General features: G+C 55.9%; 120 protein-coding genes, 2 tRNA genes and 1 other RNA gene (1 of these 123 cut by a window edge). 60 read left to right on the top strand and 63 right to left on the bottom strand.

Features of this window, described 5'->3' with window-relative positions:
* Nucleotides 1-320 precede the first annotated feature (320 nt).
* The 3 genes from AC2FFA_RS02865 to AC2FFA_RS02855 are packed head-to-tail and all read right to left on the bottom strand — an operon-like array spanning nucleotide 321 to nucleotide 2,379.
* A complete protein-coding gene (locus tag AC2FFA_RS02865; protein WP_496849810.1) occupies nucleotides 321-1,484 on the bottom strand; it encodes an HD domain-containing protein in 1,164 nt (387 codons plus the stop codon).
* Nucleotides 1,481-1,726 carry a hypothetical protein gene (locus AC2FFA_RS02860; RefSeq protein WP_117868922.1) on the bottom strand — a complete coding sequence of 82 codons (246 nt, stop codon included), beginning with the start codon at nucleotides 1,724-1,726 and terminating at the stop codon, nucleotides 1,481-1,483. The genes AC2FFA_RS02865 and AC2FFA_RS02860 overlap by 4 nt, the downstream gene beginning before the upstream one ends.
* Entirely contained in the window at nucleotides 1,726-2,379 is a 654-nt protein-coding gene (locus tag AC2FFA_RS02855) for an alpha/beta hydrolase (RefSeq protein ID WP_496849808.1), read from the bottom strand. The genes AC2FFA_RS02860 and AC2FFA_RS02855 overlap by 1 nt, the downstream gene beginning before the upstream one ends.
* Nucleotides 2,380-2,561: 182 nt before the next feature.
* Between AC2FFA_RS02855 and iscR the strand changes: the two genes are divergently transcribed.
* From iscR to AC2FFA_RS02805, 10 genes are all read left to right on the top strand, one after another.
* Nucleotides 2,562-3,020: a Fe-S cluster assembly transcriptional regulator IscR gene (gene iscR, locus AC2FFA_RS02850; RefSeq protein WP_117868923.1), complete on the top strand. Its 459-nt coding sequence runs from the start codon at nucleotides 2,562-2,564 to the stop codon at nucleotides 3,018-3,020.
* A gap of 50 nt (nucleotides 3,021-3,070) precedes the next feature.
* The gene (locus AC2FFA_RS02845; protein WP_496849806.1) at nucleotides 3,071-4,114 is read left to right on the top strand and encodes a cysteine desulfurase family protein; all 1,044 of its coding nucleotides are present in this window, start codon (nucleotides 3,071-3,073) and stop codon (nucleotides 4,112-4,114) included.
* An 18-nt stretch (nucleotides 4,115-4,132) separates the two neighbouring features.
* Nucleotides 4,133-5,653: a Fe-S cluster assembly protein SufB gene (sufB, locus tag AC2FFA_RS02840; RefSeq protein WP_117868925.1), complete on the top strand. Its 1,521-nt coding sequence runs from the start codon at nucleotides 4,133-4,135 to the stop codon at nucleotides 5,651-5,653.
* A complete protein-coding gene (locus AC2FFA_RS02835) occupies nucleotides 5,653-5,856 on the top strand; it encodes a hypothetical protein (RefSeq protein WP_117868926.1) in 204 nt (67 codons plus the stop codon). The genes sufB and AC2FFA_RS02835 overlap by 1 nt, the downstream gene beginning before the upstream one ends.
* Nucleotides 5,857-5,905: 49 nt before the next feature.
* On the top strand, nucleotides 5,906-6,661 hold the full coding sequence (sufC, locus tag AC2FFA_RS02830; RefSeq protein WP_496849803.1) for a Fe-S cluster assembly ATPase SufC: 756 nt from the start codon (nucleotides 5,906-5,908) through the stop codon (nucleotides 6,659-6,661).
* On the top strand, nucleotides 6,661-7,941 hold the full coding sequence (locus AC2FFA_RS02825; protein WP_496849801.1) for a SufB/SufD family protein: 1,281 nt from the start codon (nucleotides 6,661-6,663) through the stop codon (nucleotides 7,939-7,941). Before sufC ends, AC2FFA_RS02825 begins: the two co-directional genes overlap by 1 nt.
* A complete protein-coding gene (locus tag AC2FFA_RS02820; RefSeq protein ID WP_117868929.1) occupies nucleotides 7,941-8,426 on the top strand; it encodes a YIP1 family protein in 486 nt (161 codons plus the stop codon). The genes AC2FFA_RS02825 and AC2FFA_RS02820 overlap by 1 nt, the downstream gene beginning before the upstream one ends.
* Nucleotides 8,423-8,980, top strand: a complete 558-nt coding sequence (locus AC2FFA_RS02815) for a YIP1 family protein (RefSeq protein ID WP_496849798.1) — start codon at nucleotides 8,423-8,425, stop codon at nucleotides 8,978-8,980. Before AC2FFA_RS02820 ends, AC2FFA_RS02815 begins: the two co-directional genes overlap by 4 nt.
* 13 nt (nucleotides 8,981-8,993) lie before the next feature.
* The gene (locus AC2FFA_RS02810) at nucleotides 8,994-10,214 is read left to right on the top strand and encodes a cysteine desulfurase (protein ID WP_496849796.1); all 1,221 of its coding nucleotides are present in this window, start codon (nucleotides 8,994-8,996) and stop codon (nucleotides 10,212-10,214) included.
* Between the two features lie 77 nt (nucleotides 10,215-10,291).
* Nucleotides 10,292-10,368: transfer RNA gene (locus tag AC2FFA_RS02805), tRNA-Arg, on the top strand.
* A 326-nt stretch (nucleotides 10,369-10,694) separates the two neighbouring features.
* On the opposite strand, the gene AC2FFA_RS02800 is transcribed toward AC2FFA_RS02805, so the two are convergent.
* Nucleotides 10,695-11,594 carry a LysR family transcriptional regulator gene (locus AC2FFA_RS02800; RefSeq protein ID WP_496849795.1) on the bottom strand — a complete coding sequence of 300 codons (900 nt, stop codon included), beginning with the start codon at nucleotides 11,592-11,594 and terminating at the stop codon, nucleotides 10,695-10,697.
* A gap of 102 nt (nucleotides 11,595-11,696) precedes the next feature.
* Here AC2FFA_RS02800 and AC2FFA_RS02795 point away from each other — a divergent pair, with 102 nt between their 5' ends.
* Nucleotides 11,697-12,893: an NADH:flavin oxidoreductase/NADH oxidase family protein gene (locus AC2FFA_RS02795; protein ID WP_496849793.1), complete on the top strand. Its 1,197-nt coding sequence runs from the start codon at nucleotides 11,697-11,699 to the stop codon at nucleotides 12,891-12,893.
* Between the two features lie 106 nt (nucleotides 12,894-12,999).
* On the opposite strand, the gene AC2FFA_RS02790 is transcribed toward AC2FFA_RS02795, so the two are convergent.
* Nucleotides 13,000-13,233, bottom strand: coding sequence for a hypothetical protein (locus AC2FFA_RS02790; RefSeq protein ID WP_496673332.1), 234 nt, complete (start codon nucleotides 13,231-13,233; stop codon nucleotides 13,000-13,002).
* Nucleotides 13,234-13,332: 99 nt separating this feature from the next.
* On the opposite strand from AC2FFA_RS02790, the gene AC2FFA_RS02785 reads away from it, so the two are divergent.
* Nucleotides 13,333-13,662, top strand: coding sequence for a hypothetical protein (locus AC2FFA_RS02785; protein WP_496849790.1), 330 nt, complete (start codon nucleotides 13,333-13,335; stop codon nucleotides 13,660-13,662).
* Nucleotides 13,663-13,725: 63 nt separating this feature from the next.
* Here AC2FFA_RS02785 and mepK read toward each other — a convergent pair whose 3' ends face one another.
* A complete protein-coding gene (gene mepK / locus AC2FFA_RS02780) occupies nucleotides 13,726-14,295 on the bottom strand; it encodes a peptidoglycan L,D-endopeptidase MepK (protein ID WP_117868936.1) in 570 nt (189 codons plus the stop codon).
* A gap of 351 nt (nucleotides 14,296-14,646) precedes the next feature.
* On the opposite strand from mepK, the gene AC2FFA_RS02775 reads away from it, so the two are divergent.
* The 4 genes from AC2FFA_RS02775 to AC2FFA_RS02760 are packed head-to-tail and all read left to right on the top strand — an operon-like array spanning nucleotide 14,647 to nucleotide 18,888.
* Nucleotides 14,647-16,254: a L,D-transpeptidase family protein gene (locus tag AC2FFA_RS02775; protein ID WP_496849788.1), complete on the top strand. Its 1,608-nt coding sequence runs from the start codon at nucleotides 14,647-14,649 to the stop codon at nucleotides 16,252-16,254.
* Nucleotides 16,255-16,288: 34 nt separating this feature from the next.
* Nucleotides 16,289-17,380, top strand: coding sequence for a UDP-3-O-(3-hydroxymyristoyl)glucosamine N-acyltransferase (lpxD, locus tag AC2FFA_RS02770; RefSeq protein ID WP_496849786.1), 1,092 nt, complete (start codon nucleotides 16,289-16,291; stop codon nucleotides 17,378-17,380).
* Nucleotides 17,381-17,412: 32 nt separating this feature from the next.
* Nucleotides 17,413-17,670 (top strand): acyl carrier protein, encoded by a 258-nt coding sequence (locus tag AC2FFA_RS02765; RefSeq protein WP_152458003.1) that lies wholly within the window; start codon nucleotides 17,413-17,415, stop codon nucleotides 17,668-17,670.
* 9 nt (nucleotides 17,671-17,679) lie between these two features.
* Nucleotides 17,680-18,888 (top strand): beta-ketoacyl-[acyl-carrier-protein] synthase family protein, encoded by a 1,209-nt coding sequence (locus tag AC2FFA_RS02760; RefSeq protein WP_117868940.1) that lies wholly within the window; start codon nucleotides 17,680-17,682, stop codon nucleotides 18,886-18,888.
* A 50-nt stretch (nucleotides 18,889-18,938) separates the two neighbouring features.
* On the opposite strand, the gene AC2FFA_RS02755 is transcribed toward AC2FFA_RS02760, so the two are convergent.
* Nucleotides 18,939-19,517, bottom strand: coding sequence for an invasion associated locus B family protein (locus AC2FFA_RS02755; RefSeq protein WP_496849784.1), 579 nt, complete (start codon nucleotides 19,515-19,517; stop codon nucleotides 18,939-18,941).
* A 449-nt stretch (nucleotides 19,518-19,966) separates the two neighbouring features.
* Between AC2FFA_RS02755 and AC2FFA_RS02750 the strand changes: the two genes are divergently transcribed.
* Complete coding sequence (locus tag AC2FFA_RS02750) at nucleotides 19,967-21,514, top strand: helicase HerA-like domain-containing protein (protein ID WP_496849782.1); 1,548 nt, start codon at nucleotides 19,967-19,969, stop codon at nucleotides 21,512-21,514.
* A gap of 32 nt (nucleotides 21,515-21,546) precedes the next feature.
* Here the strand turns inward: AC2FFA_RS02750 and AC2FFA_RS02745 are convergent, their stop codons facing one another.
* The 8 genes from AC2FFA_RS02745 to AC2FFA_RS02710 all read right to left on the bottom strand — a co-directional run bounded on the left by AC2FFA_RS02745 (nucleotide 21,547) and on the right by AC2FFA_RS02710 (nucleotide 28,579).
* Nucleotides 21,547-21,801 carry a hypothetical protein gene (locus tag AC2FFA_RS02745; RefSeq protein ID WP_117868943.1) on the bottom strand — a complete coding sequence of 85 codons (255 nt, stop codon included), beginning with the start codon at nucleotides 21,799-21,801 and terminating at the stop codon, nucleotides 21,547-21,549.
* Between the two features lie 182 nt (nucleotides 21,802-21,983).
* The gene (locus AC2FFA_RS02740; RefSeq protein WP_299897160.1) at nucleotides 21,984-23,297 is read right to left on the bottom strand and encodes a branched-chain amino acid ABC transporter permease; all 1,314 of its coding nucleotides are present in this window, start codon (nucleotides 23,295-23,297) and stop codon (nucleotides 21,984-21,986) included.
* On the bottom strand, nucleotides 23,294-24,304 hold the full coding sequence (locus AC2FFA_RS02735; RefSeq protein ID WP_117868945.1) for a branched-chain amino acid ABC transporter permease: 1,011 nt from the start codon (nucleotides 24,302-24,304) through the stop codon (nucleotides 23,294-23,296). Before AC2FFA_RS02735 ends, AC2FFA_RS02740 begins: the two co-directional genes overlap by 4 nt.
* A 208-nt stretch (nucleotides 24,305-24,512) precedes the next feature.
* On the bottom strand, nucleotides 24,513-24,842 hold the full coding sequence (locus tag AC2FFA_RS02730; RefSeq protein ID WP_496849780.1) for a hypothetical protein: 330 nt from the start codon (nucleotides 24,840-24,842) through the stop codon (nucleotides 24,513-24,515).
* A gap of 260 nt (nucleotides 24,843-25,102) precedes the next feature.
* The gene (locus tag AC2FFA_RS02725; protein WP_496717561.1) at nucleotides 25,103-25,654 is read right to left on the bottom strand and encodes a hypothetical protein; all 552 of its coding nucleotides are present in this window, start codon (nucleotides 25,652-25,654) and stop codon (nucleotides 25,103-25,105) included.
* A gap of 2 nt (nucleotides 25,655-25,656) precedes the next feature.
* Nucleotides 25,657-26,487, bottom strand: coding sequence for an ABC transporter ATP-binding protein (locus tag AC2FFA_RS02720; protein WP_496849779.1), 831 nt, complete (start codon nucleotides 26,485-26,487; stop codon nucleotides 25,657-25,659).
* Nucleotides 26,484-27,272, bottom strand: coding sequence for an ABC transporter ATP-binding protein (locus AC2FFA_RS02715; protein ID WP_496849777.1), 789 nt, complete (start codon nucleotides 27,270-27,272; stop codon nucleotides 26,484-26,486). Before AC2FFA_RS02715 ends, AC2FFA_RS02720 begins: the two co-directional genes overlap by 4 nt.
* A gap of 125 nt (nucleotides 27,273-27,397) precedes the next feature.
* A complete protein-coding gene (locus tag AC2FFA_RS02710) occupies nucleotides 27,398-28,579 on the bottom strand; it encodes an ABC transporter substrate-binding protein (protein ID WP_117868949.1) in 1,182 nt (393 codons plus the stop codon).
* A gap of 153 nt (nucleotides 28,580-28,732) precedes the next feature.
* On the opposite strand from AC2FFA_RS02710, the gene AC2FFA_RS02705 reads away from it, so the two are divergent.
* Nucleotides 28,733-29,830 carry a PQQ-dependent sugar dehydrogenase gene (locus tag AC2FFA_RS02705; RefSeq protein WP_299897145.1) on the top strand — a complete coding sequence of 366 codons (1,098 nt, stop codon included), beginning with the start codon at nucleotides 28,733-28,735 and terminating at the stop codon, nucleotides 29,828-29,830.
* 96 nt (nucleotides 29,831-29,926) lie between these two features.
* Nucleotides 29,927-30,454, top strand: coding sequence for a GNAT family N-acetyltransferase (locus AC2FFA_RS02700; RefSeq protein ID WP_496849774.1), 528 nt, complete (start codon nucleotides 29,927-29,929; stop codon nucleotides 30,452-30,454).
* A 9-nt stretch (nucleotides 30,455-30,463) separates the two neighbouring features.
* Here the strand turns inward: AC2FFA_RS02700 and AC2FFA_RS02695 are convergent, their stop codons facing one another.
* Nucleotides 30,464-31,468: a GlxA family transcriptional regulator gene (locus AC2FFA_RS02695; protein ID WP_117868952.1), complete on the bottom strand. Its 1,005-nt coding sequence runs from the start codon at nucleotides 31,466-31,468 to the stop codon at nucleotides 30,464-30,466.
* Nucleotides 31,469-31,637: 169 nt separating this feature from the next.
* Between AC2FFA_RS02695 and AC2FFA_RS02690 the strand changes: the two genes are divergently transcribed.
* A complete protein-coding gene (locus AC2FFA_RS02690; RefSeq protein ID WP_299897138.1) occupies nucleotides 31,638-33,008 on the top strand; it encodes a class II 3-deoxy-7-phosphoheptulonate synthase in 1,371 nt (456 codons plus the stop codon).
* A gap of 71 nt (nucleotides 33,009-33,079) precedes the next feature.
* On the opposite strand, the gene AC2FFA_RS02685 is transcribed toward AC2FFA_RS02690, so the two are convergent.
* Nucleotides 33,080-33,754, bottom strand: coding sequence for a PAS domain-containing protein (locus AC2FFA_RS02685; protein ID WP_496849771.1), 675 nt, complete (start codon nucleotides 33,752-33,754; stop codon nucleotides 33,080-33,082).
* Nucleotides 33,755-33,999: 245 nt separating this feature from the next.
* Between AC2FFA_RS02685 and AC2FFA_RS02680 the strand changes: the two genes are divergently transcribed.
* From AC2FFA_RS02680 to AC2FFA_RS02630, 11 genes are all read left to right on the top strand, one after another.
* The gene (locus AC2FFA_RS02680; RefSeq protein ID WP_496849770.1) at nucleotides 34,000-34,890 is read left to right on the top strand and encodes a YicC/YloC family endoribonuclease; all 891 of its coding nucleotides are present in this window, start codon (nucleotides 34,000-34,002) and stop codon (nucleotides 34,888-34,890) included.
* A gap of 17 nt (nucleotides 34,891-34,907) precedes the next feature.
* Entirely contained in the window at nucleotides 34,908-35,549 is a 642-nt protein-coding gene (gmk, locus tag AC2FFA_RS02675) for a guanylate kinase (protein ID WP_117872756.1), read from the top strand.
* A complete protein-coding gene (locus tag AC2FFA_RS02670; protein WP_496849767.1) occupies nucleotides 35,546-36,070 on the top strand; it encodes a gamma carbonic anhydrase family protein in 525 nt (174 codons plus the stop codon). Before gmk ends, AC2FFA_RS02670 begins: the two co-directional genes overlap by 4 nt.
* A 28-nt stretch (nucleotides 36,071-36,098) precedes the next feature.
* A complete protein-coding gene (locus AC2FFA_RS02665; RefSeq protein WP_496849765.1) occupies nucleotides 36,099-37,145 on the top strand; it encodes a PAS domain-containing sensor histidine kinase in 1,047 nt (348 codons plus the stop codon).
* Nucleotides 37,146-37,328: 183 nt separating this feature from the next.
* Nucleotides 37,329-38,369 (top strand): substrate-binding domain-containing protein, encoded by a 1,041-nt coding sequence (locus tag AC2FFA_RS02660; RefSeq protein WP_496849763.1) that lies wholly within the window; start codon nucleotides 37,329-37,331, stop codon nucleotides 38,367-38,369.
* A 91-nt stretch (nucleotides 38,370-38,460) separates the two neighbouring features.
* Nucleotides 38,461-39,933 carry a phosphate ABC transporter permease subunit PstC gene (pstC, locus tag AC2FFA_RS02655; protein ID WP_496849762.1) on the top strand — a complete coding sequence of 491 codons (1,473 nt, stop codon included), beginning with the start codon at nucleotides 38,461-38,463 and terminating at the stop codon, nucleotides 39,931-39,933.
* Nucleotides 39,930-41,261, top strand: a complete 1,332-nt coding sequence (gene pstA / locus AC2FFA_RS02650; protein WP_496849760.1) for a phosphate ABC transporter permease PstA — start codon at nucleotides 39,930-39,932, stop codon at nucleotides 41,259-41,261. Before pstC ends, pstA begins: the two co-directional genes overlap by 4 nt.
* Before the next feature lie 11 nt (nucleotides 41,262-41,272).
* Nucleotides 41,273-42,070, top strand: coding sequence for a phosphate ABC transporter ATP-binding protein PstB (gene pstB / locus AC2FFA_RS02645; RefSeq protein ID WP_117868959.1), 798 nt, complete (start codon nucleotides 41,273-41,275; stop codon nucleotides 42,068-42,070).
* Nucleotides 42,071-42,086: 16 nt separating this feature from the next.
* Entirely contained in the window at nucleotides 42,087-42,788 is a 702-nt protein-coding gene (gene phoU, locus AC2FFA_RS02640; protein ID WP_117868960.1) for a phosphate signaling complex protein PhoU, read from the top strand.
* A gap of 12 nt (nucleotides 42,789-42,800) precedes the next feature.
* A complete protein-coding gene (gene phoB / locus AC2FFA_RS02635; RefSeq protein WP_117868961.1) occupies nucleotides 42,801-43,490 on the top strand; it encodes a phosphate regulon transcriptional regulator PhoB in 690 nt (229 codons plus the stop codon).
* 190 nt (nucleotides 43,491-43,680) lie between these two features.
* Nucleotides 43,681-44,448 (top strand): SDR family oxidoreductase, encoded by a 768-nt coding sequence (locus tag AC2FFA_RS02630; protein ID WP_496849757.1) that lies wholly within the window; start codon nucleotides 43,681-43,683, stop codon nucleotides 44,446-44,448.
* Here the strand turns inward: AC2FFA_RS02630 and AC2FFA_RS02625 are convergent.
* Together AC2FFA_RS02625 and AC2FFA_RS02620 are read right to left on the bottom strand one after the other, a co-directional pair.
* Entirely contained in the window at nucleotides 44,445-45,314 is an 870-nt protein-coding gene (locus AC2FFA_RS02625) for an acyl-CoA thioesterase (RefSeq protein ID WP_496849755.1), read from the bottom strand. The two genes, AC2FFA_RS02630 and AC2FFA_RS02625, sit on opposite strands and share 4 nt — an antisense overlap.
* A gap of 51 nt (nucleotides 45,315-45,365) precedes the next feature.
* The gene (locus AC2FFA_RS02620; protein WP_496849753.1) at nucleotides 45,366-46,580 is read right to left on the bottom strand and encodes a serine hydrolase domain-containing protein; all 1,215 of its coding nucleotides are present in this window, start codon (nucleotides 46,578-46,580) and stop codon (nucleotides 45,366-45,368) included.
* A 217-nt stretch (nucleotides 46,581-46,797) separates the two neighbouring features.
* Between AC2FFA_RS02620 and AC2FFA_RS02615 the strand changes: the two genes are divergently transcribed.
* Nucleotides 46,798-47,427, top strand: coding sequence for a 2-hydroxychromene-2-carboxylate isomerase (locus AC2FFA_RS02615; RefSeq protein WP_496849751.1), 630 nt, complete (start codon nucleotides 46,798-46,800; stop codon nucleotides 47,425-47,427).
* Between the two features lie 28 nt (nucleotides 47,428-47,455).
* Here the strand turns inward: AC2FFA_RS02615 and AC2FFA_RS02610 are convergent, their stop codons facing one another.
* Nucleotides 47,456-48,274, bottom strand: coding sequence for an SDR family oxidoreductase (locus AC2FFA_RS02610; protein WP_496849750.1), 819 nt, complete (start codon nucleotides 48,272-48,274; stop codon nucleotides 47,456-47,458).
* Between the two features lie 459 nt (nucleotides 48,275-48,733).
* On the opposite strand from AC2FFA_RS02610, the gene aroQ reads away from it, so the two are divergent.
* A complete protein-coding gene (aroQ, locus tag AC2FFA_RS02605) occupies nucleotides 48,734-49,183 on the top strand; it encodes a type II 3-dehydroquinate dehydratase (protein ID WP_496849748.1) in 450 nt (149 codons plus the stop codon).
* On the top strand, nucleotides 49,180-49,935 hold the full coding sequence (locus tag AC2FFA_RS02600; RefSeq protein ID WP_117868967.1) for an autoinducer binding domain-containing protein: 756 nt from the start codon (nucleotides 49,180-49,182) through the stop codon (nucleotides 49,933-49,935). The genes aroQ and AC2FFA_RS02600 overlap by 4 nt, the downstream gene beginning before the upstream one ends.
* A gap of 368 nt (nucleotides 49,936-50,303) precedes the next feature.
* Here AC2FFA_RS02600 and tsf read toward each other — a convergent pair whose 3' ends face one another.
* From tsf to AC2FFA_RS02575, 5 genes are all read right to left on the bottom strand, one after another.
* Complete coding sequence (tsf, locus tag AC2FFA_RS02595; protein WP_496849746.1) at nucleotides 50,304-51,179, bottom strand: translation elongation factor Ts; 876 nt, start codon at nucleotides 51,177-51,179, stop codon at nucleotides 50,304-50,306.
* A 76-nt stretch (nucleotides 51,180-51,255) separates the two neighbouring features.
* Nucleotides 51,256-52,056 carry a 30S ribosomal protein S2 gene (gene rpsB / locus AC2FFA_RS02590; protein ID WP_117868969.1) on the bottom strand — a complete coding sequence of 267 codons (801 nt, stop codon included), beginning with the start codon at nucleotides 52,054-52,056 and terminating at the stop codon, nucleotides 51,256-51,258.
* A 165-nt stretch (nucleotides 52,057-52,221) separates the two neighbouring features.
* Complete coding sequence (gene olsA / locus AC2FFA_RS02585; protein ID WP_496849743.1) at nucleotides 52,222-53,076, bottom strand: lyso-ornithine lipid O-acyltransferase; 855 nt, start codon at nucleotides 53,074-53,076, stop codon at nucleotides 52,222-52,224.
* Nucleotides 53,063-53,818 carry an L-ornithine N(alpha)-acyltransferase gene (gene olsB, locus AC2FFA_RS02580; protein ID WP_496849741.1) on the bottom strand — a complete coding sequence of 252 codons (756 nt, stop codon included), beginning with the start codon at nucleotides 53,816-53,818 and terminating at the stop codon, nucleotides 53,063-53,065. Before olsB ends, olsA begins: the two co-directional genes overlap by 14 nt.
* Nucleotides 53,819-53,926: 108 nt before the next feature.
* The gene (locus AC2FFA_RS02575; RefSeq protein ID WP_117868972.1) at nucleotides 53,927-54,109 is read right to left on the bottom strand and encodes a DUF3553 domain-containing protein; all 183 of its coding nucleotides are present in this window, start codon (nucleotides 54,107-54,109) and stop codon (nucleotides 53,927-53,929) included.
* A gap of 43 nt (nucleotides 54,110-54,152) precedes the next feature.
* Between AC2FFA_RS02575 and AC2FFA_RS02570 the strand changes: the two genes are divergently transcribed.
* Complete coding sequence (locus AC2FFA_RS02570) at nucleotides 54,153-54,749, top strand: histidine phosphotransferase family protein (RefSeq protein WP_496849739.1); 597 nt, start codon at nucleotides 54,153-54,155, stop codon at nucleotides 54,747-54,749.
* On the opposite strand, the gene AC2FFA_RS02565 is transcribed toward AC2FFA_RS02570, so the two are convergent.
* The 9 genes from AC2FFA_RS02565 to AC2FFA_RS02525 form a co-directional block, all read right to left on the bottom strand.
* A complete protein-coding gene (locus AC2FFA_RS02565; RefSeq protein ID WP_496673261.1) occupies nucleotides 54,746-56,008 on the bottom strand; it encodes a glutamate-5-semialdehyde dehydrogenase in 1,263 nt (420 codons plus the stop codon). The two genes, AC2FFA_RS02570 and AC2FFA_RS02565, sit on opposite strands and share 4 nt — an antisense overlap.
* A gap of 33 nt (nucleotides 56,009-56,041) precedes the next feature.
* Nucleotides 56,042-57,148, bottom strand: coding sequence for a glutamate 5-kinase (gene proB, locus AC2FFA_RS02560; protein ID WP_117868975.1), 1,107 nt, complete (start codon nucleotides 57,146-57,148; stop codon nucleotides 56,042-56,044).
* Nucleotides 57,136-58,170 (bottom strand): GTPase ObgE, encoded by a 1,035-nt coding sequence (gene obgE, locus AC2FFA_RS02555; protein WP_496849737.1) that lies wholly within the window; start codon nucleotides 58,168-58,170, stop codon nucleotides 57,136-57,138. The genes proB and obgE overlap by 13 nt, the downstream gene beginning before the upstream one ends.
* A 37-nt stretch (nucleotides 58,171-58,207) precedes the next feature.
* On the bottom strand, nucleotides 58,208-58,744 hold the full coding sequence (locus AC2FFA_RS02550; protein ID WP_496849735.1) for a GNAT family N-acetyltransferase: 537 nt from the start codon (nucleotides 58,742-58,744) through the stop codon (nucleotides 58,208-58,210).
* Nucleotides 58,741-59,349, bottom strand: a complete 609-nt coding sequence (locus AC2FFA_RS02545) for a LysE family translocator (RefSeq protein WP_496673254.1) — start codon at nucleotides 59,347-59,349, stop codon at nucleotides 58,741-58,743. Before AC2FFA_RS02545 ends, AC2FFA_RS02550 begins: the two co-directional genes overlap by 4 nt.
* Before the next feature lie 95 nt (nucleotides 59,350-59,444).
* Nucleotides 59,445-59,714 carry a 50S ribosomal protein L27 gene (gene rpmA, locus AC2FFA_RS02540; protein ID WP_039535512.1) on the bottom strand — a complete coding sequence of 90 codons (270 nt, stop codon included), beginning with the start codon at nucleotides 59,712-59,714 and terminating at the stop codon, nucleotides 59,445-59,447.
* A gap of 11 nt (nucleotides 59,715-59,725) precedes the next feature.
* The gene (locus AC2FFA_RS02535; RefSeq protein ID WP_496849733.1) at nucleotides 59,726-60,334 is read right to left on the bottom strand and encodes a 50S ribosomal protein L21; all 609 of its coding nucleotides are present in this window, start codon (nucleotides 60,332-60,334) and stop codon (nucleotides 59,726-59,728) included.
* Between the two features lie 211 nt (nucleotides 60,335-60,545).
* Complete coding sequence (locus AC2FFA_RS02530) at nucleotides 60,546-61,346, bottom strand: DUF2059 domain-containing protein (RefSeq protein ID WP_496849731.1); 801 nt, start codon at nucleotides 61,344-61,346, stop codon at nucleotides 60,546-60,548.
* The gene (locus tag AC2FFA_RS02525) at nucleotides 61,346-62,188 is read right to left on the bottom strand and encodes a DUF2059 domain-containing protein (protein ID WP_496849730.1); all 843 of its coding nucleotides are present in this window, start codon (nucleotides 62,186-62,188) and stop codon (nucleotides 61,346-61,348) included. Before AC2FFA_RS02525 ends, AC2FFA_RS02530 begins: the two co-directional genes overlap by 1 nt.
* Nucleotides 62,189-62,311: 123 nt before the next feature.
* Between AC2FFA_RS02525 and AC2FFA_RS02520 the strand changes: the two genes are divergently transcribed.
* The 9 genes from AC2FFA_RS02520 (at nucleotide 62,312) to AC2FFA_RS02480 (ending at nucleotide 71,097) form a co-directional block, all read left to right on the top strand.
* Nucleotides 62,312-62,401, top strand: a tRNA-Ser gene (locus AC2FFA_RS02520).
* 250 nt (nucleotides 62,402-62,651) lie between these two features.
* Nucleotides 62,652-63,209, top strand: a complete 558-nt coding sequence (locus AC2FFA_RS02515) for a hypothetical protein (protein ID WP_117868982.1) — start codon at nucleotides 62,652-62,654, stop codon at nucleotides 63,207-63,209.
* A gap of 198 nt (nucleotides 63,210-63,407) precedes the next feature.
* On the top strand, nucleotides 63,408-64,436 hold the full coding sequence (locus AC2FFA_RS02510; protein ID WP_117868983.1) for an alcohol dehydrogenase catalytic domain-containing protein: 1,029 nt from the start codon (nucleotides 63,408-63,410) through the stop codon (nucleotides 64,434-64,436).
* A 75-nt stretch (nucleotides 64,437-64,511) separates the two neighbouring features.
* Nucleotides 64,512-65,387, top strand: coding sequence for a branched-chain amino acid ABC transporter permease (locus AC2FFA_RS02505; protein ID WP_299897000.1), 876 nt, complete (start codon nucleotides 64,512-64,514; stop codon nucleotides 65,385-65,387).
* 3 nt (nucleotides 65,388-65,390) lie between these two features.
* Nucleotides 65,391-66,488 (top strand): branched-chain amino acid ABC transporter permease, encoded by a 1,098-nt coding sequence (locus AC2FFA_RS02500; protein WP_496673152.1) that lies wholly within the window; start codon nucleotides 65,391-65,393, stop codon nucleotides 66,486-66,488.
* Nucleotides 66,485-67,249: an ABC transporter ATP-binding protein gene (locus AC2FFA_RS02495; RefSeq protein ID WP_496849727.1), complete on the top strand. Its 765-nt coding sequence runs from the start codon at nucleotides 66,485-66,487 to the stop codon at nucleotides 67,247-67,249. The genes AC2FFA_RS02500 and AC2FFA_RS02495 overlap by 4 nt, the downstream gene beginning before the upstream one ends.
* Nucleotides 67,246-68,019, top strand: coding sequence for an ABC transporter ATP-binding protein (locus AC2FFA_RS02490; protein ID WP_496849726.1), 774 nt, complete (start codon nucleotides 67,246-67,248; stop codon nucleotides 68,017-68,019). The genes AC2FFA_RS02495 and AC2FFA_RS02490 overlap by 4 nt, the downstream gene beginning before the upstream one ends.
* A 5-nt stretch (nucleotides 68,020-68,024) precedes the next feature.
* Nucleotides 68,025-69,911, top strand: coding sequence for an AMP-dependent synthetase/ligase (locus AC2FFA_RS02485; protein ID WP_496849724.1), 1,887 nt, complete (start codon nucleotides 68,025-68,027; stop codon nucleotides 69,909-69,911).
* Between the two features lie 25 nt (nucleotides 69,912-69,936).
* Complete coding sequence (locus AC2FFA_RS02480) at nucleotides 69,937-71,097, top strand: ABC transporter substrate-binding protein (RefSeq protein ID WP_496849723.1); 1,161 nt, start codon at nucleotides 69,937-69,939, stop codon at nucleotides 71,095-71,097.
* A gap of 71 nt (nucleotides 71,098-71,168) precedes the next feature.
* Here the strand turns inward: AC2FFA_RS02480 and rpsI are convergent, their stop codons facing one another.
* Both rpsI and rplM read right to left on the bottom strand, forming a co-directional pair.
* A complete protein-coding gene (gene rpsI, locus AC2FFA_RS02475) occupies nucleotides 71,169-71,654 on the bottom strand; it encodes a 30S ribosomal protein S9 (RefSeq protein ID WP_117872759.1) in 486 nt (161 codons plus the stop codon).
* A gap of 5 nt (nucleotides 71,655-71,659) precedes the next feature.
* On the bottom strand, nucleotides 71,660-72,118 hold the full coding sequence (gene rplM, locus AC2FFA_RS02470) for a 50S ribosomal protein L13 (protein ID WP_117868990.1): 459 nt from the start codon (nucleotides 72,116-72,118) through the stop codon (nucleotides 71,660-71,662).
* A gap of 241 nt (nucleotides 72,119-72,359) precedes the next feature.
* On the opposite strand from rplM, the gene AC2FFA_RS02465 reads away from it, so the two are divergent.
* A complete protein-coding gene (locus AC2FFA_RS02465) occupies nucleotides 72,360-72,725 on the top strand; it encodes a nuclear transport factor 2 family protein (protein WP_496849720.1) in 366 nt (121 codons plus the stop codon).
* A 3-nt stretch (nucleotides 72,726-72,728) separates the two neighbouring features.
* Here AC2FFA_RS02465 and AC2FFA_RS02460 read toward each other — a convergent pair whose 3' ends face one another.
* Nucleotides 72,729-74,132 (bottom strand): aminotransferase-like domain-containing protein, encoded by a 1,404-nt coding sequence (locus tag AC2FFA_RS02460; protein WP_299896979.1) that lies wholly within the window; start codon nucleotides 74,130-74,132, stop codon nucleotides 72,729-72,731.
* 99 nt (nucleotides 74,133-74,231) lie between these two features.
* On the opposite strand from AC2FFA_RS02460, the gene AC2FFA_RS02455 reads away from it, so the two are divergent.
* Entirely contained in the window at nucleotides 74,232-74,459 is a 228-nt protein-coding gene (locus AC2FFA_RS02455) for a DUF1127 domain-containing protein (protein WP_117868993.1), read from the top strand.
* 61 nt (nucleotides 74,460-74,520) lie between these two features.
* On the opposite strand, the gene AC2FFA_RS02450 is transcribed toward AC2FFA_RS02455, so the two are convergent.
* Nucleotides 74,521-74,964 (bottom strand): PaaI family thioesterase, encoded by a 444-nt coding sequence (locus AC2FFA_RS02450; protein WP_117868994.1) that lies wholly within the window; start codon nucleotides 74,962-74,964, stop codon nucleotides 74,521-74,523.
* 58 nt (nucleotides 74,965-75,022) lie between these two features.
* Between AC2FFA_RS02450 and AC2FFA_RS02445 the strand changes: the two genes are divergently transcribed.
* From AC2FFA_RS02445 to gluQRS, 4 genes are all read left to right on the top strand, one after another.
* Nucleotides 75,023-75,808 carry an enoyl-CoA hydratase gene (locus AC2FFA_RS02445; protein ID WP_117868995.1) on the top strand — a complete coding sequence of 262 codons (786 nt, stop codon included), beginning with the start codon at nucleotides 75,023-75,025 and terminating at the stop codon, nucleotides 75,806-75,808.
* A gap of 253 nt (nucleotides 75,809-76,061) precedes the next feature.
* Complete coding sequence (gene trmFO, locus AC2FFA_RS02440) at nucleotides 76,062-77,402, top strand: methylenetetrahydrofolate--tRNA-(uracil(54)-C(5))-methyltransferase (FADH(2)-oxidizing) TrmFO (RefSeq protein ID WP_496849717.1); 1,341 nt, start codon at nucleotides 76,062-76,064, stop codon at nucleotides 77,400-77,402.
* A gap of 37 nt (nucleotides 77,403-77,439) precedes the next feature.
* Nucleotides 77,440-78,054, top strand: a complete 615-nt coding sequence (locus AC2FFA_RS02435) for a class I SAM-dependent DNA methyltransferase (RefSeq protein ID WP_496849715.1) — start codon at nucleotides 77,440-77,442, stop codon at nucleotides 78,052-78,054.
* Entirely contained in the window at nucleotides 78,051-78,932 is an 882-nt protein-coding gene (gene gluQRS / locus AC2FFA_RS02430; RefSeq protein WP_496849713.1) for a tRNA glutamyl-Q(34) synthetase GluQRS, read from the top strand. The genes AC2FFA_RS02435 and gluQRS overlap by 4 nt, the downstream gene beginning before the upstream one ends.
* 10 nt (nucleotides 78,933-78,942) lie before the next feature.
* On the opposite strand, the gene hisI is transcribed toward gluQRS, so the two are convergent.
* Nucleotides 78,943-79,332, bottom strand: a complete 390-nt coding sequence (gene hisI, locus AC2FFA_RS02425; RefSeq protein WP_299896963.1) for a phosphoribosyl-AMP cyclohydrolase — start codon at nucleotides 79,330-79,332, stop codon at nucleotides 78,943-78,945.
* 48 nt (nucleotides 79,333-79,380) lie between these two features.
* Here hisI and AC2FFA_RS02420 point away from each other — a divergent pair, with 48 nt between their 5' ends.
* Nucleotides 79,381-79,833 carry an iron-sulfur cluster assembly scaffold protein gene (locus AC2FFA_RS02420; protein WP_117868999.1) on the top strand — a complete coding sequence of 151 codons (453 nt, stop codon included), beginning with the start codon at nucleotides 79,381-79,383 and terminating at the stop codon, nucleotides 79,831-79,833.
* Between the two features lie 59 nt (nucleotides 79,834-79,892).
* A complete protein-coding gene (locus tag AC2FFA_RS02415) occupies nucleotides 79,893-80,531 on the top strand; it encodes a MarC family protein (RefSeq protein ID WP_496849710.1) in 639 nt (212 codons plus the stop codon).
* A 183-nt stretch (nucleotides 80,532-80,714) separates the two neighbouring features.
* Here AC2FFA_RS02415 and AC2FFA_RS02410 read toward each other — a convergent pair whose 3' ends face one another.
* The 5 genes from AC2FFA_RS02410 to sciP all read right to left on the bottom strand — a co-directional run bounded on the left by AC2FFA_RS02410 (nucleotide 80,715) and on the right by sciP (nucleotide 86,509).
* Complete coding sequence (locus AC2FFA_RS02410; protein WP_256367496.1) at nucleotides 80,715-80,837, bottom strand: hypothetical protein; 123 nt, start codon at nucleotides 80,835-80,837, stop codon at nucleotides 80,715-80,717.
* A gap of 112 nt (nucleotides 80,838-80,949) precedes the next feature.
* Nucleotides 80,950-83,040 (bottom strand): ATP-dependent DNA helicase RecG, encoded by a 2,091-nt coding sequence (gene recG, locus AC2FFA_RS02405; protein ID WP_496849707.1) that lies wholly within the window; start codon nucleotides 83,038-83,040, stop codon nucleotides 80,950-80,952.
* Entirely contained in the window at nucleotides 83,037-85,289 is a 2,253-nt protein-coding gene (gene ligA / locus AC2FFA_RS02400; RefSeq protein WP_496849705.1) for an NAD-dependent DNA ligase LigA, read from the bottom strand. The genes recG and ligA overlap by 4 nt, the downstream gene beginning before the upstream one ends.
* 123 nt (nucleotides 85,290-85,412) lie before the next feature.
* Complete coding sequence (ctrA, locus tag AC2FFA_RS02395; protein ID WP_496849704.1) at nucleotides 85,413-86,129, bottom strand: response regulator transcription factor CtrA; 717 nt, start codon at nucleotides 86,127-86,129, stop codon at nucleotides 85,413-85,415.
* Between the two features lie 86 nt (nucleotides 86,130-86,215).
* Nucleotides 86,216-86,509, bottom strand: coding sequence for a CtrA inhibitor SciP (gene sciP / locus AC2FFA_RS02390; RefSeq protein WP_299896950.1), 294 nt, complete (start codon nucleotides 86,507-86,509; stop codon nucleotides 86,216-86,218).
* A 128-nt stretch (nucleotides 86,510-86,637) separates the two neighbouring features.
* Between sciP and mnmA the strand changes: the two genes are divergently transcribed.
* Entirely contained in the window at nucleotides 86,638-87,783 is a 1,146-nt protein-coding gene (gene mnmA, locus AC2FFA_RS02385) for a tRNA 2-thiouridine(34) synthase MnmA (RefSeq protein ID WP_496849702.1), read from the top strand.
* Here mnmA and AC2FFA_RS02380 read toward each other — a convergent pair.
* From AC2FFA_RS02380 to AC2FFA_RS02290, 19 genes are all read right to left on the bottom strand, one after another.
* On the bottom strand, nucleotides 87,780-88,325 hold the full coding sequence (locus tag AC2FFA_RS02380; RefSeq protein WP_299896947.1) for a carboxymuconolactone decarboxylase family protein: 546 nt from the start codon (nucleotides 88,323-88,325) through the stop codon (nucleotides 87,780-87,782). The genes mnmA and AC2FFA_RS02380 overlap by 4 nt on opposite strands.
* Before the next feature lie 100 nt (nucleotides 88,326-88,425).
* The gene (locus AC2FFA_RS02375; RefSeq protein ID WP_496849701.1) at nucleotides 88,426-89,001 is read right to left on the bottom strand and encodes a hypothetical protein; all 576 of its coding nucleotides are present in this window, start codon (nucleotides 88,999-89,001) and stop codon (nucleotides 88,426-88,428) included.
* On the bottom strand, nucleotides 88,994-90,160 hold the full coding sequence (lpxB, locus tag AC2FFA_RS02370; RefSeq protein WP_496849699.1) for a lipid-A-disaccharide synthase: 1,167 nt from the start codon (nucleotides 90,158-90,160) through the stop codon (nucleotides 88,994-88,996). Before lpxB ends, AC2FFA_RS02375 begins: the two co-directional genes overlap by 8 nt.
* Nucleotides 90,160-90,954, bottom strand: a complete 795-nt coding sequence (locus tag AC2FFA_RS02365; RefSeq protein ID WP_496849697.1) for an LpxI family protein — start codon at nucleotides 90,952-90,954, stop codon at nucleotides 90,160-90,162. The genes lpxB and AC2FFA_RS02365 overlap by 1 nt, the downstream gene beginning before the upstream one ends.
* Nucleotides 90,955-90,958: 4 nt before the next feature.
* Nucleotides 90,959-91,744, bottom strand: coding sequence for an acyl-ACP--UDP-N-acetylglucosamine O-acyltransferase (lpxA, locus tag AC2FFA_RS02360; RefSeq protein WP_496673091.1), 786 nt, complete (start codon nucleotides 91,742-91,744; stop codon nucleotides 90,959-90,961).
* Nucleotides 91,741-92,214, bottom strand: a complete 474-nt coding sequence (fabZ, locus tag AC2FFA_RS02355) for a 3-hydroxyacyl-ACP dehydratase FabZ (RefSeq protein ID WP_117869011.1) — start codon at nucleotides 92,212-92,214, stop codon at nucleotides 91,741-91,743. Before fabZ ends, lpxA begins: the two co-directional genes overlap by 4 nt.
* A gap of 72 nt (nucleotides 92,215-92,286) precedes the next feature.
* On the bottom strand, nucleotides 92,287-92,808 hold the full coding sequence (locus AC2FFA_RS02350) for an OmpH/Skp family outer membrane protein (protein WP_496849694.1): 522 nt from the start codon (nucleotides 92,806-92,808) through the stop codon (nucleotides 92,287-92,289).
* A gap of 63 nt (nucleotides 92,809-92,871) precedes the next feature.
* Nucleotides 92,872-95,124: an outer membrane protein assembly factor BamA gene (bamA, locus tag AC2FFA_RS02345; RefSeq protein WP_496849692.1), complete on the bottom strand. Its 2,253-nt coding sequence runs from the start codon at nucleotides 95,122-95,124 to the stop codon at nucleotides 92,872-92,874.
* Nucleotides 95,125-95,359: 235 nt separating this feature from the next.
* Entirely contained in the window at nucleotides 95,360-95,488 is a 129-nt protein-coding gene (locus AC2FFA_RS02340) for a hypothetical protein (RefSeq protein WP_256369664.1), read from the bottom strand.
* Between the two features lie 78 nt (nucleotides 95,489-95,566).
* Nucleotides 95,567-96,919 (bottom strand): RIP metalloprotease RseP, encoded by a 1,353-nt coding sequence (gene rseP, locus AC2FFA_RS02335; RefSeq protein ID WP_496849690.1) that lies wholly within the window; start codon nucleotides 96,917-96,919, stop codon nucleotides 95,567-95,569.
* Between the two features lie 4 nt (nucleotides 96,920-96,923).
* On the bottom strand, nucleotides 96,924-98,096 hold the full coding sequence (dxr, locus tag AC2FFA_RS02330) for a 1-deoxy-D-xylulose-5-phosphate reductoisomerase (RefSeq protein ID WP_496849688.1): 1,173 nt from the start codon (nucleotides 98,094-98,096) through the stop codon (nucleotides 96,924-96,926).
* The gene (locus tag AC2FFA_RS02325) at nucleotides 98,096-98,878 is read right to left on the bottom strand and encodes a phosphatidate cytidylyltransferase (RefSeq protein WP_496849686.1); all 783 of its coding nucleotides are present in this window, start codon (nucleotides 98,876-98,878) and stop codon (nucleotides 98,096-98,098) included. Before AC2FFA_RS02325 ends, dxr begins: the two co-directional genes overlap by 1 nt.
* Nucleotides 98,875-99,606: an undecaprenyl pyrophosphate synthase gene (gene uppS, locus AC2FFA_RS02320; protein WP_117869016.1), complete on the bottom strand. Its 732-nt coding sequence runs from the start codon at nucleotides 99,604-99,606 to the stop codon at nucleotides 98,875-98,877. Before uppS ends, AC2FFA_RS02325 begins: the two co-directional genes overlap by 4 nt.
* Before the next feature lie 9 nt (nucleotides 99,607-99,615).
* Nucleotides 99,616-100,179: a ribosome recycling factor gene (gene frr / locus AC2FFA_RS02315; RefSeq protein WP_117869017.1), complete on the bottom strand. Its 564-nt coding sequence runs from the start codon at nucleotides 100,177-100,179 to the stop codon at nucleotides 99,616-99,618.
* A gap of 182 nt (nucleotides 100,180-100,361) precedes the next feature.
* Nucleotides 100,362-101,357 (bottom strand): acryloyl-CoA reductase, encoded by a 996-nt coding sequence (gene acuI / locus AC2FFA_RS02310; RefSeq protein ID WP_496849684.1) that lies wholly within the window; start codon nucleotides 101,355-101,357, stop codon nucleotides 100,362-100,364.
* A 90-nt stretch (nucleotides 101,358-101,447) separates the two neighbouring features.
* Nucleotides 101,448-102,551 carry a dimethylsulfoniopropionate demethylase gene (locus tag AC2FFA_RS02305; RefSeq protein WP_117869019.1) on the bottom strand — a complete coding sequence of 368 codons (1,104 nt, stop codon included), beginning with the start codon at nucleotides 102,549-102,551 and terminating at the stop codon, nucleotides 101,448-101,450.
* The gene (locus AC2FFA_RS02300; protein WP_496849681.1) at nucleotides 102,552-103,082 is read right to left on the bottom strand and encodes a DinB family protein; all 531 of its coding nucleotides are present in this window, start codon (nucleotides 103,080-103,082) and stop codon (nucleotides 102,552-102,554) included.
* On the bottom strand, nucleotides 103,079-103,783 hold the full coding sequence (locus AC2FFA_RS02295) for a DUF1326 domain-containing protein (protein WP_117869020.1): 705 nt from the start codon (nucleotides 103,781-103,783) through the stop codon (nucleotides 103,079-103,081). Before AC2FFA_RS02295 ends, AC2FFA_RS02300 begins: the two co-directional genes overlap by 4 nt.
* A 4-nt stretch (nucleotides 103,784-103,787) precedes the next feature.
* Nucleotides 103,788-104,552, bottom strand: a complete 765-nt coding sequence (locus AC2FFA_RS02290; protein WP_496849830.1) for a DUF2182 domain-containing protein — start codon at nucleotides 104,550-104,552, stop codon at nucleotides 103,788-103,790.
* Between the two features lie 115 nt (nucleotides 104,553-104,667).
* Here AC2FFA_RS02290 and AC2FFA_RS02285 point away from each other — a divergent pair, with 115 nt between their 5' ends.
* From AC2FFA_RS02285 to AC2FFA_RS02255, 7 genes are all read left to right on the top strand, one after another.
* Nucleotides 104,668-105,399 (top strand): FadR/GntR family transcriptional regulator, encoded by a 732-nt coding sequence (locus tag AC2FFA_RS02285; RefSeq protein WP_496849679.1) that lies wholly within the window; start codon nucleotides 104,668-104,670, stop codon nucleotides 105,397-105,399.
* 117 nt (nucleotides 105,400-105,516) lie between these two features.
* Nucleotides 105,517-106,917: a selenium-binding protein SBP56-related protein gene (locus AC2FFA_RS02280; protein ID WP_117869023.1), complete on the top strand. Its 1,401-nt coding sequence runs from the start codon at nucleotides 105,517-105,519 to the stop codon at nucleotides 106,915-106,917.
* Between the two features lie 13 nt (nucleotides 106,918-106,930).
* Nucleotides 106,931-107,584 carry a hypothetical protein gene (locus tag AC2FFA_RS02275; protein WP_299896897.1) on the top strand — a complete coding sequence of 218 codons (654 nt, stop codon included), beginning with the start codon at nucleotides 106,931-106,933 and terminating at the stop codon, nucleotides 107,582-107,584.
* A gap of 59 nt (nucleotides 107,585-107,643) precedes the next feature.
* Complete coding sequence (locus tag AC2FFA_RS02270; RefSeq protein WP_117869025.1) at nucleotides 107,644-108,294, top strand: TenA family protein; 651 nt, start codon at nucleotides 107,644-107,646, stop codon at nucleotides 108,292-108,294.
* 15 nt (nucleotides 108,295-108,309) lie between these two features.
* Entirely contained in the window at nucleotides 108,310-108,672 is a 363-nt protein-coding gene (locus AC2FFA_RS02265) for a DUF4345 family protein (RefSeq protein WP_117869026.1), read from the top strand.
* Between the two features lie 36 nt (nucleotides 108,673-108,708).
* Nucleotides 108,709-109,081, top strand: a transfer-messenger RNA (tmRNA) gene (gene ssrA, locus AC2FFA_RS02260).
* Between the two features lie 100 nt (nucleotides 109,082-109,181).
* On the top strand, nucleotides 109,182-109,282 hold the 5' portion of the coding sequence (locus AC2FFA_RS02255) for an ester cyclase (RefSeq protein ID WP_299636209.1). Its footprint extends 331 nt past the window's final position; only the first 101 of its 432 coding nucleotides appear in the window; its start codon is at nucleotides 109,182-109,184; its stop codon lies off the right edge, out of view.

The following is a 109,282-nucleotide window of genomic DNA, read 5'->3' as shown; positions in this document are numbered from 1 at the left end:
GCAAGGTAAATTTCCATCTCAACTAGGTAGAACGCCAGCCGAGGTCAGGTATACCTTACTGTTCTGAAAATCGAATTAGTGTAATGTTCTCAACATATTTTATCTTTTGTTATTGAGTATTGAGTGATGACGACATTTTCGAAATCCGTCATATTTGCTTCGGGTCTGATTGTGGTGATTGGGTGGCTTGCTGACGGGGGGTCCGTCGAAGTTGAAGCAGCCAACATGGTTCAACAGTTTGATGGTAGTAGTGTTTTTTAGCGCCGCGCAGAACTAAGCAGGGAAAAAGGAGCCTTTCGGCTCCTTTTTTCCTTTGTTGTCTAGTGGTGAAGAGCCTCGCCGCTTTGGAAATACGCAGCCAGTTGCGGTTGCAGCCAATCCCAAAGCCGAGGAGACCCCGCTGCAATTGCAGGCTGAACTCGCGCCTCAAGCTGAGCATATGTTACCTTGTAATCGACCCATGACCCGCCACCGGTTTCCAGATTGGCGATAGGTGTCTGAAAACGGTCGACGGCTTTGGCGAACTTGGCGTCTGGGCTGTCTGCAGCTTCAAACTCTTGCCACAGCGTGGTGAAGCCCTTGCATTGAGTGTCAGGCAACAGGCCAAACAACCGCTTGGCCGCCGCTTGTTCCTTGGCAGCTTGCGCCGCGTGATCGACCTGCCCGTGGATCGGATTATCGCCGGCGTCGATTTCGACGATATCGTGCAGCAACAGCATCTGAATCACCCGATCAACACTGATCTTCTGAGGCGCGCTTTCAGACAGGACCCAGGCGTAGAGCATGATGTGCCACGAGTGTTCCGCCGAGTTTTCAAAACGATCACCCGCCATCAGCCGCGAGGCGCGGAGAACGGATTTTAGCTGATCGGCTTCAGTCAGAAACGGCAACCGGGTCGTAAACGCATTGGCGCGCGTATCTGTACCGGCCAGCAGGGTTATGGCATGCTCGTAGGCCAACGGAAAAGCCTGTGCCAGATAGGCTGCACGGCCGCCTTCGAGATTTGAACGCGCTATGTCCACGTGGTCCGGATTGGGGTTAGGGGCACACAGAACCTGAAACAGTGGCTGACACCGGTCCAGTATCTTGGCAAACCGGGCGTCGGGGGACTGATCCTCGTCAAATTCACGCCAGAAAGCGTGGAGCGCATCAGCCTGATCCTTTGGCAAAAGCCCAAACAGCTCCAAAGCTGCGGCTTGCTCAGCCTTGGCAACCGAAGCCCAATCGGTTTCAAGATGAATTGGGTGGTCGCCAACAACGATCTCAACCAGATCATGTAGCAAAAGCATACGGATGACCCGATCAATCGAGACATCTGACCCTGCCAACGGGGCCATGACCAGGGCCCACAAGGCCAGATGCCAGCTGTGCTCCGCAGAATTCTCGGGTCTCGACTGGTCAAGCAGGACATTTGCCCGCTCGACCATTTTCAGTTCGTCAGCCCGTTTCAGAAATGCGATTTGCGCCGCCAAACGGTCGGTCATTGTTTTTCGATGGCCTTCAGTTTGGCGCGATGCGCGGACAGGCGTTTGATCACAAACTGCCTGGCCTTCCGTTCAGCCAAACGAACACGAATTTCCGTCAGAAACGCTTCTTCCAGAGACTGAGATGCTGCCCCGAGCACTTCACCAACTTCGACAAAAAATCTGTCTTCGCCTGTCTCATCCATAACCTTCATCGTATCTTCGGCCAGTTTGGCCGCAAGAGATGTGATGGTGTCGGACATTAGCGGGTGTTCTCGGTCAGGCGCCGTTTCACATAGTCACTGACCTCGGTGATCATCGCGTCCATGTGTCGATCCTGAAAAAAGTGATCGGCCCCTTCCACCTCGGTGTGGGTGATGGTGATTCCCTTTTGCTCGTGCAGCTTGTTCACCAGCGAGGTTGTGTCAGCCGGAGGCGCCACCCTGTCAGCCGTACCGTTGATGATCAGGCCGGAAGACGGGCAGGGGGCAAGGAACGAAAAGTCGTACATGTTTGCAGGGGGCGATACACTGATGAATCCCGTGATTTCAGGGCGGCGCATTAGCAGTTGCATACCGATCCAGGCACCGAACGAGAAACCTGCAACCCAGCAGTGCTTCGAATTGTTGTTCATCGATTGCAGGTAATCCAGCGCCGAGGCTGCATCGCTCAGCTCACCCACGCCCTGATCATATTCGCCCTGACTGCGACCGACACCGCGGAAGTTAAAGCGCAACACGGTGAAGCCCATGTTGTAGAAGGCGTAGTGCAGATTATAGACCACCTTGTTGTTCATGGTCCCGCCGAATTGAGGATGCGGGTGAAGCACGATGGCGATCGGTGCGTCTTTTTCCTTTTGCGGGTGGTAGCGGCCTTCCAGGCGGCCTTCGGGTCCGGGAAAAATCACCTCGGGCATGTGTGCTTTGGTCCTGTCTTTTTCGTACAGATGCTCGGATATACTTGACGATAATCGTCGGGCACCTTAGAACGGTTCTAATTACATTGCATGGCGTTTTTTTTGCGCTGCCAATCGGAGATACGCACTGGCAGCGTCGGCGTCAATGATTTCGCGCAAATCCTGCTGAGAGGAGACATGGAATGAAGCTGTCGACCAAGGGGCGTTACGCAATGGTCGCTCTGGCGGATATTGCGCTTCATCCGACAGAAAGCTTGGTGACGCTTGGGGAAATCTCCGAGAGGCAGGATATCTCGTTACCGTATCTCGAGCAGCTCTTTGTCAAACTGCGTCGGGCGGACTTGGTGTCTTCCGTTCGCGGGCCCGGTGGCGGGTACAGACTGGCTCGCCCTGCGTCTGAAATTCGCGTTGTCGAGATTCTGGCGGCCGTAGACGAAACCGTTGATGCCCTACAAAAAGGGGCAGGAGCGTCCGGAGCTTCATCCGGCAGTCGCGCGCAATCGTTGACCAATCGGCTTTGGGAAAGTCTCAGCGCACATGTCTATGTGTTCCTGCATCAAACCCGCTTGTCGGATGTGATCAAGAACGACCTCGCCCCGTGCCCGGCCGTGCCGAGCCTGTTTTCTGTTGTAGATGAATGATCTGAACAGGCGAGGTAAGAAATGAAGTCTGTCGGCAAAAAGATGTATCTATGAAACGTGTTTATCTGGATCACAACGCAACAACGCCGCTGCGTCCAGAAGCGAGGGACGCGATGATTGCGGCCATGGATGTCTGTGGCAACCCCTCGTCGGTTCATGCGGAAGGTCGTGCCGCCAAAGCTCTGATCGAACGTGCTCGGGCTCAGGTTGCATCGGCCTTTGGGGCGGATGGAGCGGATATTGTTTTTACATCTGGTTCAACCGAAGGTGCGGCGCTGACATTGTCGAGGCGCCAATTGCACGGCGCAGGGATTGAGCATGACGCGGTAAGAGCTTGGATCAAAGAGGATCTTTCGGTTTCTGAGTTCGGAGACGTGCAGGTGGCCGCACCTGAAATATCGACATTGCAACTGGCAAACTCAGAGACAGGGATTGTTCAAACACTGCCGTCCGGTCTGGCCGTGACAGACGCCACACAGGCTTTTGGCAAGCTGCCCCTCGCATTCAACTGGATGAGTGCGCAGATGGCCTTGGTTTCCGCCCATAAGCTGGGCGGCCCAAAGGGTGTCGGTGCCGTTGTGATGAAGCGAGGAACAGATCTGGCGGCGCAGATCAAGGGGGGCGGCCAGGAAATGGGCCGCAGGTCTGGGACCGAAAATGTTATTGGTATCGTGGGGTTCGGCGCGGCAGCTGAAGCTGCTGCACGGGATCTGGCCAATGGCGTTTGGGAGCAGGTCGAAGAATTTAGAAATATTCTAGAAAACGCTCTTGAGGCCGCTGTAAAATCACCTATTTTTGTCGGGAAAGGGCGGCGACGCCTGCCGAACACCCTGTGTTTTGCTGCGCCCGGTTGGAAGGGTGAAACCCAGGTCATGCAGATGGACCTGTCGGGTTTTGCCGTCAGTGCGGGCTCTGCCTGTTCCAGTGGCAAGGTTCGTGCCAGCGCGGCGCTTACCGCAATGGGTTTTGACGAGGAGACAGCCAGCAGCGCAATCCGCGTGTCGTTGGGACCTCGGACAACGGAAGAAGATGTGCTGCGTTTCGCCGAGACGTGGCTTGAGAAAGAGAAAAAGCATCGCGCGCGAGCTGCGTGATCTGACGGAGGGTAAGTCATGGCCGCTTTGGACCAGACCCAGGTTAAAGAAGGTGTCGATCAGGAAACCGTTGATGCGGTGCGCGAGGCCGGAACCTACAAATACGGCTGGGACACTGACATTGAGATGGAGTACGCCCCGAAAGGTGTGAACCCGGACATCGTCCGTCTGATCTCGGAAAAGAATGAAGAACCGGAATGGATGACCGAATGGCGTCTGGCCGCGTTTGAACGCTGGACCAAGATGGAAGAACCAAACTGGGCCATGGTCACCTATCCCAAAATCGATTTTCAGAACCAGTATTACTATGCCCGTCCGAAATCGATGGAAGAGAAGCCAAAATCCTTGGATGAGGTCGACCCCAAGCTGTTGGCCACATACGAAAAGCTGGGTATCCCGCTGAAAGAACAGATGATTTTGGCCGGCGTCGAAGGTGCTGAAGATGCCCCGGCTGAGGGCCGCAAGGTTGCTGTCGACGCGGTGTTTGATTCCGTTTCGGTTGGCACGACCTTTCAGGCCGAACTGAAAAAGGCCGGCGTGATCTTCTGTTCAATTTCAGAAGCGATCAAGGAACATCCTGAACTGGTCAAGAAGTATCTGGGCACTGTTGTTCCGGTGTCGGACAATTTTTATGCGACACTGAACTCGGCCGTGTTTTCGGATGGGTCATTCGTATACATCCCGCCAGGTGTTCGTTGTCCGATGGAGCTGAGCACATATTTCCGTATCAACGCGGAAAACACAGGCCAGTTCGAACGCACGCTGATCATCGCTGACAAAGGCTCTTACGTCTCCTATCTGGAAGGCTGTACCGCACCTCAGCGCGACACCGCTCAGTTGCATGCAGCCGTGGTTGAAATCATTCTGGAAGAAGACGCCGAGGTAAAATACTCGACCGTTCAGAACTGGTTCCCCGGGGATGAGAACGGCAAGGGCGGCATCTACAACTTCGTGACCAAACGTGCCGACTGCCGTGGCGATCGATCCAAGGTGATGTGGACGCAGGTCGAAACGGGTTCGGCCGTGACATGGAAATACCCGTCGTGCATTCTGCGGGGCGAAGAAAGCCAAGGAGAGTTTTACTCGATCGCAATTGCCAACAATTACCAGCAGGCAGATACCGGCACCAAGATGGTTCATCTGGGCAAGAACACCAAGTCGCGCATCGTGTCCAAGGGCATCAGCGCGGGCAAGGCACAGAACACGTATCGCGGTCTGGTTTCGATGCATCCGAAAGCCAAGGACAGCCGGAACTATACCCAATGCGACAGCTTGCTTATTGGCGACAAATGCGGGGCACATACGGTTCCGTATATCGAGGTCAAGAATAACTCATCGCGGGTTGAGCATGAGGCGACGACATCCAAGGTGGATGACGATCAGCTGTTCTACTGTCGTCAGCGCGGCATGGACGAAGAAGAGGCCGTGGCCTTGGTGGTCAACGGGTTCTGCAAAGACGTTCTGCAGGCACTGCCGATGGAGTTCGCCATGGAAGCGCAGCAACTTGTGGCAATCTCGCTGGAAGGGTCGGTCGGCTGATGACGCGGGCGTCACGAAACGGCATCCGGAAAGAAGACGTGCTGACCTGGCTGGGGTACGCATTGCCGGTTCTTGGCGGTCTGCTTGGCATGGCTTACGTCAACATCAACCACATGGAATTCATCAACCCGGTTTGGGCGGTTGGCGGAGGGGCGATCCTGGGCTGGATCGCCGCGAGGTTGATCCGCAAGTTTCTGGGATAAGAAGGTTTCGGGGCTAGAGTGCCCCTTGCGATACGCAAAAGGATAAAAAATGCTGGAAATCAAGAATCTGCACGTAAAGCTTCAAGAAGAAGACAAGCAGATCTTAAAGGGTGTGGATCTGACGGTTGAGGCCGGCAAGGTACACGCAATCATGGGGCCGAACGGGTCAGGCAAGTCAACACTCAGCTACGTGCTGTCGGGTCGCGACGGGTACGAAGTGACCGAGGGTTCTGCCACGCTGGACGGTAATGACCTACTGGAGATGGAACCGGAAGAACGTGCTGCGGCCGGCGTTTTCCTTGCGTTCCAGTACCCAGTCGAAATTCCGGGCGTGGGAAACATGACGTTCCTGCGCACCGCTGTGAATGCGCAACGCAAGGCGCGCGGTGAGGACGAACTGTCCGCTGCGGATTTCCTCAAGGAAGTGCGTGCCAAAGCCAAGACGCTGAAGATCGACGCGGATATGCTCAAGCGTCCGGTCAATGTTGGTTTCTCGGGTGGTGAGAAAAAGCGCAATGAAATCCTGCAGATGGCAATGCTGGAACCCAAGATGTGCATCATGGACGAAACCGACTCGGGTCTGGATGTGGACGCGATGAAACTCGTCGCTGAAGGCGTGAATGCGTTGCGCGATGAAAGTCGTGGGTTCCTGGTCATTACGCATTATCAGCGCCTGCTGGATCACATCAAACCTGACGTTGTTCACATCATGGCCGATGGCCGCATTGTCAAAACCGGTGGCCCCGATCTGGCGCTTGAGGTTGAAAACAACGGTTATGCCGACATTCTTGCCGAGGTGAACTGATGGCCTTGCCCGAAGTCAAACAATCCGCAACCGAGGCACGGTTGTCTGCTCTGACCATGCCTGACGCGGGATGTACCCGCGCCGCGCGCGAAGACGCGCTGGCCCGTGTTCTGGAAACCGGTCTGCCTGGGCGGCGTGACGAATACTGGAAGTACACTCAACCGGATACGCTGGTCTCACCAGACGCAACCCCGGCTGCGGTGTTTGCTGATGACGAGCCGTTGATGTTCAGCGAACTCGACCGGCTGAACATCGTCTTTGTGGACGGTGAATTCAGCGCCGAAGAGTCGGACGACCTATCGCTGGAAGGCGTGACCATTGATCGACTTGAGGACATCTGCTGCAAGGACATTCATTGGGCGAAAGACCTGTATGGCGTACTTGAAACGCGTGGTCAGTCCCCGGTCCAGCGCCCCTTGGCGGCACTGAATACGGCCTTTGCATCAGATGGCGTGGCGATTCACGTTACTGGCAAACCGTCCAAACCGATCAACCTGATCTATCGTCATGCGTCGCCGACCTCTGATGCGATCCTGCACCATATCGTTCGCGTGGAAAGCGACGCCGAGGCGACCATTCTGGAAACCGGCCCGGCGGCGTCACGCTTTAACAAATGCATGGAGATCGACATTGCTGACAAGGGCACGCTGCACCATGTGCGCGCGCAGGGCAGGGATCATGAGCGTCGCGCTGCGACCCATTTATTTACCCGACTGGGCACGGAGTCGGTCTACAAGTCCTTCACACTGACTGTGAATGGCGTGCTGACCCGCAATGAGCAGGTTGTCGAGCTGACCGGCGATGATGCCATTGCACATGTCGCAGGGGCATGCGTTGGTGATGGCGACTTCCACCATGATGACACGGTTTTCATCACCCATGACGCGGTGAATTGCGAAAGCCGCCAGGTTTTCAAGAAAGTGCTGCGCAACGGGGCGACCGGTGTGTTTCAGGGCAAGATCCTTGTGAAGGAAGGTGCCCAGAAGACTGACGGTTATCAGATCAGCCAATCGCTGCTTCTGGACGGTGACAGCCAGTTCCTCGCCAAGCCTGAACTTGAGATCTACGCCGATGATGTGGCGTGTTCGCACGGTTCGACCTCGGGTGCGATCGACGAAACCGCGCTGTTCTATCTGCGGTCCCGTGGTGTTCCGACCAAAGACGCGACCAACATGCTGACATTGGCTTTCCTGGCCGAAGCGGTGGATGAGATCGAAGACAGCGCTCTGGCGGAAGAGATCGTAAGCCGTCTGGAAGGGTGGCTGGCGCGTCGTAGTTGATGGCCGTTTCGTCAGACATACTGGCCACATACCGGGGGCCGGGGCGCGTGGTGCGTCGGCTTCTTGAAATGGGTCAGCGGGAAGACAGGGCGCTGGTGTTTGTCATGGCCTTTTGCGTGGTGGCCTTTGTCGCGCAATTGCCCAGCCTTGCCCGAAAAGCGCACTTGGAAGGGCTTGAGCTAAATATGCTGTTGGGCGGGGCCTTGCTGGGCACTGTCATCATCCTGCCGCTGTTCTTCTACGCGCTGGCTTTTGCATCTTTTGGAGCCGCCCGTTTGGTCGGAGGGCGCGGAACAGCTTACGGAGCCCGTCTTGCGTTGTTCTGGGCACTGCTGTCATCAACCCCTCTGGTTCTGTTGAATGGTCTGGTCGCCGGGTTCATCGGACCGGGGCCGGCATTGACTCTGGTCGGTTTGATCTGGCTCGGGGTGTTTTTCTGGTTCTGGCTGGCCGGTCTCAGACAAGCGCAAAGGCAAGCAGAATGAACGTTGTTAACCTTGCCGTTCAAACTGTGATCAATCCGGCCGTGGTCGCCCGGCAGTTGTTGGATTTCCGCCTCGGGCGCGAGGTTCTTTGGTTGGCGTTTTTCCTGGCGGTTGTTCTGAGTTGCCTGGTGCAGGTTGGGAGGCTTCAGTTTCTGCCGCTCCAGGAGGGGGAACTGGCGCCAGTATCAGAGTCAGTCGGTCTTTACCTGATACGTTCGGCTGCCTTGTTGCTTGTCAGCATTCTGGCGTTTTTGTTTGCAGGGCGCTTACTTGGCGGCGTCGCGACGTTTAATGGCATCATGACGTTGATTGTCTGGCTGCAATACCTTCAGATCGTTGCGATGCTCATCACTCTTGTTTTGGCGATGGTCCTTCCGTTCTTGATGCTGATGTTTTCTCTCGCAACGTTTGTTCTGAGCCTTTACGTCACGCTCCATTTCCTGAATGAAGCCCATAAATTCGGATCGCTCTGGAAAGCATTTGGGGTCATTTTGTTGGCCGGCGTGGTTGCCGTGCCCTTTGTACTCGCATTGATGCCCAACGCCCCGGTATAGGGAAAAGAAAACCATGTATGACGTAGAAAAAATCCGTGCAGACTTTCCAATCCTGGCGCGTGAAGTGAACGGCAAGCCGCTGACCTATCTGGACAATGGAGCCTCGGCGCAAAAGCCTCAAATTGTCATCGATGCGGTGACACGGGCCTATGCCGAGGAATACTCGAACGTTCACCGCGGACTGCATTTCCTGTCGAATCTTGCAACCGAGAAGTACGAAGCCGTCCGCGGCATCATCGCCCGGTTCCTTGGGGCATCGAACGAGGATGAGATCGTTCTGAATTCAGGAACGACCGAAGGGATCAATCTTGTTGCATATGGCTGGGCCATGCCGCGCCTGGAAGCCGGGGATGAGATCGTTCTGAGCGTCATGGAGCATCACGCCAACATCGTGCCCTGGCATTTTCTGCGCGAGCGGCATGGCGTCGTTCTGAAGTGGGTGGATGTCGACGCTGACGGAGGACTGGATCCCCAGGCGGTGATCGATGCAATCGGCCCGAAAACCAAACTTGTGGCCGTGACGCAATGTTCCAATGTGCTGGGAACTGTCGTGGATGTCAAAGCCATCACCGAAGGTGCGCATGCCAAGGGCGTTCCGGTTCTGGTTGATGGCAGTCAGGGCGCGGTGCATATGCCGGTGAACGTTCAGGACATCGGTTGCGACTTTTACGCCATCACCGGCCACAAGCTGTATGGCCCGTCGGGGTCGGGTGCGATCTACATCAAGTCCGAACGCATGGCCGAGATGCGCCCCTTTGTCGGTGGCGGTGACATGATCAAAGAGGTCAGCAAGGATCAGGTGATCTACAACGATCCGCCTATGAAGTTCGAGGCCGGAACACCCGGCATTGTCCAAACTATCGGCCTGGGTGTTGCACTGGAGTACATGATGGATTTGGGAATGGACAACATTGCCGCCCATGAATCCGGCCTGCGGGACTATGCCATGCAGCGCCTGAACGGTCTTAACTGGCTTCAGGTTCAGGGCACGCGGCCAGACAAGGCAGCCATCTTCAGCTTTACGCTGGATGGGGCCGGCCATGCGCATGATGTATCCACCATTCTGGACAAAAAAGGTGTTGCCGTCCGCGCCGGTCATCACTGCGCAGGCCCGCTTATGGATCATCTGGGCGTCACGGCGACCTGTCGTGCCAGCTTCGGTCTGTATAACACGACGGATGAGGTCGATACGCTGATCGAAGCGCTTGAATTGGCGCATGATCTCTTCGCCTGATTTTGGTTTCAAAGAGGGTGCAACAATCACGATTTTCAGTTGCACCCGGATTGGAACAAGGTTAGCTAACGGCCAAGGCACCTGTAGCTCAGCTGGATAGAGCGCTGCCCTCCGAAGGCAGAGGCCAGAGGTTCGAATCCTCTCAGGTGCGCCAAAAATCAATCACATTTTTAAATGATCTCAGCAGAATAGCTGTGAGGGCGAGAAACTCATTTCAGCTCAGATTCCTTTGACTTCATTTTGGTTCCGTTCAACTTCGGTACCATCAGTTCGCCCGCAACTACTTGAGTTCGGACGGTTTTCAGGAACAAACGGGTGTGATTTCGGGGCCTTGTGGAGTTCCACGGCGTTTCTCCTCCTTTGAGTTGCTGTCAAAAGGGAGGTTTCAACGTCGACGAACCTTTAGGTTTCAGTGTTGTGCCTTCTTCCCATGTTTGAGAATGGTCGTGCACCCAACTCAGTGCACAAGTCTTTCCCTGTTCAATCGCGTCTCATTTCGTTGAACCAGTCTGCAAAGAAGTCAATCAAGGTGCGAATGCGTTGCGGTAGAAATGTCGTTTCAGGGCGCAGAATGAACACACCACCACCAGCATCCGGACATGCGTATTCCTTCAGCAATGGAAGAAGGCGTCCCTTGTTGATATCGCTCAAGGTGAGGAACTCAGGCAGCCATGCAATGCCGCGCCCCGATATACACGCCGCATGGAGCGCTTCCAGGTTGTTGCATGAAAAGCCCGATCCAAGCCGCGCGTTTCCGCCCTGTGGCTGAGCAAATCCCCAATCTGAAAGCTGCCTTTCCTGCCCCAGACGCAGACATCTGTGGATCGTTAGATCCTCGGGCTTTCCGGGACTGCCGTGTTGTTCAATATAGGAAGGCGCCGCACACAGAATGCGTGGGTTGCTCATAAGTTTTCGTGAGACGAGCGACGAGTCCGGCAATATCCCTGTTCGGATTGAGAGATCAAAGCCTTCGCCGATCAGGTCGATAATCTTGTCCGTCAACAGCAGCTCAACCTCGACCTCCGGGTGGTGTTCCATGAATTCGATCACAAGGGGCACTACAAACCGTCGCCCAAGCGCGGCTGAACTTGTCAGGCGTACCGTACCGCGCAACGTGGAAGCATCATCTGAGATATCCTCTTCCAGTGCTGTCAGGCGGGCAATCAGGTCACGTGCTTCCTCTGCATATCTCCGACCTGCTTCAGTCAGAGTCATCCGTCGGGTCGAGCGGACCAGAAGCGGCACATTCAACCGCTGCTCCAGTTGGTGGACCCTCTTGCCAACGGCAGAAGGGGTGTATCCCAACGCTCTGGCTGCGGCAGAAAAGCTGCCATGATCAACAACAGCCAACAGGATTTCCAGCTCGGTCTTCTGTGACATCTATTCCAAAAACGATCAAGATTTGATCCAGATTACCCGATTATCAATATAAGTCATCCAAACTATCTCAGATAAGGACAGAAAAGCCTGAGGAGACCTGCCTTGCACGCCACTTCGCCCCCAACTCTCTTCACACCGTTGGCCCTGCCGAACGGCCAAGTGCTGAAGAACCGGATCATCAAATCTGCGATGTCGGATTCGCTGGGGGATGGCCAGGGCAACCCGACGCCCACGCAAATTCGACTTTATGAACGTTGGGCAGAAGGCGGACTGGCAGCGTCGATTGTCGGAGAGGTCCAGGGTGATCCGCGATACCCAGAAAAGCCCGGAAATCTGGTTCTGGATGACAACGCCAATATGGCGGCATTTCGTGAGCTAGCCCGACGAGGATCGGCAAACAACGCGCAGCTTTGGTTACAGCTTGGGCATGCCGGGGCACTGGCCCATCTGCCAATCAGTACCCCCAAGGGGCCAAGTGCGATGGAATTCCCTGACTTTCGCAGTGAAGCCATGTCACGTGCCGAAATCGCGACCGTTCCCGCGTGTTTTGCCAATACGGCGCGCCGTGCAGCGGATTTAGGATTTGGCGGTGTGCAAATTCATGCCGCACACGGGTTTCTTCTGAGCCAGTTCCTGTCCCCGCTCTTCAATCGACGAACAGATGCCTATGGTGGTTCGCTACATGCACGGATGAGATTGCTCATCGAAACGGTCGAGGCTGTTCGTGCGGCGGTCCCGCCTGATTTTGTGGTTGCGGTAAAGCTGAACGCGACGGATCAGCTTGCCGGTGGTCTGACAGAACAAGAGGCGCTCGTAGTCGTGGCCGCTCTTGAAGGGAAGGGGGCTGACCTTTTGGATATCAGCGGAGGCACCTATTTCCCCGGTGCTCCGCCGAGTTCGGAGCGCATGAGTCAGGGTCCTTACTTTGTCGAATTTACCCGCGCCGCACGTCAACTGACATCGGTCCCGCTTATGGCTACGGGAGGGTTCAAGCGCCGTGAAGAAGCTGAATCCGCGGTCCTTTCCGAGGACGTGGATGCAGTGGGTTTGGCCAGGGGTTTTGTCATTGATCCGTCCCTGCCAACCACGTGGCGGGCGGGAAAGAACGCTCCCGCCTTTCCTCGCTTTGCCACCTTGCCGCCAGGTGGGATGACCGCGTGGTTCACTATGCGCATGACGGACCTTGGGTCAGAGCAAGAGAAAATGACGGATAGGGATATTGCCCAGGCCATTGCTGAGTATGAAGAACGTGATGAACGGCGCGTTGCGCTCTGGAAGCAAAGAACACTGGGTCATTAGGTATTTCCTTTTGGTCTCGGGCTGCGCCATTAAAGCCGTATGTCTGTGAGTGGAGGATAGTGCTCTGGGGATTTCGGGGGCAAGGTCACAATCCCTTTCGCACCTGTCAGCAAAGCTCAAGGTGTTTGAGCGACTTAAGTTGTTGATATTGTTGTTCGGACACTTCGTCGAGGCACCTTCCACCAACAAGGTCATGTGGCGCGGGATTGCGATCCCAGTCCGCAAGCGTCACGATCAGGGCGATCGTTCTCTCTCCGCTCAGGTGCGCGATCTCCTTGGTCGCTTGAGCAACTCCAATTATCTTGCATGTCCTGTCTTGCACCATGCGCGGAACAATCATTGACGCTTATTCCTCGGCATAGACCTCTCTACCCGTGGTTTTTGATGTACACTTTCAGGACGAGGCTGGATCGCGTCCGCTTTGAATGGAGGAAAGAACGTGCAAGTGATCTTTTCAAATAAGACGTTCATAATCAAAGTGCTGGTTCTAGCGATTTTGGGCTGTTACTTTATTTCGGGTTTTTCAATCCTAAGCGTCATAAGTTGGCTTGTACTTGGAGTAATAATTGCACTGATGCTCGGCAGACTTACTGACGAGGATTGGGATAGTGATGATGACTCAGAAGGCGAAAAAATATCAGACTCCAATGCCAACTCTCATGTCGATGACGAGAAGACGCACGAGAGCAGCAGTTCGACTGCGGAAACAGCATCCAGCAGCGGATCCGGAGGCGGCGACGTTGGCGGAGGAGGCGACGCAGGTATGTAACTGGTATGACGGTCAACCAGTTACATATGTTGTCGGGTGCATTGAATCCATAAGGCTTGCGTCTTAACCACGCCAGGTGCGCACGACACCGCAGTCCATATGCACGAAATTGGATCCGTAGTATTGACCAACTCCGCCAGCCCTGCATGACATAGCGGCCTTTGCCATCTGCGAAACAGAACGGGACGCCAAGCGCAAGTCTGCTGCTTGTCCCTGCATATGAAGCGATTTCCGGGCAACACCGCGAGATCTGGAGCGGAGCATGGCGTTGGTCTGTGGAGAACGATAGCCCGACAGCAACATGTAAGGTTCACTGACATCCAGCAGGTTGTGTGATGCCGCCATGATATCAATCGCGCGTAAATCGATGGATTTTACCTGATCTGTACGCCAATCACGCATGAAGTGATGCACTTCTTTGACAGCGTCCTTGATATACTTACCATCGACCCAATAAATCATGTCCAACCGTTCGCCCGTGCGACCGGAATACATACGTATGCGACGAATATCGCCGCCACCGCGCAAAAAGCCTGCTGCATTGGAGTATGTGGGTGCTGCTGCAACTGCGGTTGCTGCAAACGCACCCAATAGGGCACGTCGGGTCAAGCCCGAGGAACTGCTCTTGGTCATTTTGGTCGTCCCGTACTGTTCCTGCCTGCACACGATGTTACGTGCACTGTCTTAATTTTTTCCCATCCCAGATGCAGAATTTATGACACAATCGGATTCGGCGGCCAAGAAGTGTTTCACAGTTACCTTTTCAAGGGGGAATTTTCGGCAGCTTTTTGCGCAAATGTCACAGCTAGGCACAGAAATTTTGCAGCTGTGGACCCCGTGCCACCGGGCCGATGCAAACGCGCATCAGGAGAAAGCAGAAGCGATTTGGTAAGGAATTTGTGAATAGACAAGCCTTCGCAGTAAAATCCATAGTTGCTCGACGCACGTATCACCTACCCAAGCCATTGATTCCAAGGCCATCCAATGTTTTCTGTTTTCCGAACCAGTACCAGTATCCTGCTTGCCGCTTGTTTTGCGGCCACAGCCAGTGTGGCAAACACCACTTCTGAACCCGCGCCAAGCATGGCGTTTCAAATGGCGATAGCAGAACACACACCGCAGGCATCACAGATCGCTGAGTTCTATCGGACAAACGGGTTTTCGCCAATATGGGTGGGGGAAACCAATGAGCATATGCAACGCCGGGCTGCATTGATCCAGGCACTGTCAAATGCTCACCTGCACGGTCTGCCGCAGGCCGACGCAACAGTATCATCCTTGCTGCAGAAAATGGAAGGTGCACGCTCGACGCGCGACCTTGGGGAAGTTGAAGCGGAACTGAGTCGGGTTTTCGTGGAATTCGCCGACGCATTGTACTCAGGTGCTGTTCGGCCCGGCAGTGTCGACGACGGGCTTGTTCGGTCGGTGGATCGACTCAGCGCAGCCGAACATCTGAACGGACTAAACACACATGGCACCGCGTATATTGCGCAGCTGGCACCTCAGACGCGTCAATACCGGGCCCTTATGAAGCAAAAGCTCACGCTGCAAACCTTGATAGATCAGGGAGGTTGGGGGGCGACTGTACCCGTAAGCAAGTTGGAATACGGCGACACAGGACCCAATGTCGTGAAGCTTCGCAATCGGTTGGTGTCAATGGGCTATATGAAGCCCTCGGCCAGCCCGTCTTTCGACGCGGTGCTTCTGGAAGGCGTTAGAGCTTTTCAAACCGCGCATGGGTTGGAACCCGATGGCGTTGCAGGCAAAGGTACGATTGCCGAGGTGAACCGACCAGCTTCGGATCGGCTCAAGGCTGTATATGTTGCTCTGGAGCGGGAACGCTGGTTGCCTCGGGATCGCGGCGCACGTCATATTCTTGTCAACCAGACCGATTTTTCGGCAAAGATCGTAGACGACGGGCAAGTCACCTTTGAAACCCGTGCGGTGATCGGCAAGAACACACATGATCGCCGCAGCCCGGAGTTCTCGGATGTGATGGAGCATATGGTGATAAACCCGAGCTGGTATGTTCCACGCTCGATCATCACCAAGGAATATTTGCCCAAGCTGAAAGCGAATCCCAATGCGGTCGGTCATATTCAGATTACTGACAGCAGGGGGCGGCAGGTCAATCGCGGGGCTGTTGATTTCAATCAGTTCACTGCTCGGAGCTTTCCTTTTGCGATGCGTCAGCCACCCAGCAAAAGCAATGCTTTGGGGCTGGTCAAGTTCATGTTCCCCAATAAGCACAACATTTATCTGCATGATACGCCTCAGAAAAGTCTGTTTTCGCGTGAGGTGCGTGCGTTCTCGCACGGCTGCATCCGGCTGGCTCAGCCCTTCGAATTTGCCTATGCATTGCTGGCCAAACAGGAAGAGGATCCCAAGGCCTTCTTCCATCGCGTTCTGAACACTGGGAAGGAAACCAAGGTCGATTTGGAACAAAAAGTTCCGGTGCACTTGATTTATCGAACAGCCTATGTCGGACCAAAAGGCGACGTGCAGTATCGCCGTGATGTCTATGGCAGGGACAGCAAGACTTGGGAGGCCCTGCAAAAGGCAGGGGTGGCCCTGCCGGACATTCAGGGTTAAGCACAGGGCAAATCCTGCCAAAAGGAAGCCCGTGATGCAGTTTACCATTCAGCAAATCGCCGACGCTTTGGGTGCCGAGTGCCAAGGTGATGGTGGCCTGACGATCGTGCGGGCGGCCGAACCGGGCGATGCCGGACCAACCGATCTGGCGATGGCCATGTCCCCGAAATATGCCGAGGCGCTTTCGAACGGGGAAGCGCGCGCCGCCGTTCTCTGGGAAGGTGCGGACTGGCGGGCCATGGGTTTGCGAGCGGCCGTTTTCGTGAAACGTCCGCGCATGGCAATGGCCGGGATCACCGCGAAGCTGGATCGCGGGCAAGGGGTTGAACCGGGCATTCACCCTTCCGCAGTGATCGATCCAACGGCTGAAATTGGATCAGATGTGGCGATTGGACCGCTGACTGTTGTTGGCGCGCGGGCTCGAATTGGTTCGGGCTCGATAATCGGGGCGCACTGTGTGGTGGGTATCGACGCCGTTCTGGGCGAACGGGCCTTTTTGCGCGAAATGGTCAGCATTGGCGCGCGCGCTCAAATCGGGGATCGGTTTATTGCGCAACCTGGAGCAAGGATTGGCGGTGACGGATTCAGTTTTGTGACACCCGAGGTCTCCGGCGCTGAGAACGCCCGCAAAACGTTGGGCGATCAGGGTGATGCAAAGGCACAAAACTGGCTTCGCATCCACTCTTTGGGCGCGGTCGAGATCGGGGACGATGTGGAAGTTGGCTCCAATTGCACCGTCGACAATGGAACCATCCGCAACACGCGTATCGGCAACGGCTCCAAGCTGGATAATCTGGTCCATGTCGGGCACAACACCCGCATCGGGCAGGATTGTCTGTTGTGCGGTCAGACAGGCGTGTCCGGCTCGGTTGAGATCGGCAACAACGTCGTTCTGGGCGGGCAGACCGGAGTGGTCGACAATATTTTCATTGGGGATGGCGTCATCTCAGGTGGGGGCACAAAGATTCTGTCAAATGTTCCGGCCGGTCGCGTAATCATAGGGTATCCAGGCATCAAAATGGAGACTCATACAGATATCTACAAGGCGCAGCGACGACTGCCCCGCATGGCACGCGACGTTGAGGCATTGAAAAAGGCTGTTTTCAAACAGACCCCAAGCGATTAAATCATCGTCAAACTGAAAATCAGGGGATCGACATGAGCATCAGCGACCGCGTCATCGCAATCATTGCAGAGCAGGCCGTGCTGGAGCCATCGGACGTGACGCCCGAAAGCACGCTGGAGGATCTGGGTATCGACAGCCTTGGTCTGGTCGAAAGCATCTTCGCGATCGAGGAAGAGTTCGACATCTCTATTCCTTTCAATGCCAACGAACCCGAAGCCAACGATTTTGATATCTCGAATGTTGCTGCGATCATTGCCGGGATCGAAAAGCTCGTGTCGGAAAAGGTCTGACAAACGCTCATGAAACGTGTTGTCATTACCGGCGCAGGTACGATCAATTCACTGGGCCATTCGGTTCCTGACACGCTGGAAGCCATGCGGGAAGGTCGCTGTGGGATCTCGGAACTGGAATTCCGGGACGTTGATCGGTTGGCCATCAAGATCGGCGGGCAGGTTCGTGACTTTGAGGCCGAAGGGCGGTTCAACCGTCAACAGATGTCGCTGTATGACCGGTTCACTCAGTTCACACTGACCGCTGCCAAAGAGGCTATAGATCAGTCGGGCATCGAGTTTCACGGAGAGCTTGCTGCAAAGTCAGGTGTTGTCCTGGGGACTGCCGGTGGTGGTGTGTCGACCTGGGACGACAATTACCGATCGGTCTATGAGGATGGCAAGAATAGGGTACACCCTTTTGTTGTTCCCAAACTCATGAACAACGCGGCGGCCAGCCATGTTTCCATGGAACACAACCTCAAGGGTCCCAGCTTCACCGTGTCGACCGCCTGTGCATCTTCGAACCATGCCATGGCTCAGGCCTTTCAGATGGTCCGCAGCGGTATTGCACCGGTCATGGTCACAGGCGGGTCCGAATCCATGTTGTGTTTCGGTGGCGTCAAAGCCTGGGAAGGGCTGCGCGTGATGTCGAAGGATGCGTGCCGACCGTTCAGTGCCAACCGCAACGGGATGGTACAAGGGGAAGGGGCCGGTATCTTTGTTTTCGAGGAATACGAACACGCCCGTGCCCGGGGCGCCGAGATAATGTGCGAAGTCGTCGGTTTCGCTATGTCGTCAGACGCGGCCGATATCGTGATGCCCAGCAAACAAGGGGCTTCGCGGGCCATGTCAGGTGCCTTGGCCGATGCCAGCTTGAATGCCTGCGATGTCTGCTACATCAACGCGCATGGCACCGGAACGGCAGCGAATGACAAAACAGAGTGTGCCGCAGTGGCAGATGTATTTGGACCCCATGCCGACGATCTGATGATATCGTCGACCAAATCCATGCATGGCCATCTGATCGGAGGAACCGGTGCGGTGGAGCTGTTGGCCTGTATCATGGCGCTACGGGATGGTGTGATTGCACCCACCATCGGATACGAGGAACCCGATCCGGAATGCGCGCTTGATGTTGTGCCGAACGAAGCTCGGGAAGCCAAAGTTGACGTCGCACTCAGCAATGCGTTTGCCTTTGGCGGACTGAATGCGGTTTTAGCGCTGAAGCGGATTTAGTCCGCGCAGCGCCGCCGCATAGGATGCGGCGGCATATTCGAAACGCGCTCTTAGTTCCCGTTGACAGTCAGGGAATCAAAGCCGGACGTAAAGCCGGACAACGACATTTCCATTTCCAGAACCTGGTCCGGGAATCGGGCCGGTACCAACGAGAAGACTGCCTTGGTGCCAGATTTCATTGCTTCGATGTCGCCCTGGCTCAGGCCCAGTTGCGCGACGCAGCCAACAGGCAAGCAATGGTGATAGTTATACAGCTTGCGGGGCGCACCATCGATGGACAGGGCGAGCTGTGCTTGCAGCAGTGTTTCCAAAGGAACAATCACGTTGGCCCATGCAACTGCCGCGCCGCCTTCGGGCAGTTTCCCGATCGACACTTCTGCAATCGGATCACCTTGATTGCCCTTCAGTATCTGAACGATGGCGCACGGGTCTTCACCTTCCTGCGCCTTGATGCAGGACACGTCCCAATCTCCGAACTCATCCTTGACGAACTGTTCTCCGGGGCGCGGTCCTTCCTGACCCAGATCGAGCCCGGCATCCGGTTCAGAAGTCGTTGTGTCCTGCGCATATACCGCACCACATAGCAGAACTGCCGCTACTGTACTAAGCGAGAGGATTTTCTTAGTCATGAATGCCTCGATTTGATGATTGAGCTTTTTGCCTCGTTTAACACTCTTCTGAACTGGTGTCAGGCACTAACAGAAAAGCTTGTCCGAACGTGAACGGATTGTTGCCAGATCATCGAAACCGAACTGTCCTGAAGCAGAAAAAGAGAGCTGTATTTGCCAGCTCTCTTTCCCAAAAGGTTCTCCCCGTCGGACTGGCCGACTTATTTATGCGCAAATCCTACGAAAGGGGCGCTGACGGGTCAACAGCTATCCTCAAATTTTAATCTGTCCGTCAGAACTTTAAAACCTTTCCTGGACTGACAAAAAAAGCCGTGCCCGAAGGCACGGCCAGTCGACAGGGAGGAAATCTGCCCCACGTGAAGGAAACAAACGCAGGGCAAATTGACTATCGCAGTCAAAGGTTAACTTTGTATGCTGGTGACGGATCGGTGAAATATAAGGCAGTGTTAATGGGCAATAATATTTTTTTGGGCGGCGGTGGCGAAGGCTATGGCCTGCCGCAGGAACTGGCGCTGAAATATGCGAACCGCCACGGGCTGATTGCCGGTGCGACCGGGACCGGTAAGACTGTAACGTTGCAAATCCTGGCGGAAGGGTTTTCCCAAGCCGGGGTTCCGGTGTTTTTGTCCGATGTCAAAGGTGATTTGTCGGGTCTGGCTTTGCCCGGAAGCGATACGCAGAAATTGCATCAGGCGTTTATGGACCGTGCCGGCCGCATTGGATTTGACGATTTTTCCTATTCTGCCTGCCCGGTTACGTTCTGGGATCTCTTTGGTGAACAGGGCCATCCGGTGCGGACGACGGTTACCGAAATGGGGCCCTTGCTGCTGTCCCGTTTGATGGAATTGAGCGAAGCACAGGAAGGCATTTTGAATATCGCGTTCCGGGTGGCTGATGAAGAGGGAATGCCGCTTCTGGATCTCAAGGATCTTCAGGCATTGTTGGTCTGGATCGGAGAGAACAGGACCCAGCTTTCATTACGATACGGCAATGTTTCGACATCTTCGATCGGTGCCATCCAGCGGCGTTTGCTAGTATTGGAAAATCAGGGCGGAACAAAGCTGTTTGGCGAACCCGCGCTTGATCTGTCCGATTTGATGCGCACCGATGAAAGCGGGCAAGGGATGGTGAACATCCTTGCTTCGGACAAGCTGATGGCCTCGCCAAGGTTGTATGCGACGTTCCTGCTGTGGCTGCTGAGTGAATTGTTTGAGGAACTACCCGAAGTCGGTGATCCTGAAAAACCCAAGCTGGTGTTCTTTTTTGATGAGGCACATCTGCTGTTTGATGGCGCTCCGAAAGTGTTGGTGGACAAGGTCGAGCAGGTTGCCCGGCTGATCCGTTCCAAAGGGGTGGGGGTTTATTTCATAACTCAGAACCCCGCCGATATACCCGAGGATATTCTGGGGCAGTTGGGCAATCGCGTTCAGCACGCTTTGCGAGCGTTCACGGCGCGTGACCGAAAGAACCTGCGCCTGGCGGCCGAAACATATCGTGAGAATCCGGCCTTCGACACCGAAGTCGCAATCCGGGAGGTAGGCGTCGGTGAGGCGGTAACGTCGATGCTTCAGAAAAAAGGGGTTCCCGGAATCGTCGAACGCACACTGATTCGCCCACCGGGGTCTCAGTTGGGGCCGATCTCTGATGCCGAGCGTCGGACCATTCTCGGTACCTCCCCGATGGCGGCAAAATATGACAAGGGAATAGACCGAAAGTCGGCTTTTGAAATCCTGAAAGCCCGGGCAGAGGCAGCCGCCAGGGCCGCTGAACAGGCAGAGGCCGAAGAGGTTCTGGAAACGCAGTCACCGATGGAGCGGGAGTATGCTTCGGCACGCAGATACTCGGGAAGCCGGGTTGGCAGGTCCTCTTCCCGGGTGCAACGCCGCAAAGATACCTTTGCATCGGCGATGACCGACGCGGTGATCAAGGAACTGAAGGGAACGACCGGACGTCGGATCGTGCGCGGTATTCTTGGCGGTTTGTTCCGAAATAAATGACGGAACGGCGCCCATCGCGGGCGCCGCAATGTTTATTTCAAGCGGCGCTGACCTTCCTGACGGCAATAGGCATCCGCTTCGGGAACAGACATTTTTGTGGCCGGGTAATCAATTGCACGATCCCAGGTCACCCGATCTTGGCGGTACAACTGACAGGTTACGACACCTTTGGGTGTCTGGACCTTGACTGGTGTCGTCTCCAGTTCTTCTGGAGTGGGAATACAGGCGGCTGTTGCAACGGCAATAACCGGAAACAGAACAAGTGTCTTGAGGCGTGGTGCTTTCATTTCTAACTCTTTTCAACAAGTGTGAATGATCGTTACAGATCGGCGTAGACGGGTGTGAGCGCCGGCAACATACCGCAAAAAAGAAAACACTGCGGTGGGTCCGTTTATTCAGAAAATTGTTAAGAATCAAGAAACCGTGCCGGATGAAAGGCACGGTTTCGCCTATTGAAGGTGGAAGTGGCCTATTTCTCGGGGATCAGCCCTCTTGGACTGAATCTGAGAACAATCAACAGGATCAGGCCCATCGTAAACAGACGCATATGTGCGGCGCTGTCCAACAGGTGGGTTTTCAATGCGCTTCCATCCGGCATGCCTGCGGTAATGACATTCATCAGCCACAACCCGATCGGTTCCACCTGAACCCACAGGAACCAGATCAGGAATGCGCCTAGAACAGCCCCGAAATTGTTGCCGGATCCACCAACGATCACCATCACCCAGACCAGAAAGGTAAAGCGCAGTGGTTGGTAAGCGCTTGGCGTCAACTGGCCGTCCAGCGTGGTCATCATTGCACCCGCAATACCGCAAACCGCTGACCCCAGCACGAAGATTTGCAGATGACGACGGGTAACATCCTTGCCCATGGCCTCGGCCGCCACTTCATTGTCACGGATTGCGCGCATCATGCGGCCCCACGGGCTTTTCAGCGCCATCTGAGCCATCCAGAGCAGCACCAGAAGTACAATCATGAACAGCAGAGAATAACCGAGTTTAACCGTTAGCGTTGACGCAGTAACGGGATCCAACCCGAACCATTCGGCCCGGGCAAGAAAGGCCGGGTCACTCTGCAAGTCCACTTCGTAGCCCACTACCGGGGACGGGCGTGGGATGCCATAGACATTCTTGACGCCCCGGGCCAGCCAGTCTTCGTTTTTCATGACTGCAATGATGATTTCCGCGATACCCAATGTGGCAATCGCCAGATAATCCGAACGAAGGCCCAGCGCTGTTTTACCGATCAGCCACGCAGCGCCCGCCGCCAGCAAACCGCCCGCGGGCCAGGCCAGCAGAACAGGTAGGTTAAGACCGCCGATATTGCCGGAAATCGCCGGGTCGATTGCCTCGACCGCTGAAATGCTGGGGTCGAAAACCGCGCGATAGACGAAAAAGCCGACGACCAAAACTGCGATGATGGTGAGGGTTTGCACTCGACCTTTCGGTATTCTCGTTGCCACCAGAACAGCCGCCACCACTGTTGCGGCACCCAGCAGCAAAGCCAGAACGATTCCATAGCCGCCCGCAGCCCACGCACCGGGGGTGGGTGGTGTCGAGACCAGAACAACGGCCAGTCCGCCCAGCGCGACAAAGCCCATGACGCCCACGTTGAAAAGACCAGCAAAACCCCATTGCAGGTTTACACCGATCGCCATGATTGCGGAAATCAGCCCCATATTCAGGATCAGGATCGCGGTGTTCCAGCTTTGCGTAAAGCCGGTCAACAGGATCAAGCCGCCGACAATTGCGAAGAGCAGCGTATTTTTGACAGCGTCAGTCATACTGCTTTCCCCTTGAAAAGGCCCGTGGGCTTGAACAGAAGCACTATCAGCAGGATGACAAAGCTGACGGCGAATTTGTAATCGGTCGAGAGAAGTTGCACCAAACCTGACGGTTCAAGGTTTTCAGGCGCAAGATAGGTCAGGACTTTCTTCCAGGCGTACGTGATTGTCACTTCTGAAAACGCGATGATAAACCCGCCTGCAATGGCGCCCAGTGGGTTCCCCAAACCACCCACGATGGCCGAGGCAAAAATCGGAAGCAGAAGTTGGAAATACACGAAGGGTTTGAAGCTCTTGTCCAGCCCATAGAGAACACCAGCAGTCGTCGCCAGCGCGGCCACGATAATCCATGTGATCATCACCACACGTTCCGGGTTGATGCCTGACAGCAGCGCCAGATCCTCGTTGTCCGAGTAGGCCCGCATTGACTTGCCAGTGCGCGTTTTGTTGAGAAACCAGAACAGCAGCGCCACGGCAACAACGGCCACGATCACCGTGATACCTTGCGACGTCTTGATGGCCAGCCCCTCGCGCAGACCGGTCATCGCCTTGAAATCGCGCGCCGACACAATGAACCGAGCACCGTCCGAAAACCTTTGGTCGTCTGGCCCGATGATAAACCGGACAAGGCCGTTCATGATGAACATCACACCCATTGAAACGATCACCAGAATAACGGGCTTCGCCTTCTGTTCACGGTAGAATTTGTAGACCAGCCTGTCGGTGATCAGCACCAGCACGATACAGCCCAGGATGGCAAAGGGCAGGGCGAGCAGGGCGGTCGGCAACGGTCCAAAGCTGATCCCGGCGGCCTGCAACGCCCATGTGACAAGCACGGCGATCATCGCGCCAAAGGCCATGGTGTCGCCATGGGCAAAGTTCGAAAACCGCAGGATGCCGTAGATCAGGGTCACGCCAAGCGCGCCCAACGCCAGTTGGCTGCCATAAGCGACCGCAGGCACCAACACAAAATTCGCAAGCGCAACAAGCGCGTTGAGTAGATCCATTATTTCTTCTCACTGTCCGGGTGCGGTCTTATGGCATGACGGTCCGCGCAGGCACAATGTTTCCCGCGCGGTTTTGCGTCATATTTTTCTGCTGGTTGCGAAAAATATCCACGGGAAACACGGAAGCAGGCCAGACTTTTCAATTGTAGTCTGGCTCAGTCACGCACCGGCCAATTCCGGTGCGTGGTCGAGATGGTCCGAAGGGGGTTCAGGCGTCCGTCTCGGTGCAGGTGCCGTGATCGGTTCCCGCGTGGGGACCCTTGACCGAGAGGTCAAAGGACATGTCGTCATAATGCACGACAAAGGTCATGACATCTTCGCCTTCAATATGGACAAACGTCATGTTGCCAACGCCTTTGAACACCATGGCATCGCCGGAAATGTTCGCAGTTTCGATGTTGCCTTTGTCTCCTTCCGGTGCCCTGTTGAGGCGCACTTCGCTGCCGTCGCGGTCTGAGACGCAGACAAAGTGGCGCTCTTCCGCCTTTGCGGCGGTCGCGCACAAGGTGGCAATGGCCACACACATCCATTTTTTCATTTTTGGGTCCTGAACAGAGTTTTTATTCAGAAGGTTCGCTTGATTCCACGGAACTTGATTTGTTTGACCGGGAAACCGTTTCCTTCACAGCGCCCGGCGTTAAACGCACAATGTGACCGGATTGCAGCCGACGCGTGGAAATCTTGGGATGGTAGGGAAATTTCGGGTAACTTCGGATAAAGTATTTAATCGACTTCAGAAAACTCCGGGAACAAGGAAGATGTTGGAAAGCGCCACAATGGCGTTGAGGAAGTCCATATCTAATACCAACCGGAGTCACAGTTTAGGTTTTGGATGGCGTATTTTCCGTTAAGTTTCCTGTAGACGGAAACTTCAAACGGCAGATCATCCCTCCTGTCTGAGTTGGCTCTGCTATTACCAACCTCGTACAAGTCGCTTGTAACAACAAAGGCAAACCAACTTATGCCGTATGGGGAGGACTGCGCTCCAGCCAACCAATCTTGCAAACGAAAGGTAACTTCGGGCGCGTACTCCAAATCTGCGGCGTACCAAACGGGGAGAGGAAGTTTGCCCGCTTTCGGATTAATGAAGTCCACCCAAACCGTTTCTTCTTGCCAATCAAGAAAAGATAGCGCCTGTCTATCGATTGGGTCGATGTCTTCTAAATCATAAACCAGAAAAGTGTAGGTTATACTGGTTGATTCATTGGTCTTTTTGCACAGAAATTGGTGGTCGCATTTTTCAAAGATCGTGCATTCCAACTCCAAGTAGAGACTTTGCGGTCCCGAATATGCCAGAGCGGTGGTTGATGCGATTGCGAGAAAAATTGAAGCTGCGGCGAGTTTAACCATCCTCACCCCCCCAAGAAACTCTTCCGAACCTCCGGATCGGCCAGCAGTTCCTTGCCCGTTCCAGAATAGGCATTGCGCCCCTGAACCAGAACGTATCCCTTGTCGGCAATCTCCAAAGCCTGGCGGGCGTTCTGTTCGACCATCAGGATCGGCAGGCCGGTGCGGGACACCTCGATGATCCGGTCGAACAGTTCATCCATCACGATCGGCGAAACGCCCGCAGTCGGCTCGTCCAGCATCAGCACCTTGGGCTGGGTCATCAGCGCGCGGCCCACTGCGACCTGTTGGCGTTGTCCGCCTGACAGTTCTCCGGCGGCCTGATTGCGCTTGTCGCGGAGGATCGGGAAGAGGTCATAGACCTGCTCCATCGTCTGGCTGATGTCGTCGCGGCGGATGAAGGCACCCATTTCAAGGTTCTCTTCCACCGTCATCGAAGTGAAGATGTTCTGTGTTTGCGGCACAAATCCCATGCCACGGATTACACGGTCCTGCGGGGAGAGGTTGGTGATGTCCTCTCCGTCCAGACGCACAGACCCTGAACGGACATCCAGCATCCCGAACACAGCTTTCATCGCCGTCGACTTGCCGGCACCGTTGGGGCCGACGATGACTGCAATTTCACCCTTGTCCACGGCGATAGTGCAATCATGCAGGATGTCCGGCCCTTTGCCGTAGCCACCCGTCATGGTGTCGCCGATCAGAAAAGGGCCGCCCTCGACCTTATGCGTCGCACCACTTTTGCGATGGGCCGGGGTCATGGTGCCGACACCGTGCGGATTGGTAATCGAGGCGTCCTTGTTGCCCTTGTCATCCTGATAGGGGTTATCGCTCATGCCCCGGCCTCCAGCTTGTCTTTGTTCTTCAGGCCGGTGCCCAGATAGGCCTCGATCACGTGCTCATTGGCCTTGATCTCATCCAAAGTACCTTCGGCCAGAACCTTGCCTTCGGCCATACAGATGACCGGATCGCAGATCTTGCCGATGAAATCCATGTCGTGCTCGATGACGACGAAGGTATAGCCCCGCTCTTTGTTCAAGCGCAGAATGGTATCGGCAATGGTCATCAACAGGGTGCGGTTCACACCCGCGCCGACCTCGTCCAAAAACACGATCTTGGCGTCCAACATCATGGTGCGGCCCAGTTCAAGCAGTTTCTTCTGACCGCCGGAAACCTGACCCGCCTTGTGATCGGCCAGATGTTCGATCGTCAGAAACTCCAGCACCTCATCGGCCTTGGCCTTCAGCGCGCGTTCTTCGTCAGCGATGCGTTTGCGGCCGAACCACGTGTTCCAGAGCGACTCGCCTGATTGCGCGCCAGGCACCATCATCAGGTTTTCACGGCAGGACATCGACGGGAATTCATGTGCAATCTGAAACGTGCGCAACAGACCCTTATGGAACAGTTCATGAGGGGGCAGGCCAGTGATATCCTCGCCGTCCATCACCACCTTGCCGCTGGTCGGCGGCAGAACACCTGCGATCACATTGAACAGAGTGGTTTTTCCTGCCCCGTTGGGCCCGATCAGGCCGGTGATCGACCCTTTCTGGATTTCCAGCGATGCCCCGTCCACCGCATGAAATCCGCCGAAATGCTTGTGCACGTCCTCGACGACGATCATCTTTTCCCCTTGCCGCCTGTCCGGCGCTGTTGTTTCGACCCCGTTTATCGGGTGCGGTCTTTTTTCATTGAAACAGCCCGGACACAAGGCCCGGGCTGCTTTCATTCATAGCCTTTGACGATCAATCAACGGAAGTTGACGGTCTTGTTTTCACCGTCGGTCACTTCGATCTCACGATAGGAACCAGCGCTTTCGCCGGGGCCGATCAGTTCAACACCGGACGCACCGACATAGTCGATGTCCTGACCGTTTGCCAGCAATTCCAGACCCTTGGCCAGTTCGCCGGGATAGATCTTTTCGCCCGGGGCGTTGGCGACGTCCATGATTTTGCCACCATAGTCGGCCGGATTGGTCGATCCAGCAGCCTGCATGGCCAGCATGAACAGAGCCGCAGCGTCATAGGACTCGGGTGAATAGGGCGACGAACCGTCAAACCCTGCCGCTTCGGCCATGGCGAAATACTTCTCGGCGCCTTCACCGCCTGAACCGGCGATCTGGCCGAACGAACCATTCAGGTCGGGGCCGACATTGGTCGGCAGCGAGTCGCCGATCATGCCGCCGGGCAGACCGAAGGTGTCAAATGCACCGCTGTCCAGCGCCGACTGGATGATGCCCAGGCCGCCCTGATCCAGATAGCCCGCAACAACCAGAATGTCGCCACCGGCCGAGGCCAGAGCACCGACTTCGGCCGAGTAGTCGGCTTTGCCGTCCTCGTGCGCTGCAACGATGGTCACTTCACCGCCCGCCGCCTCGTAAGAGGACTGGATAGCGTCCGCCAGACCCTTGCCGTAGTCGTTGTTCGTGTAGGTCAGAGCGATCGAGTTGATGCCGCGATCTTTCAGGATATCCGCCATCACCTGGCCTTCGCGCGCATCTGACGGCGCGGTGCGGAAGAACAGGCCGTTGTCTTCCATGGTCGACAGGCCCGGCGAGGTCGCCGAGGGCGAGATCATGACCATGCCATTCGGAATCGCGACATTCTGAAGGATCGCACCGGTCACGCCCGAGCAATCGCCGCCGATGATGCCGGCAACACCGTCCGCAATCATGCGTTCGCCGTTCGAAGTGGCCAGACCGTTATCAATGCAGCCGGTGTCAGCGCGTGATGCGGACACTTTGGATCCATCCAGCAGTTTTCCGGATTCGGTGACTTCCGAAATTGCCAACTCGGCGCCAGAACCCATTGCAGGTGCCAGCGATTCAATTGGGCCGGTGAACCCGAACAAAACGCCCAGCGTGATGTCTTCGGCCAGCGCAGGTCCGGCCAGCAAGGCGGATGCTGCAGTTGCTGTAAGCAGCTTTTTCATATGGTTACTCCCTATTGTGAACGTGTTCGTTCTGGCCACGAACCTAGGCAAGCTACCCGGAAAAGAAAAGTCCTAACGCAATCGTGTTTTTATCGATTGGAAATCTATCTGTTTTGTTAGGGTTTGCCTTAGATTGTCCGGGGAAGGTTCAACATGCTCAGAGCCGCTGCGATTCTGTTCGTCACATTTTGCACCGAAAGTGCCTTGGCACAGGCATTGTCGACCTCGGTCGGGAATCTTGAACTCACCGAAATGGCAGGCGGGCTGGATACACCCTGGGCCGTCGGTATCCTGCCTGACGGCAGTTTTCTTGTCACCGAACGGGACGGAAACCTGTTTTTTGTTCAGGACGGAGAGGCGAACGCCGTATCCGGCGCTCCCAAGGTCGCAGCTTCGGGGCAGGGCGGATTGCTGGACGTCACGTTCCCGCGCGATTTCAATCAAAGCCGCGAGATTTTTCTGACCTTTTCAAAACCGCAAAATGGTGGCGCGGGCACAGCTGTCGCCGTCGCGCGCCTGTCCGAGAACGGCACGCGCCTGACAAATCTACGTGTCATTTTCGAAGCTTCACCCGGCGGATCAGGCGGGCGGCATTTCGGCTCACGCGTAGTAGAAGCGAAGGACGGCACGCTTTTTGTAACCATTGGAGATCGAGGGGATGGGCCGCAGGCGCAGGATCGTTCGAACCCCATCGGGTCCGTGATCCGTATCAACCGTGACGGCTCGGTACCATCAGACAATCCTTTCGTCGGACAGGCAGATATCCGACCTGAAATCTGGACCTATGGGCATCGCAACCCACAGGGGGCCGATCTGGACGCGCGCGGTAGGTTGTGGGTGTCGGAACACGGTGCGCGCGGCGGCGACGAGGTGAACCTTGTCAAACCCGGCGCCAATTACGGCTGGCCGGTCATCTCGTACGGCACACATTATTCCGGAAAAAAGATCGGCGAGGGCACCAGCAAGCCCGGCATGGAACAGCCGCGCCTGTACTGGGACCCGTCGATCGCGCCGTCGGGCTTGATGGTCTATTCGGGCGAAATGTTTCCTGAATGGCGGGGCGACATTTTCGTGGGTTCGCTGAAATTCGACTATATCGCTCGGCTGTCCGGAGACCCGCTGCGCGAGGTCGAGCAGATCAAGGGCCCCGAGACCGAACGGGTCCGCGACATCGTGCAGGCCCCGGATGGGGCGATCTGGTTCATCTCAGTCGGGCAGGGCGCGGTTTACAGGATGTCTGTCAAACAGTGACACACGAAGCATGCCAGCAGACTTTACAATTCCGTTTGCGCGTTTCCATCGTCGCAGTCAGTCTGTCCAACAGGTTACACGGTTAAGAGGATATCAATGAGTGATTTCGACATTGAATTGTGCACATGTATCCCGCCAAGAACCGAGCTGAATATGATTTTGGAGCAATATTATGCTCTTATTGCTCAAAGAATGCAGGGTATGGGGTTCGAATTGGATCCCTCCGCACCGCAAAGCGCACTTGAGGAATTCTGGGCGAACATGGATGACTATATGCCTCCGAACGGATGCCTGATCGTCGCAAGAAACCGCGGTGGCAAAATAGTCGGGTGTGGAATGATGAAACGGTTTGATCAGTATACCGGCGAGTTGAAACGTGTATTTGTAACTGAAGATGCTCGGGGCACTGGAGTGGGGCGCGCATTGATTCAAGCACGAGAACAAGCCGCCAGAGCTATGGGGCTGAAGCGGTTAATCGCAGATACACTCACCCCAAATGTGGAAATGCGGTCTTTGTATCCCAAACTCGGGTTTGTTGAACTGGACTCTCCGATCAAGACAACAACCTACAAAGATCAGCCCATGCTCCGACCGTACTTGCACTATTTCGTCAAAGAGCTTTGACGCTGAACCTTAGACTGACAATCTTCCACTTTGCGCACCACGCTCGCGATAGGGCGTGGTGTTGTAATGCGCCCGGTAGCATTTCGAAAAATGGCTAGGTGAGGCGAACCCACAGGCCAGCGCCACGTTGATGACACTCATGTCGGTCTGCATCAGCAGGTTTCGCGCCTTGTGCAGCCGCAATTCCATGTAATAGCGCTTGGGGGAACGGCTGAGATACCGGCGGAACAGACGCTCCAGCTGGCGGGTCGACATACCTACGTCCTTGGCCAAAATCGAGGGCGAGATCGGTTCTTCGATGTTCTTTTCCATCATCAGGATAACCTGGCTCAACTTCGGATGCCGGACACCGATTCGGGTCGGAGTTGACAGGCGCTGCGTGTCCTGATCGGTTCGGATCGAGGAATAGATCATCTGATCCGCCACCGCGTTGGCCAGATCCTCGCCATAGTCATCCGCAATCAGCTTGAGCATAAGGTCAATCGAAGAGGTGCCGCCCGCAGTCGTCATACGATTGCCATCGATCTGAAAGACGGCTTTGGTCAGTTCTACTTCATCAAATTCCTCTATGAAACTGTCAGAATTCTCCCAATGGATCGTCGCCTTCTTGCTATCCAGCAGCCCGGCCTTTGCCAGAGTATAGGCCGCAGTGCAGAGGCCACCGATCCGCAAGCCCCTTCGGGCTTCGCGCCGCAGCCAGTTCAGCACGCGTCTGCTGGTGGCCGCCTGAACGTCTACGCCACCGCAGATCAGAACAACGTCGTCGCGCTGCAGCTCTACCAGATCACTGTCCAGACTGAACTCGGTCCCGGCCGAGCAGGTTACCGTTTCACCGCCTTCTCCCAGCAACCTCCAGGTATATAGCTGCCTGTTCGCCATGCGGTTGGCGATGCGCAGACTGTCAAGCGCCGAAGCAAAGGACAGAAGAGAGAATTTGTCCAAGAGGACAAAAACGAAATTCCGAGGTGGAGCCGCAGTGTCTTCCACCGTGACAACTTGGCGTTGCTCTTGCATGGCGAGATGTCCTTACTTCGCGGCCGGACGGACGATCATCCAGCTGCTGATTTGACAGCCACCATGATCAAAGCTTGTTTACGTCGTCAAGAGGCGCAAATGGGATATGGTCACTCTTCCTTGCATTTTGTATAGAGACCACCTGAAAACTTCAGCGGAGATCAAAGCTATGACCGAATGGCAAAAATCGAACTGGCGCAGCAAGCCCCGGGTTCAGATGCCAGAGTATACCGACGCGGCCGCGCTGGCCAAGGTCGAGGCTCAGCTTTCACAGTATCCCCCGCTGGTCTTTGCCGGTGAGGCGCGGCGTCTCAAGCAACATCTGGGTGCCGCCGGACGCGGCGAAGCCTTCCTTTTGCAAGGCGGGGATTGCGCTGAAAGCTTTGAACAATTCAGCGCAGATGCAATTCGCGATACCTTCAAGGTGATGCTGCAGATGGCAATGGTTCTGACCTATGGTGCCAAGGTGCCAGTGGTCAAAGTTGGTCGTATGGCCGGACAATTTGCCAAGCCGCGCAGCGCCCCGACCGAGGTTGTGGATGGCGTTGAACTGCCCAGCTACCGCGGGGACATCATCAACGAATTGGCCTTCACGCCGGAAGCCAGGATTCCGAATCCCAACAGGATGTTGCAGGCCTACACGCAAGCGGCGGCGACGCTGAACTTGCTGCGCGCTTTCTCAACCGGTGGATTCGCGGATATGAGCCGCGTGCACGCCTGGACGCTGGGTTTTGCGGATGAACAGGACGTTCAGAAGTATTCCGAGGTGGCGGACCGTATTCAAGACACCATCGACTTCATGGAAGCGGCTGGTATTACTGCGGAAACAACGCATGAATTCTCGACTGTTGAATTCTACACCAGCCACGAAGGTCTGTTGCTGGAGTATGAAGAGGCACTGACGCGCCTGGATTCGACCTCGGGCAACTGGTTGGCGGGTTCAGGTCACATGATCTGGATCGGCGACCGTACGCGCCAGCCTGATGGCGCGCATGTCGAATTCTGCCGCGGAGTTCTGAACCCGATCGGTCTGAAATGCGGCCCGACCACCACGGCCGAGGACCTCAAGGTTCTGATGTCCAAGCTGAACCCCGACAACGAAGAGGGGCGTCTGACCCTGATTGCTCGGTTCGGAGCGGGCAAAGCTGGTGAGCATCTGCCACGTCTGGTCAAGGCCGTAAAGGAAGAAGGGGCAAAGGTCACCTGGGTCTGCGATCCGATGCACGGCAACACGATCAAATCGGCCACGGGTTACAAAACCCGCCCGTTTGATTCAGTTCTGCGCGAGGTGCGTGACTTCTTTGGTGTGCATCAGGCCGAGGGCACCATCCCCGGCGGTGTGCATTTCGAGATGACCGGTCTTGATGTGACCGAATGCACCGGTGGTGTACGCGCTGTGACCGAAGAAGACCTGTCTGATCGCTACCACACCGCCTGCGATCCGCGTTTGAACGCATCGCAGTCGCTGGAACTTGCATTCCTGGTAGCGGAAGAACTGACCAACCTGCGCCGCAACGGCTCCAAACGCGCGGTAAGCTAAGCACAACTGTAACACTGACAACAGCGGGCCATCGGTCCGCTGTTTTTTTCTTCACCGCAATCTTACGGGTTTCAATCGTCTCGTGATACCACCAGGTGAAGGTGGCCGGCAGAGCGTTTGAAATCGCGTTGTTCCTCTGCAAAACCTTCAACAGGACGGCGCGGAGTGGGCGCGGGTACCTGAATTTCAGAAACCGGTTTGATCCGTGTATCAGATAGTAAAAACCGGCGCGGTGTCTTGCCGATTGCGCCATCCGCGATCATGACCCCCAAAACACGACTGACATCCCCCAGGTCACTTTTCAGCGGCAGAAGGATCATCCGGGCCTGCATCCTCGTACGCCCCAACACGCCACCCGAGATCAGACCCAGTTCGGCAACAGCTGGGGACGCAAAAACCTGTTCCAGAATATCCTTGGTTTGCGCTCGGGCATCGGGTTGAAAGAATGCGGTCAAAGGCATCCCCCGGACTTCCATACCCGCAAGTGTATTCAGATGGCTGCCTGCCAGACGAAATCGGGCCAGCCCGGGCGCTATACGTTCAAGGATAAAAGTATACTCAAGAACATTCTCTAGCCCGCGCGGGTCGATTTGAGACCGCATCGGTACGCTGTCGCCGCTCAACAATGCGGTCCAATACGCCTCGGCCTGGCGGATCGGCGATAGGCTGCGCCCACTGTCAAAGCGATCCATTGCGACGATCTTTCCAAATTCTGACCCGGAACCTGTCCCGAAAAAGGTTTTCATTTTCATTACCCTAACGTCAATTGGCCGCTAATTTCATAAAATGCAACACAATGGAAGCACCTGCGGCCCGTAAGCCATTGCTAGGGGCAGTTTGACTCGGGTTAATTCAATTTTGGAGTAATTCTTTAACGAATGGTTAACTTGCGCCAAACAAATGCATCTTCAGCAAGCTCTTGCTCTGCACCAGTCAATAGCATTAGGTGCGGCACGTGCTCGAAACAACAGGGGAACAGGAAAGGGCCATCATGATCAGATCCATGACCGGGTTTGCCTCGGGGAAGGGAACTTACGGCCCGCACAGCTGGTCGTGGGAGCTTCGCAGCGTAAACGGTAAGGGACTGGACATGCGTCTGCGCGTGCCCGACTGGTTGACCGGCCTCGAAGTTTCATTGCGGGCGACCCTGTCCAAATCTCTGAGCCGTGGAAACGTGACCCTGTCTATGCGCGTGAACCGAGAGGATTCCGCACTGGAGCTGGCCTTGAACGAAGCCGCGATGGTTGCGGCCCTGACCGCTCTTGAGCAAACAGAGGCGCTGGCAGCTGCGCGCGGCATCACGCTCGCGCCGGCACGTGCGTCAGATCTCCTCGCACTCAAGGGGATGATGGATGCAGAAACCGAGGCCGACGATCCGACTCCGCTTGTTGCGTATCTGACGTCCGAATTCAAAGATCTTCTGGCCGCGTTCATAGACATGCGCAAGACCGAAGGGGAAGCTTTGGCGGCGGTCTTGAACACGCAACTGGATCAGGTCGCGGAACTGACGGCGCAAGCAGCGACGATTGCAGAGCAACGCAAGGGCAAAATGGCCGAGGCGCTGCGTGAAAACCTCGCGCGGGTGCTGGAGAATACGCAAGGCGCAGATCCTGATCGTGTCGCGCAAGAGCTGGCGATGATCGCGGTCAAGGCCGACATCACCGAGGAAATCGACCGCCTGATCGCGCATGTAGGTGCCGCACGTGAGTTGTTGGCGCAGGACGGGGCCGTGGGCCGCAAGCTGGACTTCCTGATGCAGGAGTTCAACCGCGAGGCCAACACGCTGTGTTCCAAGGCGCAAAGCTCGGATCTGACGTCCGTCGGGCTGGAATTGAAAGCGTTGATCGATCAGATGCGAGAGCAAGTGCAGAACGTAGAATAAGAATGGGAACAACTGACATGGCGGACCGCCGAGGCCTATTAATCATCCTGTCTTCTCCTTCCGGCGCGGGCAAATCGACCCTGGCCAAACGGCTGATGGCCTGGGATACGGATCTGGAATTCTCGATCTCGGCGACAACTCGTGCTCCGCGTCCCGGGGAAGAGCATGGGCGCGAGTATTTCTTCTTGTCCGAGGACGAATTCAAACAGCAGGTCGCTGATGGGCAGATGCTGGAACATGCCCATGTATTTGGTAATTTCTATGGCTCTCCTGCTGAGCCGGTCCGAAACTCGATCAATGCTGGCAGGGACGTATTGTTCGACGTCGACTGGCAGGGTGAAGTGCAGATCAGAAATTCGGATCTGGGCAAGCACGCCCTGTCGATCTTCATTCTACCGCCGTCTATCTCCGAGCTGCGTCGCCGTCTGGAAGCCCGTGGGCAGGACAGTGATGACGTTATCGGCCGACGGATGCTCAAAAGTTGGGACGAGATCAGTCACTGGGGCTATTACGACTATGTCCTGATCAACGACGATCTCGAGGCAACCGAGGACAAGCTGAAGACTATCGTAAGCGCTGAACGGATGCGCCGCATTCAGCAACCCACGTTGCAACAACACGTACGCAAGTTGCAGAATGAGTTCGAGGGTTTGTCATGACCATTTACGCCTTGGGCGAGATCGCCCCGCAAATTCATGAGGACACATGGGTCGCGCCTGATGCCAATCTTATTGGAAAGGTTGTACTGGAGCAGGGGGCCTCGGTCTGGTTCGGCTGTACGATTCGCGCGGATCACGAAGAAATCCGGATCGGTGAGGGCAGCAACGTTCAGGAAAACTGCGTGATGCACATAGATGCCGGGTTTCCTTTGTCGATTGGTCGGAACTGCACCATCGGGCACAAGGTGATGCTGCATGGCTGCACCATAGGTGAAAACACGTTGGTTGGAATGGGCGCGATCGTTCTGAACGGGGTAAAGATCGGTAGGAACTGCCTGATCGGAGCAGGAGCCCTGATCACCGAGGGCAAGGAAATCCCCGACAATTCGCTTGTCATGGGATCGCCGGGCAAGGTTGTGCGCCAGCTGGACGAGGCTGCGGCACAAAGGATCACGTTCAGTGCGCTGCACTACCAGGAAAATATGCGCAAGTTTCGTGAAACCTTAAAACCTGCGCAGTAAGGCGATTGGGTTGATTGGGTTTTGAAGCATGACCGAAGACGTTCTTCAGGAAATTGTCCTTGCGATCCCGTTGCCGGCGCTGGTGATCGATCAGACCGAACGGATCATTGCGGCGAACACGGATGCAACGTCTCTTCTGGGACAGAAAATTGTCGGGCGCCATTTCGCGACCATTTTGAGACAGCCGCAGGTTCTGGATGCCATCGAGCAAGCCCTGACAAGCAAAAGCGCAAAAAAAACTCGTCATCTGTCCAATGATGGCGCGCAGGACACAGCGTACGAAGTTGAATGCAGATATTTGAACGGGGTAGGTGCCGCGTCCGAAGGGGCCGTCATGGTGACGTTTCAGGATACCACTCATCTGGAACATGCCAGCCAGATGCGACGGGATTTCGTAGCCAATGTCAGCCATGAGTTGCGCACCCCGCTGACCGCTTTGATGGGTTTTATTGAAACCTTGCGTGGTCCGGCACGTGAAGACCCTGCGGCACGGGATCGGTTTCTCAAGATCATGGCCGATGAAGCCAACCGGATGAACCGTCTGGTCGGAGATCTTTTGTCGTTGAACCGGGTCGAAAGCGAAGAACGTGTTCGACCCAAGCAACAGCTGGAGCTTACCGGCCTTCTGCAATCCACGATAAATTCGCTGCGGCCCCTTGCGGAAGACGCTGGCGTGGTACTGTCGCTGGACGTGACAAACGGTCCGCTTTCAATCACTGGCGACGGCGACCAATTACGGCAGGTTTTCACCAATCTCATCGAGAACGGGATCAAGTATGGCGCCAGTGGCGGCAGCGTCACCGTAAGTGTCTTGCCCGCGGACAGGGATCCGGCGATGCGCGGCCCGGCTGTCAGAATTCAGGTCATAGACAAAGGGCCCGGCATAGATGCCGTTCACTTGCCGCGCCTGACAGAGCGATTCTATCGCGCGGACAGTCACAGGTCGCGCCAACTGGGCGGAACGGGACTGGGCCTTGCGATCGTGAAGCACATCGTAAATCGTCATCGTGGAAGACTTCGTGTGGAAAGCGAGCTGGGAAAAGGTTCTGTTTTTACGGTGATTTTGCCCAGATAGACACCTAAGTCGGCCTTGTTCCGGCTTTCTTGGTCGTCAGCGTTTTAGCGGTTAACTCGCAAAAAAGCCCTGGTTGTCATGAAAGTGTTACACACCTGTCACAAAAGACTTACGCACGCCCCATAGGGGTGCCCGCAGGATCATCATGGGGGTGATCAAGCATACCTTTTCAGGGAGACTGAAATGTCCTTTGTAAAACTGTCGGCATCTGCGCTGGCTATCGCTGCCGTCTCGGCAACCACTGCTTCGGCGCGTGATAACGTTCAGGTTGCCGGCTCGTCGACCGTTCTGCCTTATGCCTCGATCGTAGCCGAACTGTTCGGTGAAAACACAGATTTTCCAACCCCGGTCGTTGAATCCGGCGGTTCGTCGGCTGGTCTGAAGCGTTTCTGCGAAGGCGTTGGCGAAAACACCATCGACGTTGCGAACGCATCGCGCGCGATCCGCGAAAAAGAGATCAAAGCCTGTGCCGAAAACGGTGTGACCGACATCATGGAAATCCGTATCGGCTATGACGGCATCGTATTTGCAAGCCAGCAAACCGGGCCTGACTTCACTACTTTCGAACCTGCGGATATCTTCAATGCCCTGGGCGCAAAAGTGCTGAAAGACGGCGAGATCGTTGATAACCCTTACAACAGCTGGGCTGAGTTCAATTCGGAACTGCCCGATGTTGAAATCGCTGGCTTCATCCCGGGCACCAAGCACGGCACACGTGAAGTGTTTGAAGAAAAAGTTCTGCTGATCGGATGTGAAGAAACCGGCGCAATGGAAGCCATGATTGCTGGCGGCATGAGCGAAGACGACGCTGAAGATGCTTGTCTGGCGGTTCGCACCGATGGCAAATCGGTCGATATCGACGGTGATTACACCGAAACTCTGGCGCGTATCGACACCAACCCCAACGGCATCGGCGTGTTTGGTCTGGCGTTTTACGAAAACAACGCCGACAAGCTGAAGGTTGCGACCATGTCGGGTGTTGCCCCGTCGACCGAGACCATTTCCACCGGTGAATATCCGGTTTCGCGCCCGCTGTTCTTCTATGTAAAGAAAGCTCATATCGGCGTGGTCCCGGGCCTGAAGGAATACGCTCAGTTCTTCACTGCTGACGAAATCGCCGGTCCGTCAGGCCCGCTTGCCAACTACGGACTGGTTGCTGATCCTGAGCTTGCAAAAACTCAGGACGCCATCGCCAACGAAGTCACCATGGGTTCGGGCAGCTAAGTCTGACACTGGCTTAACGCATCTTGGGGCGACGGATCAGTCGCCCCTTCATTGTCTTTTCTCATCGCAATCAAGAGTAACTGGGGGTGTCATGCCGATACTTTGGCTTATTCTGATCGTGTCTGCGATCGCAGCTGTCGGCTATATACTTGGACGCATACGCGCATTGCAGAACGCAGGTGGTGACAGTCGGAACCTGCATTCCCTGCCCACCTTTTATGGCGCGAACGTTGCGCTGAAGACTCTTGTCCCTGCTGTCGCTCTCATGATTGTCTGGCTGTTGGCACAGCCTTTCTTTGTTAACTCGCAGGTGTCAGGCATGATACCGGAAACAGTGATCAAGGAAGGCTCTTCGCGCAGTCTGGTCATGGCGGAAGTACGCCGCACAGCCGCCGGGCTGGACAGCGCGGTCGCACAAGGCAACCTGACCGAGACTGTCGCCAGCGATGCCCATGCAGATGTCACGGAGATTACCCGGAAACTGAAGGAAGCAGGCCAGGTGGTGACGTCGGACATCACCCAGCCGGTATTGCGCGCAGCTCAGGGCTATCGGGCCATGAGCTCGACCGGCTATGTAATCATGTCCGTCGCTGTCCTCACGGTTGCTTTGATCGGCGCCGTAATGGGCTGGTTGCAAACCAACGCTGACTTTCGTGCGCGCAACGTTGTTGAACAGGGCGTTAAAGCCCTTCTTCTGGCCGCCGCGTCGGTAGCCATTCTGACAACAGTGGGCATTGTCCTGTCCCTGGTTTTCAACACCTGGGAATTCTTCAAGCTCTACCCCGCATCAGATTTCTTTTTCGGCATGACCTGGGCACCCAGCTTTTCGGGCCGCGGAGGGTTGTCCGAACTCGGCATAATACCGTTGCTTTGGGGGACGCTTTACATCTCTGTCGTGGCGCTGCTGGTTGCGGTGCCGATAGGATTGTTCGCCGCGATCTACCTCAGCGAATACGCCTCGTCCCGTTTGCGGTCTTTTGCCAAACCATTGCTTGAGGTTTTGGCCGGTATTCCGACCATTGTTTACGGTCTCTTCGCGCTGTTGACCGTCGGTCCACTTCTGCTGGACGTTTTCGGTGACAATGGCCTGGGGTGGATGAAAGCCGGCACCGCCGTGATGACAGCCGGTCTGGTGATGGGGATCATGTTGATCCCGTTTGTCTCTTCGCTGTCTGACGACATTATCAATGCGGTCCCGCAGGCGATGCGCGACGGCTCATACGGTCTTGGTGCCACGCAATCGGAAACCATCCGTCAGGTCGTTCTGCCCGCCGCGTTGCCGGGTATCGTCGGCGCGATCCTTCTGGCTGCATCGCGCGCCATCGGCGAGACCATGATCGTGGTTCTCGGGGCAGGGGCCGCGGCCCGCCTCAGCCTGAACCCGTTCGAAGCCATGACAACCGTGACAGCCAAGATCGTCAGTCAGTTGACCGGCGACGCTGACTTTGCCTCCCCCGAGGCGCTGGTCGCCTTCGCGCTTGGCATGACACTATTCATTCTTACTTTGGGGCTTAACGTTTTTGCCCTGTATATCGTGCGTAAGTACCGGGAGCAGTACGAATGACCGACACCAGCATGCAAAGCCCGCAATCCGGTCGACATACGATCTCGCTCACGGCTACTGACGCGCACACGAAGAAACGGGCCAGAGCCGAAAAACGTTTTCGCGCATATGGCATCGCTGCAATTGCAACTGGCCTGTTCTTTCTGGTTGTCTTGTTTGCTTCAATCCTGTCGCAGGGGATCCCGGCCTTCCAACGCACGGTCGTCAGTGTGGATTTCACGCTGACTGAGCCGCAGAGGGACGAGGTCGAAGGGACCTTGTTCAAGACAAAGGCCTATTCCAACCTGTTCATCGCTCAGTTGAACAGTGAACTTGCTGAACGCGGAATCAGCGTTGATTTTGATGAGGCCGCGATCGAGCGTCTTTTGGGTAAAGTCGGCGGGACAATCCGGACCTTCTATTCCGAAAACCCAGATAAGCTCGGCGAGCCGGTCAGTTTCGATCTGGCGGCATCCAGCCGGGTGGACGGGTATTTCAAAGGTCGTGTGTCCCGTGACACCATGCAGGACAGCCGGTTTCTGCAAAAAAGCGACCTGGATCTGGTCGATGCGCTGGAAGAGGCAGGCATCATCAAGCAGGCATTCAACTGGCCATTCATTACTGGTGCCGACGCAGGCGTGGACAACCCCGGCGGTGCAGGCATTGGTGTCTCGGTTGTTGGATCGTTCTTCATGATGCTGGTGGTACTTTGCCTGTCACTGCCGATTGGCGTTGCTGCTTCGATTTACCTCGAAGAGTTTGCGCCGCAGAACAAGTTCACTGACCTGATCGAGGTGAATATCTCGAACCTGGCAGCGGTTCCGTCAATTGTCTTCGGTATTCTGGGCCTGGCCGTGTTCATCCAATTCATGCACCTGCCACAATCGGCACCGCTTGTCGGCGGTCTGGTTCTGACCCTGATGACACTGCCAACAATCATCATCTCGACCCGTGCGTCTTTGAAAGCGGTTCCTCCTTCGATCCGCGATGCGGCATTGGGGGTAGGGGCCTCAAAAATGCAGGCGGTGTTCCATCACGTGCTGCCATTGGCTGCCCCGGGCATTTTGACAGGTACAATTATCGGTCTTGCACAAGCCTTGGGAGAGACAGCGCCGCTCCTGCTGATCGGCATGGTTGGATTTGTCGCGCGAGGTTATCCTGACGGCTTCCTCGCGGGCTTTACCGAGCCGAACTCAGCTATGCCCGCCCAGATCTATACATGGGCCGCACGCGCTGACGCCGGCTTTTACGAGAAGGCGTGGGGTGGGATCATCATCCTTTTGATGTTCCTGCTGACCATGAATATCATCGCAATCATCTTGCGCCGCCGCTTTGAACGCCGCTGGTAATAGAGGCTGAAATGAACGACATGACACGAGTGGAGAGATCCGTGGACTCCAAAGACATCAAGATAGACGCCAAGAATGTTCAGGTCTTCTACGGTGAGACCCATGCCATTAAGGACGTGAGCGTTGAGATCGAAGACAAAACCGTCACGGCCTTCATCGGTCCTTCCGGCTGCGGCAAGTCCACCTTCCTGCGCTGCCTGAACCGGATGAACGACACCATAGATATCTGCCGGGTTGAGGGCGATATCCTGCTGGATGGCGAGGACATCTATGACAAGCGTGTCGACCCAGTACAGTTGCGCGCCAAGGTCGGAATGGTGTTCCAAAAGCCCAACCCGTTCCCCAAGTCGATCTATGACAACGTCGCTTATGGCCCGCGCATTCACGGCATGGCCAGAAATAAGGCGGAACTGGATGAAATTGTAGAAAAATCCTTGCGCCGTGGTGCAATTTGGGATGAGGTCAAGGATCGTCTGGATGCACCTGGAACGGGTCTGTCCGGAGGCCAGCAGCAGCGTTTGTGCATTGCCCGTGCGGTTGCCACCGAACCCGAAGTTCTGTTGATGGACGAGCCGTGCTCGGCCCTTGACCCGATTGCAACCGCACAGGTCGAGGAACTGATCGACGAATTGCGCTCGCGGTATTCGGTGGTGATCGTCACCCACTCGATGCAGCAGGCTGCGCGTGTCAGTCAGAAAACGGCCTTCTTCCACTTGGGAAATCTGGTTGAATTCGGCGAAACCGGACAGATCTTTACCAATCCGGTCGATCCGCGCACGGAAAGCTACATTACCGGCCGTATTGGCTAAGCACAGGTATCTGACAATGAGCGAACAACATATTGCATCTGCATTTGACCGCGATCTTGAAGCGATCCAGGCGCATATCATGAAGATGGGCGGGCTAGTCGAGGCCGCCATCATAAACGCGGCGCGCTCGCTTGAAACACGCGACGAAGAATTGGCGCAAGAAGTGCGCAAGGGCGACAAAGCCATCGACGCGCTTGAAGAGCTTATTAACGAAGAAACCGCCAGGTTGATTGCGTTGCGTGCACCCACGGCCGGTGACTTGCGACTGATCCTGTCGGTTCTGAAAGTGTCCGGCAACCTTGAGCGCATTGGCGACTATGCCAAGAATATCGCCAAACGAACCACCGTTCTGGTCAATGCGGGCGAGATCACTGGAAGCGCCGCCGCTCTGCGCCGTATGGCCCGCGAGGTCGAACGGATGCTGCGTGATGCGCTTGATGCCTATATTCAGCGCGATGCAGAACTGGCCACAGATGTCATCAACCGCGATGAAGAGGTCGACCAGATGTATAACGGCCTGTTTCGCGAATTTCTGACTTTCATGGCCGAGGACCCGCGCAATATCTCGGCCTGCATGCATCTGCATTTCATCGCCAAGAACATTGAACGTATGGGCGATCATGTAACCTCGATTGCCGAACAGGTTGTGTATCTGGTCACTGGCGACCGCCCGACCGAGGCTCGGCCCAAGGCCGACAACACGTCGCAAACCGTTTAGGAGGCGAGTGAGATGTCCGCAGATCAACCTACCGTTCTGGTTGTAGAGGATGAAATGGCTCAGCGTGAAGTTCTGGCCTACAATCTTGAAGCTGAAGGATTTCGGGTCTCCAAGGCCGCCAACGGTGATGAGGCCATGCTGTTGGTTGACGAAGACAGTCCGGACATCATCGTTCTGGACTGGATGATGCCCAATCTGAGTGGCATAGAGGTCTGTCGTCGTCTGAAAAGCCGCCCGGATACACGTTCAATCCCGATTATCATGCTGTCGGCCCGGTCCGAGGAAGTGGACAAGGTTCGCGGTCTTGAAACCGGGGCGGATGATTACGTGGTCAAGCCGTACTCAGTGGTCGAGTTGATGGCACGCGTTCGCACGCAATTGCGCCGCGTCCGTCCGACGACTGTTGGTTTGCGCCTCGAGTTCGATGACATCGTTCTTGATTCCGAAACACACAAAGTCAGCCGGGACAACAAACCCCTGAAGCTCGGGCCGACCGAATTCCGGCTTCTCAGCACATTTATGGAAAAGCCGGGCAGGGTCTGGAGCCGCGAGCAATTGCTGGACCGGGTTTGGGGCCGCGACATCTATGTCGATACCCGAACCGTCGATGTGCATATCGGGCGTTTGCGTAAAGCTCTGACGCAATATGGTGGGAATGACCCAGTGCGAACCGTTCGTGGCGCAGGATACGCGTTGGGGTAGCTACTTGGTGTGGGCTTATAACGTGCAAACCATTTGAATTTTAACAGGAGTCGTATTTAATTTGTGAATCCACCATGCTTCAGCAGAAAGACGTATAATCGGTATTATGGTTAAAATTGTCGACTTGTAACTTGTCTGCAAAGTGAACACTCTGGCCAGACCACGCAAGTTACTTGTTTTGGAACGTGCTATGCAGCTCAGAAATAAAACTGTCGTTGTTACCGGCGCCGCTGATGGTATTGGCAAGGGTTTGGCGGAACGCTTTGCACAAGAAGGTGCGCGTGTCATCTGCTCGGATATAGACAAAGCCGGAGCGCATGCGGTCGCAAACAAAATTGATGGCGTTGCATTCACTTGTGACGTTTCCAGCGAAGATCAGATCAGGACGTTGATCGATTTCACCGAAAACACTGTTGGCCCAATTGATCTGTTCTGCGCAAATGCCGGTATCCTGACTCTTGGCGGTCTGGATGTTCCGGACGATCAATGGGAAAAGATTTGGAAAATCAACGTGATGTCGCACGTGTGGACCGCGCGACATCTGGTGCCTCGCATGATCGGTCGCGGCGGCGGTTATATTTTGACAACGGCGTCTGCAGCGGGATTGCTGAACCAACCAGGTGCAGCGCCATACGGTGTCACGAAACATGCAGCGGTCGGATTTGCTGAGTGGCTGTCGCTGACATATGGCGCCAAAGGTCTGCGGGTTTCGGTTCTTTGTCCTCAGGCGGTTCGGTCGAAGATGACTGAGGGACACGAGGTTTCAGTAGCATCGATCGACGGAATGCTGGAGCCCGAAGACGTCGCGGAAGCCTGCGTTCAAGCCATCCGATCCGAACGGTTTCTGGTTCTTCCACATCCGCAGGTTCTGGATTATTTGCGACTCAAAGCGGCTGATTACGACCGCTGGCTGGGCGGAATGTGTAAATTGAATCAAAAATTTACGCCGGATATTTAACGTTTTCCCTGAGCCTTCCGCATAAGACCTTCCTGAGCCACCGACGCGACAAGGGTTCCGTCTCCCGAGTAGATCGACCCACGATTGAAGCTGCGTCCCTGCCCCGTCCATGGGGAATCCATCACATACAGATGCCAGTTCTGAAATTTCACGGGTGCATGAAACCACAGAGCGTGATCCAGGCTGGCGCCGTTGAACTCTCCGGAAAACCAGCTCAGCCCGTGAGGTCGCAAACCCGACGACATGAGGTTCATATCTGACGCATAGGCCAAAAGAAGATGTTGAGTTTTCGCGTCCGCAGACGCGGCAGCCGCCATGCGAAACCAAGTTTTGTTGTGGTCGTCCGACACTTCGGGGTTGAACGGATCCAGATGATCCACCTCCCGGACTTCGATCGGGCGTTCACGCAGAAGTTCACTGCGAAATCCTTCAGGCACGCGATCAACATATGCTTGTCGAAGCTCGGAGCGGGATGGGTATGTCTGGGGTGGATTCACAGTTGGCATCGGATGCTGATGCTCCCAACCTTCATCCTGAACGTGAAAGGATGCCGACATGTTCAGGATCTGTTTGCCATTCTGAATTGCGACGACGCGGCGGGTAGTGAACGAACCTCCGTCACGTGCTCTATCCACCTGATAAATAACGGGCTTATCCGGGTCTCCGGGTCGGATGAAATAGGCGTGCAGGGAATGGCACAACCGGTCATCTACGGTTCTGTATGCAGCGGCCAAGGCCTGCGCAATGACCTGACCGCCGAAAATCCGGGTTGGTGTTTCTCCACCCGATCCCGTGCCGCGGAAAAGATCGACCTCAAGCCGTTCAATATCCAGAAGATCCAGTAAGATGCGTTCCGCTTCGGTCATTGTTTGCTCTCAGGCTGATTACTCGAGACCCGGGTATCAGCCCGAGCAAGATCATTCAATCATGGCGGCGTGCACCAATGCCTTGAGTTCAGCACGGGATGGATAGGAACTGGACGGCGACAACTGAGTAAAGAACACAGCCGTCAGGTCGTTCTCCAGGTCGTTCCAGAAATAGGTCGAGGCCATGCCACCCCAACTGAAATCACCAACTGATCCGGGCACACGCACCCGACCCGGATTCAGAACAATCGATCCGGCAAGGCCAAATCCCATGCCTTCCATGGGTTGTTCCGCAAAGCTCTTTGGACCCATCGAGGCGATATCACCCGGCAAGTGGTTACGCATCATGAAGTCCACTGTTTTTGGACCAAGCAATTGATGGCCATTTCCGGCCCCTCGATTACGTAGCATCTCGACGAATTTGGCATAGTCGTCGATTGTGGACACCAACCCACCGCCACCTGAAAAGGTCGTCGCGTTCTCGAATGGCGAGCCCTCGTGAGAATCGATCAATCGTAGTGTATCGCTTCCTTGGTCGAGCGAGTTCAACGCCATCGCGTCGCCGACCAGCGGCGTGTAAAGGGATGCGAGCCGGTCCCCTGCCCCGGCTGGTACTGAAAACCCGGTTTCGCCCATCCCGAGGGGAGCCAAAATTTCCTGCCGGAAGAATTGATCCAAAGCCTGTCCCGAGACGACCTCGACAACGCGTCCAATCACGTCGGTTCCGACAGAGTATTCCCACTGTGTTCCGGGCTGGAATGCCAATGGTAACTCTGCCAGTTCACATACGAGATCTCTCAGAGGCCCTTGATCTGGTTTGAAGATTAGCCCCTTTTCATCCATCGCGTCCGGTAGAATTCCGGGATTGAACGGATAGCTGAGACCACTGGTGTGGGTGAGTAACTGATGTAGAGTTGGGGGTGCTGCGTCTTCGGTTTGATCCAGCTTTTCTGCGCCGGGCACCAGAGCCTGTATCTGTTTAAACTCGGGAAGGAAATCGGACAGAGGCGCGTCGAGGTGAAACAGTCCACGTTCCGCCAACATCATCAAAGCAACAGAAGTGACGGGTTTGGTCATCGAGTAAATGCGCGCCAGCGTGTCGCGTTGGAACGGCAGATTGTCCTCAACACTGCGTAGACCGCTCGAGTGGAAAAAAACCTCTTCTCCCTTGTGCTTTAGCAAAAAGGACGAGCCTGCATATTTACGCTGCTCTACATAGTTGTCCATCCAGGTGCAAAGCCGGCTAAGCCGCGTTTGATCGAACATGACTTGTTTTCGAAGCATTTTTTTGAGTTCCGCCAGTTGTTGACCAATATCGTGCATGCGTGGGACCTGAAACAACAGCAGATCCCGGGCTGAATTGAACGGTTAAATAAGCAGAGCCAAGAGGCACGTCTTTCATCCAAGTGATACAGTGAAACCGATACAGATTCGCTTGTAAATTTTTGGATGGGGTCATGCCGGACCGGCCTGGAGGGACATCATGACGCAAAACATAGATTTCGTTTACGATTTTTGCAGCCCAAATGCCTTTCTGGCCCACAAGATGCTGCCAGAGCTGGCGGCGCGGCATAGTGCCAAGATCAATTATACCCCAGTCCTTCTGCCTGTTGTTTTCAAAGCCACGCACAACCAGAGCCCATTTCAGGCGTTTTCTGAGAACCGTCAGAAAACCGCTTATCTTACCCATGACCTGCATAGGTTCGCGCGACGTCGCGGGCTGAGCTTCCATATGAGCCCGCATTTTCCGATAAATACAAAATTCGCGATGCGTGGCGCCCATTTCGCCAGAGGAAAATCATGGGAAAACAGATATATACGCGCCGTTTTTGATGCGATATGGGTGCATGGACAAAAAGCTGACGAGTTGGCCGTTCTCGTCGATATTCTGCAAGAAAACGAACTGCCGGTTCGCAAGCTGCGCGAAGCCATGACGAGTCCTGAAATCAAACAGAACTTGAAGGATCAGACCAAAGCGTTTGTTCGTCGGGGCGTTTTTGGTGTTCCCAGCCTATTTTACGGATCCGAAATGTTCTTTGGCAAAAACAGCTTGCCGAACCTGGAAATTGAGCTGTCGAAAAACAAGAAGAGAAGTAAAACCAATGCGTTGTGAAAGGTCTTGGTTTCAAACGCAGCCTCCCTCAAAAGGCGTCAGCGAAGATATTGCCTGACGTTACAACGTTGATCCCACCTGAAACCGGGATAACCGAACCGGTGACATAACTGCCGCCGCGCCCGCATAAAAACAGCATACACCCCGCTATATCTTCATCACAGCCAACACGCCCAAGAGGCACTGACTTACCGACCTTTTCGCGCTTGTCCTTGTCCGCTGTCGCAAAGGCTGTCATCCGCGAAACGAACGGTCCCGGAGCCAGCGCATTGACCGTCACGTGGTAAGGCGACAATTCCTTGGCCAGGATTTTGGTTAGATGCAGAACAGCGGCCTTCGAGGCTGAATAGCTATAGGCGCCATCCCCCATGGGAACCTCTCCCATCACAGAGCCGACGTTTACAACTCTCGCCGGATCGTCTGCGGTGCCAGACTCCATCAACATCGGCAGTAGCCTCTGGGTTAGTTCGAATACTCCGGCCACGTTGACCGACATCACCTTTTCCCAGGCGTCATGCGGAAATTGCCCCAAGGGAGCACCCCAGGTCACACCGGAGTTATTCATCAGAATATCAAGAGTTTCAGTGCGTTTCTGAATGTCCGAAACCAGTTTGGCGATGCTGGCCTCGCTGCCGATGTCTCCGGCAAATCCTTCGGCACTTCCGGGTGCTTCCAGCGCATTCAACTCGGCGGCGGCCGCGATACATGCGTCCCCGTTTCGGGAGGTAATCAAAACACGTGCACCGGCCCTGACCAATGCTTCAGCGGCCATTCGCCCGATACCCGTGGCGCCGCCAGTTACCAATGCGGTTTTGCCGGGCAACGAGAAAAGGGTATCCGGTGTCATTGTCATGCTCCTCAATCAAGTCTGGTTTTGTCTGCATTCTGACCCGGTTCGAAGGCCTGTTGCCGATACGGCAATCTACCGTTCACTGCATTGGCACGAACCCGGGTTGCACAAAAAATTTTACACAACAATCTACAGTCTCATCGGAGACGGTTTGCAAGTATTACTCAGCGTCGCGCAGGGTCGCCCGAAAATCCTGGAATGACCCTCTTTGCCGAACCTGAAATCGATCAAAGAGAACCTGAAAACCTGTTTTCCCGCCAATGGAAGACCAAGAGAAAAAGCATGGCCCACGTTCACAGGGATACACGCTGTTTTCGGGTGGGATGTTTGAACTCAGTTTTTTCGACCATCACGAGTTCTGTTTTCTGAGCAACTGACCGGATGCAATCCGGCAGTGTCAGGTAGACAACCCGGCCTTTTCGTGTCTATGAACCATAGTATGGGGATAGTGAAAACATGCATAACGTCTTGGTATTGAATGGCCCAAACCTCAATCTGCTTGGTACACGGCAGCCCGAGGTTTACGGCGACACAACATTGCACATGATCGAGGACCGCTGCGTTCAGCATGGGGTGTCGATAGGGCTGGATGTAACGCATCTGCAATCCAATCACGAAGGTGTGCTACTTGACGCTATTCATGCGGCCCGTGGTGTGCAAAGCGGCTTGATACTGAACGCAGGGGCGTTCACGCATACGTCGATTGCCCTCATGGATGCCATTGCATCAGTAGAGTTACCGGTTGTCGAAGTGCATCTCTCCAACATTCATGCCCGAGAAGCCTTCCGGCACAGGTCCTATGTAGCCTCTGTTGCATTGGGTCAGATCTGTGGTTTCGGTGCCCAAAGCTATATTCTGGCGCTGGACGCGCTCGCAGCTCATCTGAAAGCAGGCAACTCGACATGAAGCTCAAGGAATATCTTCAGTTTGTCAGCTACGCTAAGACCCTGGAAGACCTGTGGGATGCGCATTGCCGCCAGATGGGTGAATTCGGATTTTCCCGCCTGATCTATGGCCATACGCAATACAGGACGGAGACGTCTCTGGGAGATCCCGAAGATTTCGTAATTCTGACAAACCACAAACGGGCCTATGTTGACGGTTTCATCAAGGATGGGCTTTATTTTCATGCCCCGATGTTGAAGTGGGCGTTGGACAATGAAGGCGCTGCCAGCTGGAAAATGCTACAGGACATGAACTCGGGCGGAACGATGACCGCGAAGGAGCGCGAAGTTTTCGATTTCAACAAGTCCATGGGTGTGGTTTCTGGCTATACCGTCAGCTTCAATTCAGTTTCCATGCGTTCGAAGGGAGCGATTTCTCTGGCTGCTGCCAATGGGCTAAGCCAGGAAGACGTGGATGCGGTCTGGGAAGAACACGGCGACGACATTCTACTTATGAACAATGTCGCCCACCTGAAAATACTGACATTGCCGTTCCATCCGCCAAACCGAGCACTGACCAAGCGACAACGCGAAGCATTGCAATGGGTCGGAGATGGGAAAACCACTCAGGATATCGCGCTGTTGATGGGACTGACATCTGCAACTGTAGAAAAGCATCTGCGACTCGCGCGAGAGGCTCTCTCGGTCGAAACGACGGCGCAGGCGGTTCTCAAGGCGTCTCTGCACAATCAGATGTTCATTATGGAAGTATAACCGCAATATTTTGACGCTATCCCGCGTCAGTTTACCTTAGGTAAGGAAATCACTACTTTTCAAATCAAACCTAAAAGTTGCAGAGTGAGAGTGTTCCGTGAGTGGTGGCTTTAGCCAGGGAACATTGGGTCGGATCTTTGCAATAACAAAGCTCTCCGATCACTCTGACAAGGGGGCGCCTATTTGTCCGCGTGCCGGTGTCGGAAATTTTGGGGGGCCTCGACCATCCCCATCATGCGGGGCCCTCCAATTCTTCTATAGATCGCTGAAGTATTCTGTTTGCCAATAGCAAAAGAAAAAGGGTCACGCCATGCGTAACCCTTTAATTTTATTGGAAAATGCCGCTTTCGACACTTTCCCTGTGCCACTTAGCCTTGAGCAGCCTTGGCGACCTCGGCTGCGAAGTCTTCTTTCTCAACCACGATACCTTCGCCAACTTCCAGGCGGATAAAGCCGGTGATGGTCGCGCCGGCTTCCTTGGCCGCTGCTTCGACGGTCAGGTCAGGGTTCACGACAAACTGCTGGTTCAGCAGAGTCGATTCCGCGACGAATTTCTTCATACGGCCTTCGATCATCTTTTCGATCACCTGCTCCGGCTTGCCGGATTCGCGGGCGATGTCCATCTGGACCTGCTTTTCTTTCTCGACAACTGCCGGGTCCATGTCCGCTTCGGACAGGGCCGCCGGGTTCACGGCTGCGATGTGCATTGCAACCTGTTTGCCGATTGCTTCGTCGCCACCGGTCAAAGCAACCAGAACGCCGATTTTTCCCATGCCGTTGGTGGCCGCATTGTGGACGTAGGACACAATGGTGTCGCCCGACAGTTTGGCCATGCGGCGCACCGACATGTTCTCGCCAATCGTGGCGATCTTGTCGGTCAGGGTGTCTGCAACGGTTTTGCCGCCCAGATCAGCTGCCAGCAGCTCTTCTACGTTGTCTACGCCTTCAGCCGCGTAAGCAATCTTGCCGACCATTTCCTGGAATTCCGCGTTTTTCGCGACAAAGTCGGTTTCCGAGTTCACTTCGACAGCAACACCGTTGCCATCGTTGACGTGCACTGCAACCAGACCCTCTGCTGCGGTACGGCCGGATTTCTTGGCCGCTTTGGCCAGACCCTTGGTACGCAGCCAATCAACGGCTTCGTCCATGTTTCCGCCGGTTTCGGTCAGCGCCTTTTTTGCGTCCATCATGCCTGCGCCGGTCGAGTCGCGCAGTTCTTTAACCATTGCTGCTGTGATTGCCATCTCTTGGCTCTCCTCAATTCAAACGGAATTGGGGCAGGTCTACCCTGCCCCATATGTCATTTACGTGACGGGCAGCTTACGCTTCGGCTTTCGCTTCCGGAGCGGCTTCTTCTGCGGGTGCTTCTTCCACAACGGCTTCCTCAACCGGCGCTTCTTCGAATGCACCCAGGTCAACACCTGCTGCGCCCATCTGAGCGGTCATACCGTCCAGAGCCGCGCGTGCGGCCAAATCGCAGTACAGAGAGATTGCGCGGGCCGCGTCGTCGTTACCGGGGATGATGTAGTCGACACCGTCGGGTGAGCAGTTGGTGTCGACAACAGCCACAACCGGGATACCCAGTTTGTTGGCTTCGGCGATGGCCAGTGCTTCTTTCTTGACGTCGATGACGAACAGCAGATCAGGAACGCCGCCCATCTCACGGATACCGCCCAGCGATGCCTGCAGTTTGCCTTGGTCACGTTCCATGCCCAGACGCTCTTTCTTGGTCAGGCCTTCGGCGCCCGATTCCATTGCTTCGTCGATCTGGTTCAGACGGTTGATCGACTGGGAAACGGTTTTCCAGTTGGTCAACGTACCACCCAGCCAACGGTGGTTCATGTAGTACTGAGCCGACTTTTCTGCGGCCTCTGCAATCGGCTGAGCTGCCTGACGCTTGGTACCAACGAACAGAACGCGGCCACCTTTTGCAACGGTGTCACGAACGGCCTGCAGAGCTTGGTCCAGCATTGGAACAGTCTGGGTCAGGTCCATGATGTGGATACCATTGCGTGAGCCGTAGATGAACGGGCCCATGCGGGGATTCCAACGCTGTGTCTGGTGACCAAAGTGAACGCCAGCTTCCAGCAGCTGACGCATGGTGAACTCGGGAAGAGCCATGCTATTTTCCTTTTCCGGTTTACGCCTCGGCGGGGGTGAAAGAAGCGGATGCTCCAACCGGCGGGCCAGATAGGGATGTCTCCCCTACAAAGCCCAAACCCCGCCTGCGGGTTTGAATGGCGCGCGTATACGGCAGGTTTGGACGCAGTGCAAGGGTCAATGCCCTTATTTTTCAAGCCGCGCCAATGCATGAGCGTGGCGCACCGCCGCTTCGCAATGGGCCGCCAGTTCCTTGCGGTTGGCGAAGTCCCTGACCCGGGCCGGCGAATGATAGATCAGTTCAACGGATCCTTGTCTGCGCGCACCCAAAGTCTTGAGCAGGTGCGGCGCGAAATCCATATCGCCCCACCAGCCATAGAAACGGTCAGGCTGACCTTTCGGTGCGTGGAACACCACCGAAGCCGGTTGAACATACATGAAATCACGCAATTCTTCTGAAAAGAACGCGGCAAAGAGTGTTGTTTTAAAGGGTAAAACACGCAATCCGTCGGTCGAGGTGCCCTCGGGGAAGAACAACAATTTATGTCCGGCCTTGAGTCGTTCTTCGAAGATCGCCGTCTGCTCGCGCGCCTTTTTGCGATCCCGCTCGATGAATAAGGTCCCGGTGGCCCGTGCCAACCATCCGATACCCGGCCAGTTTGCAACTTCTGCCTTGGACACGAAGTAGACTCTCTTGCGGGCGTTCAAGGCAAAGATATCCAGCCAGGATGTGTGGTTGGCGACAACTGCACCGTGCTCCTTCATCAACGCGCCCGAGCAGTGAAATCCAATTCCAAGGATGCGAAGCGCGTTTCGGCACACGAACTGGCTGATAAAAGGTGTAACGGGGCGGTGAACGCCAAAAAACGGCAACTCGATCAGTCGAATGGCCAACAGAACAAGCAGACCGCCGAACACAAGGATGGCCAAAGGCAATCCCCTCAGTATAACGAGTATCCAACCGACAAAACCCAGTTCGATTGGGTCCGGCGCTTCCTCACTGTTCCAAAGCGGATCATTCACCGATTCAAGCTCCGCCATAGATGCGCTTCTGCCGCTCGTTCATACGGGTCGTATCTAGGATCAGGCACACATCGGTGGTGTTGAAGTCGTGATCGATGAACGCCCCCTCGCCGACGAAACCGCCGAGCCTCAGATAGGCTTTGATCAGGGCTGGAACCTGCACCATGGCGCTGCGACGATCCAATGCGTCCGGTGCGACAAGATCCATGGTCTGAAACACGCTCGGCTGAGCCCTCACCCGCAGGTCTGGCGGCGCCAGATGATTGTGATGCAGCATGGACAATGGCTGGGCCAGTTCCTGCACATCCGTGCCATGAAAACTGGCGACACCGAACAGGATTTCGATCTCACGCTCGGACACATACCGAGAGAGACCATTCCAGAGATGATACATCGCCGTACCGCCACGGTAGTCCCTGTGCAGGCACGACCGGCCCAGTTCCAAGAGCTTGCGGCCACTTTGCTTGAGAACGGTCAGATCGTATTCGTCTTCGGAATAAAACTGACCCAATTTTGCCGCACGATCGCCCGGCAACAGCCTGTAAACGCCTACGACTTCCCCTGTCGCATCATCAAGGGCCAGCAAGTGATCGAAGTAAGGATCAAACCGGTCACGTTCCAACCCAGTCACATGATCGATCAGCTCGCCTCCGCCGCCGAGTTCACGCACGAACACGTCATAGCGTAACCGCTGCGCGGCGTGCAGTTCGTCTTGAGTTTCCGCCAATTTGATCGTGAACGAGGGGCCAGCGTCCGGCATGTCTGACTTATCGATCCTATGTTGTCATCGCGGCTGATACCCCAGTTCTTCAGGGGAAGGCAACAAGTGGGCATCTGGCCTTTTCTGTTAACTCTTCTTAAACCAGTTTCACGGATCAAAGACCGGCATCAGGGCGATGCGCGTTCCGTCGATTACCACTTTCCCCTGCTCGCGAAAGTTCACGGTGATCTTGCCTGCGACGTTGGACTGAACCTGTCCGACACCCCATTCGGGGAAATCCGGGTGGCGAACAAACATGCCCGGTGCAAGAATAGCATTCATGTCTGTCATTTGGGGCTTCCGGTTCCTGCGGCAGATACCGCAGGAGGTACGCATGGGCAACACGAACGTCAACCTGGCTGAATTGATCGGCTCCCGAATCTGCCACGATCTGATCAGCCCGATCGGTGCCATCACCAACGGGCTGGAACTGTTGGACATGGTTGGCGCGATGCAGGGCCCCGAGATGGAGCTGATCTCGGGCAGCGTCGGCAGCGCTGGTGCGCGCATCCGTTTTTTCAGGGTTGCCTTTGGATCAGCAGGAGAACAACCGCTGGGGCGAGCCGAAGTGACTGAACTGCTCAAGGATATGGAACGCACCGGACGGGTGCGGGTCATTTGGAATCTGAAGGAACCCGTGCCGCGAAATCAGGTCAAACTGGCCTTTTTGGGAATCATGTGCTGCGAAAGCGCCATGCCACTGGGCGGAACGGTCGAATTCAAAACCCAAGATGAAAAATGGACGATCACCGGGACCGCAGACAAACTGAATGTGGATGCTGAACTGTGGAAACACGTTGCAACCGGTCGGTTCCCCAACAAGATTACACCTGCGCAGGTCCAGTTCGCTCTGCTGCCCGAAACGGCAAATGCAATGGGTCGGCGCGTTTCAGTCGAAACCGCAGCGACCCGTGTTTTGCTGCGCTTTTAGTCCCGGGTCGTTCCGTTCCCGCGCACCAGGTATTTGAAACTGGTCAACTGGGCGGCCCCCACCGGGCCGCGGGCATGCATTTTGCCCGTGGCGATTCCGATCTCGGCGCCCATCCCGAATTCACCACCATCGGCGAACTGAGTCGAAGCGTTGTGCATCAGGATCGCGCTATCGAGGCGCTCAAAAAAACGGGCCGCAGCAGCGCCGTCCTCGGTCATGATACAATCGGTATGGTTTGATCCGTATCGCTGGATATGCGCAATGGCTGCGTCGATATCAGCGACAGGCTTGGCCGCGATAACACTGTCCAGAAATTCTTTTCCCCAATCCTCAGCCGTTGCGGAAACTGTACCCTCAACCGCAAGTATGTCGTCGGCGTGAACCTCAACCCCAGCATTCACGAGCGCGGCGATCACGTCACGCCCCAGCGTTTCGGCGATGTCCTGATGGATCAGCAAGCATTCGGCAGCGCCGCAGATGCCGGTGCGACGGGTTTTGGCGTTCAGCACCACGTCCAACGTTTTCTGCGGATCAGCCGCCTTGTCGACATAGATGTGCACGATACCTTCAAGATGCGCAAAGACAGGCACACGAGCCTCACGCTGCACAAGGCCCACCAACCCCTTGCCACCGCGCGGAACGATGACGTCGACATAGTCGGTCAGGGTCAGCAACTCCTGCACCGCCACGCGGTCACGTGTCGGCACCAGCTGAATCGCATCTTCCGGCAGATCGGCGGCCTTCAGCCCTTCTACCAAGCAGGCATGAATCGCGGTCGAAGAATGAAAGCTCTCGGAGCCGCCCCGCAGGATGACAGCATTTCCGGATTTCAGACACAACGCGCCTGCGTCAGCGGTTACATTCGGGCGGCTTTCGTAGATCACGCCGATCACACCCAGCGGGGTGCGCACGCGCTGGATATTCAATCCTGTCGGGCGGTCCCATTCGGCCAGCACTTCGCCCACCGGATCGGTCTGATCAGCCACCGCCCGCAAACCATCGACCATGCCCTGAACACGCGTCTCATCCAGCATAAGGCGATCCATCATCGCCGGGCTCAGGCCCTTCTCACGGCCAAACTCCAGATCCTTCTGGTTGGCTTCGATGATCTGCCCGCGATTGGCCCAAACCGCGTCGGCTGCCGCAATCAGAGCGGCATGCTTTCGTTCGGCGCTGGCAAAAGCCAGTTCACGTGATGCCGCCTTGGCACGTTTCCCAAGATCGGCCATCAGAGCTGGAATGCTGTCAAAGTCTTTCATGTCGCGTGCCTCTCAGGTCGTCTTTTTCGATGGTTACAGGGCCAGATCATCCCGGTGGATCAGGGCAGCGCGGCCGGGGTAGCCCAGCGTGGCCTCGATCTCGGAAGACTTACGCCCCTTGATCGCGCCCGCCTCCTGCGCGGTATAACGGCTGATACCCTGCCCCAGTCGGCGCGCTTTTGGGTCAAGGATCGAAACGGGGTCGCCGCGCCCGAAATCACCAGTCACTTCGACAATACCCGCGGGCAGCAAGCTTTTGCCATTGGCCAGCGCGTTGGCAGCCCCTTCATCGACAGTGATCTCACCACGCGGTTTCATGGCTGAAATCCAACGCTTGCGCGCTGCATGCGGGTCCAACGTTGCGGTGAACCACGTACAGCTTGAACCATTCTCTAGCCTTTTCAGAGGGTTCAAGATCGACCCTTCAGTGATTGCCATCGCACAACCACCCGCGGTGGCCATTTGGGCAGCCAGCAGTTTTGTCTTCATTCCGCCCTTTGACAAACCAGAACCCGCATCACCCGCCATGGCTTCGATTTCGGGCGTGATCCGGTCTATGGTTTCGAACCGGGTAGCTGAAGCATCTTCATTCGGGTTGCCGGAATAGAAGCCATCCACATCTGACAGAAGGATCAGCTGATCCGCGCCGACCGTTACCGCGATTTGCGCGGCCAGACGGTCATTGTCACCATACCGGATCTCATCCGTTGCCACTGTATCATTTTCATTGACGATGGGCACGACTCCAAGGCCAAGCAATGTTTCCAGAGTCGCGCGCGAGTTCAGGTATCTGCGGCGATTCTCGCTGTCCTCCAGCGTCACCAAAACCTGCGCCGTGGTGATTCCATGTGGTGCTAACGCTTCTTCATAGGCGCGTGCCAGACGAATTTGTCCAACGGCAGCGGCAGCCTGCGATTTTTCCAAAGGTAAAGCCGCTGCGGGCAGACCCAGAACACCGCGCCCTAGCGCGATCGACCCCGACGAGACCAGAATAACATCCGTCCCTTGCCGTTTGAGCCAGTCCACGTCCTGCGCCAGCGTATGCAGCCAATCGGAACGAAGCAAACCTGTATCCCGATCGACCAGCAGAGCAGAGCCGATTTTGACGACCAGGCGACGCGCTGAGGTCAGGGCTGCCAAGGCTGCGCCTCCTCAGCGGGTTTCTGGCGAACACGATTGTCATCAATCTGGCCGCGCAACGCGCGCAGAACCTCGGTTACACCTTGATGAGCAACGCCGGACATCGTCATCACGGGGCCACCAACGGCCTCTTCCAGTTCGGCTTTGGCCAGATCACGTTCTTCATCATCCAGCGCATCAACCTTGTTCAGGACGGTGATCCGGGGTTTCTCGCCCAGTTCACCACCATAGGCTTCAAGCTCGTGGATAATCGTGCGGTAATCATCGGCAACCGTTTCCGACGTTCCATCGACAAGATGCAGAAGCACAGCACAGCGCTCAACATGACCAAGGAAGCGATCTCCGATCCCGCGTCCTTCATGGGCGCCTTCGATCAGGCCAGGGATGTCGGCCACGACGATTTCCGCATTGTCGACGCCCACCACTCCCAGATTAGGGTGTAGCGTGGTAAACGGGTAATCCGCAATCTTGGGCCGCGCGTTGGACGTAGCTGCAAGAAAGGTCGATTTTCCCGCGTTTGGCATACCCAGCAAGCCCACATCGGCGATCAGCTTGAGACGCAGCCAAATCGTACGATCAATGCCTGCCTGCCCCGGATTTGCACGGCGGGGCGCCTGATTGGTGGCGGATTTGAAGTGCAGGTTGCCGAAACCGCCATTGCCGCCCTTGGCCAGCAGAACGCGCTGGCCCACTTCGGTCAGATCGCAGATGACCGTTTCCTCGTCTTCGTCCAGAATCTCGGTGCCGACAGGCACGCGCAAGACAATGTCATCACCGTCCTTGCCGGTACGTTGCTGCCCCCTGCCCGGCTGGCCGTTCTTGGCGAAGAAATGCTGTTGATAGCGGAAGTCGATCAGGGTGTTCAGCCCGTCCACAACTTCGACCCAGACGGAACCGCCCTTACCACCGTCCCCCCCATCAGGGCCGCCGTATTCGATGTACTTTTCGCGCCGAAAGCTGACGCAGCCGCCACCTCCGGCCCCGGACCGGATGTAGACCTTTGCAAGATCGAGAAATTTCATGTGTGTCCCCTACTGCAAAGGCCCCATCGGCCACAAGTCAGAGTTTTTTACTGTACGTCCAGGTGGGCACATTCGCATCACGCGCCACCGAATAGCTTTCTGCATCGCCAAGATACTTGAACCCGCAATGGGTCAGAACCCGGGCAGAGGCCGGATTGTCCTGGAACACGCTGGCAAACATGGTCGCGTTCTCCAGCGGGTTGGCATTCACCAGCGCTTCGACGGCCATAGAGGCAATGCCGGTATTCCAATAGATCGGCGCAACCCAATAGCCGACTTCTGACTGATTCCGATCCAGCCGTTTCAGCGTGATCAGACCAATCAGCTCCGGGCCACCATCCTTGGTGGCATCCATGACCCAGACATCCTCGTCCCGGTCTTCAGCCATTGAGCGCGTGACAAAAGCTTCGGTCGAGCCTGGGGCCAAGGGATGTGCAATACTGGTTGTCATGCGTGCCACACGCTCATCACCGGCATAATGCTCGATCAGCCCCATATCCGACCGACGCAGAGGGCGCAGATCGAACCGCTCGGTTTCTATGACCGGCTGATTTATTATTGCTTCAAGTTTCATGGGTGTGTTCCTCCTCCGAACAACACGAAAAGTACGGACGCAACCGTAAGACCCGCCAACGTCCACATCAGATATTTTTCAACTGGCCGTCCTTCAACCGCGTGGGCAATTCTATCGCCCGCAAAAGTCCAGATCGGATGAAGAACCACCTGACAAAACAACAAACAAAGAGCGATCGTAATCGTCGCTTCAAAACTGGGCGTGCCCGCGGCCACAAACCCGGTGAAACCGGCAATGATCATGGCCCAGGCTTTGGGATTGAGCGGATGAACAATCAATCCCGCCAGAAAGCCGGGGGCCCTCCCCTCGGACTGTTGTCGCGACAACCGCGTGTTGGCAATTTTCCACGCCAACCACATGATATAGGCCGCTGACGCGTATTTAAGTACCGTAAACACCTCAGGTGCCTGATCCGCGAGATGCAGTAACCCAAAACCAATCGGCCAAATGATCAACTGCTTCCCCAGAATTACCCCCCCGACAAAAGGTAATGCTGCCCGAAAGCCATAGCGCGCACCCGTTCCCAACAGGACCATGTTGGCCGGTCCCGGCGTGCCGACCTGGCTGGCGGCAAAAATCAGGAAACTGGTGGTTGCGACTGTCATCTGTTTGATTGATCACGACTGCGTTAGAACGAAAAAGGGACCGGCACTTTGTGCCGGTCCCCCATGAATTTTTCTTAAACCTTCTGGGTTTCGGCTTACTCTGCGGCCTCCGCCACTGGCAGGACCGAAATGAAGGTGCGGTTTTTAAGTCCTTTATGGAACTTAACGGCGCCATCGGTGGTTGCAAAGATGGTGTGATCCTTGCCCATACCTACGCCTTCGCCCGGCCAGAACTTGGTGCCGCGCTGACGCACGATGATGTTACCTGCGATAGCGGCCTGGCCACCATACAGTTTTACGCCAAGGCGACGACCAGCTGAGTCGCGACCGTTACGGGAGGAACCGCCAGCTTTTTTATGTGCCATTCTCTCTCTCCTTAGCCTTTGGCCAGTTCTTTGGCCTGCTCAACCCATTCGGGCTTCACTTTGACCGTTTCGATAGCAGCAATCTGCTCGTCCGACAAGGCGGCCAGAGCGGCAAAGCTTTCGATACCGGCCTCGTTCAGCTTCTTGGCAGCGGCTGGGCCGACGCCAGTCAGCGCGGTCAGATCGTCCGCAGCAGCAGAGGGTGCATCGGCTTTGGCTTCAGCTTTCTTTGCAGGCTTTGCCGCCGGAGCAGAGTCGCCTGCCGGAGCCGATCCGGTTGCAGCCTTGATGCCCGACTTGTCAGCGCCCGACGCAAGAATGTCGGTGATCTTGACCAGAGTCAGTTTCTGACGGTGGCCAACGGTACGCTTCGAGCTGTGCTTACGACGGCGCTTGACGAACTTGATGACCTTGTCACCTTTGACCTGTTCGATCACTTCGGCCTGTACGCCTGCGCCTTCAACGAAAGGTGCGCCAAAAACCGGAGCGTCACCGCCCAGCATCAGAACATCGTTGAATTGAACTTTTTCACCTGCGTCGGCAGCCAACTTTTCAACGCGGAGCATATCGCCCGCCTGAACCTTGTACTGCTTGCCGCCAGTCTTGAGGACCGCAAACATGCGTCTTTCCTTTTCATAACCGCGTTCTGTGGTCCCCTGAACCGGGTGTTGCTGGCCTAAGCCACCTCGAACAGCGAGCCCTTTTCGGGCTGTGTGACTGACCCTGTGAGTATGTCAAATGGGTCAAATAATAACGATACCCGGCGCGGAAAACCGGCCGGGATGCGCGCTTATCCATAGAACGTCGGAAAAAGTCAACACCAAAGCGATGTCAAAGATCAGACGCTCTGAGCGTCTGGGCAACCGCCCGCCCCATCCGGAACGAGATGTCGTTGAACATGCGGTCAAAACCGTCGAACAACGCCTCATTCAGGGCGCGACCCGTTTCGGTTCTGGAAAACGCGATATTCTCGCGCATCTGGGTCTCGTCCAAAGGCCGGTAGGCCATCAGCAGAAAAGAATACAGCCACGCCTCGGTTTCGGCGGCACGGCTCTTTTTCTGAGAAAGAAGCTCGGCCAGCAATTCCTGATCGTCGCCTTGCGCGTCAACATCGAGACCCTGAAAGAAGCTGTAGTCTGAACTCAGAGCCCCCTGAACGTTCTTGTCGATAAGGTCATTTGCCTGAATGTACTCATCGACCAACTCAAAGCGAGTCGTGTTTCGTTTGACGGAATCGTATGCTTCACGGGCCATGTCCTCTATGGCTTGGTCTGACATCGCCTGCCGGGCCGAGTTTTCCAGCGCCACAATCGTCTGACCGAGATCGCTTTCGAAAAACAAGATCGCCTGATCAAGCTGCGCATCAGACAAACCTGCTTCAAACGCATCCGTCAGTTGTTTTTGCATCCAATCCGGATCGTAAATGTCCCTGACCTGCGCTTCAAAGAACGCGCCGCCAGTCTTGTCCAAAAACGTTTCGTCAAGTTCCTCGCGGTGCACCTGCCCTTCCTGTACGAGAATTTCCATCACATGCGACAGGTGCATGGCCTGCGCCAGCCGGTCAACTTTTTGATCGGCCTGCAAGGGAACACCCCATAGAACAACTGCAATCGCCAAAAAAACGCGGCGCATCAAATATCCTGTGCAGGATGCAATTCGGCCATTCGGGCCGCAAGAACTTCGAACCGCATGGCCATGATTTCGTACTGGATTGCGTTCAGCAATTCATACACTTCCTGCATCAAGGGTTGTTCCAATGCTTCGACATAGGTAACGACATCCGCATCAGAAAAATCCTGATAGGTGTAAGCTGCCCCTGCAAGGCTGGACAGTTGGAGAGACTGGCGCATGCCGGATTCGTTCCGCTTCATCAGCGCACGCAATTCATCCGCATCCAGTTGCAGCTCGATGACACCTGATGCGCTGGCTGCCAGAAGGAAACGCACCTGAATCTCTTGCAGGGCCCGCACCGCGGTGCCGGTCGAATCGATGGCATTGTTCATGCGCTTGAAACTTTCGACCCGTTCCGATCCGTCCTTGATCAGGTCCGAGATGATCATTTGCCCTTCCAACTGTTTGGCTTCATCGTCCTCAAGCATATGCGAGGCGTTTTCGGCCTCTACCAGGCGCTGCCCCAGGTCGGATGCATAAAAGTCAACCGCATGCGTCAGGGCTTCATCACTCAGAGTTTGTTCCAGGATGGAAACTGCGGTCTCGTGCATGGCGCCGACCTCAAAGACTTCGTCTGCCAGACGGGCCCAGTCCGAGCCAAATCCCTCAGGGTCTATCCCCAGCATCTGAGGGGCGGACCTCGAGCTCAGCGCGATGCTTTCCAACGCTACGTCAAACCCGGTTGTCGTCAGAAAAGCCTCAATCCGGTCCCGGTTGGCAGCGGAAAGTTCCAATGGGATAAGTACAAGCGCAAAAAGCGGGGCCAGAAACCAAAAGGCAAAGCGGCGTACAAACTGTGTCATACTTATCAGACTAGGCGTTTTATGCCTGCTGGCAACGGAAAAACCCGGGTTTCGTAAATTCCCGAATTTTCTGCTTGCACCCCTGCCCGTTCCTCACTAAATCCCCCCCTCACAGACCCCCGCGGAGAGGTGCCGGAGTGGTCGAACGGGGCGGTCTCGAAAACCGTTGTGGGTGCAAGCCCACCCAGGGTTCGAATCCCTGTCTCTCCGCCACACTGCCAATGCTGGCTTTTAGGTCAACCAGAGACTTCCCAAGGATTTACTTCTGCTGCTGCCATTCCCCGCGGATCGCTGCCCAATCCGGTCGCGGTGCCTTTGTGCAGGCATATTCTTGCCGCGTTTCGTCGGGCAATGAGCGTAGCCCGGCTTATACTCTATTCTGCTGAGAATTATTGGGAATTCCCCTTTGTTCCTGAGTTATTTTTAGCGCATCCCGGCGACACATTTTCCAAAGGAGACACACATGTCGCGTACTCTCATTCTTGCCATCGTCATCGCCGCAATTGGTGCTGGCGGGTATTTTTACCTGAAACAACCCGAACCCACACCCGCTGAACGCTTGGAAACCGCGGCAGAAGAAGCCGCCGAAGCGGTGACAGACGCGGCTTCCTCTGCTCAGGACGCTGCCTCTGACGCAGTCGATGCAGCGACCGAGAAAGCCGCTGAAGCAGCATCGTCATTGACGGACCAAGCAACTGAAGCGGCCTCTTCGGTGGCGGATCAGGCAAGCGAAGCGGCGTCATCCGTAGCGGATCAGGCCTCTGATGCCGCCCAGGAGGCTGGCGATCAGGTGGCAGCATTGGCCGGTCAGGGTCAGGAGTTGCTGAATTCATGGGTTCAGGAAGGCAAGCTGGACCCCACAAATTTCGATTATGAAGGCATTATGACATCCCTTCAGGAAAGCACTCTGGCCACTGATCTGAAGGATCAGGCGATCAAGATTGTAAATGATATCAAGGACTCACCTGAAACAATTATTCAGAAGATTCAGGAACTGACCAACTTGTTGACCCAACAGTAAAGTGATTGAGGCCGATCCACGGGTCGGCCTTTCCCAAGGGCGCATCTGCGCTGCCCCTACGTTATGGCGTCGTCGAATTGACGTCCTTCGCGGCTTTTGATTGGCTGTGCCAGACAAACAGCCCGCATCTTACCCGTACTATTGGGGGCCTTCCAGATATGGTGCGGGCTTTGCTTTAGCCATTTCGAGGATGACCCGATGACCGACCTGCCCCAGACTATGTTCGCCGCAATCCTGAAACATGACGGGTACTCCGGCACGGCCACCGGACCGGCCATTGAAAATGCCGCCGACTGGTTGGAAGAAGCAGAAGTTCCAACACCAGAACCCGGCCCCGGTCAGGTGCTGATCCGGTTGCGCGCAGCTTCGGTCAATCCGTCAGATTTGCACTTCATCAAAGGTGAATACGGACAGCCAAGGGTCAAAGGTTCGCCCGCCGGATTCGAAGGTTGCGGAGACGTCGTCGCCGTCGGCAAGGGCGCCGAGGCCCTGCAAGGGCAACGCGTCGCGTTTGTCGCCGCCGGAACAGGGGCCTGGGCAGAATTTGTCGTTACACAGATGCAGATGTGCATCCCTCTGCGCCCTGATATCTCGGACGATGATGGGGCTGCTCAGATCGTTAATCCAATGACGGCGATGGCCATGGTGGATATGGCCAAAGCTGACGGAGATGCCTTTGTCGTATCAGCTGCGACCAGCCAATTGGGCAAGCTGATGTGCAGCCTTGGCCGCGATCTGGGGTTGAAGCCGATCGCTTTGGTGCGCCGGGCCGAGACGGTAGAGATGTTGAAAGACCTTGGTGCGGCCGAAGTGCTGGTGACAGCCGATGAAGACGTTGTCACAAAGTTTGCGGATCTGAGCGCGCATCTGAAACCGCGCGTGTTTCTGGATGCCGTGACGGACCAGTTGTCTGAACAACTGTTCTGCGCCATGCCCAACCGGGCGCGCTGGATCAGTTATGGCAAGCTGTCAACCGAGGCGCCGACGCTGACTCAGACCGGTCAACTGATCTTTATGAGCAAGCGGATCGAAGGCTTCTGGCTGACGAACTGGATGATGTCGACCCCGCCCGCTGATCAGATGCGCGTCGTGGCCGAGGTTCAGGCCCGGTTTGCCGACGGGCGTTGGAAAACGGATGTTTCAGAACATGTTAGGCTGAAAAATCTTGTGCCAAATCTGGCAGATGCGCTGAAAAAGAGTGACGGCAAGGTGATTGTCACGCCATAGTAGAACAAACCTGCGTTACCGGACGACGGGCGCGGGCGGAACGCGACGCCGGCAAACCGGTCGAGGGAGGACAGCTTGGATAACGCACAGCTGCTGATCAGCGGACTGGCAAACGGATGTGTCTATGGCCTGATCGCGCTTGGCTTTGTTCTGATCTACAAGGCGACCGAGGCGGTGAATTTCGCCCAAGGTGATTTCATGATGCTGGGGGCCTTTGTGACCATCGGCCTGACCAACACCGAGTACATGGGTCTGCCGTTCTGGCTGGCCTTGCCGATGTCATTGGGGATCATGGGTGCATTGGGCTATCTTTTGGATCGCCTGATCATCCGACGTCTTTTTGGCGAAAGCCAGACCGCCGTTGTTATCCTGACCATCGCCCTTGGCTTTGTGATCCGCTTTGCGGCCGGGTTGATCTGGGGGCACGAACCGCAAACGCTGCAGAACCCGCTTGCGGGCAGAGAGGTGCGCTTTGGAGGCCTTGTGCTGGGTATGGAAGATGTTGCCGTAATCGTCGTGACCATCCTGCTGACATGGGGCCTTTACGTCTTTTTCAACCGCACCAAACTTGGCCTTGGGATGCAGGGGGCGTCGCAAAACCAGCTGGCAGCTTATTACATGGGCGTGCCTGTCAAGCGGGTCCAGGGATTCATCTGGGCGCTGGCCGGAGTCGTTGCGGGGATTGCGGGCATTCTGTTCGCCGCCAAGGGCGCGGTGGATCCGACAACCGGATTGCTGGGCATCAAGGCATTTGCCGCCGCCGTCATCGGCGGGTTCGGAAGCCTGCCCGGTGCGTTGGCTGGTGGACTTATAGTCGGGGTGATCGAACCTTTTGCCAGCCGCTATATCGCGGCGGGTTACAGCCAGATCGCGCCATACGCCCTGCTGCTTGCCGTGCTGATCTTTCGACCCAACGGGTTGTTCAGTCAGGTTCGGGTCAAAAAGGTCTGAGCCATGCGGATCGTCTTCAAAACAGGCTACATGCAGGATATCCATCCATGGAAAGACCGCTATCAGCTTGTCCTGTATCTGATCCTTCTGACAGTTGTTGCCGCAGCCCCCTGGTGGCTTGATGAGTTTTATCTGGGTGAGCTGACCAACGTCCTGATTTGGGCTATTGCCGGGTTGGGCCTGATGATCCTGACCGGGCACACGGGGCAAGTCAGTCTGGGCCACGCGGCCTTTCTGGCTTTTGGCTGCTATGCCAACGTTGCCCTGATCGAAGCAGGGGTGCCCTTTCTGGTAGCGTTCCCGCTGGCCGGCATTCTGACCGGGATAGCGGGCGTGACGGTCGCGATCCCTGCCCTGCGGCTGCACGGAATCTATCTGGCCATCTTCACTATGGCGCTTTCCATCCTGATGGATGACGTCATCGTACTGTCCGAACCTATCACCGGAGGCGTGGCGGGCAAATATGTCGGCGGGGTCGAAATCTTCGGCCATCTGGTTGACCGCTGGGGAACGCCCGATCAATTTTTCTGGCTGGTCCTGACCGTCGCCGTGCTGGTCACACTCGGATATATCAACCTGCTGCGCGCGCCTTTGGGGCGCAGCTTCATCGCGGTACGCGACTCTGAGGTTTCGGCCCAGGCGATGGGAATCGATATCGCGCGGACAAAGATGATCTCTTTCGCCCTGTCCTGTGCCGTTACGGGCTGGGCCGGGGCACTGATGGGGCTGTTTGCCGGAGCGTTCAACAACGAAACCTTCAGTGTTCTGATCTCGATCCAATTGTTGATGATGATCGTGATCGGTGGGCTTGGGTCGATCCACGGCGCGTTTCTGGGCGCGATCGTGATCGGGTTCCTGCCGCAGTTTTTGTCGATCTCAAAAGAATATGCCGGGGCCCTGTTCGGTGGCAATACGGTGGCCATTCCGGGATTGGAGTTCGGCATCTTCGGAATGATCCTGATCGCGTTCATCCTGTTCGAACCGATGGGGATTTACGGCCGCTGGCTTAAGATCCGTACATGGTTCGAATTGTTCCCGTTCTATCGAAAGGACATGTTCAAACGTCAAAAATCCTATCTCAAAACGGAACGTCTGAGATGAGCTTGCTGAAGTTTGAAAACGTCACTCTGAAATTCGGCGGTCTGACGGCGGTGGATGACCTGTCATTTGATGTTCGGGAAGGTGAGGTTTTTGCCATTGTCGGCCCAAACGGTGCGGGCAAGTCCACTGTTTTCAACCTGATTTCCCGGTTCTACGATCCTTTTGAAGGAGCGATCCAATTTGACGGTCATGATCTGCTTCAGGTTAAACCGTCCGGCGTCGCCGCCTATGGTGTTGCGCGGACCTTTCAGAATATCGAACTGTTCGAACACGCGACCGTTCTGCAAAACCTGCTGGTCGGACGGCACCGCCACCGCAGGACAAACCTGATTTCCGAGATTCTGTTCACCCCGTCCGCAAAGCAACAGGAACTGGAAAACCGCGAGAAAGTCGAACGGATCATCGACTTTCTCGACCTGCAAGCCTATCGCGACAAGATGATATCGGGGCTTCCCTACGGCGCACGCAAAGTGGTTGAAGTTGCTCGCGCTTTGGCAACCGACCCCAAATTGCTGCTGCTGGATGAGCCGGCCTCGGGGTTGTCCGTCGAAGAGACAACAGACATGCGTTGGTGGATCGACGATATCCGACGACAGATGGGCATCACCGTTTTGATGGTAGAACATGACATGGGGTTGGTCTCCGGCGTGTCAGACCGGGTTCTGGCCATAGCAGATGGTGCTAAACTGGCGCTTGGAACCCCGGCCGAAGTTCAATCGCACCCGGCGGTGATTAAAGCTTATCTGGGGAAAGCCTCATGAGCCTGCCAATCCTGAAAATCCGAAATGTCGAAAGTTTTTATGGCCCGATAATGGCCATTCGCGGTGTTTCGCTGGACGTTCACGAAGGAACGATTGCCTCGATCCTTGGCGCAAATGGTGCAGGTAAAACGACATTGATGAAAACCGTCTCGGGTGTGATGGACCCGGAAAAGGGCACGATTACCTTTGATGGCGACGACATTCAGGGGGCTGAGCCACATACAGTCGTCCAGCGCGGGATTGTGCATGTGCCCGAAGGGCGCGAGGTATTTCCTCTGCTAACCGTCGATGAAAACCTGAGCCTCGGAGCGTATACTCGCTCGGACAAAGCGCGGATCGCCCAGGACCGCGACCTTGTTTTCAGTTATTTCCCTGTTCTGAAAGATCGCCGCACGCAAGAGGCCGGCACCCTGTCGGGTGGGCAACAACAGATGCTGGCGATCGGACGTGGGCTGATGGCCCGCCCCCGCATCATGCTGCTGGATGAACCGTCACTGGGTCTGTCGCCGCTACTGGTACAAGAGATATTCGGCATTCTGAAACGTCTGAACGAAGAACAGCATATGACAATGCTGCTGGTCGAGCAGAACGCCAATGCAGCATTGGAACTGGCGCATCATGGTTACGTGATGGAGGTTGGACGCATCGTCATGGACGGCGCTGCGGATGAGTTACTGAAGTCCGAGGATATCCAGAACTTCTATCTAGGCGTGCGGGAAGAAGGCGCGCGCAAAAACCGTCGGTGGAAACGCAAAAAGACGTGGAGGTAAGCAAGATGGATGCAACGCCCCTCGCCCCGCAGATCAGGATCAACGGCATTGAACTTAATGCAACCCCCGGACAACGCCCGTTGCGTGTGGATGGGTGCACAACCATCAGTGCGCTGTTTCAAAGCCGTTGTGCGGAACTGGGGGATCGAACGGCCCATCGTGAAAAGGACTTGGGCATCTGGAAGTCATATTCCTGGGCCGACTACTGGCGGCACGCCAAGTGGATCGGGCTCGCCCTGCGAAAGCTGGGTTTGGAACGCGGAGACGTTGTTTCAATCCTGTCCGAGGACCGCAAGGAATGGATGTGGTTCGACATGGGCATTCAGTGCGTCGGTGGCATTTCTTCTGGCGTCTACACCACGGATTCTGCCAATCAGTTGCAATATCTGGTCAATGACAGTGGCAGCAAGTTCCTGATTGTCGAGGATGAAGAACATCTGGACAAGTTTCTGGAAGTCGAAAGTCAAGTTCCGGACCTGGTCAAGGTGATCATACTGGAGGGCGAAGGCTTGCATGACCTGACCCATCCACGCTGTATGATGATCGACGATATTTACGCTTTGGGCCAGCAGGTCGAAACCGAAGATCCGGGACGGTTCGAAGCCGAAATCGCACAGGCCAAACCTCAGGATACAGCTTTGCTGGTTTACACATCCGGCACCACCGGCCAACCCAAGGGTGCGATGCTAAGCCATGAAAACATCCTGGCTGGCATTGAGGCCGGTGCCTGGTCATTGCCAACGCAGGCCAGTGACGAACAGCTGTGTTTTCTGCCGCTCTGTCATATTCTGGAACGCGACGTATCTGTCTATTTTCCGCTGGCCGCCCGCTGCACCGTGAACTTCGCGGAAAGCCCCGAGACGGTTTTTGCAAATCTGCAAGAGGTCTCGCCTTCGACCTTCACGGCAGTACCTAGAGTTTGGGAAAAGATCTATGCGCATGTGCAAATCCTGGCGCAGGATGCAACGTCGCTGGGTCGAATGGCATACGGTCTTGCCCTGAAGGCCGGCGCGCGCCGGGCCGAATACGTGAGTTCGAGAAAACCCGTTCCCGCCGCCATCGCGGCCCGGTTCTGGTTTTGGGATCAGTTGGTTCTGAAGAATTTGCGCCGGATGCTGGGCTTGGACAAGCTGCGCCGGGGTGGCACGGGTGCTGCCCCTATCTCGGCGGATTTGTTGAAATGGTACTGGGCCATCGGAGTGCCGATCGTCGAGGGCTTCGGCATGACCGAAACGTCCGGCCTTGCGACACTCAACACCGTTGAAAGCAACAAGATCGGAACCATAGGAAAGGTCGTCCCGGGGTGCGATATCCGTATCTCGGACGAAGGTGAAATTCAGCTCAAGGGCATGAACATCTTTCAGGGCTATTGGCGCAATAACGCAAAGACGGCGGAAAGCTTTACTGCCGATGGCTGGCTGCGCACCGGCGATATGGGACGTATCGACAAGGACGGGTTCGTTACCATCACCGGCAGGTTGAAAGACATCATCATCACCGCCGGTGGCAAGAACATCACCCCGGCCGAAATCGAGAGCCGGCTGAAGTTCAGCCATTACATCTCGGACGCGGTTATCATTGGTGACAAGCGTAAATACCTCACGGCGTTGATCATGATCGATCAGGAAAACGTCGAGAAATATGCGCAAGACCAGAAGATCCCATTCTCGAACTTTGCCTCGCTTTGTGCCGCGTCCGAAATCAGGGATCTGATCGGTTCCGAAGTCGAAACCGTCAATGCGAAGTTTGCAAGAGTTGAACAGATCAAGGATTTTCGCTTGATCGACGTTTTGCTGACCGCCGAAGATGACGAGCTTACCGCCACGATGAAACTGAAACGCGGTCTGGTGGAAAAGAAACACGGACATCTGATTGAAGACATGTACACTTAGGCAAAGAGTTTTCGGGAGAAGAAAGATGAAGAAGTCACTCAAATGGCTGGCCGCAGCCACGGCGTTGACCGCCTCGGCAAGCATCGGCTCGGCTCAGACACAGGGCGTTACGGACGACGAGATAGTCATTGGTTCCGTCAACGACCTGAGCGGCATCTTTGCCGCAGTGGGTGTTCCGGCGACCAAGGGTGCCAACGTGGTATTTGACCGGGTGAACGAAGCCGGTGGCATTCACGGGCGCAAGATCCGCTATGTGGTCGAGGATAACGGCTATCAGATGCCGCGTGCGATGCAGGGCTACAACAAGCTGCTGAACCGCGACAAGGTGTTCGCGATGCTGCAATCGCTGGGCACGCCGATGAACATGGCGGGGTTCAAACTGTTGGATCCCAAGGGCATTCCCAATGTTGCGCCTCTGACTGCTGCGCGTCAGATGTTGCAGGAACCGATGCGGAACAAATTCACGTCCTTCTCGACCTATTTCGATCAGGCGCGTATTGGCGTGAAATATCTGGCCGGCGAATTCGGATCAAAGACGGTTTGCACCATGTATCTGCCAACAGATTTCGGTGAGGAAATCCTGGAAGGCAGCAAGGCCGGAGCCGAAGAAGCCGGTATCGCTTTTGGATCTGAAACAACCCACAAACCGGATGAGACGGATTTTGTCGGATCGCTCAGCAAGCTCAAGGAAGAGGGCTGCGATATCGTCACCATGGCGCTTGGGGTGCGGCAGGCGATCACCGTAGTTGGCACGGCCAAGAAGATGGGCCTGACGGACATGAAGTTCCTCGGCACTTCGGCCAGTTTCCTGACTGTTGTGGCACAGGTTCCCGGTGGAGTGACCGATGGATTCTATGCAGCAGCCTCGTGGCAGGATCTTTGGGCGCGTGCGGATCAATCTGCCCCGGCGGCATTTATCGAAGAATACAAGGCCGCCACGGGCGAAGACCCGGTTGGATTCGCCATGTTGGGCTATTCCGCTGCTGAAATGATGGTCAAAGCACTAGAGGCCGCGGGCCCTGACCTGACGCATGACAGCTTTATCGAAGCGATGGAGTCACTGGACTATCAGGATGACCTGGTCGGCAACCATATTTCCTATGGCCCGGACGATCACCAGGGGGCGGATACAGTTTTCGTCAATGTCGTTGAAAACGGCGCGTGGAAACTTGTTTACGAAGAATAGTTTTACAGACAAAGCAAAGCAAAAAAGGGCTCGCATGTGCGAGCCCTTTCTTATTGGGTTTTCCCGGCGAATTAACGCTTGGAGAACTGGAAGGAACGGCGGGCTTTGCGCTTACCGAATTTCTTACGTTCCACAACGCGGCTGTCACGGGTCAGGAAGCCGGCCGCTTTCAGAGCGCCACGCAGGTTGGGATCGTACAGTTGCAGCGCTTTCGAGATGCCGTGCTTGACCGCACCGGCCTGACCGGTCAGGCCACCGCCTTTGACGGTTGCAACGACGTCGAACTCACCTTCAACACCAGCAACCTGGAACGGCTGGCGCAGGATCAGTTGCAGAACGGGACGTGCAAAATACTTGTCCTGGTCTTTGCCATTTACGGTAACCTTGCCGGAGCCGGGTTTGATCCAGACGCGGGCAACAGCGTCTTTACGCTTGCCGGTGGCATACGAACGACCCAGCTCGTCACGTACGGGTTCACGCACGATGACTTCTTCGGCCACAACCTCAACGCCTGCGACGGCGCCCAGCTCTTCGAGAGTATTGATCTGATCAGCCATGGTCATTAGCTCCGGGTGTTTTTCTTGTTCATGGATGCAACATCCAGAACTTCGGGCGCTTGCGCCTCATGGGGATGCTCGGCACCGGCATAAACGCGCAGGTTGGTCATAATCTGACGCGACAGGCGGTTGCCCGGCAGCATGCGTTTGACGGCTTGGGTCACGACGCGCTCAGGGTGTTTGCCTTCGAGGATCTGCTGCTTGGTCCGCGACTTGATGCCACCCGGATGACCCGTGTGCCAGTAGAAGTTTTCTTCGCGCTTCTTGCCGGTCATCTGGATTTTGTCAGCGTTGATCACGATGACGTTGTCGCCCATGTCCATGTTCGGGGTGAACGACGCTTTGTGCTTGCCACGCAGGCGCATGGCGACGATCGAGGCAAGACGACCCAGAACAACGCCCTCGGCGTCGATCAGGATCCATTTCTTGTCGATGTCTGCAGGTGTTGCAGAAAAGGTTTTCATGGCAGGATAGTCCTGTTTGATGTGAAAGACCGCCCCAGCGGAGCGGCCCGAATTCGATGGATGCGTATCTAGACACCCATGATTGCCACGTCAAGCGACCCAATGCTAATTAAATATAATCAAAACAACAACTTGCAAAATAGGTATTATTTTACCCCATATTATTGAATTGGAATTCTCCCAATTTCAACACTCTGATAAACTAGATTAGACTTTATCGCGTCAAGCCACGGAGAGTTGCATGCAGGATTTAATGCACACAATTGAAAGCTACGGTGCCGCCTGGCAGGAAAAATCCTCGCGAAAACGGCTTGAGTTCTTGGCGCATTGTTTTGCGGAAAACGGTCGATATGTGGATCCAACAGCTGATGTTTCGGGGCGTGAGCGGTTGAATGCTCATATCGGAGAGATTCTTGAAAGCTCGAATGGGCGCGTCGAAATCACCAGCAGTCCGGTTTCGCACCACGATGTCGTTCACTTCACGTGGCATATGGTGGCGCCCGACGGCGCAATCATGGTGGCCGGGCATGATTTCATTCGATTGGACGAAGATGGAAAGATCACCCATCTGGCCGGATTCTTTGGCGATCCGCCCCCGCTGACCTGAATGCTAGACGCTGATCTGTTCAGGCGGATTGTCCAGCAAAGCGCGCAACCTCAGCATTGCATCCTCGAACCGTTCCAGCGAAACATGCCCATTCATTGCGATGCGTACTGCGTTTGGCGCACGTCCATCGCGCAGGGCAAATTCATCCGCCGATCTGAGTTGAATACCTTCCCGTTCTGCCGCACGGCTGAACGCAGCAGAGCGCCAACCTGACGGCAGGTTCAGCCAGACAAAGGGCACGTCCGGAGCCCAGTTCAGATCAAACCCCCCCAGCGCATTGACAGTGATCCGAACGTAGTCGCCCATCCGCTTGCGTACATCCTGGGCAATTTGACGGGTACGCGGATCCGACAGCAGCAACCGCGTGAGCTCGGCCAGCGGCTGGGCAAGGCCAAAATATCCATATTCGGCAGATCGACGCAGATCAACGCTGCGATCCTTTGGGGCAATGGCAAAACCCACGCGTAAAGCCGGGGTGAGGATCTTTGAAATTGATGAAACGTGCCATCCGCGTTCCGGAGCAAGCGCACGATAACTAGGTTCTCGCGCCTCTCCCATGCGATAGCAATCGTCTTCTATGATTTGAAGGTCGAAACGCCGCGCGACGTCCACCACCTCTTTCCGGCGTTCCAGCGGCGTGTGAACCCCGGTGGGGTTTTGGACCTCTGGCGAAACACAGATGGCCTGAGCATTGGTTTGTCGCAAAACATGCTCCATGGACGCAGGATCAATGCCCCATTTGTCCATTTTGATTCCGATGACTTCGGCGCGCATCAACTCCCCTGCCCGGCGAAACCCGGCGTAAGAGAGGTCTTCGACCAGCACAATCGGTCTGGGTCCGCGTAGGATGGTCTGAAACACCAGACACAATCCGTTCTGGCCGCCATGGGTCAAAACGATGTCATCATGTGAGAGCGGACCCAGTGGCAAATCTGACAACCAATCCACAACTGATTGCCTCATGGGTTTGTATGCGTCCCGCGTGGGGTAATTCAGAAAAAGCCCAGGGTCAGCTTGCGCAACCTTTTGCAGGCATTCCCGGATAAGCGCGACCTGCCCTGCATCCGGCAGGCGTGGGCTGAACAAACTGACATTGGCGTTGTATTTGTCATCCTTCATATACAGTTGCCTGGCCCAGACATCGTCCAGAATCGGAGATTTTGGCGGGGCTACAAATGTACCACGCCCAACCTCGGCGTGGAGCAAGCCCTCATCGGTCAGGATCGTGTAGGCCCGTGCGACTGTACCAGGTGTGATTTGCAACCGGTAAGCCAGTTCGCGCACCGGGGGAAGCTTAGCACCGACATCCAATGTCTTGTCATCAATAGCTTTCCGTATCGCGTCAGCAACCAATGTATATTTGGGACCCTTGGATTTTGGCAGAGCGTCCGGCCAAATTGTATCCATTACAATTCTTCCTTTGCCTTTGACACAATTCTGAATGTATCAAACCCATGTACCAAATGGTACTGTTTTGTGTCAATACAATTTGAAAGGATTTCTGAGATGACACGCACAATGCACACCCCCGCCCTTCTGCTGCTGAACGACAGCCCACGGCTGCCTCTGCTCGCTGCTCTGGCCGTGCGGTTTGCGGCGGCGGTCACTCAATGGGAACGCCGTCGCCGCAGTCGTGTCAATCTGGGCTATCTGGATGACCGTTTGCTGCAGGACGTCGGGCTGACCCGCCATCAGGCCGGCCGGGAAACAAAGCGCTTTTTCTGGCAGCCTTGACTGATCCCCAGTCCCAATTATTGGGACCTCTTCCTGGGCCGGGGCCTGTCCCCGGCCTTTTTTATCCGAAATTCGCGGCAGCGGACCCTGCTGGCGGCAGGGAATAGGTCATCGTTGCCCGCGCAACCGGAAGATCGCCGCCATCCGAGTACAAAAGCACATCCCCAACGGCCAGTGTTTTTCCTAGCTTCAACAGACGACAGGTCGCAATCATATCGGCGCCGCCTTCCGGTTTGCGCAGGAAATCAAAGGAGCTGTTCGTTGTAACGGCCAATGACTGACGCCCCTTACGCGCAAGAACCATCGCATAGACACTGACATCGGCCAGCCCGAACATGGACGGGCCTGATACCGTGCCTCCGGGGCGCAGGTGTTGGTCCTGAACCACAAGGCGCATGGTGATTGTGTCTTCGGTCAAGTCTTCGACGACGAAATCCTTGCGCACCTGAGGGAACACCTCTTTGAGGTATTGTGACAGTTCGTCCCGGTTCATTTCTAAAGCCATACTTCCCCTCCTGCTCTTGCCGACCTAGAGTTGGCCCAACTTGGGATCGGAGGGCAAGATGACAATTCTGGAACGTAACGACACTGGCGCGGTTGCAAGACTTAAGATGAATGCACCGGACCGGCTGAACGCGCTGAGTGATGAGATGCTGGCTGCATTGCAGGCCGAACTTGATGCACTGCGCGAGGACAGCTCGATCCGAGCCGTGGTCTTGTCGGGGGCAGGAAAGGCGTTTTGTGCCGGGCATGATCTGAAACAGATGACCGCCGGACGCCAATCAGAAGATGGCGGCAAGACATACTTTCAGGACCTCTTTTCCCGCTGCGCCCGGATGATGATGTCCATCCAATCCCTGCCTCAACCTGTTATCGCGCAAGTCCATGGCATTGCGACCGCAGCCGGGTGTCAGTTGGTTGCAACCTGTGACATGGCGGTGGCTGCGGAAGGGACACGGTTTGGCGTCAACGGAGTCAATATCGGCCTTTTCTGTTCCACGCCGATGGTGGCGCTCAGCCGAAATATTCCCAGAAAGCAGGCCTTTGAAATGCTGACCACCGGCGAGTTCATCTCAGCGGAACGCGCCGCCGAGTTGGGTCTGGTAAATCGTGTCGTTCCGGAAACGCTGCTGGAACAAGAAGCCAACGGGCTGGCGGAACTGGTCGCATCCAAGCTTGGCGTGGCCGTGAAGATCGGGAAAGAAGCGTTCTATCAACAGCTGCAAATGCCTTTGGATCAGGCTTATGACTATACCGGAGACGCAATGGCGCAGAATATGTTGTACCGCGATACAGAAGAAGGCATTTCCGCCTTTATTGAAAAGCGCCCCCCGAATTGGACCCAATGACGCAATTGTTTTGAACATTTTTTGCCACTGTTTTCATTTTAGCACTTTCCAAAAGGGCAACTCTGTGGCAAAGCTGGGTCGAGGCTAAGGCCTCAGTACACTTTTGGGTCGCCGTGGGCGGAAGGTCCCTCCAGCTGGTCTCTCTCACCAGCGCTGACATTCCCGCAGCGGCGACCCCAAGACCCTCCCACTGAAACAGTCATAAAAAATACGGCAGTTGCGCCTGTGTGTGCGGTGCCCTATGTGGCTGCACATGACACAAGTTTTGCATATCGTTGGCGGTGGAATGGCCGGGTCCGAAGCGGCCTGGCAAGCCGCTGAAATGGGCGTTGACGTGATCATTCATGAAATGCGCCCCACTGTTGGCACTTTTGCACATCAGACCGGAAACCTGGCGGAAATGGTGTGTTCAAACTCTTTCCGATCAGATGACGATGAACAAAATGCCGTGGGTCTGCTGCACTGGGAAATGCGTGCCGCCAATGGGTTGATCATGACCACAGCCCATGCACATCGCCTGCCAGCCGGTGGTGCACTCGCCGTGGACCGCGATCCCTTTGCCGAAGATGTCACCGCAAAACTCCGCTCACATCCGCGTGTGACGGTTACCGACGAAGAAGTGACCGCCCTTCCCGACGATGGACAGTGGATCTTTGCGACCGGTCCGTTGACCTCACCTGCACTGGGGGAAGCAATCCGGGCCGAGACAGGATCTGACGCGCTGGCATTTTTCGATGCAATCGCGCCGATTGTCTACGCCGACAGCATCGACATGAGCAAAGCTTGGATGCAATCCCGGTACGACAAAGGTGAGACCGAGGAAGAACGCACGGCTTATCTGAACTGCCCGATGGACCGTGATCAATACGAAGCTTTCATAGACGCCCTTCTGGCTGCGGACAAAACCGAGTTTCACGAGGGTGAAACTGCAGGTTATTTTGATGGCTGTCTTCCAATTGAAGTCATGGCCGAACGCGGACGCGAGACCTTGCGCCACGGTCCGATGAAGCCGGTAGGACTGACAAATCCTCATGCGCCTGATGTCAAACCCCATGCCGTGGTTCAGTTGCGGCGCGATAACGCATTGGGCACATTGTTCAACATCGTAGGGTTTCAGACCAAGATGAAATACGGAGCCCAGACCGACGTGTTCCGCATGATCCCCGGTCTGGAAAACGCCAGTTTTGCTCGTCTCGGCGGTATTCACCGCAACACGTTCATCAACTCTCCCACCCTGCTCGATGCACAGATGCGGTTGAAATCCAAGCCCAACATCCGCTTTGCCGGCCAGATTACGGGCGTCGAAGGTTATGTTGAAAGTGCCGCGATGGGATTGCTTGCCGGTCGCACGGCCGCCGCGGAAATACTGGGGCGTGAATTGCCCGAAGTACCCAAAGACAGTGCAATGGGTGCGTTGATCCATCACATTACCGGAGGGGCCGAAGCCAAGACGTTTCAACCGATGAACGTAAACTTCGGCCTGTTCCGCCCTGTCGACGGCCTGAAAGGCGGGCGGCGGGGCCGGAAGGACCGGTACAAAGCCTATACCGATCGCGCCAAGGCAGAATGGCAAACATGGTTGGACCAATGCTGACTGGACGCGCGACATGCTATCGGCCTAGCATGCCGGGATGAGCGACAAGTTCCTGGACAACACCTACAATCTCGACACGCCCAAAGACACTGAAACGCACTATCAGAACTGGGCTGCGACCTACGAAAAAGAGGTCGCGGAACAGGGATATGCAACCCCGGGGCGGGTGGCCGCGGCTTTGTGGAAATTCCACCCTCACCGCCAAACGCCAATTCTGGATTTCGGCTGTGGAACCGGGCTTTCCGGTCTCGCCTTGCGGGCGGCGGGATTTGAAGTCATCGATGGTATCGATCCTACCCCCAAAATGCTGGAAGAGGCAGAGGCCAAGGGTTTTTACCGAACCCTGACCGGTTTTGACATCACCAAGCCAGCCCTGCTCAGGCGCGACGCGTATTCGGTGATCACGGCCATTGGTGTCATCGGCCAGGGCGCGGCGCCACCCGAGACATTCGACCTGTTGATGCACGCCTTGCCCAAAGGTGGGTTGCTTGCGTATTCCTTGAACGATCATGCGCTGGCAGATCACAAATTCACCTGCCGACTGACGGATTGGGTCGACATGGGGGCAGCACGTTTTCTATTTCGTGAATACGGGCCACACTTGCCCGGTATCAACCTTAACTCTGACGTGTATGTATTAGAAAAAGCGTGACTTTCGAAACGCGTTTCGCGCCATCCCCGACCGGTCCACTTCACCTTGGGCACGCCTATTCTGCGATGATCGCCAGCGACATGGCCAGATCCGAAAATGGACAGTTCTTGCTGCGCATCGAAGATATCGATCAGTCCCGCTCGCGTCGACATTGGGAGGATCAGATCTACGATGACCTCAAATGGTTGGGGCTGATCTGGCCGAAACCGGTTTTGCGTCAATCAGATCGGCTGAGTATCTATGATCGAGCGTTGGATCGGTTGTGGAAAAGGGGTCTTCTGTATCCCTGCGTCTGTAACCGCAAAGATATTGCTGCCGCCGCAAGCGCCCCCCAAGAAGGCGCGCCCTTGCTTGGACCAGATGGAATAGTATATCCCGGAACATGTCGAAATGCTAATCAAACCAGAGACTTAAGCCGAATCCATCATCCGCGAAACCAGGCGCTGCGACTGGACGTTGCCAAAGCCTGTCGAGCAATCCGCGATCCTGCCAAATTCCAATTCTCGGAACTGGGCTCAGGTCCCGATGGCGAAACAGGAACTGTCACATTCACCCAGGATGAAATGGCAACAAATATCGGCGATGTTGTACTTTCCCGTCGTGACATGGGTACGTCCTACCATTTGTCCGTCGTTCTTGACGACGCAGCTCAAGGGATCACCCGTGTGGTTCGCGGTCGGGATCTGTTCGAAGCCACCCGCATTCATGTTCTGCTTCAGGCGCTGTTGAACCTGCCTACACCCGAGTATTTCCACCACGATCTGATCCGCGATGACGCGGGCAAACGACTGGCCAAACGGGACGACGCACGTGCGATCTCTAAATATCGGGCCGAAGGTGCCAGCCCGGCTGACATCCGCCATATGGTGGGGCTTTGATCTTGCTACGTTACTCCATCGGAGCCATCAGTTCGGTTTCGGTCCCGTCCCGCACCGCGGTATAAAAGCACGTCCGGCGGTTGGTGTGACAGGCAGCACCGGTTTGACGCACCAGAACCAACAGGCAATCGCGGTCACAATCGATGCGGAAGTCCACCAGTTTCTGCACATGACCTGAGGTTTCGCCCTTGATCCAGAAAGACTGACGCGAGCGTGACCAATAGGTCACCCTGCCCGTTTCCAATGTCTTTTCAATGGCCTGCGCATTCATCCATGCCATCATCAGAACTTCACCCGACACCTCATCCTGCGCAATTGCCGGAATCAGTCCCGCCTCGTTATATTTAAGAGTAGATGGATCAAACGCGACGGGGTCAGACATGACAAAAACCTTTTGCATCCGGTTGGCTGGTCACTATGTATGAGGAACACACGACGAGGGAAAGCCATGAGCGGCGAGAACGACCTGATTAAGCTGTATTCCGGACGCATTCTGGCGCTGGCGGCGGACATCCCGCATCTGGATCGGCTGGAAAACCCGGATGCAACAGTCAAGAAACGCGCGCCTCTATGCGGCTCTACAGTGACGGTTGATCTGAACGTTCAGGATGGTCGCGTCAGTGCCTTTGGACAGGACGTGAAGGCCTGTGCGTTGGGTCAGGCGTCCGCTTCGTTGGTTGGCGACGCAATCATTGGCGCGACGCGTGCACAGGTCGAAGCGGCGCGCGATCAGCTTGCTGCGATGTTGAAAAAGGATGGCCCCGCTCCGGACGCGCCCTTCGACGGTCTCAAGGTTCTGATGCCGGCGCGGGACTATAAGAACCGCCATGCTTCAATCCTGCTGGCGCTGGACGCCACTGCGGAAGCCATGGCGCAGGCGGAACAGGCACATTGCGCCTGATTGTAGCTATTTGAGACAAACCCGTTTACCTTCCGTACAGATTTAAGGAGGGATGGGTATTGAATAATCTGCTTGAGCATTTTGTGACGCTTTGGGTCGTCATTGACCCGATTGGCACAATTCCGGTTTTTATCGCCGTCACCGCCGGTCTTACTGCTGCGGCCCGGCGGAAAACGGCCCTGTTAGCCGCCCTGATAAGCGCAGGCGTTTTGCTGTTTTTTCTTGTGTTCGGGCAATTGCTGATCGAAGCGCTGGATATCGGTCTGAATTCGTTTCAGGTGGCTGGGGGTATCATACTGTTTCTTTTTGCACTGACGATGATCTTCGGCGAGAGCAAACAGGAACTTGAACAACGTCAGGCCGAAGAGGATCAGGAAGACAAGTATCACAAGCAAAACCCAGCAATCTTCCCTCTTGCCGTTCCGTCTCTGGCCTCACCCGGGGCGATGCTGGCCGTCGTCATCCTGACAGACAACCATCGATATAGTGCAGCAGATCAAGGGATTACCGCGCTGGTCATGCTTTCGGTTCTGGTTGTTGCCTTTGTTCTCATGCTCTTGGCGGAACCGATCATTCGCCTGATTGGCCACTCAGGAGCGGCGATCATCAGCCGTATCATGGGGATGATCCTGGCCTCTGTCGCGGTCAATTCCGTCCTGTCCGCATTGCTTGAGATTTTCAAAACCGGACAGTTGTAAAAAGGCCGCCGCACCTTCCGGGCGAAAGGGCGGCGGCAGGCATTGCGTGTCTCGCGTGGGGTCCGGATTACCGCACGGGGCCGAGGCATGGCCCCTCAAGGGGTTTGGGACAGGCAGGTCACCCTTGACTGAAATGGGGATGACAGCGCGATTTTTTCGGCACGAGATCGCAGGCAGAAAGGCTTAGAATCCAACCGGAAGGTGCAGGGCGACCATCAGGATCACGACCAGAGACATCACGCCCACTGCATCCTGCAGGATAGTCGATTGCGAGCGGCTGAATACAGTCTTGATCTGGGTCAGCATAGGGTCACCTCCGGTCAGAGTTTTAATCCTTTGTTGACCTTTTGTTCTCATATTTGCCCGAGTCGGTAAAGAACTTTTTGAGAACATTTGTGAACTTTTTGGAACTTTTCGTCTAACCTACTGAAATCAAACGGATCGCCTGATCCTGCTTCATCAGCCACAAAAGCATACGCGCCGCGCGGCCCCGGTCTGAGGTCAGCTCGGGGTCCGCATTCAGCACCGCCCGGGCATCGGATTGGGCTATAGCCATCAATCCGGCCTGACGCTCAAGATCAGCAATGCGGAACTTGGGCAGACCGGACTGTGCGGTTCCGATCAGATCCCCCGCACCACGCATTTCCAGATCGGTTTCAGAGATACGAAACCCGTCTTCAGTCTCTCGAAGAACCTCCAATCGCTTACGTCCCCCCTCGCTGAGCGGCGGTTGGTACATCAGCAGACATGTCGATTCCGCGTCACCACGCCCCACGCGACCGCGCAGTTGATGTAGTTGGGCCAGACCAAAGATCTCGGCCCGTTCAATGACCATGATCGTGGCATTGGGCACGTTGACCCCCACTTCAATGACGGTCGTGGCCACAAGAACCTTGGTGGCCCCATTCTGGAATGCAGACATTGCCGCGTCTTTTTCGGCCGCCGGCATTTGCCCATGAACCAGCCCGACCACACCTTCGCCCAATATAGCACGCAAGCGCTTGAATCGTTCTTCAGCAGCCGTCAGGTCCGAAACCTCGGATTCATCGACCAAGGGGCAGACCCAATAGCACTGCCGCCCCTCTTCAATCGCGCGACGCAGATGGGATACGACCTCATCCATGCGCTCCGTGCTGACAATCGCTGTCTTGATAGGTTTGCGCCCCGGCGGCTTTTCGTCCAGCACAGAGACGTCCATGTCGCCATATTGGGCCAGCGCCAGACTGCGTGGAATAGGTGTGGCAGTCATCACCAATACGTCCGCACCCTGCCCTTTTTCCGACAATTCCATCCTCTGGCGCACACCAAACCGGTGCTGTTCGTCAACGATAGCCAATCGCAGCGCTTTGAATTCAACATCACTCTGAAACACGGCATGGGTGCCGACCAGAATTTGAGTGTTGCCATCTTTTAAAGCCTCAAGCTTGGCGCGCCGCTCTGCGCCCTTGTCTCGCCCGGTGAGCAGTTCCAGCACCACTCCGGCCTCTTCCGCCAGCGGGCGTAACCCTTCAAGATGCTGGCGCGCGAGGATCTCGGTCGGGGCCATCATCACACCCTGCCCTCCGGCCTCGACTGCAATCAGAAGGGCCATGAAAGCCACCAACGTCTTGCCGGCCCCCACGTCACCCTGCAACAATCGGTTCATGCGGGCGTCCGATGCCATATCGGCCGCGATTTCCTCGATCGCGCGGCTTTGCGCGCTGGTCGGACGATAAGGAAGACTGGCCAAAACCTTGGATTGCAACGCGCCTGTCCCTACGCTGACGACACCACGGGATTTCCGATCTCGCTGACGCGCCAGAGCCAGCGTCATCTGATGCGCGAACAGCTCGTCATAGGCCAGACGCTGACGTGCGGGCGCAAACGGAGAGACATCATCAGCCCCTTGAGGATTGTGACCAGCACGAATTGCAGAGATCCAATCCGGCCAGTTTTGCTGTGCCATCTGCGCAGGGTCGATCCATTCCGCCAGCTCCGGCGCCCGCGCCAGAGCACTGCGGCTGGCCTTGAACGCCGTCTTCTGGGTCAGCCCCTGTGTCAGATGGTAAACCGGTTCGAACTCTGGGATCTCACTGGCTTGCTCGACGGGCAACATATGATCCGGATGCACCATCTGAGCCATGCCATCGAACAGCTCCAGCTTGCCCGAAACCACACGGCGCGAACCCTGAGGCAGCATTTTTTTCAGATAGTCCCCGCGCGCGTGAAAGAAAACCAACTGAAAATCAGACTGACTGTCTTCGACATGAATGCGGTATGCCCCACCCTTGTTTCGAGGCGGCCTGTGTGGACCGACCGTCACTTCGACGGTCAACGTGGCGGGCAGATCGACGCCCTGAATCGTCTCTCGCCGGCGTCGATCTACAACGGCATAGGGCAGGCCGAACAGAACGTCGCGTGGGCTCTCAATACCGGCCAGTTCCAGGGCTTGCGCGGTTTTGGGGCCAACGCCGTCGAGTGTTTCCAGCCCCGCAAACAGCGGGAATAGCTGTTCCGGCCTCCCGCTCATGCGCCTTCGATCAGCTGTAACCAGCCGTCCTCATCCAGGGTTTCGATACTCAGCTCTGCCGCCTTCTTGGCTTTCGAACCCGCACCGGGACCGGCGACCAGAATATCGGTTTTCTTGCTGACGGAACCTGACACCTTCGCACCCAACGCCTCGGCCCGCGCCTTGGCTTCGGCGCGCGTCATCTTTTCCAGCGTCCCGGTGAACACAACCGTCTTTCCTGCCACTGGGCTGTCTGATGCCGGTGCATCAGGTGCGATTATTGTCAATTCCTTGCGCAATGTATCGAAGGCGCGTCTTTCTTCCACGTTCGAAAACGCATCGGACAGAGACAGACCAAGTGTTGCACCAATTCCATCGATTCCGATCAATTCCGCCCAGGCGGCATTGGCATCCGGCGGAACACACGCCGCGGTGATGGCCGCATCCCGCGCTTCCTTGACCCGCGCCCGACGACCTTCTGCCAGCGCGGCCGCCCGTTCGGCATCTTCCGCCTCATCCGCTTGCCGTTGCGCCAGAGCTGCCGGGTGCGCGGCGTCCAGGGCTTGTGTCAGGGTCTCCCAATCGCGGTAATACTGCGCCAGATCACGCGCTCCGACTTCACCCACATGTCGGATACCCAAAGCAAACAACAGGCGCGCAAACGGAATGGTTCGCTTTTCGTCGATCGCGGTGAACAGATTTCTAGCTGAGGTTCCCCCCCACCCATCCCGGTTCTTCAGCCGAGCCAAATTGCCCTTGTCACGCTGTTCCAATGTAAAGATATCCGTCGGAGTTTTAATCGGAAGGATCGGATCATCATAGAACATCTCGATCTGTTTCGCGCCAAGGCCTTCAATATCAAACGCTTTGCGCGAGACGAAATGCTTCAGTTTCTCAACGGCCTGCGCGGGGCAAATCAAGCCACCGGTGCAGCGGCGGACTGCGTCGCCTTCTTCGCGGATCGCCTCGCTATGACATTCCGGACAGAGCGTTGGAAAGGCAAAGGTTTGCGAACCAGGTGAACGCTTGGACAAATCAACATCAGACAGCTTCGGAATCACGTCCCCGGCGCGATAAACCTGAACCCAGTCACCGACACGAATATCCTTGCCATCGCGGATCGTGCCGCCCTTGGCATCACGTCCCGCGATATAGTCTTCGTTGTGCAAAGTGGCGTTGGAAACAACAACACCGCCCACCGTCACTGGATGCAACCGTGCGACCGGGCTAAGCGCGCCTGTGCGACCGACCTGAATGTCGATCGCCTCCAACCGTGTCCAGGCCAGTTCGGCTGGAAACTTGTGTGCAATCGCCCATCGCGGTGTGGTTGAGCGAAACCCCAAACGCGCCTGAAGCGACAGATCATTCACCTTGTAGACAACCCCATCAATGTCATAGCCCAAGGTGGAACGTTGGGCTTCAATATTGCGATAATGCTCCAATATCTCGTGCGTCGTTGCGCACAGACGGGTCAGCGGATTCGTCGAAAACCCAAGTGATTTAAGCCGCTCGATCGCCCCCATCTGCGAGCCGGCCAATGGTTCCGAAACCTCTCCCCAGGCATAAGCGAATAAACGCAACGGGCGCGAGCGTGTGATTTCCGAATCCAGTTGTCGCAAAGACCCCGCCGCCGCGTTGCGCGGATTGGCAAAGGGTTTGCCACCACGCTCTGCTTGCCGCGCGTTCAACGCCTCGAAATCCGCATGAGACATGTAAACCTCACCCCTGACTTCCAGAACCTCGGGTGCGTTTTGCAGGTGCTGCGGGATATCGGAGACCGTGCGGGCATTGGCCGTTACATTTTCACCGACTTCACCATCTCCACGCGTCGCAGCCTGAACAAGCTGTCCTTTTTCGTAACGCAATGACAGCGACAGGCCATCAATCTTAGGTTCGGCTGTGTAGGCAAGGCTTTCCCCGAAGCCAAGGCCCAGATATTTCCGGATCGATCTGTCGAAATCTGCCACGTCCTCATCATCGAAAGCATTGCCCAGCGACATCATGCGCACGGCGTGCGTCACCTTCGAAAAACCGTCAGCAGGCTTTGCACCCACTTGATCCGTCGGGCTGTCGGAACGCTTGAGATAGGGGAAGCGCGTTTCTATTTCAGCATTGCGACGCTTGAGAGCATCATACTCCGCATCCGACATGTCAGGCGCGTCAGCCGTGTGATACAGCGTATTTGCTTTCGACAACAGTTCGGCCAGACGTGCAAGCTCGGCACGTGCCTCATCTTCTGTCAGCTCGGATATGGAAGTTAAGTTGCTCATGGCCTCGCCCTGTCACGCGTACTTGGACCTCAGTGATAGGGCGAGGCCATGGCCAGGTCCAGACGTGCTGAGCCGTGAGTGCAATGTGCCGCCCTGGACCACCGGCGGCACTGGTGTTTCAAATCAGAGACCGACTGCCATCCGTGTTTCGTCCAGCGAGTTGTTTTGCGGATCTCGCAGAACATAACCGCGGCCCCAAACGGTTTCGATGTAGTTCTCTCCTCTGGTTGCATTGCTTAGCTTTTTGCGCAGCTTGCAGATGAACACGTCAATGATTTTCAGTTCGGGTTCATCCATGCCGCCATAGAGGTGATTCAGAAACATTTCCTTCGTCAGAGTCGTCCCCTTACGCAGGCTGAGCAACTCGAGCATCTGGTATTCCTTGCCGGTCAAATGCACGGTCTTACCATCCACTTCGACGGTTTTGGCATCAAGATTCGCTGCTACACGCCCTGTGTGAATGATCGATTGCGAATGCCCTTTGGAACGGCGGATAATGGCATGAATGCGCGCCACCAGTTCTTCGCGATGGAAGGGCTTTGTCAGATAATCATCCGCACCAAATCCAAAGCCTTTGATCTTGCTTTCAGTATCATCAGCACCGGACAGAATCAGAATCGGCGTTTCCACCCTGGCGATCCGCAACTGGCGCAGAACCTCATGCCCGTTCATGTCCGGCAGGTTCAGATCCAGCAATATCAGGTCGTAATCATAGAGTTTCGCCAGATCGATTCCTTCTTCGCCAAGATCCGTCGCGTAGACGTTCAGGTTCGCATGCGTCAGCATCAGTTCGATGCTTTTGGACGTGGTCGGATCATCCTCGACAAGAAGTATGCGCATTTTTCACTGCTCCAATTCGGGTCAATAATTCCAATTAAAATTAAACCTGACCAAGAATGGTTAATCTGACATTACCGTTGAATTATTTATTCACACTCGCCTTTAGGTTGTCGATACTTTTTTAGCGCCGTCGCTTTCAATGCCTCAACGCCGTGCTCTGCGACCAACGACACCCAACCGTTGAACTCTTCGTCGCTGATGCCGTATTTCCTTTTTGCTTCCGACAGGCTGATCAAACCGTAAAGTACTCCACGCACGACAAGAATCTTGCGTGACGCCACCCATCGCCTTGTGTTTGCGGGCGGCAGATCGGCATGCGTCAAAATAGATCCATCCGGCAGAGCAACAGACCTTGGCCCTTCAACTTTGTGCAAATACATCGCTTTACCCTTCTTGCTGCACCAAAGCTGACACCAGCCTACTTAAGGTCGCGTGAAACCGCCCCTTGAGAGTGTGTAGAATTTTCTTATATTCTGCCGGTCTTTCTTAACCCTGACTGGAAGCTGCAATGGCCCTCGATACCGAGACCCCGCTGAACTCGCTTGGCTTTGCCAAACCGCCCTCGGAGACGCGGGTCGTTGTGGCGATGTCGGGGGGCGTCGACAGTTCCGTTGTCGCGGCCTATCTGGCCGATCAGGGCTATGATGTGGTCGGTGTGACGTTGCAGCTTTATGACCACGGCGCGGCGTTGGCCAAGAAAGGTGCCTGTTGCGCAGGAATCGATATTCATGATGCGCGCCGAGTGGCGGAAGAGCGTGGATTTCCACATTACGTTCTGGATTACGAGAACATCTTTAAGGATGCCGTGATCGACGAGTTCGCCGACAGTTATTTAGCAGGTGCAACGCCAGTTCCCTGCATCCGCTGCAACGAGCGGGTGAAATTCAAGGATCTTCTGGAAACCGCCAAGGATCTTGAGGCAGACTGCATGGCCACCGGCCACTACATTCAGCGCAAGATGGGCGCCAACGGTCCGGAACTGCATAGCGCCGAAGACGCCAATCGCGATCAGTCCTATTTCCTGTTCTCGACCACGCCGGAGCAACTGAACTTCCTGCGCTTCCCGCTGGGCCACCTGCCGTCAAAAGATGCAACCCGTGAAATGGCTGCACAATATGGGCTGTCTGTAGCAGACAAGCCTGACAGTCAGGATATTTGCTTCGTGCCCGACGGCAACTATGCCAGCGTCATCGAAAAACTACGCCCCGGAGCCGCGGAACCCGGCGAGATCGTTCACGCGGATGGCCGCGTTCTGGCGCAGCACAACGGTGTAATCCACTATACGATCGGGCAACGTCGCGGTCTTGGCATCGGCGGCCTCAGCGAGCCGCTTTACGTCGTCAAACTGGACGTTGACAAAAAGCAGGTCGTAGTGGGCCCGAAAGAGATGCTGGCAACGCGCGTCGTTCCGGTGCGCGAGATCAACTGGCTGGGCGACGAACCCTTCACGTCACGCGATGAATGGCATCTATCCGTCAAAGTCCGTTCGACCCACCCGCCGCGCGAGGCAATCCTTCGGCCGCTGTCGGACACAACGGCCGAGGTCGAACTGCTGACCCCCGAGGAAGGCATCTCGCCAGGGCAGGCCTGTGTGTTCTACGCAAGTGAAGACAGCCGCGTATTCGGCGGCGGCTGGATCTGGCGTGGGTATTAAGCTGAAACCGGTTTGACCTCGGATTCGATCTGAATCTGCAATGCATCGTTGAACCGATTGAACGCACCGCACAAGGCGATGCGCCAGGTCAGCTCGACGATCTGAGCATCCGTGAACCATTCCCTCAGATCCGCCACTTCAGCGTCCCGCATACGGCCCGACCGGATCGTCACGGCTTCGGCATAGCGAACGACTGCCTTGTCACAGGCATCGAGTTCCGGATGATCTGCGACGTCTGGCAGACGCGCCGCACCTTCGGGGCTGAGACCCGCCACCGTCAGCAGCGGTGTGTGATGCGAGACGCAATAATCGCAGGCATTCAGTTTCGAAACCGTCACCATAGCCAGCTCCAACGCACGGCGCGGCAGGTTCTCCTGCTCTCGCAGGGTTGTCAGCATTCCCGTGACATGGTTCAGAACCGGAGGGCAATACGCCGCTACGCGGGCCCAGTTGTCAAACGGACCATACGCGCCCAATGCTGCGTGGGACGCGCGCGCGTCGACTGTCATTTCCTGATCCGACAAAGGGGGAATGCGGGTCATGTCGAAAGCTCCTTTTTCGGGTGACGATACCTCGGACCTGCATCACTGCAACAGCCGAATAGAGATCACATGTGCGAGACAAAGTGCTCTCTCGGTGCGGTCACAGCATGTCGGTGGGAGAGTTGAAGAGAATATAGAGCCCGACGCAGACCATGATATATGGAGCGATCCGATCCAAACGGGCAACGCGAGGTCCAAGGCTTTTGGCGTAGGGTGCCCCCCATGCCGCTACTACGACCAGACCCGCGGCCGCAGTGACAGCGCCAACCAACGCAACAACACGATAAGAAGGCGCCGAGTCCGCCAGCAGAGGGGTCATAACCGCGAAACTGTCTATCGAGAGGCTCAGAAACAGCGTCACCACTGAGGTCACGGCCCCTTTTGACTCTGTGTTTTCAGTTTCCGCGTTGCGAAATTGCCGCCAGATACCGCGCAAGCCAAACACCAATGGGACAAGGCCAAGGTAGCCGATCCAAAACGGAAGACCGCTTTGGTTCAGGCCCACAGCCACGGTCATGGCCAGGGAAAGTACAATTGTCTGAGCGACCGCAAAGCCCACGAGCGCGCGGCGCTGGTCCATCACCAGGATCAAGCCCAACAAGACAGCCAGATTGTCAAGATTGGTGGAAATCACTGCGATCCCGGCCGAAACGGCGAACAGCGCGTGATCAAGCATTTTCTGGCTGCATTCTGTTCAGAACAGCCCGCGCCGCGCGCAAACCAGGTGCTTCTCCCCCTCGCCCCAACCGATCCATGGTCAGGTTCATGGCGTGCTGTTGCGCGTCGGGTGCGCCGGCCACCTCACGCAAGGCTTCGGCGATCTTTTCAGGCTGACAATTATCCAGCAGGCATTCCGGCACGGCGCGCGTGTCCGAGACCAGATTGACCAGAGTAACGGTGTCCAATTTGACCATCCGTTCCGCCACCTTCTGCGTCAGCCAGTTGAGTTTGTACGCAATGACCATCGGCGTATTCTGCGCCGCAAGTTCCAGCGAAACCGTTCCCGATGCAGCAAGTGCAAGATCTGCGACACCAAAGGCTGCACGTTTGTCGGCTGTGGCTTGCTCTGCGCCTACATTGCGAGGGTCCAGCACTACGGGGGCGCCGGGCCATTCTCGCACCAATTCATTTATCAGATCGGTTGTCGAACCTACCGTCGGGATCACCACGCGGTAATTCGGGTGGTCATCGATGAACAACCGCAATGCGCCGCCGAAAGACTCTGCCAGACGTTCGATCTCACCCCGCCGCGAACCAGGCAAAGCCAGGAGGATTGGCGCGTCTGCCAGATCGAAGCGGTTCCGAAAGGCCGCGATCTCGTCTGGTGTGGCAATCGGCTCGCTGGCCACAGGATGGCCGACAAAGTCGCAGTCCATCCCTGCCTGTTCCATGTATGGAGGCTCGAAAGGAAGAAGCGCCAGCACATGGTCGATGACCTTTGCCATCTTGTCAGCACGCCCGGGTCGCCAGGCCCAGACGCTGGGGGCAACATAATGGACGGTTCGGATTTTGCTGTTGGCTTTGACGATCTTGGCGACGCGCAAGCTGAAATCAGGGCTGTCTATCGTGATCAATACATCCGGTTTCGTGTCCAGCACCGCCTGTGCTGTCTCGGAAATACGCCGTTTCAGGTGGAAAAACTTCGGCAGAACTTCCACAAGCCCCATGACCGAAAGCTCGGACATGGGAAACCGGCTGCTCAGACCTTGCGCTTGCATCAACGGACCGCCGACCCCGTCGAATTCAACATCAGGCACCAGGGTTTTCAACCCCTCCATCAGCGCTCCGCCCAGCCGGTCACCCGAAGGTTCACCAGCGACCAGAAAGACACGCATCAGACCGCCCGCTCGCGGATGTACAGGAACAGACCCAGGCGATTGCATTCAGCAATGACACGTTCTTTTTCCAGAACGAGTACACCGCCTTTTTCCAACACGATCCCGGACAATCCTGCCGCAACCGCATCGGTGACGGTATCCGGTCCTATGGCGGGCAAATCAGCGCGCCGATCCTGATCGGGTTTGGGACCTTTGAAAAGAATGCCCCCGCCTGCGTCGGGGCGTTGCGTCAGGGATTGCAGCATCCACGCAGTGCCGAATACCCCCTCGATAGCCAGCGCCTGCCCTTTGGATATGGCGCAGGCCTGCCCCGTATCCGCCGCCCCCATTGCCCGAAGAATACCCGCTGCACGGTCAGCGTCGGCCATGTCGGCGTCCGAGGGATGCGCTTCGGTCAGGCACCCCACCGGCGGCAACAAACCGGGCGCGATTTCATGCGCGGCCCTGAGGTTGAGACCGGCCCCCTCAAGAATTCCGATCATGGCGCGCAAAGCTCCGTCATCCCCGGACAGGATGGCCTTTTGGATGATCGGAACCAGCGGCAGTGTCGCGGCATCGATGCGAGAGGGGTCGATTGGCGGGCGCCGAACAGCGCCGGCCAGACAGATATCAGTCACGCCCCGCGCCTTCAGGTCGGCGATGAAGCTGCCCAACTGTTCCAGAGGAAACACGACATCCGCGCTCAGGGTGTCCGGCAGAAACCCCTCCATTGCGCAGATCAGGGGACGTTCTGCCAACTGGGCAACAACTTCGGTGGGCAGCGCCCCGGTTCCCGCAATCAATGCAAGCATGATCCTACTTTCTCGGGGTCAGGAAGGACCGATCACTATGGCCGGTGACGAAATCAACGATCTGCTGCACATAGTCGCTTTCGTTACCTTCACCGATCCGGCTGGCACGATCCATAAAGGTACCTTCGCCGTCAGATAGTTCCTTGAAGGCCGCGCGCAGCGCCGAGATATCTTCGCGTGATACACCCTTGCGCTTGAGACCGACGAGGTTCAAGCCATCCAGTTCACCCCTCGACGCCTGTACCAGGCCATAAGGAATAACATCCTTGGGCACCATGGTCAGCGCGCCAATAATTGCCCCGCGTCCAACGCGCACCCATTGATGCAGCCCCGAAATGCCGCCGATAATCACGTCGTCTTCGACGATACAGTGCCCGGCCGCACCTGAATGGTTGACCATGATCACACGGTTGCCGATCTGAACGTCATGGGCCACGTGAACACCCGCCATAAACAGGCAGTCGTCGCCGATCCGCGTAACACCTCCGCCACCTTCGGTTCCGGTATTGATTGTCACATGCTCGCGAATGCGGTTGCGTTTGCCAATCTCAAGACGGGTGTTTTCGCCACTGAATTTCAGATCCTGAGGGATCTCACCAATCACCGAGAAATTGAACACAACGGTATCTTCGCCAATCGAGGTGTCACCCGTCACGACCACGTGCGATTTCAACTCGACCCGACCCGCCAGTTTCACCTGTGCGCCCACATGGCAGAATGGACCGATGATGCAATCCTGTCCAATCTGCGCACCGTCTTCGATAATTGCGCTGGGATGGACTCCGTTCATGTTGTTTTTTCCATATCCCAGTCGACATAGGCCGAGAATTCCGCCTCGGCGGCCACGTCCCCTTCGACGGTGGCACGGCCGCTGAACTTGAACAGCTTACCGCCTTTTTTCCCGCGTACGGTTTCCACATGCATTTCCAGCACATCACCGGGCACAACCTTGCGGCGGAATTTGCACTTGTCGATGCTCATGAAGTAAATCAACAGCTCGGTATCAATGACGTCCATTCCCACGCCCAGCATCACGCCTGCGGTCTGTGCCATTGCCTCAACAATCGTGACGCCCGGCATGATCGGCGTACCCGGGAAATGCCCCTGAAAATGCGGTTCATTCATGGTGACATTCTTGATTCCACGTGCCGACTGATAGCCCGAAATATCTACCACTTTATCAACCAGCAAAAACGGATAGCGGTGCGGCAGGATCCTTTGGATCAGCTGAATGTCTGCGCTTTTGGTTTCAGTGCTCATTATGCAGAAATCCCGTTTTGGATGTTTCTTTTTTGCGTGGTTAGCAATACACCACCCCAAGGGCAAGCGAACCTATTCGCCCTTCCCTTCTTGCAAATCGCTTCCATCACCAATTACCGCATCTATTCGGATGATTGCGGCCTCGGTGATGTCGGATGTGCTGACAACGACATTGGATCGTTCAATCATCACGCTAGCCCCAATTTCGCGCAACAGATCGACCAGCACCGGGCGCACAATCTCGAAAAATGTTTGTTGGGCTTCTTCGCTGCGACGGGCCAGAACGTCCAGCTTTGCCCTTTGCCCCTCGCGATGGGACTGAACCTTAAGATCAAACGCCTCGGCAAAGGGGCGGAACTCGTCGGCCGACATGGTGGCGCGCTGCTCGGTGAGTTCCTTTTCTTCGCTGCTCAGTTCCGCGACAATCCGTTGGTTTTCTTCGGCCAGTAAGGCGCTTTCCTTTTCAATTTCGCGCAAAACACGTTGCCCAAAGGCTGACTTGGCAAACAACTCTTCACTGGACAGGGTAACCACACTGGCTTGCGGCACACCAAGCTGCTGTGCATTTGCCAAAGGCGCCGAGACCATCGTCATAAATGCACACAGGGCCCAAAGCGGGCCCCGTGTTCTGCTAAGCAATCTGTTCAGCATCGCGGATCAGAACCGGGCTTGGATCGTGAAATCAAAGTTCTGTTCCTTGTCGAAAGATTCTTTCTTCAGAGGCTGCGAGAAGTTGAACTGCAACGGTCCAAACGGGGTTTCCCACAGAACCGAAATGCCGATCACGTGGCGGATCGATCCATTTGCGCCGACAATAGTTGCACCTGCCGTGTTCACGTTGTCGATGTTGTAGAGGTTGCCAACATCATAGAACAAGCCACCCCGCAAACCCAGTTCCTCGGGCAGACCCAGCGGGAAGTCGGTTTCGAAACGGGCAACCCAATAGTAGTTGCCCCCGATCGCGTCATCCTGACCGTTGGACAGGTCACGTGGTCCGATACCCGCAGGTTCGAAACCACGGAAGGTGTTGGGACCAAGGACAAACCGGTCCACAGTCCGGCTGAAATCGTTGCCGCGCCAATGCAAGGCGCCCAGCTCCATCGTAGCCCGAAGCACCACCTCTTCATTCCAGACACGGGTTTGCGCGATACCGCGCGCCGTGGTCTTGAAGAACTTGTTGTCCCCACCAAGACCAGCGGCATCAACACCAACTTCGAACAAAACACCGGAATTCGGGTCCAGGCCGCCGAGACGGCTGTCGTAAATGTAGGACAGACCCAAAGAACTGGACGTCCGCTTGCCCTGCGCAATTTCAGAAGCAATCACTGCACCGTTAGTTTCGTTGTCCTGCTGCGTCATCTCGCTGCGGTCCCAGCCATAGCGGACCCGCAGAGCCGACAATTCACCAATCGCGTAGGTCAGCTGCGGTGCAAAGAAAAGACTGCTTGTGTCGTAACTCGCAAACCCGGAATTGGTGCCTGACAAACCCAGACCAAGATCAAATCGCAGCTTGCGACCCAGCAGGTAGGGCTCGGTAAAGTTGATTGTGTATTCCTCCGAGTCCTGCGCGGTAGAGATCGAGACACCAAGGTTCTGGCCACGGCCCAGGAAGTTGGATTCGTTCAGACCGATTGCAATCCCGAAACCGTCCGTAACCGAGTAGCTGCCTCCAAGGCTCAGCGAGCCTGTGGGTTGTTCTTCAACGTCCACATCCAGAATGACCTGACTGGGCGACGAACCTTCGCGCGGTTCGACTTCCGCGACAGCGAAGAAACCCAGGGCATTGATACGCTCAGCCGCCTGACGGATTTCGCGTGGATTGAACGGGTCACCTTCGACGGTGTCAAACTGACGACGGATCACGCGATCCAGAGTGGTTGTGTTGCCTTCTATATCGATCCGCTCAACAAAGATGCGCGGGCCTTTTGTCAGGACAAACTCGATATCCAGAGTCAGGTCACGGTCATTGCGTTTGACACGCGGCTCCACCCGCAGGAAATCCACACCTTGTTTCAGACCCAGACGTTCCTGGCGTGTAATGGAGTTTTCAACCAGAGACGGTGTATAGGTTACGCCGGGCTTGATTTTCAGCGAGTCCTGATAAGGTGCTGGATCCACGCCCGGTATTTCGCTGACGGTCGTGATTTTACCGAATGAGAATTTCTGACCTTCGGTTACATTCATCACCAGGAAAAACGCATCCCGTTCGCTGGTAAACTCGACGTTGGCGCTGTTCACACGGAAGTCGACATAGCCTCGTGACAGGTAAAAATCCCGGATGACCTGCTTATCGAACTCAATGCGATCGCCGATAAAAGTGTCGTTCCGGAAGAAAGTCCGCAGAAAGGTCGCCTGCTTGGTTTCCAGAACACGGCGCAAACGCCGATCCGAAAATGCGCGGTTGCCCACAAAGCTGACACGTTCCACTTCAATGGTGGTGCCCTCTGCCACCTCAAAGACCAGATCAACCCGGTTGTCACTACGGCGGATAATCCGAGGGATCACGGTCGCGGCGACACGGCCCTGAGCCGAATACACTTCAGCAATTATATCGGCGTCAGCTTCAGCCACCTGCGGGGTAAAAACACGACGCGGCTGGGATTCGATAACGTCCAGCAGAACGTCGTCTTTGACACGGGCGTTACCCTCGATGCTGATCTGGTTGATTGTCGGGTATTCCTGAACTTCGATGACCAGCGTAGAGCCGCGCGGCGTCAGTTCGACTGTCTCAAATACACCACTGTCAAGCAAACGCTGATAGGCATCATTGAGTTGCCCTGAGGTTACACTCTGGCCTGGTTGGATTCCCGTTCGGGCGATGATCGTACCGGTTTCAATCCGGCGATTGCCCTGAACGTCAAACGAATTGATCGTATAGTTTTGCGCCAGTGCTGCATGCGGAAAAGTCATTAAGCTCGCTGCAACAAAAAGGAAAAGAACCGCTAGCGCCTGCCACAAAATATTGTTTGTTGGCACTTGCTGCCCGCAGGATGTGCCCGCCCCTCGCCTGTCAGTCATTTTATGCTCTACCCAGAATTTAAGACTTTAATGCTGAGTAACGGGATTGAATGAGCTTGTCAAAAGGCGAAATCAAAGCCGCCGTTCAGACTGCCAAGCAATTTAATGACGTCGGTTTCAGTAAGAATCACATAGCCGCCAGATAGGCGGCGCCTGCCATCGCCAAAGCTGTAACCGCAAAGCTCAGTAGAACGTCCCAATTCAACACGAACAGGAAGCTAAAGCTCTGATACGATTTTCTCAGCGTTTTGGTCATGGCATTTCCCTCAGACGCAAAGAGAATACCGTCCAATTAAGGCGATAATGCGGCTCAATTTTGCACTGAGCGCCACAATCAGCAGAACAGGTCGTTGCTCACTGAGAACAGCATCAGCGTGAGGATAAAAGTGATCCCCACCCCCATGAGCACCCGCAAGGCCCCGTCACTGGGTGGCTTTCCTGCGATGGCCTCATAGGCGTAGAACACAAGATGCCCGCCATCCAGTGCCGGGATCGGAAACAGGTTCAACAATCCGACCGCTGTAGACAGAACCGCGATAAAGAAGATAAAGTTCTGGGCCCCCTGACTGGCCATGGCACCCGAGGTTTCAGCAATTCCGATCGGTCCCGAGATGTTGCAGGTACTAATCGCACCCGTCACCATGTGCCACATGCCCGACAGCGATCCTTCGATAATACGACCCGTTTGTCTGACACCACCCGTCAGTGAAGCTAGAATACCTGCCGGTTCAGTCGCCGGTTCCAGCATCATGCCCCCAATGATCCCAATCCGCCAATGCGTTACAAAACCACCATCCGGTTGCGGTTCATCCGTGCGTCGGGGTGCCAATGCGAATTCCAGCACGGACCCGTCCCGCCAGACCTCCAGCAGCAAAACCCGACCGTCGGACCCTTCGACAAAGTCTTTCAGCTGGTCGAAGGCAAAGATCGGCTCGCCATTCACTGACATGATGACATCGCCTTGTTTCAGTTGGATATCCATGGCCGCGCTGCGAGGGGCCACCTGACGGATCAGTGGCGGAAACATCCAAGGTGCCTGAACATCCAGGGTTTCACCGTCACGGATCACCGAATAGTTCAGAACCGGTTCCACAGGCAGCGCATCAATGAAGTTCTGCCATGCCCCCTCTTCATCATAATCTGGCGTTGAAGTGCCCGCGATGGCCGTGATCACGTCACCTTCTCTCAGCTCCTGCACGGTGCCCGGCAAGGGTTGCAACGATCCGACTGTCAGCGGCTCTTTCGATACGCCTTGTGACCAGAAGATCAGGCCAAACACCAGAATGGACATCGCAAAATTGAAGGCAGGCCCGGCCGCGACCGTGGCGGCACGCGCCCACAAAGGGGCACCGTGCATGGTGCGTCGCAGCTCTTCCGGGCTCTGGGTTGCGATGCCTTCCATCGCCTTTTCATCCTTGCCGGATGCGGCATTGGCATCGCCCAGGAACTTTACATAGCCGCCAAACGGCAGCAACGCGATCTGCCACTTGGTTCCCCGCTTGTCGATACGGCTCCAGAGAACTGGCCCAAACCCGATCGAGAAGACCTCGGCATGGATACCGGACCAGCGTCCAACAATGTAATGTCCGTATTCGTGCACCGCGACGATGACCGACAACGCGATGACAAACGCGACTATCGTCCACAGAAGGTTGCCAAATTGGGGGATTAGGGAAAGTACGTCCAAAATTCTATCCTGCTCGTTCCACCACAGTGTCATCGACCCACTGACGTGCCAGATGGTCGGTTTGCTGTACGTTATCAAGGGTCATCGGGGCATCAATAAGGCTGTCTGACGCGTCGAACCTGTCCACGACCGCGGAAACAGCGTCAGCCATATCCAGAAACCCGATCCGGCGTGCGATAAAATAATCCAGCGCGCGTTCCTTTGCGGCATTGAAAACAGCGCCTGCAAGGCCGCCACGCTTCATCACGTTCCGCGCGAGTTTCAGGGCAGGATAACGCGCTAAATCCGGTTCATTGAAACGCAGTTTCCCCAACTTTGCCAAGTCAAGCCGCTGTATCGGCAAGTCCCGTCTTTCAGGCCAATGCAGCGCGTATCCAATGGCGTGGCGCATATCTGGTGATCCCATATGAGCCATAACGGCGCCATCCCGATAGCCGACCAAGGCATGCACTATGGATTCCGGATGAACCAGCACTTCGATCTGATCCGGATCGACGCCAAAGTATTCTTTTGTTTCTATGACTTCCAGTGCTTTATTGAACATCGATGCGCTGTCAATGGTGATACGCTGCCCCATATCCCAGTTCGGATGGCTCGAGGCTTGTTCAACAGTTGCGTTGGCCAGATCACTCAGGGGCCAATCACGGAACGCGCCGCCGCTGGCCGTAATGATCACGCGCTCAACCGCTTCGATTTCCTCGCCAACCAAAGCCTGAAACACAGCCGAATGCTCGCTGTCTACCGGCAGCAATCGCGCGCCATGCTGTTTGGCCGTTTCCAGAACCAATGACCCGGCGCAAACAAGCGTCTCTTTGTTGGCCAGTGCGAGTGTCGAACCCTGTTTCAAAGCTTCTATACCGGGCGCCAACCCTGCCGAGCCGACAATGGCCGACATAGTCCAATCCGCCGGGCGTGCAGCAGCCTCGACAATAGCGCCGGGGCCCGCAGCGGCCTCAACGTCACTGCCGGCCAAGGCTGAACGCAGGTCGTCAAGCCGGTTTTCATGAGCGGTGACGGCAATATCAGCGCCGAGCCGACGCGCATCATCCGCAAGTTTTTGAATATTGGCGCCCCCCGTCAAAGCCACAACGTCATACTCGGACGGCGCGCGCGAAATCAGATCGATCGTATTCTGCCCGATCGACCCGGTGGCGCCGAAAACAGAAACCTTTCGCATTACATTTCACCCGGCGAATAGATCAGCCCTGCGATCAGAACAAACAGCGCGGCGCCCATCATGCCATCAAACCGATCCAGAAAGCCGCCATGACCCGGTATCAGGTTCGAACTGTCTTTGACGCCGAACTTACGTTTGACCGCGCTTTCGATAATATCACCAGCCTGACTGGCCATTGAGGCCAAAACGGAAACAACGACAAAACCGAATCCGAACCCCGCCTGGCTTGCGAACACGACACCGACGCACGCGGCGGCGGCCCATCCACCAGCCGTTCCCGACCATGTCTTTTTTGGGCTTACCCTTGGCCAGAACTTCGGCCCGCCAACCGCCTTGCCAACAAAATAGCCAGCAACATCCGTGGCGACCACGACCGCGATCAGCCAAACCATCCAGCCAAACCCGGAGTTTTCCCGGATCGAAATGAAGCCGAGCCCGGCCCCAACTATCCAGACGACACACAGCCCAAACAGAACCCTGGAACGACTGACCTGCCCGACACCCACAAGCGCAGGCGCAAGCAAGATCGGCAAAGTGTAGATCGGGGGCAGATGATAGCTGAGGACAACCGCCGCGCTTGTCAGAATCCCCAATTGCACAGCCACGCCCCGGGCCTGTGGGTCAATCATCCGAACCAATTCCCAGGTCATCAGCCCACAGGCTGCGGCGATGAAGGTTTCGAACCACCAACCGCCAAGCCAGACTTCGATTGATCCGATTACGACCAGAACAGCAGCAGAAAGGACCCGTGTCGTCAGGTCAGACCATCGGCCATCACTCATGCCAGAACCGCTCCGAACCGCCGGTCTCTTGAGCCGTAATTCTGGCACAGACGGGCTAGTTCAGCGGCAGAGAAGTCCGGCCAGAGGGTATCGATGAATTCATATTCCGAGTAGGCGGACTGCCACAGAAGAAAATTCGAAATTCGTGCTTCGCCGCTGGTTCGGATCACAAGGTCCGGGTCGGGAAGAACGCGCGTATCCAAATACTTAGGCAGGGTTTCTTCATCGACCTCATCGGGCTTTAACCGCCCCTCAGCCACATCCCGCGCCAGGCGTTTGGTGGCGCGCGCGACTTCGTCGCGCCCACCGTAATTCAGTGCGACTGTCAAATGAACAAGATCGTTGTTCTGGGTTTCTTCTTCCAGAGAGTCCATCAACTCGATCAGTTTCGAATCCAACCGGACGCGGTCTCCGATAAACCGAACCCGGATGCCATTATCCGCAAGTGTCCGGGTTTCCTTGATGATATAGCGGCGGAACAGGTTCATCAGCCCCGCCACTTCGACCTGTGTCCGCTTCCAGTTCTCGGTCGAAAAAGCGAACACCGTCAGATACTTGATTCCCAAACTTGGACAGGCCTCGACAACCTCGCGCACGCGCCGCGCACCGGCATGGTGACCGAACAGCCTGGGACGACCGCGCGCCTGTGCCCAGCGGCCATTGCCATCCATAATGATGGCCACATGGCGCGGGCCGGACTCCAGGTCGGTTTGCGGGTCTTTTGGCATCAGTCGGGCTCAGACCTGCATGATTTCTGCTTGCTTGGTTTCCAGTGCTGCATCCACGGCTTTGATCATCTCATCCGTCATTTCCTGAACTTCGCCCTCCCACAGCTTCTGGTCATCTTCCGACATCCCGTCCGCTTTGGCTTTCTTGATCTGATCCATGCCGTCGCGACGCACATTGCGGATCGCGACACGTGCGCTTTCCGCATATTGACCGGCGACCTTGCTCAGTTCGCGGCGGCGTTCCTCGTTCAGCTCAGGTATCGGCAGCATTATAATGGTGCCGTTCAACTGCGGATTGATACCAAGGCCGCTTTCGCGAATGGCCTTTTCCACCTTACCGACCAGTGACTTATCCCAGACATTTACAGTGACCATACGCGGTTCGGGCACGTTCACGGTGCCCACCTGGTTGATTGGCGTCATCGAGCCATAAGCGTCAACCATGACAGGTTCCAGCATCGAGGCCGAAGCGCGTCCTGTTCTCAATGATGCAAATTCGGTTCTCAGATTGGCCATTGCGCCATCCATGCGGCGCTGCAGATCATCGGTGTCCAGTTCGAAGTCGTCAGACATTCTGCTCACTCCCCGTCTTCAGGTGCTCTTTGGATGGGTCTTACGCCATCGCCATTGGGATGTATAGCAATCATGATCGGGAAATTTATCAATGGCCAGAGGTGTTGCGACCAATTTGGACAAACGTCGTCTTCCCGAACCTGGCCGAGTTTCTCCGGCCAGGTTGAGTTCAAAGCTCAGCCTCAGGCATTAATATCAACCACGACGCGCCCCTTGACCTGTCCTTTCAGAATGTCGGCCCCCAGTTGCGGCAGATCGGACAGACTGGCCGGTTGAACCATCGCCTCCAGCTTGTCCATCGGCAGATCCGTGGCGATCCGTTTCCACGCACGCACCCTGTTGTCATAGGGCTGCATCACGCTGTCGATCCCCAAAAGGTTCACGCCGCGCAGTAGGAATGGAATCACCGTCGCAGGCAAAGCAGCCCCCCCTGCCAAACCAACGGCGGCGACGGAGCATCCGTATTTCATCTGGCCCAGAACACGCGCCAGCATGGCGCCGCCCACAGCGTCAATGCAGCCAGCCCAGGATTCGCTTTCCAGAGGGCGTTTGGTCGTCTCATTCAATTCTTCTCGCGGAACAATTGTCGTCGCGCCCAGGGATTTCAGATAATCACCGGTTTCGGGGCGCCCGGTTACCGCAGCGACCTCATAGCCCAGCTTGCCCAGAATGGCTGTGGCCACCGAACCGACACCACCCGCGGCCCCGGTCACCAATACCGGCCCCCGATCCGGGGTAAGCCCATGATCCTCCAGCGCCATGACCGCCAGCATCGCAGTGAACCCGGCGGTGCCCACGGCCATGGCCTGCCGCGTGGTCAGCTCTTCGGGCAGCGGCACCAGCCAGTCGGCCCGCGCGCTGGCTTTTTGCGAATAACCGCCCCAGTGAGCCTCGCCCACGCGCCATCCGGTCAGAACAACCTTGTCACCGGGCTTGTAGCGATCATCCGATGAAGCTTCGACCGTACCCGCGTAATCAATTCCGGGGACATGTGGATAGGCCCGCACCAGCCCGCCCCCTTTCGGAGACAGGCACAGGCCATCCTTGTAGTTCACTGTGGAATATTCAACGGCGACCGTGACTTCACCATGCGGCAGATCATCCACTGACAACTGTTTGAGCGAGCCGGTGGCAAGTCCGCTTTCTTCATCCTTGTCCATTACAAGAGCATTGAACATCTGTAATTCCTTTCGTGTTTCAGCGACCAGCCCAATTCTTCACCTGGCCAAAAATATCCCGAGGACGACACAACAGCGCCCTTAACTGTGTTAGATCCAGAAATGCGATTGCACGGTTGCGCGACGCATCCCATCCGGTGTTTCCACGTCCAGTTCCGTTCCGGCATCCCAATGGCTCAGGCGCACCATACCGATCGCGACGTTGGTTTCAAAATCAGGAGACCAGGCCGCCGAAGTCACCTGCCCCACACGCTTTCCGTCCGCAAACATACCCCAGGGGCGATCGCAACCCGGCACCGGATCACCATCAATGGCGATAGGTCGGATTTGCTGTACTGGTCCCTCTTTGGCGACACGCAACAATGCGTCCCTGCCGATGCAGCCAATCGCGGTATGCGTGTTACAGAACTTCCCCAGACCGCATTCATGCGGTGTATTGTCATCGGTCATGTCGTTCCCGTAAGACAACAAGCCGCCCTCTATACGCTCAATCAGGTTCGGACAGCCCGCGCGCACCTGCAGGTCTTCGCCTGCCGTAAATAACGCGTTCCACAAAGGCATGCCGATATCGCTGCCATCCACATAGATCTCGAACCCGCCCTGTTTCGAATAGCCGGATCGTGCGACGGCCAGATCCCGTCCTTCGAACTCGAACATATCAAATTTGAAAAACCGGATGTCCCGCACGCGATCGCCGAACACACGGGCCATCAGATCGTCCGCCTTGGGCCCCTGAACGGCAAGCGGCGACACATCAGGTTCATCCACCAACACATCCAGACGGTAGCCAACGGCGATACCCTTGACCCACAGCAACAGATCGCTGTCGGCAATCGATATCCACCAGCGGTCTTCAGACAGTTTCACCGCAACCGGGTCGTTCAGCATGCCGCCGGTTTCATCAACGATAGGCACGTAGAAACATTGCCCCGGCAACATACCGCGCAGATCGCGCGGGGTCAGCATCTGCATCAGACGTGCAGCATCAGGGCCACGCAATTCGACCTGCCGCTCGCAAGACACATCCCAGACCTGCACATGGGTTTTCAGGTGCCGGTAATCAGCTTCAACGCTTTCAAAAACCGTCGGCAACAACATACGGTTGTAGACCGTGTATCCCTTGACCCCGGCAGCTTCGACCCCTTCAGAGAACGGAGTGCGCCGCAAGCGGCGTGAGGCGGAAATCTGTGGCATTCATACCTCCTCGGGCATAAAGACGATATCACTGACAGGCGCTTCCGAGCCCGTCTCGGTCAGCATTTTATGCACTTGTCCCCTGTGGTGGGTCTGGTGATTGAAGAAATGGATCACACACAACGCGTAAGGCATTGTGACATCGGCCTCTTTCGCGGCAGAGTACCACGTGAACGATCCGGTCAGCTGATCATCCCCCAACCCTTTCGCCCATTTCTGGATACGGCCATCAATCTTCTCGCGTAACGCCAACCAGTTTTGCAGGTCCGGGCACAGGTATACACTTTCATGGATACCCCCGCCCGCATTGTGAATATTGCCGTCGGGCCCGTCGCGCTTTTCGAAACGAGACATCCACATCCAGTCGCCCCACAGCAAATGGTTTACCGTGCCCATGATCGAGCCAAAGAACGCCCCGCGTTCAAGGGTCAGTTCCTTGGGTGTCAGAGATTGCAAAAACTCTGACAACTGCTTGTTTTGCCAGTGATTGTACCGCGCCATTTCCCGCGCATACGCGCCCGTGATCATCATTTGGGCCCATGCCAGTCGATGGGGCAGATTTCAGCGGACTTGCCGCCGAAATCCCAGACCCTGCCGTAGTCGCGCACCTTCGATTTGGTACCACGCGCCACGATGATGTCCGGTCCCATCCAGTATTTGGAGTTTGAAACCATCACCGGATGCTCCGGATCCTTGCCCGCAAGCATCTCGATCTCGCCCTGGATTTTGCGACCAATCGCGATCCGACGTTTGTTTCCGTCGCGCTCAATCTGAACCGGAGCTCGTTCCGCCCCAATGATCTCGCTGACCAGCATGGTAAACAGTCCGGTGGTACCGCCCGCCTGACCGCTGAAGATTTGCAACAACCCGTTATATGCCTTGCCGCTTGCACGCTCATCAACGTAAGCGGCGACTTTCCACTGGCCTTCACCCATCCGGCCCGGAATATCGACCAGCAACCCGACATTCAGGCCCGACAGATCCTCGCCTTCATAGTGGCCTTCATCAACGATGATACCCATCCACGCATGACAATGACCTTCCGTCGGAGGATGCGCGCCCAGTGACACTACACAGGGGCAGAACACGTCACATGAACAGTTCAGGATCAGCTCGCCCTTGATGGCCCATTCCGTCGGGCTCATTTCACGCCGCTTGGGATTGGGCATGCGGCTGTCGATGCGCTGGCTGACAGGTAGCCGATCGGCGTCTTGTTTTCTGTTTTTAGCCATAGGCTTATCCTCCGTAGCTAATTGGGTACACGAGCAGAAAAAGACCGCCCGCAATTAATACAAATCCCATTGGACGGGTCACAGCGTGCCCGATCTGAGGGAGTTTCTCCAAAACCATGAACAGGGTTGCGAGCCCCATCCACAACAGGCTCATGACACCGCCGACAAAGCCAAGTGCCATGAAGCCCCAGCAACAGCCGACGCAAAAGGCACCAAGACCCAGACCCATACGTAAACCGCCTGAAAAACCGGTTCTCCAATGCCCAAGGAAATAAGTCATCGGAGCATGGCAAACACCGTGGCAAACCTCTTTGACGCGGGAAAACTGAAAGGCGCCCACGGCAATCATCAAGCCGCCCGCGACCCAGCCGGATTTGGCAATACCCAGCATATCGACAACGCCACCAAACAGCAGAAGCAGTTGTATTCCTGCGATCAGAGCCGCAAACCCGACCCAGACGATGGAATACCCGACCAGAACCCCCAGCCAGCCTCTGCGGCTGCCATTTGCACTGCGGATCAGGTCCTCGTAACTGCGCAGGGTCGGAATCAGGGTCGGCAGCATCATCGCCGCCATCATGATCGCCCACATTGAAAACAGCGGGCCGAACTCGGCCATCGGCATGTACATATCCATGCGCGGATCCATTGCGGCCATCGCCTGCCCCATCGGCCCCGGGCGACCGATCAGATCAAGGTCCATGTCCCGGCTCATCGAGAACATGATCCACCACGCCAACAGGATCAGAACATAAAAGCCCAGCCACATTCCGCTGCGCAGCCACGTGCGACTCACTTCAGCCTCCCGACTCAACTCCCTTGCTTTTCAAATGTCAGACTTTTAAATGTCAGACAAATAAAAATTTACCCAAGGTCGTCTGAAGATGAAAACCGCGCCCCGAAAAACCGCAGACCTGTCTGCCCAGATCGCTCAGGCCATTCGGGATGCGATCGTGTCGGGTGAGCTGATCGTGGACGCGCGCTTGCCATCCGAAGCGGAACTGTCGGATCAGTTCCAGGTCTCTCGCCCGACTGTGCGTGAAGCATTGAAACGGCTGGCGGCGCAATCCCTGATCCGCACACAACGCGGCGCTTCCGGCGGCGCGTTTGTAAATCGCCTGAGCTTTGAGGACGCCTATTCTCAGCAAGTCACGACTTCGACATTGTTGCTGTCGATGAATGCGGTCAGCTTCGATACGGCTTGCGAGGCGCGATATGCCCTGGAAAGGGCCTGTGCGCCTTTGTCCGCGCAGCGACGCACTGCAGATCACTTGGCGACTATGCGGGCGGAGATATTCCGCCAGTCCCAACCCGGCCTGACGGATGAAGCCTTTTGCGCATCAGACGTGACTTTCCATCGCGCGTTGGTGGATGGGGCTGGAAACCCGGTCCTTTCCTATCAACTGGCAGGTGCTGTGGAAGCGATGCAACCGCTGATGAACATGATCACTTTCACTGCGCGATCCCGCGAGGAAATTATCCGCCTGCATGGTAAAATAGTGGACGCGCTTGAGACAAAAGATGCGGATACCGTGGACTCAGCACTGATTGATCTGGAACGTTACACACGACAGCTGGCCCATGATGTGGCCAAGAGCAAACGTAAACCGACTTGAGGGCCGAATTCGAAACAAAATCAGAACAAGGGGCACACGAGCAGGCAGATTGTCATCCGGCGCCAAGACCGGAACTCTCAATGTGAATTGAAGATCAATGACTTACGGGAGGACGTTATGAATCAAAGACCGGACCCTAGCTTTTATCCATCCGCAAAACTGGCGATGGAGGGCCCCGCTGAGACACTTGCATTCACGCTGATGCTCAGCCCTGACTTTTCACAACCAGACGGACTGGCGGTTGTGAATGTTGATCCAAGCTCGGACGATTTCGGAAAGATCGTGCATCAGGTGATCATGCCCGAGAAAGGCGACGAGTTTCACCATTTCGGTTGGAACGCCTGTTCTTCGGCCCTGTCGCCGCTCAGCGGTCACGCGTTTCTGGAGCGGCGCTATTTGATCATCCCAGGCATTCGGTCCAGCCGAATTTATGTCATCGATGTCAAAAACCCGCTCGAGGCCAAGATACACAAGATCATCGAACCCGAAGAAGTCTTTGCAAAGACCGGGTATTCCCGTCCGCACACGATCCATTGCGGGCCTGAGGGCATCTATGTCAGCACCCTTGGTGGTGGCGGCCCCGACGGCACAGATGGCCCTCCGGGCATTTTCATCATGGACTGCGAGACATTCGATATAATCGGGCGCTATGAAATCGAGCGCGGCGTGCAGGACAAGCATTATGATTTCTGGTGGAACCTGCCGCGTGACTACATGGTCAGTTCCGAATGGGGCCTGCCACCGCAATTCGAAAACGGACTCGTGGCCGAAGACCTGTTGTCCAATAAATACGGCCATAGCATCCATTTTTGGAACCTTCGAAACCGGACGAATATTCAAACCATCGATCTGGGTGAAAACCATCAGATGGCCTTGGAAATCCGGCCCGCTCATGATCCCGTAAAACAATACGGGTTCTGCGGCGTTGTCGTCGATACAACAAACCTGCAAGGTGCGATCTTCACCTGGTGGCGCAATGATGACGGCACGTTCGAAGCCAAGAAAACCATTACAATCGATCCGCAACCCGCTGATCCCGATGATCTTCCTGACCTTCTGAAGGGCTTCTCTGCCGTTCCGCCGCTGGTCACTGATATCGACCTGAGCCTGGATGACAAGTACCTCTATGTCGCCTGCTGGGGAACCGGCGAGATGCATCAATACGATGTATCCGACCCGATGAATCCAACTCTGGCAGGCAAGGTCGAGATCGGTGGAATCGTCAAAAAGACAAAGCACCCAAATGGTCAAACCTTTGGCTATGGTCCACAGATGGTCGAAATCAGCCGCGACGGCAAACGGGTCTACTGGACCAATTCTCTCTATTCCACGTGGGACGACCAGTTCTACCCCGAGGAAGGCGGTGCGGCCATGGTCAAGGCTGATGTCGGCGAGAATGGTGGTCTGACACTGGATCCGAAATTCTGGGTGGAGTTTCCCAAGGGTTATCGCAGCCACCAGATCCGGTTAGAGGGCGGAGACTGTTCAACCGACAGCTTCTGCTATCCGTCGGTCTGAATTGGACGTTCTGATGTCATCAACGGCTGGCCTGTGGCTGGCCGTTGTTCTGAGCGGGGCCTATCACGGTCTGAACCCCGGCATGGGCTGGCCGCTGGCGGTGTCTTCGGCTTTGATGGAACAACGCCAATCCGCCCTGTGGAGCGCACTCGCGGCTTTGGCTGGCGGGCATTTCGTGGCCATGCTCGGCGTACTTCTGCCTTTTGCCCTTATGGCCGTACTGGTCGACTATCAAAATGAAATCCGCATCGGCGCGGCCCTGGTCGTCATAGGCATGGGACTGTACATCGCCATAACCCGCCGTCATCCCCGCTTTCTTTCACGTGTTCCGCCAAGCAAGCTCGCGCTGTGGTCTTTTCTGGTGGCGCTTGCCCACGGAGCCGCCCTGATGCTGGTTCCAATCTATCTGGGCCTTTGCGCCGTGGATGAATTGGACGCGGGACATCAAGCGATTTCCCAGATCATGACGACAAATACGCTTTTGGTTCTGGGCGTCGCCGCGCTGCATACGGCCGCCATGGTTCTGGGCGGGGGGGTGTTGGCCTTTGCGGTCTATCGTTGGCTTGGTCTGCAATTTTTGTCGCGCAGCTGGTTCAACCTGGAACTGATCTGGGCGCTGAGCCTCATTCTGGTCGGTGGTCTGGGTCTTTGGTCCGCACTTGGCTGACCTTGTACTTTGTTTTGAAACGCGCTTTGTCTGCATCAAAACAAAACTGGAGCTTCCGAATGCAGGACCAAACCCGCCCAACCGAAGTGCTGCGTCAGGGCAAAATCGACCAGTGGCAGGCCGCGACAACCCATGCCTTCACCTGCGAACTGTCTGACGGCACCCTGCCCGAGGATAAAATGCGCTGGTACCTGCGGCAGGATTATCAGTTCGTCGACGGTTTCGTGCGTCTTTTGGCCAGCGCCATCGCGCATGCACCGACCCTTGCAGACAGCGTACCGGCCGCGCAGTTTCTGGCGGTGATCACAGGCCCCGAGAACACCTATTTTCTGCGCGCGATGGACGCTTTGGGCACTGAACCCAGCACCGACCCCGCGCCGGCCACACGGGCGTTTCAGGATCTGATGACCGAAGCCGTGGCCTCTGGCCGCTATCAGAACATGCTGGCGGTACTCGTCGTAGCAGAATGGGTTTACCTGAGCTGGGCCAGCCCGGAAAACCCACCCAAAGACGGCTTGCCGTTCTGGTTTGCGGAATGGATCACGCTACATGCGGGCGAAGGGTTCGAAAGCGTGGTGGAATATCTGCGGCGTCAGTTGGATAACGTCTGGCCAACGCTGGATGCGGATGAACAGGCCGAGGTTACACGGCTGTTTCATCGAGCCGTCGAGTTGGAACGTGATTTCTTTGACGCCGCTTACGCGGCCTGAACCAAGGAGGCCGCTATGGTCGCTACTCTGAACGTCATTGCGGCATTGCTGACCATCGGGTTCGGCGCATTCGGGTTTTTGGCCCCGGCCCATACCGCGTCGGCCCTGGATCTGGCCCCGACCAACAGCACAATGGGGTTGTCCGAGATGCGCGCCTCGGTCGGTGGTTTATTTGTTGTGACCGGGATCGCCGTTATCTGGCTGAACAACCCAATGGCCTATTTCATGCTGGGCATTGTCTATTCCGGTGCTGCACTGGGCCGGTTTGTATCGGTCGCGCTGGACAATCCACCCTTTGCCAAGGCGTTGATCTTTGGGGGAATCGAACTGGCTCTGGCGGTTTGGCTTATCTCCGCAAACTTCAACAAAGCCACCTAACAGATTGGAAATATGGGATGCGATAGACTTCATTCTGAGTTTGCATCCATCCATCACCTCACCTATATAAGAGGTGTCCTTCGGGACTATGGACATAAACGCGCTCGTAATAAGCGGATCGGACCCGGGGGCGGTACCCGGCGGCTCCACCATACACCTTCTGGGGGCATCCTTCGTTTGGGGATCACTTTCGGAACCGGGGGGCCGAAATAGGATCGACGAACGTCTAAAGGGGTTAGCTTTGTCCCGGCTGTCTGCCACCGTTACCGGCGAAAACAGTACAATTGCAAACGACAATCGTGCTCCGGTTGCAGTTGCTGCGTAAGCAGTAGCAAGACCGAAACTTAAGCCCTTGCGCCTAGCCGCGTAAGGCGGGGTTCGCAGGTACCTGGCAACAGAAACCTGCATTAATCTCCTACAAGTCTGAATTATTTACCCGCGTTTTCGCGGGTTCAGAGTTTGTTCACTCCTTTTTGTCATCTTACCAGCACTTGGACAGGAGAGCTGGGATGACGAATTCAGAGATACTCAGAACGTGGTATTCCGAAGTTTGGGAAAACGGAAACACCGAAGCAATCGATCAGTTCTTCGCACCCGAAACAATGGCCGA

The organism is Ruegeria sp. YTSB088, from assembly GCF_059609825.1.
The sequence above is the reverse complement of the archived record's forward strand: the minus strand, read 5'-3'. Positions and strand labels throughout refer to the sequence as shown.

Excerpts from the sequence above, each read along its gene's own strand:
- AC2FFA_RS02865 (WP_496849810.1), bottom strand. The coding sequence starts at position 1,484 with ATGACCGACCGTTTGGCGGCGCAAATCGCATTTCTGAAACGGGCTGAC.
- AC2FFA_RS02860 (WP_117868922.1), bottom strand. The coding sequence starts at position 1,726 with ATGTCCGACACCATCACATCTCTTGCGGCCAAACTGGCCGAAGATACG.
- AC2FFA_RS02855 (WP_496849808.1), bottom strand. The coding sequence starts at position 2,379 with ATGCCCGAGGTGATTTTTCCCGGACCCGAAGGCCGCCTGGAAGGCCGC.
- iscR (WP_117868923.1), top strand. The coding sequence starts at position 2,562 with ATGAAGCTGTCGACCAAGGGGCGTTACGCAATGGTCGCTCTGGCGGAT.
- AC2FFA_RS02845 (WP_496849806.1), top strand. The coding sequence starts at position 3,071 with ATGAAACGTGTTTATCTGGATCACAACGCAACAACGCCGCTGCGTCCA.
- sufB (WP_117868925.1), top strand. The coding sequence starts at position 4,133 with ATGGCCGCTTTGGACCAGACCCAGGTTAAAGAAGGTGTCGATCAGGAA.
- AC2FFA_RS02835 (WP_117868926.1), top strand. The coding sequence starts at position 5,653 with ATGACGCGGGCGTCACGAAACGGCATCCGGAAAGAAGACGTGCTGACC.
- sufC (WP_496849803.1), top strand. The coding sequence starts at position 5,906 with ATGCTGGAAATCAAGAATCTGCACGTAAAGCTTCAAGAAGAAGACAAG.
- AC2FFA_RS02825 (WP_496849801.1), top strand. The coding sequence starts at position 6,661 with ATGGCCTTGCCCGAAGTCAAACAATCCGCAACCGAGGCACGGTTGTCT.
- AC2FFA_RS02820 (WP_117868929.1), top strand. The coding sequence starts at position 7,941 with ATGGCCGTTTCGTCAGACATACTGGCCACATACCGGGGGCCGGGGCGC.
- AC2FFA_RS02815 (WP_496849798.1), top strand. The coding sequence starts at position 8,423 with ATGAACGTTGTTAACCTTGCCGTTCAAACTGTGATCAATCCGGCCGTG.
- AC2FFA_RS02810 (WP_496849796.1), top strand. The coding sequence starts at position 8,994 with ATGTATGACGTAGAAAAAATCCGTGCAGACTTTCCAATCCTGGCGCGT.
- AC2FFA_RS02800 (WP_496849795.1), bottom strand. The coding sequence starts at position 11,594 with ATGTCACAGAAGACCGAGCTGGAAATCCTGTTGGCTGTTGTTGATCAT.
- AC2FFA_RS02790 (WP_496673332.1), bottom strand. The coding sequence starts at position 13,233 with ATGATTGTTCCGCGCATGGTGCAAGACAGGACATGCAAGATAATTGGA.
- mepK (WP_117868936.1), bottom strand. The coding sequence starts at position 14,295 with ATGACCAAGAGCAGTTCCTCGGGCTTGACCCGACGTGCCCTATTGGGT.
- AC2FFA_RS02775 (WP_496849788.1), top strand. The coding sequence starts at position 14,647 with ATGTTTTCTGTTTTCCGAACCAGTACCAGTATCCTGCTTGCCGCTTGT.
- lpxD (WP_496849786.1), top strand. The coding sequence starts at position 16,289 with ATGCAGTTTACCATTCAGCAAATCGCCGACGCTTTGGGTGCCGAGTGC.
- AC2FFA_RS02765 (WP_152458003.1), top strand. The coding sequence starts at position 17,413 with ATGAGCATCAGCGACCGCGTCATCGCAATCATTGCAGAGCAGGCCGTG.
- AC2FFA_RS02760 (WP_117868940.1), top strand. The coding sequence starts at position 17,680 with ATGAAACGTGTTGTCATTACCGGCGCAGGTACGATCAATTCACTGGGC.
- AC2FFA_RS02755 (WP_496849784.1), bottom strand. The coding sequence starts at position 19,517 with ATGACTAAGAAAATCCTCTCGCTTAGTACAGTAGCGGCAGTTCTGCTA.
- AC2FFA_RS02750 (WP_496849782.1), top strand. The coding sequence starts at position 19,967 with ATGGGCAATAATATTTTTTTGGGCGGCGGTGGCGAAGGCTATGGCCTG.
- AC2FFA_RS02745 (WP_117868943.1), bottom strand. The coding sequence starts at position 21,801 with ATGAAAGCACCACGCCTCAAGACACTTGTTCTGTTTCCGGTTATTGCC.
- AC2FFA_RS02740 (WP_299897160.1), bottom strand. The coding sequence starts at position 23,297 with ATGACTGACGCTGTCAAAAATACGCTGCTCTTCGCAATTGTCGGCGGC.
- AC2FFA_RS02735 (WP_117868945.1), bottom strand. The coding sequence starts at position 24,304 with ATGGATCTACTCAACGCGCTTGTTGCGCTTGCGAATTTTGTGTTGGTG.
- AC2FFA_RS02730 (WP_496849780.1), bottom strand. The coding sequence starts at position 24,842 with ATGAAAAAATGGATGTGTGTGGCCATTGCCACCTTGTGCGCGACCGCC.
- AC2FFA_RS02725 (WP_496717561.1), bottom strand. The coding sequence starts at position 25,654 with ATGGTTAAACTCGCCGCAGCTTCAATTTTTCTCGCAATCGCATCAACC.
- AC2FFA_RS02720 (WP_496849779.1), bottom strand. The coding sequence starts at position 26,487 with ATGAGCGATAACCCCTATCAGGATGACAAGGGCAACAAGGACGCCTCG.
- AC2FFA_RS02715 (WP_496849777.1), bottom strand. The coding sequence starts at position 27,272 with ATGATCGTCGTCGAGGACGTGCACAAGCATTTCGGCGGATTTCATGCG.
- AC2FFA_RS02710 (WP_117868949.1), bottom strand. The coding sequence starts at position 28,579 with ATGAAAAAGCTGCTTACAGCAACTGCAGCATCCGCCTTGCTGGCCGGA.
- AC2FFA_RS02705 (WP_299897145.1), top strand. The coding sequence starts at position 28,733 with ATGCTCAGAGCCGCTGCGATTCTGTTCGTCACATTTTGCACCGAAAGT.
- AC2FFA_RS02700 (WP_496849774.1), top strand. The coding sequence starts at position 29,927 with ATGAGTGATTTCGACATTGAATTGTGCACATGTATCCCGCCAAGAACC.
- AC2FFA_RS02695 (WP_117868952.1), bottom strand. The coding sequence starts at position 31,468 with ATGCAAGAGCAACGCCAAGTTGTCACGGTGGAAGACACTGCGGCTCCA.
- AC2FFA_RS02690 (WP_299897138.1), top strand. The coding sequence starts at position 31,638 with ATGACCGAATGGCAAAAATCGAACTGGCGCAGCAAGCCCCGGGTTCAG.
- AC2FFA_RS02685 (WP_496849771.1), bottom strand. The coding sequence starts at position 33,754 with ATGAAAACCTTTTTCGGGACAGGTTCCGGGTCAGAATTTGGAAAGATC.
- AC2FFA_RS02680 (WP_496849770.1), top strand. The coding sequence starts at position 34,000 with ATGATCAGATCCATGACCGGGTTTGCCTCGGGGAAGGGAACTTACGGC.
- gmk (WP_117872756.1), top strand. The coding sequence starts at position 34,908 with ATGGCGGACCGCCGAGGCCTATTAATCATCCTGTCTTCTCCTTCCGGC.
- AC2FFA_RS02670 (WP_496849767.1), top strand. The coding sequence starts at position 35,546 with ATGACCATTTACGCCTTGGGCGAGATCGCCCCGCAAATTCATGAGGAC.
- AC2FFA_RS02665 (WP_496849765.1), top strand. The coding sequence starts at position 36,099 with ATGACCGAAGACGTTCTTCAGGAAATTGTCCTTGCGATCCCGTTGCCG.
- AC2FFA_RS02660 (WP_496849763.1), top strand. The coding sequence starts at position 37,329 with ATGTCCTTTGTAAAACTGTCGGCATCTGCGCTGGCTATCGCTGCCGTC.
- pstC (WP_496849762.1), top strand. The coding sequence starts at position 38,461 with ATGCCGATACTTTGGCTTATTCTGATCGTGTCTGCGATCGCAGCTGTC.
- pstA (WP_496849760.1), top strand. The coding sequence starts at position 39,930 with ATGACCGACACCAGCATGCAAAGCCCGCAATCCGGTCGACATACGATC.
- pstB (WP_117868959.1), top strand. The coding sequence starts at position 41,273 with ATGAACGACATGACACGAGTGGAGAGATCCGTGGACTCCAAAGACATC.
- phoU (WP_117868960.1), top strand. The coding sequence starts at position 42,087 with ATGAGCGAACAACATATTGCATCTGCATTTGACCGCGATCTTGAAGCG.
- phoB (WP_117868961.1), top strand. The coding sequence starts at position 42,801 with ATGTCCGCAGATCAACCTACCGTTCTGGTTGTAGAGGATGAAATGGCT.
- AC2FFA_RS02630 (WP_496849757.1), top strand. The coding sequence starts at position 43,681 with ATGCAGCTCAGAAATAAAACTGTCGTTGTTACCGGCGCCGCTGATGGT.
- AC2FFA_RS02625 (WP_496849755.1), bottom strand. The coding sequence starts at position 45,314 with ATGACCGAAGCGGAACGCATCTTACTGGATCTTCTGGATATTGAACGG.
- AC2FFA_RS02620 (WP_496849753.1), bottom strand. The coding sequence starts at position 46,580 with ATGTTCGATCAAACGCGGCTTAGCCGGCTTTGCACCTGGATGGACAAC.
- AC2FFA_RS02615 (WP_496849751.1), top strand. The coding sequence starts at position 46,798 with ATGACGCAAAACATAGATTTCGTTTACGATTTTTGCAGCCCAAATGCC.
- AC2FFA_RS02610 (WP_496849750.1), bottom strand. The coding sequence starts at position 48,274 with ATGACACCGGATACCCTTTTCTCGTTGCCCGGCAAAACCGCATTGGTA.
- aroQ (WP_496849748.1), top strand. The coding sequence starts at position 48,734 with ATGCATAACGTCTTGGTATTGAATGGCCCAAACCTCAATCTGCTTGGT.
- AC2FFA_RS02600 (WP_117868967.1), top strand. The coding sequence starts at position 49,180 with ATGAAGCTCAAGGAATATCTTCAGTTTGTCAGCTACGCTAAGACCCTG.
- tsf (WP_496849746.1), bottom strand. The coding sequence starts at position 51,179 with ATGGCAATCACAGCAGCAATGGTTAAAGAACTGCGCGACTCGACCGGC.
- rpsB (WP_117868969.1), bottom strand. The coding sequence starts at position 52,056 with ATGGCTCTTCCCGAGTTCACCATGCGTCAGCTGCTGGAAGCTGGCGTT.
- olsA (WP_496849743.1), bottom strand. The coding sequence starts at position 53,076 with ATGGCGGAGCTTGAATCGGTGAATGATCCGCTTTGGAACAGTGAGGAA.
- olsB (WP_496849741.1), bottom strand. The coding sequence starts at position 53,818 with ATGCCGGACGCTGGCCCCTCGTTCACGATCAAATTGGCGGAAACTCAA.
- AC2FFA_RS02575 (WP_117868972.1), bottom strand. The coding sequence starts at position 54,109 with ATGACAGACATGAATGCTATTCTTGCACCGGGCATGTTTGTTCGCCAC.
- AC2FFA_RS02570 (WP_496849739.1), top strand. The coding sequence starts at position 54,153 with ATGGGCAACACGAACGTCAACCTGGCTGAATTGATCGGCTCCCGAATC.
- AC2FFA_RS02565 (WP_496673261.1), bottom strand. The coding sequence starts at position 56,008 with ATGAAAGACTTTGACAGCATTCCAGCTCTGATGGCCGATCTTGGGAAA.
- obgE (WP_496849737.1), bottom strand. The coding sequence starts at position 58,170 with ATGAAATTTCTCGATCTTGCAAAGGTCTACATCCGGTCCGGGGCCGGA.
- AC2FFA_RS02550 (WP_496849735.1), bottom strand. The coding sequence starts at position 58,744 with ATGAAACTTGAAGCAATAATAAATCAGCCGGTCATAGAAACCGAGCGG.
- AC2FFA_RS02545 (WP_496673254.1), bottom strand. The coding sequence starts at position 59,349 with ATGACAGTCGCAACCACCAGTTTCCTGATTTTTGCCGCCAGCCAGGTC.
- rpmA (WP_039535512.1), bottom strand. The coding sequence starts at position 59,714 with ATGGCACATAAAAAAGCTGGCGGTTCCTCCCGTAACGGTCGCGACTCA.
- AC2FFA_RS02535 (WP_496849733.1), bottom strand. The coding sequence starts at position 60,334 with ATGTTTGCGGTCCTCAAGACTGGCGGCAAGCAGTACAAGGTTCAGGCG.
- AC2FFA_RS02530 (WP_496849731.1), bottom strand. The coding sequence starts at position 61,346 with ATGCGCCGCGTTTTTTTGGCGATTGCAGTTGTTCTATGGGGTGTTCCC.
- AC2FFA_RS02525 (WP_496849730.1), bottom strand. The coding sequence starts at position 62,188 with ATGACACAGTTTGTACGCCGCTTTGCCTTTTGGTTTCTGGCCCCGCTT.
- AC2FFA_RS02515 (WP_117868982.1), top strand. The coding sequence starts at position 62,652 with ATGTCGCGTACTCTCATTCTTGCCATCGTCATCGCCGCAATTGGTGCT.
- AC2FFA_RS02510 (WP_117868983.1), top strand. The coding sequence starts at position 63,408 with ATGACCGACCTGCCCCAGACTATGTTCGCCGCAATCCTGAAACATGAC.
- AC2FFA_RS02500 (WP_496673152.1), top strand. The coding sequence starts at position 65,391 with ATGCGGATCGTCTTCAAAACAGGCTACATGCAGGATATCCATCCATGG.
- AC2FFA_RS02495 (WP_496849727.1), top strand. The coding sequence starts at position 66,485 with ATGAGCTTGCTGAAGTTTGAAAACGTCACTCTGAAATTCGGCGGTCTG.
- AC2FFA_RS02490 (WP_496849726.1), top strand. The coding sequence starts at position 67,246 with ATGAGCCTGCCAATCCTGAAAATCCGAAATGTCGAAAGTTTTTATGGC.
- AC2FFA_RS02485 (WP_496849724.1), top strand. The coding sequence starts at position 68,025 with ATGGATGCAACGCCCCTCGCCCCGCAGATCAGGATCAACGGCATTGAA.
- AC2FFA_RS02480 (WP_496849723.1), top strand. The coding sequence starts at position 69,937 with ATGAAGAAGTCACTCAAATGGCTGGCCGCAGCCACGGCGTTGACCGCC.
- rpsI (WP_117872759.1), bottom strand. The coding sequence starts at position 71,654 with ATGGCTGATCAGATCAATACTCTCGAAGAGCTGGGCGCCGTCGCAGGC.
- rplM (WP_117868990.1), bottom strand. The coding sequence starts at position 72,118 with ATGAAAACCTTTTCTGCAACACCTGCAGACATCGACAAGAAATGGATC.
- AC2FFA_RS02465 (WP_496849720.1), top strand. The coding sequence starts at position 72,360 with ATGCAGGATTTAATGCACACAATTGAAAGCTACGGTGCCGCCTGGCAG.
- AC2FFA_RS02460 (WP_299896979.1), bottom strand. The coding sequence starts at position 74,132 with ATGGATACAATTTGGCCGGACGCTCTGCCAAAATCCAAGGGTCCCAAA.
- AC2FFA_RS02455 (WP_117868993.1), top strand. The coding sequence starts at position 74,232 with ATGACACGCACAATGCACACCCCCGCCCTTCTGCTGCTGAACGACAGC.
- AC2FFA_RS02450 (WP_117868994.1), bottom strand. The coding sequence starts at position 74,964 with ATGGCTTTAGAAATGAACCGGGACGAACTGTCACAATACCTCAAAGAG.
- AC2FFA_RS02445 (WP_117868995.1), top strand. The coding sequence starts at position 75,023 with ATGACAATTCTGGAACGTAACGACACTGGCGCGGTTGCAAGACTTAAG.
- trmFO (WP_496849717.1), top strand. The coding sequence starts at position 76,062 with ATGACACAAGTTTTGCATATCGTTGGCGGTGGAATGGCCGGGTCCGAA.
- AC2FFA_RS02435 (WP_496849715.1), top strand. The coding sequence starts at position 77,440 with ATGAGCGACAAGTTCCTGGACAACACCTACAATCTCGACACGCCCAAA.
- hisI (WP_299896963.1), bottom strand. The coding sequence starts at position 79,332 with ATGCAAAAGGTTTTTGTCATGTCTGACCCCGTCGCGTTTGATCCATCT.
- AC2FFA_RS02420 (WP_117868999.1), top strand. The coding sequence starts at position 79,381 with ATGAGCGGCGAGAACGACCTGATTAAGCTGTATTCCGGACGCATTCTG.
- AC2FFA_RS02410 (WP_256367496.1), bottom strand. The coding sequence starts at position 80,837 with ATGCTGACCCAGATCAAGACTGTATTCAGCCGCTCGCAATCGACTATC.
- recG (WP_496849707.1), bottom strand. The coding sequence starts at position 83,040 with ATGAGCGGGAGGCCGGAACAGCTATTCCCGCTGTTTGCGGGGCTGGAA.
- ligA (WP_496849705.1), bottom strand. The coding sequence starts at position 85,289 with ATGAGCAACTTAACTTCCATATCCGAGCTGACAGAAGATGAGGCACGT.
- ctrA (WP_496849704.1), bottom strand. The coding sequence starts at position 86,129 with ATGCGCATACTTCTTGTCGAGGATGATCCGACCACGTCCAAAAGCATC.
- sciP (WP_299896950.1), bottom strand. The coding sequence starts at position 86,509 with ATGTATTTGCACAAAGTTGAAGGGCCAAGGTCTGTTGCTCTGCCGGAT.
- mnmA (WP_496849702.1), top strand. The coding sequence starts at position 86,638 with ATGGCCCTCGATACCGAGACCCCGCTGAACTCGCTTGGCTTTGCCAAA.
- AC2FFA_RS02380 (WP_299896947.1), bottom strand. The coding sequence starts at position 88,325 with ATGACCCGCATTCCCCCTTTGTCGGATCAGGAAATGACAGTCGACGCG.
- AC2FFA_RS02375 (WP_496849701.1), bottom strand. The coding sequence starts at position 89,001 with ATGCTTGATCACGCGCTGTTCGCCGTTTCGGCCGGGATCGCAGTGATT.
- lpxB (WP_496849699.1), bottom strand. The coding sequence starts at position 90,160 with ATGCGTGTCTTTCTGGTCGCTGGTGAACCTTCGGGTGACCGGCTGGGC.
- AC2FFA_RS02365 (WP_496849697.1), bottom strand. The coding sequence starts at position 90,954 with ATGCTTGCATTGATTGCGGGAACCGGGGCGCTGCCCACCGAAGTTGTT.
- lpxA (WP_496673091.1), bottom strand. The coding sequence starts at position 91,744 with ATGAACGGAGTCCATCCCAGCGCAATTATCGAAGACGGTGCGCAGATT.
- fabZ (WP_117869011.1), bottom strand. The coding sequence starts at position 92,214 with ATGAGCACTGAAACCAAAAGCGCAGACATTCAGCTGATCCAAAGGATC.
- AC2FFA_RS02350 (WP_496849694.1), bottom strand. The coding sequence starts at position 92,808 with ATGACGATGGTCTCGGCGCCTTTGGCAAATGCACAGCAGCTTGGTGTG.
- bamA (WP_496849692.1), bottom strand. The coding sequence starts at position 95,124 with ATGACTTTTCCGCATGCAGCACTGGCGCAAAACTATACGATCAATTCG.
- AC2FFA_RS02340 (WP_256369664.1), bottom strand. The coding sequence starts at position 95,488 with ATGACCAAAACGCTGAGAAAATCGTATCAGAGCTTTAGCTTCCTGTTC.
- dxr (WP_496849688.1), bottom strand. The coding sequence starts at position 98,096 with ATGCGAAAGGTTTCTGTTTTCGGCGCCACCGGGTCGATCGGGCAGAAT.
- AC2FFA_RS02325 (WP_496849686.1), bottom strand. The coding sequence starts at position 98,878 with ATGAGTGATGGCCGATGGTCTGACCTGACGACACGGGTCCTTTCTGCT.
- uppS (WP_117869016.1), bottom strand. The coding sequence starts at position 99,606 with ATGCCAAAAGACCCGCAAACCGACCTGGAGTCCGGCCCGCGCCATGTG.
- frr (WP_117869017.1), bottom strand. The coding sequence starts at position 100,179 with ATGTCTGACGACTTCGAACTGGACACCGATGATCTGCAGCGCCGCATG.
- acuI (WP_496849684.1), bottom strand. The coding sequence starts at position 101,357 with ATGTTCAATGCTCTTGTAATGGACAAGGATGAAGAAAGCGGACTTGCC.
- AC2FFA_RS02305 (WP_117869019.1), bottom strand. The coding sequence starts at position 102,551 with ATGCCACAGATTTCCGCCTCACGCCGCTTGCGGCGCACTCCGTTCTCT.
- AC2FFA_RS02300 (WP_496849681.1), bottom strand. The coding sequence starts at position 103,082 with ATGATGATCACGGGCGCGTATGCGCGGGAAATGGCGCGGTACAATCAC.
- AC2FFA_RS02295 (WP_117869020.1), bottom strand. The coding sequence starts at position 103,783 with ATGGCTAAAAACAGAAAACAAGACGCCGATCGGCTACCTGTCAGCCAG.
- AC2FFA_RS02290 (WP_496849830.1), bottom strand. The coding sequence starts at position 104,552 with ATGTGGCTGGGCTTTTATGTTCTGATCCTGTTGGCGTGGTGGATCATG.
- AC2FFA_RS02285 (WP_496849679.1), top strand. The coding sequence starts at position 104,668 with ATGAAAACCGCGCCCCGAAAAACCGCAGACCTGTCTGCCCAGATCGCT.
- AC2FFA_RS02280 (WP_117869023.1), top strand. The coding sequence starts at position 105,517 with ATGAATCAAAGACCGGACCCTAGCTTTTATCCATCCGCAAAACTGGCG.
- AC2FFA_RS02275 (WP_299896897.1), top strand. The coding sequence starts at position 106,931 with ATGTCATCAACGGCTGGCCTGTGGCTGGCCGTTGTTCTGAGCGGGGCC.
- AC2FFA_RS02270 (WP_117869025.1), top strand. The coding sequence starts at position 107,644 with ATGCAGGACCAAACCCGCCCAACCGAAGTGCTGCGTCAGGGCAAAATC.
- AC2FFA_RS02265 (WP_117869026.1), top strand. The coding sequence starts at position 108,310 with ATGGTCGCTACTCTGAACGTCATTGCGGCATTGCTGACCATCGGGTTC.